Origin of the sequence: Micromonospora sp. NPDC049151, from assembly GCF_040648395.1 — a bacterium.
Taxonomy (GTDB): Bacteria; Actinomycetota; Actinomycetes; order Mycobacteriales; family Micromonosporaceae; genus Micromonospora.
Genome location: NZ_JBEZDP010000002.1, coordinates 1 through 114268 on the forward strand (window position 1 = coordinate 1; position 114268 = coordinate 114268).

Annotated in this window: 102 protein-coding genes, 1 pseudogene and 1 riboswitch (1 of these 104 cut by a window edge); of the genes and pseudogenes, 41 read left to right on the top strand and 62 right to left on the bottom strand. The window is 73.8% G+C overall.

Translation table 11 applies throughout. The features are described from left to right. Nucleotides 1-60 precede the first annotated feature (60 nt). Nucleotides 61-846 (top strand): hypothetical protein, encoded by a 786-nt coding sequence (locus AB0B20_RS03005; RefSeq protein ID WP_357468181.1) that lies wholly within the window; start codon nt 61-63, stop codon nt 844-846. 50 nt (nt 847-896) lie between these two features. Here AB0B20_RS03005 and AB0B20_RS03010 read toward each other — a convergent pair whose 3' ends face one another. Further along, nucleotides 897-1454, bottom strand: a complete 558-nt coding sequence (locus AB0B20_RS03010; protein ID WP_357383176.1) for a M23 family metallopeptidase — start codon at nt 1452-1454, stop codon at nt 897-899. A gap of 170 nt (nt 1455-1624) precedes the next feature. Between AB0B20_RS03010 and AB0B20_RS03015 the strand changes: the two genes are divergently transcribed. Beyond that, entirely contained in the window at nt 1625-4588 is a 2964-nt protein-coding gene (locus AB0B20_RS03015) for an AAA domain-containing protein (protein WP_357467595.1), read from the top strand. Here AB0B20_RS03015 and AB0B20_RS03020 read toward each other — a convergent pair. Then, nucleotides 4567-6357 (bottom strand): ABC transporter ATP-binding protein, encoded by a 1791-nt coding sequence (locus AB0B20_RS03020; protein WP_357383172.1) that lies wholly within the window; start codon nt 6355-6357, stop codon nt 4567-4569. The two genes, AB0B20_RS03015 and AB0B20_RS03020, sit on opposite strands and share 22 nt — an antisense overlap. Before the next feature lie 95 nt (nt 6358-6452). On the opposite strand from AB0B20_RS03020, the gene AB0B20_RS03025 reads away from it, so the two are divergent. The 4 genes and pseudogenes from AB0B20_RS03025 to AB0B20_RS03040 all read left to right on the top strand — a co-directional run bounded on the left by AB0B20_RS03025 (nt 6453) and on the right by AB0B20_RS03040 (nt 9990). Next, nucleotides 6453-6869, top strand: coding sequence for a MarR family transcriptional regulator (locus tag AB0B20_RS03025; protein WP_357467599.1), 417 nt, complete (start codon nt 6453-6455; stop codon nt 6867-6869). Nucleotides 6870-6945: 76 nt separating this feature from the next. Next, entirely contained in the window at nt 6946-7314 is a 369-nt protein-coding gene (locus AB0B20_RS03030; RefSeq protein WP_357383167.1) for an SCP2 sterol-binding domain-containing protein, read from the top strand. Continuing rightward, a pseudogene (locus AB0B20_RS03035) lies at nt 7307-9392 on the top strand (glycogen debranching N-terminal domain-containing protein). Before AB0B20_RS03030 ends, AB0B20_RS03035 begins: the two are co-directional and overlap by 8 nt. A gap of 10 nt (nt 9393-9402) precedes the next feature. Continuing rightward, on the top strand, nt 9403-9990 hold the full coding sequence (locus AB0B20_RS03040) for a cysteine hydrolase (RefSeq protein ID WP_357467603.1): 588 nt from the start codon (nt 9403-9405) through the stop codon (nt 9988-9990). A 39-nt stretch (nt 9991-10029) separates the two neighbouring features. Here the strand turns inward: AB0B20_RS03040 and AB0B20_RS03045 are convergent, their stop codons facing one another. The 8 genes from AB0B20_RS03045 to AB0B20_RS03080 all read right to left on the bottom strand — a co-directional run bounded on the left by AB0B20_RS03045 (nt 10030) and on the right by AB0B20_RS03080 (nt 17318). After that, a complete protein-coding gene (locus AB0B20_RS03045; RefSeq protein WP_357383161.1) occupies nt 10030-10656 on the bottom strand; it encodes a TetR/AcrR family transcriptional regulator in 627 nt (208 codons plus the stop codon). Nucleotides 10657-10744: 88 nt separating this feature from the next. Beyond that, nucleotides 10745-12016, bottom strand: a complete 1272-nt coding sequence (locus tag AB0B20_RS03050; protein ID WP_357383159.1) for an ABC transporter substrate-binding protein — start codon at nt 12014-12016, stop codon at nt 10745-10747. Between the two features lie 50 nt (nt 12017-12066). Continuing rightward, nucleotides 12067-13212 carry a branched-chain amino acid ABC transporter permease gene (locus tag AB0B20_RS03055; RefSeq protein ID WP_357383157.1) on the bottom strand — a complete coding sequence of 382 codons (1146 nt, stop codon included), beginning with the start codon at nt 13210-13212 and terminating at the stop codon, nt 12067-12069. Next, nucleotides 13209-14087: a branched-chain amino acid ABC transporter permease gene (locus AB0B20_RS03060; protein WP_357383155.1), complete on the bottom strand. Its 879-nt coding sequence runs from the start codon at nt 14085-14087 to the stop codon at nt 13209-13211. The genes AB0B20_RS03055 and AB0B20_RS03060 overlap by 4 nt, the downstream gene beginning before the upstream one ends. A 13-nt stretch (nt 14088-14100) precedes the next feature. After that, the gene (locus tag AB0B20_RS03065; RefSeq protein ID WP_357383153.1) at nt 14101-14817 is read right to left on the bottom strand and encodes an ABC transporter ATP-binding protein; all 717 of its coding nucleotides are present in this window, start codon (nt 14815-14817) and stop codon (nt 14101-14103) included. Beyond that, a complete protein-coding gene (locus AB0B20_RS03070; RefSeq protein WP_357383151.1) occupies nt 14814-15626 on the bottom strand; it encodes an ABC transporter ATP-binding protein in 813 nt (270 codons plus the stop codon). Before AB0B20_RS03070 ends, AB0B20_RS03065 begins: the two co-directional genes overlap by 4 nt. Before the next feature lie 139 nt (nt 15627-15765). Next, the gene (locus AB0B20_RS03075) at nt 15766-16971 is read right to left on the bottom strand and encodes a sigma-70 family RNA polymerase sigma factor (RefSeq protein WP_357383149.1); all 1206 of its coding nucleotides are present in this window, start codon (nt 16969-16971) and stop codon (nt 15766-15768) included. After that, a complete protein-coding gene (locus AB0B20_RS03080) occupies nt 16968-17318 on the bottom strand; it encodes a YciI family protein (RefSeq protein WP_064445706.1) in 351 nt (116 codons plus the stop codon). The genes AB0B20_RS03075 and AB0B20_RS03080 overlap by 4 nt, the downstream gene beginning before the upstream one ends. Before the next feature lie 59 nt (nt 17319-17377). Between AB0B20_RS03080 and AB0B20_RS03085 the strand changes: the two genes are divergently transcribed. The 7 genes from AB0B20_RS03085 to AB0B20_RS03115 all read left to right on the top strand — a co-directional run bounded on the left by AB0B20_RS03085 (nt 17378) and on the right by AB0B20_RS03115 (nt 23214). Then, complete coding sequence (locus AB0B20_RS03085) at nt 17378-18766, top strand: NAD(P)/FAD-dependent oxidoreductase (protein ID WP_357467606.1); 1389 nt, start codon at nt 17378-17380, stop codon at nt 18764-18766. Nucleotides 18767-18892: 126 nt separating this feature from the next. Further along, nucleotides 18893-19639 (top strand): lysozyme, encoded by a 747-nt coding sequence (locus tag AB0B20_RS03090; RefSeq protein WP_357467611.1) that lies wholly within the window; start codon nt 18893-18895, stop codon nt 19637-19639. Nucleotides 19640-19727: 88 nt separating this feature from the next. Next, nucleotides 19728-20402: a peptidoglycan recognition family protein gene (locus AB0B20_RS03095; RefSeq protein WP_357383143.1), complete on the top strand. Its 675-nt coding sequence runs from the start codon at nt 19728-19730 to the stop codon at nt 20400-20402. Between the two features lie 98 nt (nt 20403-20500). Beyond that, the gene (locus tag AB0B20_RS03100) at nt 20501-20863 is read left to right on the top strand and encodes a metalloregulator ArsR/SmtB family transcription factor (RefSeq protein WP_357383141.1); all 363 of its coding nucleotides are present in this window, start codon (nt 20501-20503) and stop codon (nt 20861-20863) included. Further along, nucleotides 20860-21501 (top strand): SRPBCC family protein, encoded by a 642-nt coding sequence (locus tag AB0B20_RS03105; RefSeq protein ID WP_357383139.1) that lies wholly within the window; start codon nt 20860-20862, stop codon nt 21499-21501. Before AB0B20_RS03100 ends, AB0B20_RS03105 begins: the two co-directional genes overlap by 4 nt. Nucleotides 21502-22103: 602 nt before the next feature. Next, complete coding sequence (locus AB0B20_RS03110; protein WP_357467614.1) at nt 22104-22670, top strand: NADAR family protein; 567 nt, start codon at nt 22104-22106, stop codon at nt 22668-22670. A 34-nt stretch (nt 22671-22704) separates the two neighbouring features. Then, nucleotides 22705-23214 carry an NUDIX domain-containing protein gene (locus AB0B20_RS03115; RefSeq protein ID WP_357383137.1) on the top strand — a complete coding sequence of 170 codons (510 nt, stop codon included), beginning with the start codon at nt 22705-22707 and terminating at the stop codon, nt 23212-23214. Between the two features lie 45 nt (nt 23215-23259). Here AB0B20_RS03115 and AB0B20_RS03120 read toward each other — a convergent pair whose 3' ends face one another. Then, nucleotides 23260-24426 carry an LLM class flavin-dependent oxidoreductase gene (locus AB0B20_RS03120; RefSeq protein ID WP_357383135.1) on the bottom strand — a complete coding sequence of 389 codons (1167 nt, stop codon included), beginning with the start codon at nt 24424-24426 and terminating at the stop codon, nt 23260-23262. A gap of 142 nt (nt 24427-24568) precedes the next feature. Between AB0B20_RS03120 and AB0B20_RS03125 the strand changes: the two genes are divergently transcribed. Genes AB0B20_RS03125 through AB0B20_RS03145 form a run of 5 tightly spaced genes read left to right on the top strand, consistent with a single transcriptional unit; the run spans nt 24569 to nt 29129 of the window. Next, a complete protein-coding gene (locus tag AB0B20_RS03125; RefSeq protein WP_357467619.1) occupies nt 24569-25540 on the top strand; it encodes a sulfonate ABC transporter substrate-binding protein in 972 nt (323 codons plus the stop codon). Next, a complete protein-coding gene (locus tag AB0B20_RS03130) occupies nt 25537-26373 on the top strand; it encodes an ABC transporter permease (RefSeq protein ID WP_357383131.1) in 837 nt (278 codons plus the stop codon). Before AB0B20_RS03125 ends, AB0B20_RS03130 begins: the two co-directional genes overlap by 4 nt. Next, the gene (locus tag AB0B20_RS03135; RefSeq protein ID WP_357383129.1) at nt 26346-27071 is read left to right on the top strand and encodes an ABC transporter ATP-binding protein; all 726 of its coding nucleotides are present in this window, start codon (nt 26346-26348) and stop codon (nt 27069-27071) included. Before AB0B20_RS03130 ends, AB0B20_RS03135 begins: the two co-directional genes overlap by 28 nt. 16 nt (nt 27072-27087) lie before the next feature. Next, on the top strand, nt 27088-28494 hold the full coding sequence (locus AB0B20_RS03140) for a selenium-binding family protein (RefSeq protein WP_357467623.1): 1407 nt from the start codon (nt 27088-27090) through the stop codon (nt 28492-28494). Next, entirely contained in the window at nt 28491-29129 is a 639-nt protein-coding gene (locus AB0B20_RS03145; protein WP_357467625.1) for a hypothetical protein, read from the top strand. Before AB0B20_RS03140 ends, AB0B20_RS03145 begins: the two co-directional genes overlap by 4 nt. A gap of 89 nt (nt 29130-29218) precedes the next feature. On the opposite strand, the gene AB0B20_RS03150 is transcribed toward AB0B20_RS03145, so the two are convergent. Together AB0B20_RS03150 and AB0B20_RS03155 are read right to left on the bottom strand one after the other, a co-directional pair. Then, a complete protein-coding gene (locus AB0B20_RS03150) occupies nt 29219-29800 on the bottom strand; it encodes a hypothetical protein (protein ID WP_357467627.1) in 582 nt (193 codons plus the stop codon). 61 nt (nt 29801-29861) lie between these two features. Beyond that, the gene (locus AB0B20_RS03155; protein WP_357383121.1) at nt 29862-31418 is read right to left on the bottom strand and encodes a hypothetical protein; all 1557 of its coding nucleotides are present in this window, start codon (nt 31416-31418) and stop codon (nt 29862-29864) included. A 382-nt stretch (nt 31419-31800) separates the two neighbouring features. Here AB0B20_RS03155 and AB0B20_RS03160 point away from each other — a divergent pair, with 382 nt between their 5' ends. Together AB0B20_RS03160 and AB0B20_RS03165 are read left to right on the top strand one after the other, a co-directional pair. Further along, the gene (locus tag AB0B20_RS03160; RefSeq protein ID WP_357383119.1) at nt 31801-32286 is read left to right on the top strand and encodes a hypothetical protein; all 486 of its coding nucleotides are present in this window, start codon (nt 31801-31803) and stop codon (nt 32284-32286) included. Between the two features lie 211 nt (nt 32287-32497). Beyond that, the gene (locus AB0B20_RS03165; protein ID WP_357383117.1) at nt 32498-33781 is read left to right on the top strand and encodes a sulfite oxidase; all 1284 of its coding nucleotides are present in this window, start codon (nt 32498-32500) and stop codon (nt 33779-33781) included. Between the two features lie 8 nt (nt 33782-33789). Here the strand turns inward: AB0B20_RS03165 and AB0B20_RS03170 are convergent, their stop codons facing one another. The 3 genes from AB0B20_RS03170 to AB0B20_RS03180 all read right to left on the bottom strand — a co-directional run bounded on the left by AB0B20_RS03170 (nt 33790) and on the right by AB0B20_RS03180 (nt 37638). Next, complete coding sequence (locus tag AB0B20_RS03170) at nt 33790-34332, bottom strand: RNA 2'-phosphotransferase (RefSeq protein WP_357383115.1); 543 nt, start codon at nt 34330-34332, stop codon at nt 33790-33792. Nucleotides 34333-34569: 237 nt separating this feature from the next. Then, a complete protein-coding gene (locus AB0B20_RS03175) occupies nt 34570-35619 on the bottom strand; it encodes an aldo/keto reductase (RefSeq protein WP_357467631.1) in 1050 nt (349 codons plus the stop codon). A gap of 78 nt (nt 35620-35697) precedes the next feature. Continuing rightward, a complete protein-coding gene (locus AB0B20_RS03180) occupies nt 35698-37638 on the bottom strand; it encodes an ABC transporter ATP-binding protein (protein ID WP_357383111.1) in 1941 nt (646 codons plus the stop codon). A 248-nt stretch (nt 37639-37886) separates the two neighbouring features. On the opposite strand from AB0B20_RS03180, the gene pgi reads away from it, so the two are divergent. Beyond that, nucleotides 37887-39521 (top strand): glucose-6-phosphate isomerase, encoded by a 1635-nt coding sequence (gene pgi / locus AB0B20_RS03185; RefSeq protein ID WP_357467634.1) that lies wholly within the window; start codon nt 37887-37889, stop codon nt 39519-39521. Nucleotides 39522-39567: 46 nt separating this feature from the next. Here pgi and AB0B20_RS03190 read toward each other — a convergent pair whose 3' ends face one another. Both AB0B20_RS03190 and AB0B20_RS03195 read right to left on the bottom strand, forming a co-directional pair. Continuing rightward, nucleotides 39568-39978, bottom strand: coding sequence for a type II toxin-antitoxin system Phd/YefM family antitoxin (locus tag AB0B20_RS03190; RefSeq protein WP_357383109.1), 411 nt, complete (start codon nt 39976-39978; stop codon nt 39568-39570). 38 nt (nt 39979-40016) lie between these two features. Then, nucleotides 40017-40559, bottom strand: coding sequence for a GNAT family protein (locus tag AB0B20_RS03195; protein WP_357383107.1), 543 nt, complete (start codon nt 40557-40559; stop codon nt 40017-40019). 59 nt (nt 40560-40618) lie between these two features. Here AB0B20_RS03195 and AB0B20_RS03200 point away from each other — a divergent pair, with 59 nt between their 5' ends. Together AB0B20_RS03200 and AB0B20_RS03205 are read left to right on the top strand one after the other, a co-directional pair. Beyond that, nucleotides 40619-41953: an SWIM zinc finger family protein gene (locus AB0B20_RS03200; RefSeq protein WP_357467638.1), complete on the top strand. Its 1335-nt coding sequence runs from the start codon at nt 40619-40621 to the stop codon at nt 41951-41953. After that, complete coding sequence (locus AB0B20_RS03205; RefSeq protein ID WP_357467641.1) at nt 41950-44505, top strand: hypothetical protein; 2556 nt, start codon at nt 41950-41952, stop codon at nt 44503-44505. The genes AB0B20_RS03200 and AB0B20_RS03205 overlap by 4 nt, the downstream gene beginning before the upstream one ends. Nucleotides 44506-44559: 54 nt before the next feature. Here AB0B20_RS03205 and AB0B20_RS03210 read toward each other — a convergent pair whose 3' ends face one another. Further along, entirely contained in the window at nt 44560-45012 is a 453-nt protein-coding gene (locus AB0B20_RS03210) for a hypothetical protein (protein WP_357467646.1), read from the bottom strand. Between the two features lie 64 nt (nt 45013-45076). Next, a complete protein-coding gene (locus AB0B20_RS03215) occupies nt 45077-46498 on the bottom strand; it encodes a hypothetical protein (protein ID WP_357467649.1) in 1422 nt (473 codons plus the stop codon). 171 nt (nt 46499-46669) lie between these two features. Between AB0B20_RS03215 and AB0B20_RS03220 the strand changes: the two genes are divergently transcribed. The 5 genes from AB0B20_RS03220 (at nt 46670) to AB0B20_RS03240 (ending at nt 51000) form a co-directional block, all read left to right on the top strand. Further along, entirely contained in the window at nt 46670-48145 is a 1476-nt protein-coding gene (locus AB0B20_RS03220; protein ID WP_357467652.1) for an NAD(P)/FAD-dependent oxidoreductase, read from the top strand. Nucleotides 48146-48214: 69 nt separating this feature from the next. Next, a riboswitch (SAM riboswitch) is annotated at nt 48215-48325 on the top strand. 33 nt (nt 48326-48358) lie between these two features. Then, nucleotides 48359-48484 carry a hypothetical protein gene (locus AB0B20_RS03225; RefSeq protein WP_357383095.1) on the top strand — a complete coding sequence of 42 codons (126 nt, stop codon included), beginning with the start codon at nt 48359-48361 and terminating at the stop codon, nt 48482-48484. 109 nt (nt 48485-48593) lie between these two features. Next, nucleotides 48594-49445 (top strand): ABC transporter substrate-binding protein, encoded by an 852-nt coding sequence (locus AB0B20_RS03230; RefSeq protein WP_357467656.1) that lies wholly within the window; start codon nt 48594-48596, stop codon nt 49443-49445. A 38-nt stretch (nt 49446-49483) separates the two neighbouring features. Further along, a complete protein-coding gene (locus tag AB0B20_RS03235; RefSeq protein ID WP_357467660.1) occupies nt 49484-50260 on the top strand; it encodes an amino acid ABC transporter permease in 777 nt (258 codons plus the stop codon). After that, a complete protein-coding gene (locus AB0B20_RS03240; protein ID WP_357383089.1) occupies nt 50257-51000 on the top strand; it encodes an amino acid ABC transporter ATP-binding protein in 744 nt (247 codons plus the stop codon). The genes AB0B20_RS03235 and AB0B20_RS03240 overlap by 4 nt, the downstream gene beginning before the upstream one ends. A 36-nt stretch (nt 51001-51036) precedes the next feature. Here the strand turns inward: AB0B20_RS03240 and AB0B20_RS03245 are convergent, their stop codons facing one another. From AB0B20_RS03245 to AB0B20_RS03345, 21 genes are all read right to left on the bottom strand, one after another. Next, the gene (locus AB0B20_RS03245) at nt 51037-51957 is read right to left on the bottom strand and encodes a carbohydrate ABC transporter permease (RefSeq protein WP_357467664.1); all 921 of its coding nucleotides are present in this window, start codon (nt 51955-51957) and stop codon (nt 51037-51039) included. Beyond that, complete coding sequence (locus AB0B20_RS03250; RefSeq protein ID WP_357467667.1) at nt 51954-52976, bottom strand: ABC transporter permease subunit; 1023 nt, start codon at nt 52974-52976, stop codon at nt 51954-51956. The genes AB0B20_RS03245 and AB0B20_RS03250 overlap by 4 nt, the downstream gene beginning before the upstream one ends. Continuing rightward, the gene (locus AB0B20_RS03255; protein ID WP_357467670.1) at nt 52973-54652 is read right to left on the bottom strand and encodes an extracellular solute-binding protein; all 1680 of its coding nucleotides are present in this window, start codon (nt 54650-54652) and stop codon (nt 52973-52975) included. Before AB0B20_RS03255 ends, AB0B20_RS03250 begins: the two co-directional genes overlap by 4 nt. Nucleotides 54653-54759: 107 nt before the next feature. Next, nucleotides 54760-55449, bottom strand: a complete 690-nt coding sequence (locus AB0B20_RS03260; RefSeq protein WP_357383081.1) for a RibD family protein — start codon at nt 55447-55449, stop codon at nt 54760-54762. After that, on the bottom strand, nt 55446-56075 hold the full coding sequence (gene ribA, locus AB0B20_RS03265) for a GTP cyclohydrolase II (RefSeq protein ID WP_357467673.1): 630 nt from the start codon (nt 56073-56075) through the stop codon (nt 55446-55448). Before ribA ends, AB0B20_RS03260 begins: the two co-directional genes overlap by 4 nt. A 69-nt stretch (nt 56076-56144) precedes the next feature. Then, nucleotides 56145-57041, bottom strand: a complete 897-nt coding sequence (locus AB0B20_RS03270) for a lysylphosphatidylglycerol synthase transmembrane domain-containing protein (RefSeq protein ID WP_357383228.1) — start codon at nt 57039-57041, stop codon at nt 56145-56147. A 147-nt stretch (nt 57042-57188) separates the two neighbouring features. Beyond that, a complete protein-coding gene (locus AB0B20_RS03275; RefSeq protein ID WP_357467676.1) occupies nt 57189-57998 on the bottom strand; it encodes a class I SAM-dependent methyltransferase in 810 nt (269 codons plus the stop codon). After that, nucleotides 57995-59032, bottom strand: a complete 1038-nt coding sequence (locus AB0B20_RS03280; protein ID WP_357467679.1) for a glycosyltransferase family 4 protein — start codon at nt 59030-59032, stop codon at nt 57995-57997. Before AB0B20_RS03280 ends, AB0B20_RS03275 begins: the two co-directional genes overlap by 4 nt. Before the next feature lie 4 nt (nt 59033-59036). After that, the gene (locus AB0B20_RS03285) at nt 59037-59435 is read right to left on the bottom strand and encodes a 6-carboxytetrahydropterin synthase (protein WP_013286764.1); all 399 of its coding nucleotides are present in this window, start codon (nt 59433-59435) and stop codon (nt 59037-59039) included. Between the two features lie 2 nt (nt 59436-59437). Beyond that, nucleotides 59438-60415 (bottom strand): zinc-binding alcohol dehydrogenase, encoded by a 978-nt coding sequence (locus AB0B20_RS03290; RefSeq protein ID WP_357467684.1) that lies wholly within the window; start codon nt 60413-60415, stop codon nt 59438-59440. Between the two features lie 91 nt (nt 60416-60506). Then, nucleotides 60507-60779, bottom strand: coding sequence for a hypothetical protein (locus tag AB0B20_RS03295; RefSeq protein WP_357467687.1), 273 nt, complete (start codon nt 60777-60779; stop codon nt 60507-60509). 95 nt (nt 60780-60874) lie between these two features. Continuing rightward, entirely contained in the window at nt 60875-61942 is a 1068-nt protein-coding gene (locus AB0B20_RS03300; RefSeq protein ID WP_357467690.1) for an ABC transporter ATP-binding protein, read from the bottom strand. Further along, on the bottom strand, nt 61924-62721 hold the full coding sequence (locus AB0B20_RS03305) for an ABC transporter permease (RefSeq protein ID WP_357467692.1): 798 nt from the start codon (nt 62719-62721) through the stop codon (nt 61924-61926). Before AB0B20_RS03305 ends, AB0B20_RS03300 begins: the two co-directional genes overlap by 19 nt. Beyond that, complete coding sequence (gene modA / locus AB0B20_RS03310; RefSeq protein ID WP_357467694.1) at nt 62718-63500, bottom strand: molybdate ABC transporter substrate-binding protein; 783 nt, start codon at nt 63498-63500, stop codon at nt 62718-62720. Before modA ends, AB0B20_RS03305 begins: the two co-directional genes overlap by 4 nt. Further along, nucleotides 63497-63898, bottom strand: coding sequence for a MerR family DNA-binding transcriptional regulator (locus AB0B20_RS03315; protein ID WP_357383062.1), 402 nt, complete (start codon nt 63896-63898; stop codon nt 63497-63499). The genes modA and AB0B20_RS03315 overlap by 4 nt, the downstream gene beginning before the upstream one ends. 95 nt (nt 63899-63993) lie before the next feature. Then, nucleotides 63994-66051 (bottom strand): heavy metal translocating P-type ATPase, encoded by a 2058-nt coding sequence (locus AB0B20_RS03320; RefSeq protein WP_357383060.1) that lies wholly within the window; start codon nt 66049-66051, stop codon nt 63994-63996. A 55-nt stretch (nt 66052-66106) separates the two neighbouring features. Further along, complete coding sequence (locus tag AB0B20_RS03325) at nt 66107-66490, bottom strand: DUF1622 domain-containing protein (protein ID WP_357383058.1); 384 nt, start codon at nt 66488-66490, stop codon at nt 66107-66109. A 76-nt stretch (nt 66491-66566) separates the two neighbouring features. Next, the gene (locus AB0B20_RS03330; RefSeq protein ID WP_262011860.1) at nt 66567-67232 is read right to left on the bottom strand and encodes a TcmI family type II polyketide cyclase; all 666 of its coding nucleotides are present in this window, start codon (nt 67230-67232) and stop codon (nt 66567-66569) included. A gap of 53 nt (nt 67233-67285) precedes the next feature. Next, nucleotides 67286-68512, bottom strand: coding sequence for a cytochrome P450 (locus AB0B20_RS03335; protein WP_357383056.1), 1227 nt, complete (start codon nt 68510-68512; stop codon nt 67286-67288). Then, a complete protein-coding gene (locus tag AB0B20_RS03340; protein WP_357383054.1) occupies nt 68509-68829 on the bottom strand; it encodes an antibiotic biosynthesis monooxygenase family protein in 321 nt (106 codons plus the stop codon). Before AB0B20_RS03340 ends, AB0B20_RS03335 begins: the two co-directional genes overlap by 4 nt. Further along, nucleotides 68826-71105, bottom strand: coding sequence for an FAD-dependent oxidoreductase (locus tag AB0B20_RS03345; protein ID WP_357467698.1), 2280 nt, complete (start codon nt 71103-71105; stop codon nt 68826-68828). The genes AB0B20_RS03340 and AB0B20_RS03345 overlap by 4 nt, the downstream gene beginning before the upstream one ends. A gap of 183 nt (nt 71106-71288) precedes the next feature. Here AB0B20_RS03345 and AB0B20_RS03350 point away from each other — a divergent pair, with 183 nt between their 5' ends. Next, nucleotides 71289-72047, top strand: a complete 759-nt coding sequence (locus AB0B20_RS03350) for a class I SAM-dependent methyltransferase (RefSeq protein ID WP_357467701.1) — start codon at nt 71289-71291, stop codon at nt 72045-72047. A 59-nt stretch (nt 72048-72106) separates the two neighbouring features. On the opposite strand, the gene AB0B20_RS03355 is transcribed toward AB0B20_RS03350, so the two are convergent. From AB0B20_RS03355 to AB0B20_RS03400, 10 genes are all read right to left on the bottom strand, one after another. Further along, a complete protein-coding gene (locus AB0B20_RS03355) occupies nt 72107-74824 on the bottom strand; it encodes a LuxR family transcriptional regulator (RefSeq protein WP_357467704.1) in 2718 nt (905 codons plus the stop codon). A gap of 92 nt (nt 74825-74916) precedes the next feature. Continuing rightward, nucleotides 74917-75807, bottom strand: coding sequence for an alpha/beta hydrolase (locus AB0B20_RS03360; RefSeq protein ID WP_357383046.1), 891 nt, complete (start codon nt 75805-75807; stop codon nt 74917-74919). A gap of 149 nt (nt 75808-75956) precedes the next feature. Further along, complete coding sequence (locus tag AB0B20_RS03365; RefSeq protein ID WP_357467707.1) at nt 75957-76838, bottom strand: YwqG family protein; 882 nt, start codon at nt 76836-76838, stop codon at nt 75957-75959. Nucleotides 76839-76893: 55 nt separating this feature from the next. Further along, entirely contained in the window at nt 76894-78048 is a 1155-nt protein-coding gene (locus AB0B20_RS03370) for a glycosyl hydrolase (RefSeq protein WP_357467710.1), read from the bottom strand. Then, entirely contained in the window at nt 78042-79910 is a 1869-nt protein-coding gene (locus AB0B20_RS03375; protein WP_357467713.1) for a glycosyltransferase family 2 protein, read from the bottom strand. The genes AB0B20_RS03370 and AB0B20_RS03375 overlap by 7 nt, the downstream gene beginning before the upstream one ends. 104 nt (nt 79911-80014) lie before the next feature. Continuing rightward, entirely contained in the window at nt 80015-81124 is a 1110-nt protein-coding gene (locus tag AB0B20_RS03380; RefSeq protein WP_357467718.1) for a glycosyltransferase family 39 protein, read from the bottom strand. Nucleotides 81125-81330: 206 nt separating this feature from the next. Beyond that, the gene (locus tag AB0B20_RS03385; RefSeq protein WP_357467721.1) at nt 81331-83655 is read right to left on the bottom strand and encodes a glycoside hydrolase family 3 N-terminal domain-containing protein; all 2325 of its coding nucleotides are present in this window, start codon (nt 83653-83655) and stop codon (nt 81331-81333) included. 39 nt (nt 83656-83694) lie between these two features. After that, nucleotides 83695-84561: a carbohydrate ABC transporter permease gene (locus AB0B20_RS03390; protein WP_357467724.1), complete on the bottom strand. Its 867-nt coding sequence runs from the start codon at nt 84559-84561 to the stop codon at nt 83695-83697. Continuing rightward, nucleotides 84558-85556 (bottom strand): sugar ABC transporter permease, encoded by a 999-nt coding sequence (locus AB0B20_RS03395; RefSeq protein WP_357467728.1) that lies wholly within the window; start codon nt 85554-85556, stop codon nt 84558-84560. Before AB0B20_RS03395 ends, AB0B20_RS03390 begins: the two co-directional genes overlap by 4 nt. Then, nucleotides 85553-86863, bottom strand: coding sequence for an extracellular solute-binding protein (locus AB0B20_RS03400; protein ID WP_357467731.1), 1311 nt, complete (start codon nt 86861-86863; stop codon nt 85553-85555). The genes AB0B20_RS03395 and AB0B20_RS03400 overlap by 4 nt, the downstream gene beginning before the upstream one ends. A gap of 135 nt (nt 86864-86998) precedes the next feature. Here AB0B20_RS03400 and AB0B20_RS03405 point away from each other — a divergent pair, with 135 nt between their 5' ends. Together AB0B20_RS03405 and AB0B20_RS03410 are read left to right on the top strand one after the other, a co-directional pair. Next, on the top strand, nt 86999-88003 hold the full coding sequence (locus AB0B20_RS03405; RefSeq protein ID WP_357467733.1) for a LacI family DNA-binding transcriptional regulator: 1005 nt from the start codon (nt 86999-87001) through the stop codon (nt 88001-88003). Between the two features lie 215 nt (nt 88004-88218). Next, the gene (locus AB0B20_RS03410; protein WP_357383026.1) at nt 88219-89412 is read left to right on the top strand and encodes an endo-1,4-beta-xylanase; all 1194 of its coding nucleotides are present in this window, start codon (nt 88219-88221) and stop codon (nt 89410-89412) included. Between the two features lie 70 nt (nt 89413-89482). Here AB0B20_RS03410 and AB0B20_RS03415 read toward each other — a convergent pair whose 3' ends face one another. The 4 genes from AB0B20_RS03415 to AB0B20_RS03430 form a co-directional block, all read right to left on the bottom strand. Further along, nucleotides 89483-90043: a hypothetical protein gene (locus AB0B20_RS03415; RefSeq protein ID WP_357467736.1), complete on the bottom strand. Its 561-nt coding sequence runs from the start codon at nt 90041-90043 to the stop codon at nt 89483-89485. A 37-nt stretch (nt 90044-90080) separates the two neighbouring features. Continuing rightward, nucleotides 90081-90647 (bottom strand): hypothetical protein, encoded by a 567-nt coding sequence (locus AB0B20_RS03420; protein ID WP_357467739.1) that lies wholly within the window; start codon nt 90645-90647, stop codon nt 90081-90083. A 68-nt stretch (nt 90648-90715) separates the two neighbouring features. Then, a complete protein-coding gene (locus AB0B20_RS03425; protein ID WP_357467742.1) occupies nt 90716-91429 on the bottom strand; it encodes a hypothetical protein in 714 nt (237 codons plus the stop codon). Further along, nucleotides 91422-92033, bottom strand: coding sequence for an RNA polymerase sigma factor (locus AB0B20_RS03430; protein ID WP_357383018.1), 612 nt, complete (start codon nt 92031-92033; stop codon nt 91422-91424). Before AB0B20_RS03430 ends, AB0B20_RS03425 begins: the two co-directional genes overlap by 8 nt. A gap of 40 nt (nt 92034-92073) precedes the next feature. On the opposite strand from AB0B20_RS03430, the gene AB0B20_RS03435 reads away from it, so the two are divergent. Further along, nucleotides 92074-93648 (top strand): FMN-binding glutamate synthase family protein, encoded by a 1575-nt coding sequence (locus tag AB0B20_RS03435; protein WP_357467745.1) that lies wholly within the window; start codon nt 92074-92076, stop codon nt 93646-93648. Between the two features lie 54 nt (nt 93649-93702). Then, nucleotides 93703-94905 carry a sugar efflux transporter gene (locus AB0B20_RS03440; protein WP_357467748.1) on the top strand — a complete coding sequence of 401 codons (1203 nt, stop codon included), beginning with the start codon at nt 93703-93705 and terminating at the stop codon, nt 94903-94905. A 7-nt stretch (nt 94906-94912) separates the two neighbouring features. On the opposite strand, the gene AB0B20_RS03445 is transcribed toward AB0B20_RS03440, so the two are convergent. Further along, the gene (locus AB0B20_RS03445; RefSeq protein ID WP_357467751.1) at nt 94913-95563 is read right to left on the bottom strand and encodes a class I SAM-dependent methyltransferase; all 651 of its coding nucleotides are present in this window, start codon (nt 95561-95563) and stop codon (nt 94913-94915) included. A gap of 198 nt (nt 95564-95761) precedes the next feature. On the opposite strand from AB0B20_RS03445, the gene AB0B20_RS03450 reads away from it, so the two are divergent. The 5 genes from AB0B20_RS03450 (at nt 95762) to AB0B20_RS03470 (ending at nt 103947) form a co-directional block, all read left to right on the top strand. Further along, nucleotides 95762-96076: a rhodanese-like domain-containing protein gene (locus AB0B20_RS03450; RefSeq protein WP_357467755.1), complete on the top strand. Its 315-nt coding sequence runs from the start codon at nt 95762-95764 to the stop codon at nt 96074-96076. A gap of 50 nt (nt 96077-96126) precedes the next feature. Beyond that, nucleotides 96127-96471, top strand: coding sequence for a rhodanese-like domain-containing protein (locus tag AB0B20_RS03455; protein WP_357468184.1), 345 nt, complete (start codon nt 96127-96129; stop codon nt 96469-96471). Nucleotides 96472-96506: 35 nt separating this feature from the next. After that, nucleotides 96507-97886 carry a rhodanese-like domain-containing protein gene (locus AB0B20_RS03460; protein WP_357467759.1) on the top strand — a complete coding sequence of 460 codons (1380 nt, stop codon included), beginning with the start codon at nt 96507-96509 and terminating at the stop codon, nt 97884-97886. Between the two features lie 126 nt (nt 97887-98012). Continuing rightward, nucleotides 98013-98243, top strand: coding sequence for a DUF2188 domain-containing protein (locus AB0B20_RS03465; protein WP_357383004.1), 231 nt, complete (start codon nt 98013-98015; stop codon nt 98241-98243). A 241-nt stretch (nt 98244-98484) separates the two neighbouring features. Next, the gene (locus AB0B20_RS03470) at nt 98485-103947 is read left to right on the top strand and encodes a carboxyl transferase domain-containing protein (RefSeq protein ID WP_357467762.1); all 5463 of its coding nucleotides are present in this window, start codon (nt 98485-98487) and stop codon (nt 103945-103947) included. Nucleotides 103948-104069: 122 nt separating this feature from the next. Here the strand turns inward: AB0B20_RS03470 and AB0B20_RS03475 are convergent, their stop codons facing one another. Next, nucleotides 104070-104474, bottom strand: a complete 405-nt coding sequence (locus AB0B20_RS03475; RefSeq protein WP_354864003.1) for a transcriptional repressor — start codon at nt 104472-104474, stop codon at nt 104070-104072. 229 nt (nt 104475-104703) lie between these two features. Between AB0B20_RS03475 and AB0B20_RS03480 the strand changes: the two genes are divergently transcribed. The 3 genes from AB0B20_RS03480 to AB0B20_RS03490 are packed head-to-tail and all read left to right on the top strand — an operon-like array spanning nt 104704 to nt 107134. Then, entirely contained in the window at nt 104704-105270 is a 567-nt protein-coding gene (locus AB0B20_RS03480) for a copper chaperone PCu(A)C (protein WP_357467764.1), read from the top strand. Next, on the top strand, nt 105267-106499 hold the full coding sequence (locus tag AB0B20_RS03485) for a Dyp-type peroxidase (protein ID WP_357467766.1): 1233 nt from the start codon (nt 105267-105269) through the stop codon (nt 106497-106499). Before AB0B20_RS03480 ends, AB0B20_RS03485 begins: the two co-directional genes overlap by 4 nt. 20 nt (nt 106500-106519) lie before the next feature. Further along, on the top strand, nt 106520-107134 hold the full coding sequence (locus tag AB0B20_RS03490) for a copper resistance protein CopC (protein ID WP_357467769.1): 615 nt from the start codon (nt 106520-106522) through the stop codon (nt 107132-107134). A 44-nt stretch (nt 107135-107178) separates the two neighbouring features. Here AB0B20_RS03490 and AB0B20_RS03495 read toward each other — a convergent pair whose 3' ends face one another. From AB0B20_RS03495 to AB0B20_RS03515, 5 genes are all read right to left on the bottom strand, one after another. Continuing rightward, the gene (locus tag AB0B20_RS03495; protein WP_357382994.1) at nt 107179-108168 is read right to left on the bottom strand and encodes a LacI family DNA-binding transcriptional regulator; all 990 of its coding nucleotides are present in this window, start codon (nt 108166-108168) and stop codon (nt 107179-107181) included. A 317-nt stretch (nt 108169-108485) separates the two neighbouring features. Continuing rightward, on the bottom strand, nt 108486-110561 hold the full coding sequence (locus AB0B20_RS03500) for an RICIN domain-containing protein (protein ID WP_357382992.1): 2076 nt from the start codon (nt 110559-110561) through the stop codon (nt 108486-108488). 248 nt (nt 110562-110809) lie between these two features. Then, nucleotides 110810-112312: an L-arabinose isomerase gene (gene araA / locus AB0B20_RS03505; protein ID WP_357467773.1), complete on the bottom strand. Its 1503-nt coding sequence runs from the start codon at nt 112310-112312 to the stop codon at nt 110810-110812. Between the two features lie 26 nt (nt 112313-112338). Beyond that, the gene (yjfF, locus tag AB0B20_RS03510) at nt 112339-113331 is read right to left on the bottom strand and encodes a galactofuranose ABC transporter, permease protein YjfF (RefSeq protein WP_357467776.1); all 993 of its coding nucleotides are present in this window, start codon (nt 113329-113331) and stop codon (nt 112339-112341) included. Beyond that, nucleotides 113328-114268: the 3' portion of an ABC transporter permease gene (locus AB0B20_RS03515; RefSeq protein ID WP_357467779.1), read on the bottom strand. It continues 130 nt past the right edge of the window; 941 of the gene's 1071 nt are visible here — the last part of the coding sequence; its start codon lies beyond the right edge, outside the window — the gene reads right to left on this strand; its stop codon occupies nt 113328-113330. The genes yjfF and AB0B20_RS03515 overlap by 4 nt, the downstream gene beginning before the upstream one ends.

The window sequence follows — 114268 nt, forward strand, 5'->3', positions numbered from 1 at the left end:
CCGCCGGGGAGGACGCCTGGTGGCTGCACCTGTCCGCCACGCTCACCGCCGCCACCCGGCGTGCCGGCGGACGGCCGACGGCGGTGGGCCGGGCGGGCGCGGGCGTTCGGCGAGGCGGCGCGCGTACGGGCCCGGCGTTTCTGGGACGGCGCGCAGCCGACGCTGCGGCAGCTCTGGTGGACCGAGGAGCCGGTGACGCCGGTGACCACAGTCGACCGGCGCGTCCCGGAGCCGCTCGCGGTGCCGGCCCAGGGCGAGGTGTACGTGTTCCTGGTCCGGGCCACCTACACCTGGTCGTCGGACTCGGCGCGGCCGGAGCTGTTCGGCTGGTACGTGGACTACTTCCAGCGGCAGGCCACGCAGCGCCTGCACCGGCTCGCGGTCCGGTACGCGGTGGACGTGCCGCCGCACCGCCCGCGCGACCTGCACGCCGCGTTGACCGCCGCGCTCGCCGACGACGACCCGCCGCCCTGGACGTACGCGCACGGCGAGGTGACGTTCACCTGCGAGCCGGACGTCACAGTGCACCTGGACGAGCGGGTACGCCGGCTGCTCCAGCCGTACTGGGAGCAGCGCATCGCACTGGAGTGCGAGCGCGACCTGGCCCGCCGTCGCGCCGGGTACGCCGAGGAGCACGACCGGCGCGACCAGCGCGACCGGGCGGCGGACGCGCGCGGGACGCCCGGCGGGGCGGGCACCGGCCCGGGGCAGGGGCGGCGTGGCGCACAGCCGGACGGTCCGGTCGAGTCGTTCACCCCGCTGGAGCCGCTGCTCCCCCCGCCCGCGCCGCGTCCGGCCCCGGGACAGCGGTCGCGGGCGGACGGCCCGGAGCCGCCGGCGGTCTGAGCCCGCCAGTCAGGCCGGGACGGCGGCGTCGGATCGGGTCCCGGCGCCGGTCAGCAGGCGTTGGTGCTGGTCTGGTTGCGCTTGAGCCCGTCGGACCAGGTGACGCCCTGGACGACGGCCACCACGACGCTGCCGTCGTGGATCTGCTCGTAGTGCAGGTGCGGGCTGAGGTCGTACTTCGCCGAGGTCGCGCCGACCCGCCCGATGACGTCGCCGCGCTTGACGGTGTCGCCCTTCTCCACGGCCCGGGAGTTGAGGTGGGCGTACCGGGTGCGCCAGCCGTCGCCGTGCCCGATCACGATGGTGTTCCCGTAGCCGGAGGTGGTGGAGTAGTACGACTCCAGCACGGTGCCGGCGGCACTGGCGACCGTCCGGCGGTTGAGGTCGTCGGGGCTGCCGCTGGCGTCGTAGTGGTTCCAGTCGATGGCGTGGGCCGGGCTGTGCCCGTTCCAGTTGTTGCCCTGCCAGGTCTGGCCGCACAGGAACGGCATCCGGAAGCCCGGCCGGGCGGCCTGCGCGGGCTGCACGCCGAGCATCGCACCGGCGACGACGGCGACAGTGAGCACTGCGGGCACGCGCATCCGGGCCGCGGTGAACGTCAGGGACATCGACCTCTCCTCTTCATCGACAACGATGTAAATCGATGCTAGGGCAGCCGTCCCGCCGGGTAAATAGCTACAGAGATGAATGTCTTGGCAAAGGTTTCCTACATTCCGTCGCCCGGCGGCGTCGTTCGGCGGTGGCCGGGCCGGGAGCACGTACGGCACAATCGCGGGCGATGGAGGCGGCCGAGATCCTCACCGCGCTCGCCGACCTGGCCCCGGCCGGCGCCGAGCGGGCCTTCGACGTCTCCGGCGCCGGCCGGCCGCTCATCTGGCTGCCCGGGCCCGACCGCGCGCCGCGCGACGCCCGGCTGGACCGGCTGGCCGCCCTCGACGCGCTGCACCGCGACCAGCGGATCCTGCGCCGGGGTCTGGCCTTCGTCGTCGGCGGCGCCGACCTCGACGGCAGCCACCGGCGGGTCCGCGTGCCGTTACTGGCCCAGCCGGTACGCCTGGAGCGCACCAGCCGGACCTACCGGATCGTGCCGGCCGGTGACCTGGAACTGACCACGCTGATCGAGGATCGGGACCTCGCCGGCCGGCTGGAGGCCGCCCCCGGGCTGGCCGGATCCGGCTGGCTCGGTGCGCCCGGCACCAGGGCGTGGATCACCGCCGCCGCCGAGGCCGCCGGCCTGAAGCTCGCGACGGTGCAGGCGCGACCGCCCCGCCGCGTCGACGACGAGACACTTGTCGGCGTCGCCGCCGCCGCGCTCTTCACCACCCGCGACGTGCTGGGCGGCCGGCTACGCGACACGCTGCTCGCCTGGGCGGTCCGGCCCGGGCTGGCGGACACGGCCCTGAGTCGCCTCTACACCGGCCAGGGCGGCGAGACCGTCCCAGTCGGCGGCGACGTCCCGGTCGGCGGCAACGTCCGAGGCGGCCGCCGCGGACGGCGCGCGGACGGCAGACGGCGCGCGGACGCCGGTGGCGTGGCCGGCGAGGCGGAGGTGCTGTCGCCGTTGCCGTTGAGTCCTGCCCAGCGTGACGTGGTGCGGCGTACCCGCGTCGAACCGGTGGTGGTCGTCTCGGGCGCACCGGGCAACGGCAAGAGCCACGCCCTGGTCGCCGCCGCGCTGGACGCCGTGGACCGGGGTGGGTCGGTGCTCGTGGCCACCCAGTCGGTGCACGCCGCCGACGTGCTCGGTGAACTGCTGCGCCGGCACAGCGGCCCCGCACCGGTGCTGTTCGGCGACGCCGAGCGCCGGGAGACGATCGCCGCCGATCTGGCCGGCGGCGCGGGCGCCGGGACCGACGACGCCACACTGCGGACCGCCGAGGCCGCCGTGGCGTCCGCCGCCGACCGGGTACGCGCCCTGTCGGACGCGATCACCGCCGCCCTCGACCAGGAACACCGGGCCGCCACGCTGCCCGACTGGCAGCCGCTGCTGCCCGCCCTGAGCCGGGACCTCCCCCACCTGTTCGACCCGGACACCGACCTGGACGCGGTCCACACCACGCTGGTGGCGTCGACGGCACCCGGTGACGGCTGGTGGCGGCGCTGGCGGCGGTCGCGGGCCGGGACACGGCTGCGCCGGCTCAGCGGCGGCGACGTACCCGCGGAACGGTTGCGAACAGCGGTGGAGGCGGCGGGCGCGGTACGGGCGGCGGCGCGGCTGGCGGCCACCGGCGGTACCGACCTGGCCGGCTCCTGGCGTGCCCTGGCCACCGCCGAGGCGGCGCTCGCCGAGGCCGTCGGCACGGCGATGCGCCACCGGGCGACGAGCGCCCACCGGTGGAGCGACGCGGCGCGGCGTGCCACGGGTGGCCTGGCCGCCGCGCTGCGGGCCGGACGCAACCGCCGCCGCGAACTGCTCGCCGGGCTGGACGCCCGGGCGCTGGTACGGGCGCTGCCGCTGTGGGTCGGCACGGTCACCGACGTCGAGGACCTGCTGCCCCCGATGCCGGGGATGTTCGACCTGGTGGTGCTCGACGAGGCCGCGCACATCGACCAGTTGCGGGCCGCGCCGGCGTTGGCCCGGGCCCGGCGGGCGCTGGTGGCCGGCGACCCCCGGCAGCTGCGGTTCGTGTCGTTCGTGGCCGACGTGGACGTGGCCGCCACCCTGCGCCGGCACGGTCTGGAACGCTTCGGCGACCGGCTCGACGTACGCCGGTCCAGCGCTTTCGACGTGGCCACCGGCGCCGCCCCGGTCACCTGGCTGGGCGAGCACCATCGGTCCGTGCCGCACCTGATCGGGTTCTCCGCGCGCCGGTTCTACGGCGACCGGCTGGAACTGGTCACCCGGCATCCGCGCAACGAGCGCGCCGACGTCATCGACGTGGTGACCGTCGAGGGTGCGAGCGTTGTCGACGGCGTCAACCAGGCCGAGGTCACCGCCGTCCTCGACCTGGTACGGCGACTCGCCGCCGATCCCCCGCCGGGCGGCATCGCGGTGGTCACCCCGTTCCGCGCGCAGGCGGACGCGGTGGAGGCGGCGCTGCTGGCCGCGTACGACGTCGACGAGATCGAGCGCCTCGGCCTGCGCTCGGGCACGGTGCACGCGTTCCAGGGCAGCGAGGCGGACGTGGTGATCGCCTCACTCGGGCTGGTGGACGGCGACCCGCCGGCACGGCACCGGTTCGCCGCCGGGCCGAACCTGTTCAACGTGCTCGTCACCCGGGCCCGGAGGCGGCTGACAGTGGTCACCTCGCTGCGTTCGCCGGAGGGCCTGGTGGGTGACTTCCTGGCCTACGCGGACCGGCCACCCGTCGCGCCGGAGGCGGTGCCGGTGACCGGCTGGACCGCCGAGCTGGCCGAGGAGCTGAGCCGGCTCGGGCTGCCGGTGCGGCCCGGATATCCGGTGGGCCGGTGGCGCGTCGACCTCTGCGTGGGCGGGGACGCCGACGCCGTCGGGGTGATCTGCGGGGTGCACCCGGACGGTGCGGCGGCGCACCTGGAACGGCAGCGCACGCTGATCCGGGCCGGGTGGCGGCTGCACGAGGCGTTCGCCAGCCGCTGGGCGGGCGACCCGATCCGGGCCGCCCTGGAGCTGGCGTCGGGCATCGGCGCCGCCGGGCCGGGCAGCGAAAGCGGCCCCGACGGGCCCGACGGGCCGGGCAGCGAAAGCGGCCCCGACGAGCCCGCCGGGCCCGGCACCGGCGGCACCGCGCGGGCCGGTGCTCAGCCGACCAGGGCGGCGTAGCGGCCGCGCCGGTCCAGCAGCGCGTCGTGGGTGCCGGATTCGACGATCCGGCCGTGGTCGAGGACGGCGATGCGGTCGGCGTCGCGGACGGTGGAGAGCCGGTGCGCGATGGTCACCACGGTGCGGCCCCGGGCCAGCTCGTCCAGCGCCCGCTGGACCGCGCGCTCGGTCTCGGTGTCCAGCGCGCTGGTCGCCTCGTCCAGCACCAGGATCCGCGGGTCGCGCAGCAGGGTCCGGGCGATCGCCAGGCGCTGCTGCTCGCCGCCGGAGAACCGGTGGCCGCGTGAGCCGACCATGGTGTCGTACCCGTCGGGCAGCGCGCTGATGAGGTCGTGGATGCGCGCGGCGCGGGCGGCGGCCTCGATGTCGGCGTCGGTGGCGTCGGGGCGGGCGTACCGGAGGTTGTGCCGCACGGTGCCGTGCAGCAGGTACGTCTCCTGGCTGACCACGCCCACGACGGCGGCCAGGTCGGCCGGGCGCAGGTCGCGCAGGTCGATCCCGTCGATGGTGACGCGGCCGGCGTCCGGGTCGTGCAGCCGGCTGATCAGCGCGGCGAGTGTGCTCTTGCCGGAGCCGGTCTCCCCCACCAGGGCGAGGCTGGTGCCGGCGGGGACGTCCAGGCTGACGCCGGCCAGGGCGGCGGTGTCGCTGCCCGGGTAGCTGAAGGTGACGTCCTCGACGCGCAGGTGGCCACGGGCGGTGGCCGGGTCCAGCGGGACCGGGCGATCCGGCTCGGCGACCTCGACGGGCAGGTCGAGGTATTCGAAGATGCGGGCGAACAGGGCCAGGGACGCGGTGAGCGTGACGCCGACGTTGAGCAGGCCCATCAGCGGCCGGAACAGGTTGCCCTGCAGCGCGGTGAACGCGACGAGCGTGCCGATGGTGAGCGTGCCGGCGGTGCCGGGCAGGCCGGCGCCCAGGTAGATCACCGCCGGGATGGCGGCGAAGACGATGCTCATGGCGGCCATCCGCCAGCGTCCGGCCAGCTCCGAGCGCAGTTCCAGGTCGACCAGGCGGGCCGAGGAGGTGGTGAACCGGTCGACCAGGGCGGGGCCGGTGCCGAGCGTCTTGGCCAGCCGCACGCCGCTTACCGACAGCCCCTCCTCGATGGTCACCGTGAGGTCGGCCAGTTCCCGCTGGCGCTGGGCGGTGATCTCCCGGCGCAGCCGGGCGACCCGGCGGGTGAGCCAGAGCGCGGGCGGCAGCACGACCGCCGAGACGAGCGTGAGGCGCCAGCTCAGCGCCAGCATGGCGATGGTGGTGGCGACCACCGTGGTGAGGTTGGCGGCGATCGAGGTGGCGGTGGAGGTGACCACCGACTGCATGCCGCCGATGTCGTTGGTGATGCGCGACTGGACCTCGCCGGTGCGGGTGCGCACGAAGAAGCCGATCGACTGCCGCTGGAGGTGGGCGAAGACGTCGGTGCGCAGCCGGTGCATGACCTCCTGGCCGACGCGGGTGGAGATCCAGGTCTGGACGACGCCGAGCACGGCGGTCACGGCGGCGACCGCGACCATGCCCGCGACCAGCCAGGCCAGCAGCGTCAGGTCACGCTCCGGCAGGGCCCTGTCGATCACGGTACGCAGCAGGAAAGGCGTCGCCATCGCGATGATCGAGGACGCCACGATGATCGCCACCACGGTGGCGAGCGGGCCTCGGTGGGCGGTGAACAGGCCGCCGATGCGGCGCAGGGACACGTCGCGGGCCTGGGCCTTCTCGGCCGGGGAGACGGTTCGGCCGTCGCGGCGGCCGTCGGGGATGCGATCCAAGGGTGCTCCTCGTGTGGGGGACGATGCTGCCACCAACAATGCTGAGGTTACCTCAACATGAGGGAAAAACACGAAAGCCTGTTACCGTATTCCCCGTGAGCGGCAGCGACGAGAGCCTGGCCGAGACGTTCTGGGCGGTGACCCGCCGGCTGCGGCACCAGACCAAGCGTGCGCTGGAACCGTGGGAGATCAGCCCCGGGCAGGCGCGGGCACTCGGCGTGCTGATGCGCCACGGCGCGCTGCGGCCCGGCGCGCTCGCCGAGCACCTGCGCATCGCCCCGCGTTCGGCCACCGAGGTGATCGACGGGTTGCAGGAACGTGGCCTGGTGCGGCGGCGGCCCGACCCGGGTGACAGGCGGGCCACGCTGGTCGCCCCCACCGCCGAGGGCGAGCGGGTGGGCACCGCGATCCGGCAGGCGCGGGCCACCGAGGCGGAACGGTTCTTCGGCGCGCTCGCACCGGAGGACCGGGCCGAGCTGGCCCGCATCCTGCGCCTGCTGCGCGAGGAATAGATCCGCCGTTTTTCACCCGTTCCGGGTGAGACGACGGGCCCCGTTGCGGGGAATAGCGCCATCGGAAGGAGGGCCGATGGTCGACGCCACCGAAGAGTTCTTCCGGAGCCTGGGGCAGCGCAGGCAGCGCGGGCCGACAGCGCTGCACGAGGGCACCGTCCGGTTCGACATCGCCGGCGACGGCTCGGTCGACCACTGGCTGGTCTCCGTCGCCCGGGGCGAGGTCACGGCGACGCGGCAGGCCACCGGCGGAGACGCGGTCGTCCGGGCGGACCGGGCCGTCTTCGACCGGATCGCGCGAGGCGAGGCGTACTTCCTGACCACCGTCCTGCGCGGCGAGGCCGAGGTGGAGGGCAGCCCGCGGCTGTTCGCGACCGTACGCCGGCTGTTCCCCTCCCCGCCCGGCTCGCGCCCGGCACGACACCGGGGAGACGACGATGGGTGACGACCACGTCGGCATCTTCGACGGGACGACCTTCCTGGTCTGCGACCGGGCGGGCGACATCGTCCCGGCGGCCGACGCCACCCACGGCCTGTTCGCCCACGACACCCGTCTGCTGTCCCGGTGGCAGCTCACCATCGACGGCGAGCGGCTCAGCACGCTGTCCATCGACGACATCCAGTACTTCGAGAACCGGTTCTACCTGGTTCCGGGCAGTCAGGACGTCTACGTCAACAGCACGCTCGAGGTGCGCCGGACCCACCGGCTGGACAGCGGACTCCAGGAGGACCTGCTCCTGGTCAACAACGACCGGCGGCCCGTCGACCTGACCGTGCGGATCGAGGTGGACGGACTTCGCGGACCTCTTCGCGGTCAAGGAGGGCACGACGAACCGCGAGGGGCGGCACTACCGTCGGGTCGACGGCCCGCGACTCGTCCTGGGTTACCAGCGCGAACGCTACCGCCGCGAGACGATCGTGTCCGCGACGGCTCCGGCGGAGGTGGACGAGAACGGCCTGACGCTGCGCGTGCACATCGAACCGCACGGCCGGTGGCAGACCCGGCTGACGGCCGAGCCGGACCTCCCCCTGCCCCGCGGGCTGGAGCGGCTGCGCCTGCCGGGACGGGCCGCCGGCGCCGAGCGGAACAAGGCAGGCGAACTACGGGAGTGGCTGGACCGGGCGCCGCGCCTGGAGACCAGCTGGGGGCCGTTGCAGAACACCTACCGGCAGAGCCTCATCGACCTGGCCGCGCTGCGGTTCAGCCCGTTCCTCGCCGGGACCGGGTGCGTGCTGGCGGCCGGGTTGCCCTGGTTCATGTGCCTGTTCGGCCGGGACAGCATCCTCACCAGCCTCCAGGCGCTGCCGTTCGCGCCCGAACTCGCCGCCACCACGCTCACCGTGCTCGCCTTCCGTCAGGGCAGCCGGATCGACGACTTCCGGGAGGAGGAGCCGGGCCGGATCCTGCACGAGATGCGCTACGGCGAGCTGACCGTCTTCGACGAGACACCGCACAGCCCCTACTTCGGCAGCGCGGACGTCACTCCCCTGTTCCTCGTGCTGCTCGACGAGTACGAGCGGTGGACCGGCGACGCCGCCCTCGTACGCGCGGTGGAGCAGGAGGCACGGGCAGCGATCGACTGGATCGACCACTATGCCGACCGGGCCGGCAACGGGTACGTCTCCTACGAGCGTCGCAACACGGTGAACGGCCTGGAGAACCAGTGCTGGAAGGACTCGTGGGACAGCATCTCCTACCGCGACGGCCGGCTGCCGGGCTTCCCCCGCGCCACCTGCGAACTCCAGGGGTACGCGTACGACGCGAAGGTGCGCACCGCCCGGCTGGCCCGCGAGATCTGGCACGACCCGGCGTACGCGGACCGGCTGGAACGTGAGGCCGCCGACCTCAAGCGCCGCTTCAACCAGGACTTCTGGATCGACGACGGCGAGTACATGGCGCTGGCGCTGGACGGCGACGGCCGCCGGGTGGACGCCCTTTCGTCGAACATCGGCCACCTGCTGTGGAGCGGCATCGTCGAGGAGCCGAAGGCCGAGGCTCTGGTACGGCACCTGATGTCACCGGCGATGTTCAGCGGCTGGGGTGTCCGCACGCTGGCCGAGGGCGAGGCCCGCTACAACCCGGTCGGTTACCACGTCGGGACCATCTGGCCGTTCGACAACTCGTTCATCGCCTGGGGTCTGCGGCGCTACGGGTACGCCGACGAGGCGGCCCGCATCGCGGCCGGCATCCTGGACGCGGCGGCCTTCTACGACGGCCGGCTGCCGGAGGCGTTCGCCGGGCACGCCCGCTCGGAGACCCGGTATCCGATCCGGTATCCGACCGCGTGCAGCCCGCAGGCGTGGTCGGCCGGCGCGCCGCTGCTGCTCCTGCGGACGATGCTCGGCCTCCGGCCGGTCGGCGACGATCTCGTGGCCCGGCCCGCCCTGCCTGCTAACCTCGAGTACGTGGCGTTGCTCGACGTCCCCGGCCGCTGGGGACGCCTGGACGCCTTCGGCAGGAGCACCCCCGCCGGCGGCCTGAGCCGCTACGAGCTGGCGCCGCAGCAGCTCTCCGCACCGTGACGGGATCCCCATGCAGCGCATCGACTGGGCACACACAGCGGTCGTGGGCGTCCACTGGCAACACGAGGTGGTCAGCCCGGACGGCGTCTTCGGCCCGTTCTTCGCCGGCCAGGTGGCCCGGCACGGCGTGGCGGCGAACGCGGCCCGGGTCGCCGCCGCCGCGCGGGCGGCGGGCGGCCTGGTGGTCTTCACCCGCGTCGCCTACCGGCCCGGCCATCCGGACCTGATCACCAACACCCCGAGCTTCGCCATGATCGCCGAACGCGGGGCGTTCCTGGAGGGCGACCCGAAGACCCGGATCGTTGACGAGGTCGCGCGACAGCCCGGCGACATCGTGGTCACCGGCACCCGGCTCGGCGGATTCTCCGGCACCGAACTGGACCTGATCCTGCGCGCCCGGGGCGTGCGGACCGTGGTGTTCACCGGCGTCGCGACGAACCTGGCCATCGCCGCCACCGCCTACCAGGCGGTCGACAACGGGTACCGCATCGTCACCGTCTCCGACGCGTGCACGGCGGCCACCGACGAGCTGCACGACACCTACCTGAGCACGCTGGGCCAGCTCGGCGAGGTGGCCACCACCGGCGAGATCGCCTGACCGGGAGCCGGGACCGTCAGCGCAGGCCGGCGCGAGCGCTCAGCGCAGGCCGGCGGCGATCGCGTCGACCAGCAGCGCGCCGAGCGTACGGGCCATCACGGCGCGGGCGGCGTCGACGTCGAGCCCCATCGAGTCGCGCATCATCGACCAGGCCGACCAGGTGCCGGCCACGGTGAGCGCGTCGAGCAACTGTTCCCGGCCCGGCCCGGCCTGCGCCAGCTCGGGGGCGAACACCGACTCGATCTCCTGCCGGACGCGGGCGACGGCCGCCTCCCGGTTGCGGCGCAACTGCGGGGAGAACGGCTCCCGCAGCGCCGACGCGCGGGCCGAGGGCGCCAGCACCTCCAGCAGCCGGGCGCGCTGGTCGCAGAACGCGGCGATCCGGGCGGTCAGCGGCAGCTCCGGCGGCACCGGCCGCCAGAGTGCGGCCTGCCGCTCGCCGACCCGCCGCCCGGTCGCGGCGAACAGCGTCTCCATGTCCTTGAAGTTGGTCCAGAGCGTGCGCAGCGACACCCCGGCCCGCTCAGCGATCCGTTCCCCGGTGGGCCGCAGGTCACCGGAGTCGATCAGGGCCAGGTGCGCCTCCACGATCGCCGCCCGGGTGCGCTCGGCCCGCGCCGCGCGGCCGTCCACCCGCTCCGGCGGGTCGGCCTCCACCTCGATCATGGGTACGGATCTCCTGTGCTCGGGTACCGGCGGCCACTCTACGTGCGTGCCGCCGGGCGACCGGCACCCGGCCGCCCGGCGGTACGCCTCACGCGGTCGGCACCGCGTCGGCGGGCGGAGCGGTCGGCGGCTCGGTGAACTCGGTGACCGCGCCGGCACCGTCGTCTGTGGTGTAGGCGGGACCGAAGTACTCCTGCACACCGTTGCTCACCTTGGTGAGCCGGACACCGCCGTAGCCGGCGTGCACGCCGTCGGCGTACCGGAAGGGGACCAGGCCGGGGCCGCGGAAGCCGCCCTTGCGCACGGCCTCGACCAGCTTCTCCCGGGTGGGGTCGGGCCCGGCGGCCAGCATCGCCTGGACGAACGTGTACGCCATCGAGTAGCCGTAGATCGCGTTGCCGTCGACCGGGTTACCCGCGTTGTACCTCTGGTGGATCTTGGTGAACTCCTGGATCCACGGGTTGGCGGTGTCGGCCACGTTCGGCAGGTAGTTGTCGGCGACCATGCCCTCGAGGATCACCTTCTTGTCGCCGAGCTGGGCGGCCAGCGTGGTGTAGTCGGCGCCCACGTTGGAGACCACCCACTGCGCCTTGAAGCCCTGCCCGGCGGCCTGGCCCATGGCGAGCGCGGTGAAGCCGGGGATGGTCGCCGCGATCACCACCTGGCAGCCGGCCGCGCGCAGCGCCCCGATGGCCGGGCCGACCTGCTGGTTGGTGGTGGTGTACGTCTGCTTCGCCGTCACCGGGCCGAGGATCTGCTCCACCCCGACGAGCGAGTCCCGCCCGAAGTCGTCGTTCTGCCCGAAGTGGCAGACCTTCGCGCCGGGGAACTCGCGCTTGACGTAGGCGGCGAGGATCTTGCCCTCGACCGTGTAGTCGGGCTGCCAGCCGAACGTCGTCGGATACTTGTCCGGCTGGTTCCAGTTGCGGCTGCCGGAGGCGACGAACAGGTCCGGCACCTTCTGCGTCTTGACGAACTCCAGCACGTTCGTGTGCGTCGGCGTGCCCAGGCCGCCGAGCAGCGCGAAGACCTTGTCGTCGAGCACCAGCTTGCGGACGACGTTCTCGGTGCTGGCCGGGTTGTAGCCGTCGTCCATGACCTTGTAGACGATCTTCCGGCCGTGCACCCCGCCCTTGCTGTTGACGTGCTCGAAGTACGCCTTGGTGGCGGCGGAGATCTTCGAGTAGCCGGGCGCGGCCGGTCCGGTGAGCGGTTGGTGGGTGCCGATGACGACCTCGGTGTCGGTGACGCCGGGGACGTTCTCGGCGGCCTGCTTCTCGTCGTCGGCGCAGGCGGGCAACGCGGCCAGCAGGGCCAGGCCTGCGGCGGCCGCGAGAACGCGACGGGTGGTGGGGCGCATGGTTCTCCAATCCGGTGCGGCGGTGCGAACGGTGGGTGGAACCGGTGAGGTCAGCGGTCCGGCGACCGGTGGGGGGCCCGGCGGCGGCGCAGCGCGGCGCGCAGCCGGGCGCGGGCGGCGCGGACGCCACCGGCGATGCCGCCCGGCGCGGCGAGCATGACGACGATGAGGACCAGGCCGAACACTGCGAGCGCGAGGTTGCCCTCCAGCCGCTGGGCCAGGCCGGCGGAGAGGCTGAGATGTTCGGTGAGCAGGCCGGGCAGATCCTGGAGCGCGACCAGCAGCACCGCTCCCCAGACCGCGCCGGCCAGGCTGCCCAGCCCGCCGATCACGATGGCCATGAGCAGGAAGAGCGAGAGGTCCAGCGGGAACTTGCCGGGCGCTACGGTGGCGGTGATCATGGCGTACGCGCCGCCGCCCAGACCGGCGCAGGCGGCGCTGACCACGAACGCGAGCACCTGCGTGCGGGCCACCGGGATGCCGGCGAGCCGGGCCGCGACCTCGTCGTCGCGTACCGCCCGCAGGGACCGGCCGAAGCGGCTGCGCACCAGGTTGGCCAGCAGCAGCATGGTGAGCAGCGCGGCGGCCAGCGCGATCCAGGCCAGCCAGCGTTCCGGCTGGAAGTAGGCGCCGAGCGCCGCCGGTGGCGTCTGCGCCGGGAACGGCAGGCCCTGTTCGCCGTTGAACACGCCGGTGAAGATCGTGGTGACCGCCGGGACGAGCGTCGCCACGGCCAGCGTGACGCCGGCCAGGTAGGGGCCGCGCAGCCGGGCCGCGGCCAGCCCGATCACCAGCCCGCCGAGCGCGGTCACCGCGACGGCCACGAGCAGCGACGCGGGCAGCGTCCACCAGCCGGACACGGCCCGCTCGTCCAGGGCCCGCTGGGTCAGCGCCACCGTGTAGGCGCCGGTGGCCATCAGCGCGCCGTGCCCGAGCGAGAGCTGGCCGTTGAGCCCGACCAGCACGGTGTGCCCGGCGGTGACGCAGAGGAACGCGCAGACGCGCGCCACCTGGAGGTTCTGGTACGGCGCGAGCTGGTTGGTGACCAGCACGACGAGCGTGCCGGCGAACACGGCCAGCGCCAGGTGACGCAGCAGCGTGGAGCCGCGCGCCTCGCGTCCGGCCGGTGCGCCGGGGAGCAGCCGCCGCAGCGGGGACGGTGCCGCGGGCGCGATCTCGGTGGGGGTGGTCGTCACACGTGCCTCGCTCTCGCCGCGGAGAAGAGCCCGCCGGGGCGGACCAGCAGGACTGCCAGCAGCAGCACCAGGACGGCCAGCGGGGTGGTGTCCGGTCCGAGGTAGCCGGTGACGTAGGACAGGATCAGCCCGACCAGCAGGCCGCCGACCACCGCGCCGACCGGGCTGTCCAGGCCGCCGACCACGGCGGCGGTGAACGCGACCACGAAGACCAGGTCCATGGCGTGCGAGTGCAGTCCGAGTCCGGTGGGGACGACGAGCATGCCGGCCAGCGCGCCCACCCCGGCCGCGAGCGCCCAGCCGAGCGTGAGCATCCGGCCGACGCTGACGCCGAGCAGCCGGGACACCTCGGGCGCGAACGCGGCGGCCCGCATCCGCAACCCGACCGGGGTACGGGTGAACAGCAGCGCGAGCGACGCCACCACCGTCAACGCCGCGCCGAGCACCCACAGGTCGTACGGGGACAGCGCGGCCACCCCGCCGATGGTGAGCGCGTCGGTGTCGAAGGGCGCCGGGGCGGGCCGGTAGTCGTTGCCGAAGACCATGCCGAGTACCGCCTGGATGACCAGCACCAGCCCGAGCGCGACGATCACCTGGTTCAGTGGCCCGCCCGGCCCGGCGAACCGCATCAGCAGCCGCTCCACCAGCGCGCCCAGGGCCAGCCCGGACAGGATCGCCGCGGCCAGGCCCAGCCAGTACGAGCCGGTGGCGGAGACGACCGCGTACCCGATGTAGGCGGTGGCCACCGCCATCGCGCCCTGGGCGAAGTTGACCACCCGGGCGGCCCGCCAGATGAGCACCAGCGCGAGCGCGAACGCCGCGTAGACCGCCCCGGTGGCGAGCCCGTCGAAGGTGAGGAACCAGAACCGCTGCATCCGCCACCCCTTCCTAGAATCCGAGGTACGCGTGCCGGAGCTGGTCGTCGTCGCGCAGCCGGGCGGCCGGCGCGGCAGTCACCACCCGCCCGAGCGACATCACGATGCCCTGGTCGGCGACGGACAGCGCGGAACGCACGTTCTGCTCGACGAGCAGCACGGTGAGCCCGCGTTCGTCGCGCAGCCGCCGTAGCAGCGCCATGATCTGCGCGGTGACCTTCGGCGCCAGCCCGAGCGACGGCTCGTCGAGCAGCAGCAGCCGGGGTCGCGCGATCAGCGCCCGGCCGATCGCGAGCATCTGCCGTTCCCCGCCGGAGAGCTGGTGCCCGGCGTGGTCGCGGCGGCGGGCCAGGGCGGGGAACAGCTCGTACACCTCGTCCTGCGCGCGCCGGGCGTCGGCCCGGTCGCGCCGCCACAGCCCGCCGAGGCGCAGGTTCTCCGCCACTGTGAGCTCGGTGACGACGCCGCGTCCCTCCGGCACGTGCGCCAGGCCGCGCCGGACCAGGTGTTCCACCCGGACACCACGCAGGTCCTCCCCCGCGTACCGGACCCGGCCGCCGGTGGGCCGCAGCAGACCCGAGAGGGTACGCAGCAACGTGGTCTTGCCCGCGCCGTTGGCGCCCAGCACGGCGGTGACCGTGCCGGCCGGAACGGCGAACGCCACGTCGCGCAGCACCGGCACCGGGCCGTAGCCGCAGCTGAGCGCCTCCACCTCCAGCACGGCGGTCACGTCGTGCTCCCCTCGGCCGGCACGTCGGCCCCGAGGTACGCCTCGGTGACCCGCGGGTCGTCGCGGATGCTCTCCGGGTCACCGGCGGCGATCACCTTGCCGAAGTCGAGCACCACCAGCTCGTGGCAGACGGACATGACCAGGTCCATGTGGTGCTCGACGAGCAGCACGGCACAGCCGTCGTCGCGTCCGGGCAGCGCGCGGACCAGGTCGGCCAGTTCGGCCACGTCGTCGGCGCCGAGGCCGCCGGCCGGTTCGTCGAGCAGCAGCAGCCGGGGCCGGGCGATCAGCGCGCGGGCCAGCGCGACGCGCTTGCGCACCGGGTACGGCAGGGTGGCCGGGGCGGCGTCGGCATACTTCTCGATGCCCAGCTCGGCGAGCAGGTCCATGGCCAGGGCGCGCAGCCGGCGCTCGTCCCGGTCGCTGCGAGGCAGGCCGAACAGGGCGGCGGCGAACCCGGCGCGGGCGGTGTGGCTGGCTCCGGCGACCACGTTCTCCAGCACGGTCAGGCCGGCGAACAGGCCGACGCCCTGGAGTGTGCGGGCGATGCCGAGGCGGGTGAGGGCGTGCGGGCGGGGCCGGAACGGCCTGCCGTCCAGTGTGAGCGATCCGCCGGTCGGCCGGACGAACCCGCAGACCACGTTGAACAGCGTGGTCTTGCCGGCGCCGTTGGGCCCGATCACGCCGACGACCCGGCCGGGCGGCACCCGCAGCGAGACGTCGTCGAGGGCGGTCAGGCCGCCGAAGCGGACGCCGACGCGGTGCAGCGCCAGGCCCTGATCGTCGGTGGCTGTGCCCGGTGGGCTCATCGTCACCTCGTGGCGGTCGACGGAGCGCGGAAAACTAATTACACCGGGAGTGTACTTTTCTCTGCCGCCGCGTCAATGCCTCGATGATCACGGGCCTCAAGTGCCCACTTCGCGCCTCCTACGTGCACTGTCCGTGCGATCATCCCGCCATGCGGTCGCGGGCACGCCGCAGGAACGTCTGTTCCGCCGCGTTGCCGGTGCCGGCGATCGCCGCGTCGTACGCGGCCCGCGCCCTCGCCGGCCGGTCCAGCCGGCGCAGCAGGTCGGCCCGGATCGCGTGCCACACGTGGTAGCCGGCCAGGTCCAGGCGTTCCACCTCGGCCAGTCCGGCCGCCGCTCCGCGTACCTCGGCCAGCGCGACCGCCCGGTTCAGCGCCACCACCGGCCCGGGCGCGACGGCGGCCAACTGGTCGTAGAGCGCGAGGATCTGCCGCCAGTCGGTGTCGGCGGCGGCGGGCGCGTCGGCGTGCACGGCGCCGATCGCGGCCTGGATCTGGTACGGGCCGGGCCGGTTCCGGCGCAGGCAGCGGCGGACCAGCTCCTGCCCTTCGGCGATCAGCTCCCGGTCCCACCGGCCGCGCTCCTGCTCGGCCAGCGACACCGGCACGCCGTCCGGGCCGGTCCGGGCGTCGCGGCGGGCCTCGGTGAGCAGCATCAGCGCGAGCAGGCCGAGCGCCTCCGGCTCGTCCGGCATGAGCGTGACCAGCAGCCGGCCCAGCCGGATCGCCTCGGCACCCAGCTCGGCGCGGCCCAGACGGTCCCCCGCGCTCGCCGTGTGCCCCTCGTTGAAGATCAGGTACACCACCGCGAGCACCCCGCGCAGCCGGTCCGGCAGGTCCGCGTCGCGCGGCACCCGGTACGGGATGCCGGCGTCGCGGATCTTCGCCTTGGCCCGGACCAGGCGCTGGGCCATCGTCGGCTCCGGCACCAGGAAGGCCCGCGCGATCTCGGCGGTGCTCAGGCCGCCGAGCAGGCGCAGCGTCAACGCCACCCGGGCGCCGGTGCCGAGCGCCGGGTGACAGCAGGTGAAGATCAGGCGCAGGCGGTCGTCGGGCACGGGCCCCTCCTCGGCGGGCGGGTCGGCGGCGTGCAACAGGGCGGCCTCGGCGTGCCGGGCGGCCCGGGTCGCCTCACGGCGCAACCTGTCGATCGCCCGGTTCCGGGCGGTGGTGATGATCCAGCCGGCCGGGCTGGCCGGCGGGCCGTCGGCGGCCCAGCGCGTCACCGCGATGGTGAACGCCTCCTGGACCGCCTCCTCGGCGAGGTCGATGTCGCCGAGGAGGCGGACCAGGACGGCTACCGCGCGGCCGTACTCGGCCCGGAAGACCCGTTCGACAGCGGTCATCCCTCGCCCTGGAACGGGCGGACCTCGATCGGCAGCGTGGTGGCGAGGGCGTAGCGGCGGCCCCAGTCCAGCGCGGCGTCCAGGTCGGGCGCCCGGATGATGGTGACGCCGCCCAGGTACTCCTTGCCCTCGGCGAACGGCCCGTCGGTCACCAGCACCTCGTCACCGGCCGGGCGCAGCACGGTGGCGGTCTGCGGGTCGTGCAGGCCGTTGCCGAACACCCAGCAGCCCGCCTCCCGCAGGTCCCGGCCGATGGCCTCGACCTCGCGCATCACCCCGGCCAGGAACTCCGGGTCCGGACGGCCCTGGCCGGCCGGCTGGTACATGCTGATCAGGTACTGCTTCATCGGTGTCTCCTCACCGCCGGGGACGGCCCCGCGCCGCCCCTTCACCCTCCACACGAACGGTGGGCGCCGGTTTCGACACGCCGGGCCGGGTGAATCCGGCCGGGAGCGGGGTACGCCGTCGCGTGCGCCGTCACCGGGTCGTCGTCGTGGGCGCCGGGTTCTCCGGCCTGGCCTGCGCGCTCGCCCTGGACGCCGCAGGCGCCGAGGTACGGGTGCTGGAGGCCCGGGACCGGGTGGGCGGACGGACGCTCAGCCGCCCGCTGCCCGGCGGCGGCTGGCTGGATCTCGGCGCGCAGTGGATCGGCCCGACCCAGGAGCGGATGTACGCGCTCGTCGCCGCGTACGGCCTGACCACCTTCCCCTCCCCCACGCGGGGCGCGGCGACGCTGCTGCTCGGCGGACGCCCGGCCACCGGCGAGCCACCGGGGCTGTCCGCGCTGCTTGACACGCTCGACGAGATGGCGGCCGGGCTCGACCCGGCCGCGCCGTGGCGGGCCGCCGACGCGGCCCGGTGGGACCGGATCACGTTCGGCGGCTGGCTCGACGCGAGCGCGGCGGACCCGGCCACCGCCGGGTACGCCGCACGGATGCTCGCCGGTGGGCTGCTGGCCGCCTCGGCGGACGAGGTCTCGCTGCTGCACATGCTGTTCTACCTGCGCAGCGGCGGCGGCACCCGTTCACTGTTGCGCATGGCCGGTGGCGCCCAGCAGGACCGCGTGGCAGGTGGTCCGGCCGCGCTGGCCGAGCGGATGGCCGCCGCGCTGCCGCCGGGGAGCCTGTGCCTGCGCGCCCCGGTGGACGGCGTCGCGCAGGACGGCGACGGCGTGCGGGTGCGCTCCGGCGGCGAGACTCACCGCGGCGACGCCGTGGTGGTCGCGCTGGCACCGACGCTGGCCGGGCGCATCCGGTACGACCCGCCGCTGCCGCCGCTGCGCGACGGGCTGACCCAGCGGATGCCGATGGGCGTGGCGCTCAAGGTGCACGCGCTCTACCCGGAGCCGTTCTGGCGGGCCGACGGCCGATCCGGCGTGTCCAGCACCGACACCGGGCCGCTCACCGAGACGGTGGACAACTCGCTGCCGGGAGCGCCGGGCGGGGTGCTCACCGCGTTCAGCTACGGCGCACAGGCCCGGGCGCTGCGCCGGCTAGCTGAGGACGCGCGCCGGGACGCGCTGTGCGACGCGCTCGCCGCGATCTTCGGCCCGGCCGCCGCGCGCCCCGACGACCTCGTCGAGTACGACTGGTCGGCAGACGAGTGGACGCGCGGCTGCTTCTGCGGCGTCCTGCCACCCGGCGCGTGGTGCGCGTACGGCCCGGAACTGCGCACGCCCGTGGGCCGGGTGCACTGGGCCGGCACCGAGACCGCGACCCGGTGGAGCGGCTACCTGGAGGGCGCGGTGACCGCCGGCGAGCGCGCCGCCACCGAGGCGCTCGCCCAGCTCGGCTGAGCGCCCTATTCAGTGAAATTCTTCGATGCAATCTATTGAAAAGTTTCTCCGCCCTGTGCCCTAATGACGACAGTTCCCTTCGTCATACTCCCGCCGCCGGAGCGCGGCAACCCCCAGGGAGGACAGATGCACAGATCGATCCGATCGGCGCTGCGCGTGGCCGGAGCCGCGCTGCTCGCCACCGTCACCGTCGCCGCGGCGGCCCTGTCCGGGACGGCTCCCGCCTCCGCCGCCCCGGCCGGACTACCCGGCATGGACGTCTCCAGCTACCAGGGCAACGTGAACTGGTCCGGGGCGTGGGCCAACGGCGCCCGGTTCGCCTACGTCAAGGCGACCGAGGGCACGTACTACACCAACCCGTACTTCGCCCAGCAGTACAACGGCTCGTACAACGTCGGGATGATCCGCGGCTCGTACCACTTCGCCCGCCCCGACACCACCAGCGGCGCCACCCAGGCCAACTACTTCGTCGACCACGGCGGCGGCTGGTCGAAGGACGGCCGGACGCTGCCCGGCGCGCTGGACATCGAGTACAACCCCTACGGCGCGACCTGCTATGGGCTGAGCCAGGCGTCGATGCGCAGCTGGATCGCCTCGTTCGTCAACCAGTACTACGCCCGCACCGGCCGGTGGGCCACCATCTACACGACCACCGACTGGTGGAGCACCTGCACCGGCAACACCTCGCAGTTCGCCGCAAACAACCCACTGTGGATCGCCCGCTACGCAAGCAGCGTCGGCACGCTGCCGGCGGGCTGGGGCACGTACTCGTTCTGGCAGTGGTCCTCCTCCGGGGTCTTCCCCGGTGACCAGAACGTCTGGAACGGCTCACTCGACCGGCTGCGCGTGCTGGCCTGCAACGGACCCTGCTGAGCCCGGCCCGGGCGTGGCGGGCGGTGCCGGTCCCGCCACGCCCGGCGTACCGGAAGATCCGGCGCTCCCCTTCCGCGAGGAGGTTGCGATGTCCGTTCCCGTACCCCGGCGGACCGTGCTGCGCGGCGCGGTCCTGCTCGGCGCCGCCGCCGGCGTCGGCGCGCTGACCCAGATCGGCGCCGGTCCCGGCGCGCGGGCCGCCGCCACCCGGGTCGACCAGCCGACCATCGCCAACTGCGCGACCTGGGGCGCCCGCCCGCCCTCGTCGCCGGTGAGCGTGGTGTCGAGCCGGCCCAACAAGATCATCGTCCATCACACGGCGTTCCCGAACACCACCGACTACAGCCTGGCGCAGGCGTACCGGAACTCCCGCGACATCCAGGACCTGCACATGGACGGCAACGGCTGGCTCGACTCCGGGCAGCACTTCACAAACAGCCGGGGCGGCTACCTGACCGAGGGCCGGCACGGCAGCCTCTACGCGCTGCTGCACGGCCAGACCATGGTGCAGGGCGCGCACTGCGTCGGGCAGAACAGCCAGGCCATCGGCATCGAGAACGACGGCATCTACGTGGACGTGCAGCCGCCGCAGGCGCTCTGGAACAGCCTCGTCACGTTCTGCGCGTTCACCTGCCAGCAGTACGGCATCGCGCCCACCGAGATCTACGGGCACAAGGACTTCAACAACACGCAGTGCCCGGGGCTGCTGCACGACCGCCTCCCCGAGCTGCGCCGTACCGTCGCCGCTCGTCTCGGCGGCTGACCACGGGGGTACGCGGGGCGCCCGGGTGCGACGGGCGCCCCGCGTAGCCTGCTGCGTCAGTCCTGGCTTATATAAGCCTCTCCTGATATACATGGGTCGTGCACGCCTTCGACGTCCTCGGCGACCCGGTCCGCCGCCGGATCCTGGAGCTGCTCGCCGACGGCGAACAGCCCGCCGGCACGCTCGGCGAGACCGTGCGGCGCGAGTTCGGCATCAGCCAGCCCGCCGTCTCCCAGCACCTCAAGGTGCTGCGCGAACACGGCTTCACCACAGTGCGCGCCGAGGGCACCCGCCGCCTCTACGCCGTGGACCCCGCCCCGCTGCGCGACATCGACGCGTGGCTGGACGGGTTCCGCCGCTTCTGGACGCCGCCGCTGACGGCGCTCGCCACCGAGCTGGCCCGGGGCCGCCGCGAACGACGGCTGCGCGAGGACACCACCGACGAGAGGACCGACCCATGATGGACGTGACCGGACAGATCAGCGCCGTCGAGCGCCGCATCGGCGACCGTACGCTGCCCGCCGGGCAGGCGCGGGTGCTCACCATCGCCCAGACGTACGACGCACCGGTGGCCGACGTCTTCGACGCCTGCACCAATCCGGAACGGATACCCCGCTGGTTCCTGCCGATCTCCGGCGACCTGAGCCTCGGCGGCCGGTACCAGCTGGAGGGCAACGCCGGTGGCGTCGTCGAACGCTGCGACCCGCCGCACGGCTTCGCCGCCACCTGGGAGTTCGGCGGCGAGGTGAGCTGGATCGAGGTACGGCTGCGCGAAGCCGGCCCGGGGCGTACCCGGTTCGAGTTGGAACACGTCGCGCACGTCGACGACGACCGGTGGGCCGAGTACGGTCCGGGCGCGGTCGGCATCGGCTGGGACCTGGCGCTGCTCGGCCTGGCCTCCCACTTCGCCGCCGACGGCACGGGCGTCGACCCGGCCGCCGCGGCCGAGTGGATGGCCTCGCCCGACGGCCTGCGTTTCATCGCCGAGTCCAGCAGCGGCTGGACAGCGGCAAGCGTCGAGGCAGGTACCCCGGCCGAGGAGGCCCGAGCCGCGGCCGCCCGGGTCCAGGCCTTCTACACCGGCACCCCCACTCCCTGACGCCCTCCGGGTCACCCCCTCCTCGCCGATCTTGCACTTTGAGCCCTTTCGGTGTCCGCTCCGCGCGGATTGCCGGGCACCAAAGTGCAAGATCGGCGGAGGTGGTGGGGAGTTGGTGTTCACCCCGGGGCTCGGGCTGTTCGGGTCCGGCTTGCTGAGGTCGGCGGCCTCTCCGGTGGCACCGGTCGCGTCCCGCTGACCGAGTGCGCTCGCCCCAGTCCGGCGTGCTCGGCTCGTTGCCCCACCGCATTCGCGTCCCATGACACGCTTCACCGGTCGCCCTCGCCGGGGTTTTTAAGATCTTGGTAGGAAACGGCCCCCATAAGGGCCCTTTCCTGCCAAGATCTACCCGCGTCCCGGGGTGCGGAACGGGCTTCTCTCGATGTGGAGTGTCGCGCTCCACAGGGGCAGGAAGCGGGGCTCCGGGCCAGCCGTGGCGACGGGCGACGCGCGCGGCGAGCCAGCGAGCCGGTGGGGCCGGTGCGGCGAGGGTGCCTGCGGTGGAGTCGGCCAGCGGTGACATCCACGGTGGCGGACTTGTGGTGCCTCGGCGGGGCGAGAAGCGGCGGTGGATGTCGGTGGGGTGCGGCAGACTGCGGGGCATGCCGATCCGTTTCGTCGCCGACCTGACCGCCGCCGTCGATGCCGGCCGGTCGTTCACGTACCTGCGCTTCTGGGGGCACCGACCGCAGCGCGACGGCAGTGTCGGCGCGGGTTGCCTGAGCCAGTGGTGGCCGGCGCGGTTCACAGTGGACGGGCGGGAGTTCGCCACCGCCGAGCACTGGATGATGTGGCACAAGGCCACCCTCTTCGGTGACCACGCGATCGCCGAGCGGGTGCTGGCCGCCGGGCATCCGCACCGGGCCAAGGCGCTCGGCCGGCAGGTCCGCGACTTCGACGAGGCGACCTGGGCGGCGAGCCGCTACGAGATCGTGGTGGCCGGCGGCGTCGCCAAGTTCGCCCAGCACGAGACGTTGCGGCGGTTCCTGCTGGGCACCGGCGACCGGGTCCTGGTCGAGGCCAGCCCGACCGACCGGATCTGGGGCATCGGCCTGACCGCCGGCGACCCGCGCGCCGCCGACCCGGCGACCTGGCGGGGCGGCAACCTGCTCGGGTTCGCCCTGATGGAGGCACGCGCCCAGCTCGCCGGTCGAGGGGGCGAGGCCTGACCTCCGGGGGCGGGTGCGGGTAACGTGCTGCGGCGTGACCGCGTACTCGCACTGCTCGTTCTGCGGCGCGGCCTACCCGGCGGGCGCCGGGTGGCCGCGCGTCTGTCCGTCCTGCGGCGAGACGGTGTGGCGCAATCCGCTGCCGGTGGCGGTGGCGGTGCTGCCGGTACGCACGCCGGACGGGCTCGGCGTGGTGGTGGTACGCCGCGACATCGAACCGGCGCGTGGGCAGCTCGCGCTGCCGGGCGGCTTCATCGAGTACGGCGAGGAGTGGTCCGAGGCGCTCGTGCGTGAGCTGCGGGAGGAGACCGGGCTGCTGGCCGAGGCCGGCGAGGCGCGGCTGTTCGCGGTGCACGGCGCACCGGCGGGCGGCGCCATGATGGTCTTCGGCGTGCTGCCCGAACGGCCGGCCGGCGACCTGCCGCCGTCCGCGCCCACCGAGGAGGCCACCGAGTGGCTGGTGCTGACCGAGCCGGTCGAGCTGGCCTTCTCCACGCACACCCGGGTGCTGGCCGACTTCCTCGCCGGTCAACGCCCGCTCTGACCGGAACCCGGGCCGCCGGACGGACCGGCGGCCACCCTGGCGCGGTCAGCCGCGGGCCGGGACCGGCTGGGGTGAGAACGGCACGGCGGCCGGCACCTCGATCTCCGGCTCACCGGCCGGGTGCCGCCACAGCCCGCGCCGCCGCAGGATCGGCAGCACGCCCTCGCCGAACCAGTACGCCTCCTCCAGGTGCGGGTGGCCGGAGAGGATGAACTCGTCCAGGCCGAGCGCGTGGTACTCGGCGATCCGGTCGGCGACCTCGGTGTGACTGCCGACGAGTGCGGTGCCCGCGCCGCCGCGGACCAGCCCGAATCCGGCCCACAGGTTCGGCGAGACCTCCAGCCCGTCGCGGGAGCCGCCGTGCAGGTCGAGCATCCGCCGCTGCCCCTCGGACTCGCTGCGCCGCAGCCCCTCCTGCACCGCGCGCACGTCGGCCTCGGGGATGCCGTCGAGCAGCTTGCGCGCCTGGGCCCACGCCTCCTCGGCGGTGTCGCGGCTGATCACGTGCAGCCGGATGCCGTACCGCAGTTCGCGACCGGCCTCGGCGGCGAGCCCGCGGATCCAGTCCAGCTTGCCGGCCACCTGCGCGGGCGGTTCGCCCCAGGTCAGGTACACGTCGCTGTGCCGTACCGCCACCGGCCCGGCCGCGCCGGACGACCCGCCGAAGTAGACGGGCGGCACCGGGTCGGGCACCCGGCTGAGCCGGGCGCCCTCGACCCGCACGTGGGCGCCGTCGTGGTCGACCGTCTCACCGCGCCACAGCGCGCGCACCACGTGCAGGGACTCGTCGGTACGCGCGTAGCGGGCGTCCTTGTCCAGGAAGTCGCCGTACGCGCGCTGCTCGGCGGACTCGCCGCCGGTGACCACGTTGAGCAGCAGCCGCCCGCCGGACAGGCGCTGGAAGGTGGACGCCATCTGCGCGGCGAGGGTGGGTGAGAGCAGGCCGGGCCGGAACGCGACGAGGAACTTCAGCCGCTCGGTCACCTCGGTGAGCATGGCGGTGGTCAGCCAGGCGTCCTCGCACCAGGCGCCGGTGGGGGTGAGCGCCCCGGCGAAGCCGAGCTGCTCGGCGGTGCGGGCGATCTGCCCCAGGTACGCGACGCTCGCGGGTCGCGCGCCGCCGGCGGTGCCGACCGGTACGCCGTGGCCGCCGCCCACGATGTCCCGGCTGTCGCCGTAGGTCGGCAGGAACCAGTGGAAGCTGAGCGACATGGTGTACCTCCGGTGCGCGGGTCGGACGGGCCCCTCCTGAGTGGTGGGACGACCACGCCGACACCCTACCCATAAAACCTATCGGGTTGGTAGGTTGCTGTCGCCCGCCGACGGCCGGGTTCACCCTCCCCGAGGAGTCGCCATGCGTACCCCCAGATCGCGCCGCCGCCCGATGGCCGCGCTGCTCACCACCCTCGCGCTGCTCGCCGCGACGGCGCTGACGGCCTGCGGCGGCGAGGCGGCCGACGCCAGCGGCGGCGGCGACCGCCCACTGCGGATCGGCTACCAGCGCTTCGGCGGGCTCAGCCTGGTCAAGGCGCGCGGCGACGCGAAGAACGTCACCTGGTCGCTGTTCGAGAGCGGCCCGGCGCTGACCGAGGCGCTCAAGGCCGGCTCGATCGACATCGGTCAGGTCGGCGAGGCGCCGCCGGTGTTCGCCGCCGCCGGGAAGATCCCGTTCTCCGTGGTCGGCACCTCCGAGCCGATCCCGCAGGGCGAGGCGGTTCTGGTCAAGGCGGACAGCCCGTATCGTGGATTCGCCGACCTACGCGGGCGCACCGTCGCGCTGAACAAGGGCTCCAACGTGCACTGGCTGCTGGTGAAGCTGCTGGAGGCCAACAAGATGACGCTCGCCGACATCAACGTCAAGTACCTCAAGCCCGCCGAGGGGCGGCCCGCGTTCGACAACGGGCAGGTCGACGCGTGGATCATCTGGGACCCCTACTTCGCGCTGGCCGAGCGACCGGGGGTACGGGTCCTCGCCGACGCCACCGGGCTGGCCGGCAACCGCGAGTATGTGCTGGCCGCGCCGGACGCGGTGCAGAACCGCACCGACGACGTGCGGGCGTTCCTGAACACGTACCGGCAGACCACCGACTGGGGCATCGCCCACCCGACCGAACGCGCCGCCGTCCTCGCCCCCGAGCTGAAGATCCCACTCGACGTGACCACCCGGGCGCTGGCCCGCAGCGCCAAGCCGCTCGCCCCGGTCACCCCGGAGATCGGCGCCGAGTTGCAGGCCATCGCGGACAGCTTCGTGGAGCTGAAGCTGGTACCCGGACCGGTCGACATCGCCGGGCGGGTGGACGGCCGGTTCAACGAGGCGTTCCAGTGAGCGGTCCGGCGCTGGCCGAGGCGACCGCTCCCGTCGTACCCGATCGGGCGACGCCGCGGCGGTCGCGGGCCCGCGCCTCGCGGCGGTGGCGGCGCGCGGTGAGCCCGGTCGTGCTTGTGCTCGCCTGGGAGGTCGCCGCGCGGACCGGGCTGCTCGCCCCGGAGAAGCTGCCCGCGCCGAGCGCGGTGCTGGCCACCGGCGCTCGGCTGGCCCGCGACGGGACGCTCGGCGTGCACCTGCTCGACTCGCTCACCCGCGCCGCGCTCGGCCTGCTCATCGGCGGCGGCCTGGCGCTGGTGCTCGGCGCGGCGGCGGGACTGCTGCGCCTCGGCGACGACCTGGTCGACCCGCCGGTGCAGATGGCCCGGATGCTGCCGCACCTGGGCCTGGTCCCGCTGCTGATCATCTGGGTGGGCATCGGCGAGTCGCTGAAGGTCACGCTCGTCGCGCTCGGCGCGTTCTTCCCGATCTACTTCAACACGTACGCCGGCATCCGCGACATCGACGAGCGGCTGGTGGAGGCGGCGCGTACCTGCGGCCTCGGCGCGGCGGCCCGGCTGCGGCACGTGGTGCTGCCCGGCGCACTGCCGGCGCTGTTCCTCGGGTTGCGGCTGGCCATCGGCGCGGCCTGGCTCAGCCTGGTCGTCGGCGAGCAGGTGAACGCGCAGACCGGCGTCGGGTTCCTGATGATGGAGGCGCGCGAGTTCAGCCAGACCGACGTGGTGGTGCTCGGCCTGCTCATCTACGCGCTGCTGGGCCTCGCCTCCGACCTGCTCATCCGGTACGCGGAGAGGAGGACGCTGGCGTGGCGACGCGGACTGCGCGCGACCTGACCGGGCCGGTGCTCACCGCACGGGCGGTGACCCGGTCCTTCGGCCCGGCGGTGGTGCTGGCCGGGGTGGACCTGACCATCGCCGCCGGGGAGACGGTGGCACTGCTCGGCGGCAGCGGCTCCGGCAAGAGCACGCTGCTGCGCGTGCTCGCCGGGCTCGACGGCGACGCGGGCGGCGAGCACGTGCTGCACGGCACCGCCGCCGTCGTGTTCCAGGAGCACCGGCTGCTGCCGTGGAAGCGGGTCGCCGGCAACGTGGCGCTCGGCCTGGCCGGGCCGGACGTGGGCGACCGGGTCGGCCACGCGCTGGCCGAGGTGGGCCTCGCCGACCGGGGCCGGGCCTGGCCGGCCGAGCTGTCCGGCGGGCAGGCGCAGCGGGTCGCGGTGGCGCGCGCGCTGGTCCGCGAACCCGACCTGCTGCTGCTGGACGAGCCGTTCGGCGCACTCGACGCGCTGACCCGGCTGCGCATGCAGGGGCTGCTGCGGCGGCTGCGCGCCCAGCACGGCTTCGCCGCGCTGCTGGTCACCCACGACGTGGAGGAGGCGCTGCTCCTGGCCGACCGTGTCCTGCTCCTCGACGACGGCGTGATCGCCGAGGAGATGCCGGTACGCCTCGGCCCGTCCCCGAGCCCCGACGACCCGGCCCTCGGCGCGCTGCGCCGCCACCTGCTCGACCGCCTCGGCGTACCCGCCGGCTGACCGCGATGGAGGATTCATGACCCGCTGGACCCCGGACCCGACGTTCTACCCCTCCCCCGCGCTCGCCGCCACCGCGCCGGCCGAGAAGCTCGCGTACGTCGCCGCGTTCGATCGCGCCGGGCAGCGCCCCGACGCCATCGCGGTGCTCGACACCGACCCGGACTCCGACTCGTACGGCCGGGTCGTCGGCTGGACCGAGCTGCCGCACACCGGCGACGAGGTGCACCACTTCGGGTGGAACGCGTGCAGCAGCGCGCTCTGCCCGACCGCGCCGCACCCGCACGTGGAACGCCGCTACCTGATCGTGCCGGGCCTGCGCTCGTCCCGGATCCACGTGCTGGACACCAAGACCGACCCGCGCCGCCCCGAGCTGGTCAAGGTGATCGAGGCGGAGGAACTCGGCAAGCGCGCCGGGTACTCCCGTCCACACACGGTGCACTGCGGGCCGGACGGCATCTACGTCTCCGCGCTCGGCGGCGCGGACGGGCAGGAGGGGCCGGGCGGCATCGCCGTGCTCGACCACACCACGTTCGAGGTACGCGGCGCGTGGGAGGCCGACCGGGGGCCGCAGTTCCTGGCGTACGACTTCTGGTGGCACTACACGCAGGACGTGCTGGTCACCAGCGAATGGGGCACGCCGTCGATGATCGAGGACGGCATCGTCGGCGAGCTGCTGCTGGGCCGCCGGTACGGGCACGCGATCCACTTCTGGGACCTGGCAAAGCGCCGGCACGTGCAGCGCGTCGACCTCGGCGACCAGTACCAGATGCCGCTGGAGCTGCGCCCCGCGCACGACCCGACGAAGGCGTACGGCTTCGTCGGCGTGGTGATCAGCGTCGAGGACCTGTCCGCCTCGATCTGGCTGTGGCACCGCGACGGCGACGCCTGGGCGGTGACCAAGGTGATCGACATCCCGGCCGAGCCCGCCGACCCGGCCGACCTGCCGGACCTGCTCAAGCCGTTCGGTGCGGTACCGCCGCTGGTCACCGACATCGACCTGTCGGTGGACGACAGATTCCTGCACGTCTCCTGCTGGGGCACCGGCGAACTGATCCGCTACGACGTCAGCGACCCGTTCCACCCGGTACGCGTCGGCTCGGTGCGCCTCGGCGGCATCGTCAACCGCACCCCGCACCCGGCGTACCCGGACGAGCCGCTGGCCGGCGGGCCGCAGATGGTCGAGATCAGCCGCGACGGCCGGCGCGTCTACGTCAGCAACTCGCTCTACGGCGCCTGGGACGACCAGTTCTACCCCGACGGGGTGGGCGCCTGGGTGGCGAAGCTCGACGTCGACCCGGGCAGCGGCGGCCTCGTGCCGGACCCGCGCTTCTTCCCGCGCGGCGACGAGTTCCGCGGCCTGCGCGTGCACCAGACCCGGTTGCAGGGCGGCGACGCCTCGTCCGACTCGTACTGCTTCCCGTGACCGGCGCGACCTGGGCGGCGCTGGCCGGCCTCGGCGCGTTCCACGGCCTGAACCCGGCGATGGGGTGGCTGTTCGCGGTGGCCCGGGGCCTGCAGGAGCGCCGCCGGGCCGCGCTGCTGGCGGCCCTGCCACCGATCGCCGCCGGTCACCTGGCGTCGGTGGCGGTGGTCGCCGCGCTGGTCAGCGCCACCCGGTCGGTGACGGCGAGCACCGTGGTCGCGGTGGCCGGCGGGGTGCTGCTGGTCGGGTTCGGGCTGTGGCGGCTGCTGTCCGAACGGCACTTCCGCTGGGCCGGGATGCGGCTGTCGGCGGCGCAGCTGACCGCCTGGTCGTTCCTGATGTCGGCGGCGCACGGCGCGGGCCTGATGCTGCTGCCGGTGCTGCTCGCCGAACCGGCGGCCAGCGCCGGCCCGCACGCCGGGCACCTGGCCGCCGCGCCGGCCGGCGCGCTGACCGGCCTGCTCGCCGCCGCCGTGCACACGGTCGCCATGCTCGCCGTCGCGCTGGTCGTGGCAGTGCTGGTGTACGAGGTGCTCGGCGTCGGTGTGCTGCGCCGGGCCTGGTTCAACGTCGACCGGCTCTGGGCCGGTGTGCTGGTGGCGGCCGGGGTGGTGACGCTGATCGCCGCGGCGTGACCCGGCAGTGGTTCGCCGGGCAGACGCACGGGCCTGGCGTCGACCGCGAGCGGCTGCTGGAGGCGGGCGCGCGCAGGACGGCCCCGCCGTCACCCGTCCTTCGGACGGCCTGGGCAGGAGGTGGCAGCCGGGTATGCCTCGACGAAGACGTGGAGGGGCATGTCGCCTCCTGCCTTCGGTCCGCGGTAGATCGAGAGGCTGGACCAGTGACCACTGATCTTCTGGCAGTAGACGGCGTAGGCGCTGCCGTCTCCCTGGCTGTCATCCCAGCTGCCGTTGGCCTGCCAGCCGTCAGCGACGGCTCGTGCGCCGAAGGTGGTGAGCAGTTGCGCTGCGGTCATCGCGTTCGTGGTGGTGTAGTCGTTCTCGACGGCGGCCACCCGCTTCGCCGGCGGCAACGCACCGTGCGACTCGGGCCAGTCGGTGGTACAGGCCGCCGAGAACACCTTGCTCCCCGCGCTCCTGGTGCCGTCGGGCACGTAGCCGGTGAGGGCTTTGCCGCGCAAGTCCGCCAGGAGGGTCTTCTGGTCCGCCGGCACCTGGCACCCGGAGGACGGTGGGGTGGCATCTGCGCCGTCTCCGCCCTTCGATCCGCAGGCCGTTGTGCAGAGGGCGATGCCGATAAGGGCGGCCATCCCGCCGAGCCGCAGAAGAGCTGGTGCGGATCTCATCGGATCCTCCTTCGACGTCGGGAGCCGGGCGCGCCCGATGCGGCGCGCCCGGCAGGAGTGGCTATGACGTGTGGACGTTGAACGTATAGCCACTCTGGGTCTTGGCGAGCGAGAACGCGTTGCTGATCGGCGTGTATCTGCTGTATTCGCGGCCGGCGGGGTTGGTCGGGCACTTACCGGAGCCATCGGTTCCGTCGGTGAGGATCCCGTACGCCTTGCTGTCCGCCTCGCTGAAGAGCGGCCCCCCGCTGTCGCCCGGCCGCATGCAGAGGTTGGTCCTGATACCGCCGTCCTTCGCGGTGACGCCGCCGCACCTGGTGCCGTTGTAGTAGCCGATGTTCGAGTGGTAGCCCGAGGTCGAGCTCGCGTCCGCGCTACCGCTGCCGCACACCACCCAGCCGATGTCGATGGACCCGTATCCGTAGTAGCCGGTGATGCCGAAGGTGCCCTCGGTGCAGGCATTGGTGCCCTCGGAGGACCAGCAGTACGAGTTCACCAGGTTCCGGGAGTATCCGCTGAGCCAGGTCTCGGCGTAGTTGGTCGTGCTCGTCGTGACGTAGGGCTGCAGGGCGAAGTCCCACGGGTACGACGAGGCGCCGTCCACGTTGGCGTTCTCCCAGTCACCGAGTTCGTAACCGACCGGAGTACGACCGGTCTCGTAGCTCGAGAAGGTGCGGGTGTCGCCGGTCTTGTTCGGGCCGACGGTGCAGTGACCGGCCGTGAGGATGAACGACCAGCCGCGGCTGTCCTTGATGTTGAAGCCGTTCGTGCACTGGCCCCACGTGGCGTTCAACGCCTCACCGTTCGGATAGACGGGCGATGGCGAGTTACGCCGGACGTCGAGCCGCTGCCCACCTCGCATCGGCTTCCCGCAATACTCGGGGATGCAGCTCGGGGTGCTGACCAGCCCGGTCACGACCGGGCCGGAGGAGACCTTCATCTTCTCCTTGCCGCCGATCATCTGCCGGATCTTGACGCGGTCCCCGTGCCGGACCGCCGCCCGGGCGATCCGCGTGTCCACCGACGCCGGCGACTCGCTCTCCAGCCGCTTGCGCTCGGCTGCGGTCGCTCTCGCTGCCTGCTGCTCACCGGCGTGCTGATAGACCACCACAGCGTTCTGCTGGACGTCGGCCACCGCCTCGGCCACACGCTGCTTTCCCCCATGGGTGTTGAGCTCGGCGTCCAGCTGCCCGGCCACCTCGTGCAACTCCTTCAGTGAGTACTTGGCACCCACCACCCGGATGTGCTCGACATCGCGCACCTCACGAACCGCCTGAGCGATGGCCCGGGTATCCGTCGCATGGATGAGCAGCAACCCACCAGCGGCCTGATCGATCTCCGCCCCCGCGAAGGTGTCCGGGTAGTTCAGGGCGAGTTGCTCGTCGAGCACGGCGTTCATCCGCTGAAGGTCGAGCCGGCGCAGCGCCTCGGACTCCGACACCCCGTACTCCGACTGGAGGTAGGCGATCGAACCCCGTACCTGAGCTGCCGTAAGCGGTGAAGGCGTGTCCACCGCGAGCGCCGGCTCCGACATCACCAGGACACCACCCAAGGCGCTCAGCGACATGGCGCCGAGCGCAGCGAGTAGTCTTGTACTCGTCCTCATCTTGGTCTCCATCCAAATAGGACAATTTGGCCGTCCCGACGTGTGCAGCGTCGGGACGGCCATGCTTCTCAGGCAGGTTGACTGGGTGTGTCACTCCGGTCGCCCTGCGCGGGTCGTCGCAGCGTATAACGACGATCACCGATCCTGCTGTCCCGCCGACGCGGCGGATATGCGACCATGCCGGTGATCAGGTTCTTCCGCTCGCGCGCCAGGCGACGTCGCCGGGTTCCGCGATCACGAGCGCATCGCCGTGCCACGCTCCCCGCTCGGAGTCCCCATGGAGCAGACAGATCCCGCGGCCTCCCCGCGCGGCGCCCGCCCCCCGTCCCACGACCGTGGTCCGGATTCCGCGTCGCGACGGCGCCGACTCGTTGTCCGCGTCCTCGTGGTCGCGGTGCTGCTGACGCTGGCGACGCTGAGCGTCCGGGCCACCAGATGGTGGGGCTGCGCCTTTCCCCCCGACGACCAGACCGCTGCGGTGGCGGCGTACCAGAGAGATCCCGCCTTCTCCGTGACCCCGCCCCACGGGCGCCTGCTCACCGAACAGGCATCGACGCACGCCTGTGACTACCGACCAGCCTCGCGGGAGCGGGAGGAGTCGGCGGGACCCCAGTTCGCGACGGTCTGGCGCCGGTACACCGCGGATCGAAGTCTCTCAGCCGACGAACTGGCCGCCCTCATCGGGCCGGAGGCCCGCGGGGCCGGGTGGCGTCTCGTCAACCATCAGGGTGACGCCGGCGGCGGCCTCCTGCGGTACTGCAGAATGATCAACAGCAGGGCGGCGTGGCTGGAGATCAGCAGCACTGCTGACGGCACGCCTGACCACGCCGCCACCGTCACCGTTCTCATCGAGGGACGCCCGGACGAAGCCGGCTGCTGACGTCAGCGCGGGGACTCCTCCCCACGCCCGCGCCGGCGTGCTGCGCCGGGCCTGGTTCGACGTCGACCGGCTCCGGGCCGGTGTGCTGGTGGCGGCCGGGGTGGTGACGCGGGTCGGCGCGGCGTGTGCCGCCGCCCCACCTGCGATAGATCGACGAAAACTCCTACTGATTGAATAGGAAAGGCAGCGTCGCCTATCCCGGAGGTCAGTCGTGAGTCAGTCCCCGTCCCCCGCCGAAGCCGTCCACGACGCCGACCGGAGCCGGCAGTGGCTCACCGGGCAGGCGCACGGGCCGGGCGTCGACCGCGAGCGGCTGCTGGAGGTGGGCGCGGCGATGGCCGCGGTGACCGCCGCCGCGGCGGAGCGCGAGCCGGTCGCTGTGGCGTCCGCGCCGGTCGGCGTCGACCCCGGGGCGCCGATCGTCAAGCCGCTGCCGGCGGAGCTGCTGCGCCCGTTGGACACCAACGCCGAGATGCGCTGGCCGGCGATGGCCGGCCAGGGGTACGTGGTCCCGATCGACCGCTTCTTCGTCCGCAACCACACCGTCACCCCGTACCTGGACGCGGCAACCTGGCGGCTGCGGCTGTTCGGCGACGGGCTTCGCGGCGCGCCGAGCCGGGACAACGCGGTCGAGTTCGACCTCGACGAGCTGCGCCGGCTGCCCGCCGAGGAGCACGCGGCGCTGCTGGAGTGCGCCGGCAACGGGCGGCGCTACTTCGCCGAGCAGCAGGACGAGCCGGCCCCGGGCGTGGCGTGGGGGCTCGGCAGCGTCGGCGTGGCCCGGTGGCGGGGCGTCCGGCTCGGCACCGTGCTGCGCCTGGCCGGGCTGCGCGACGAGGCGGTCGACGTGATGCCCGAAGGACTCGACCCGGACTACGTCAGCGGCGGGGTCAACCTCGGCCGGGTACGCCGCCCGATGCCGGTCGCCAAGGCGCTCGACGACGTGCTGCTGGCGTACGAGATGAACGGCGAGCCGCTGCCCGCCGACCACGGCTTCCCGGTGCGCGTCGTGGTGCCCGGCTGGGTCGGCATCTCCTCGATCAAGTGGGTGGGCGCGATCGAGGTCTCCACCACTCCCCTGTTCTCGCCGTGGAACACGCAGTTCTACCGGATGTTCGGCCCCGGCCACCCGGCCGACGGCACAGTGCTCACCGCCCAGCCGGTACGCAGCGCGTTCGAGCTGCCCTGGGACGCCCGGGTGCCGGCCGGCGAGGAGGTGCTGCTCACCGGCCGTTCCTGGTCCGGCAACGGCCCGATCGCGCACGTCGAGGTGGACACCGGCGACGGATGGCGCCCGGCAGACCTGGTCGCCGCCGACCGGGGCGGCGCCTGGCAGCGCTGGACAGTCCGCTGGCGCCCGCCGGCCGCCGGCCGGCACGTCCTGCGCGTCCGCGCCACCGACAGCACCGGCGCGGTTCAGCCCGACCGGGCCGCGCCGAACGACCTCGCGTACCTGTTCGACGCCGTGGTGGCCCACCCGGTGACCGCCTGCTGATCGCCGCTTCAGGTGGTGCTGAGGTAGGGCGGCGGCACGGTGTCGGTGAGCCACACCCCGTTCGCGGAGCGGTAGAACAGGTACCCGGCCTCGGCCATCGCCGCCGCGTCCACCGTCAGCACCACCACCGCGCCGCCCCGGCGCGCACCGACGCGCCGGGCCGTCGCCACATCAGGCGACAGGTGTACGTGGTGCCGCCCGCCCCGGCGCAGCCCCTGCGCCCGGATCGCGTCCAGCACGGCCTTGCCGGTGCCGTGGAACAGCCGGGGCGGCGGCGCGGCCGGGGTCAGGCCGAGGTCGACCGGGACGGAGTGCCCCTGGTTGGCGCGGATCCGGTCGGCCCCGTCCGGGCCCGCCTCGACGGCGAAGCGCTGCTTGTCGTTGCCCGCGACCACGGCGTCCAGCTGGGCGCGGCTGATTTTCAGCCCGGCGAGCACGTCGGCGACCGGCACCCAGCCGGCCCGGTCGAGCCGCAGCCCGAACGCCTCAGGCCGGTGCCGCAGCCCCAGCGACAGCCGCTTGCTCACCCGAACAAGATCGCGATGTTCCACCCGCCCAGTCTGGAGCCGCGCCCCTCCCCTGTCGACGCGATTCCCCACTCACCCGCCCCCTCGCCTCCCGTTCCCGCCTCGCCTCGCCGCGCCGCGCCGCGCCTCGCCTCGCCTCGCCTCGTCGATCTTGCGGTTTCGGCCCCTCGGGTGCCCGTTTCGCGCGCTTTGCTGGGGCAGAAACCCCATGATCGACGAGCCGGGGAACTGAGGGTGGGACGGAGGCGGGACGGGCGAGGGTCAGGCTGCGGCCCGCTCTGGGAGGGGGCGGCGGCGGTGGGACGGGTCGGTCAGGGCGGGCGGGGACCAGGCGCCGTCGGGCTGGTAGAGGTTCGTGCCGGGCGGGACGATCTCGTCGATACGGTCCAGCACCGCGTCGTCGAGCGTCAGCTCCGCCCCGGCCAGCAGCGCGTCCAACTGGTCCATCGTGCGCGGTCCGATGATGGTCGAGGTGACCGCCGGGTGCGCGGCGGTGAACGCCACGGCGAGCTGCGGCAGCGTGCAGCCCACCTCGCCGGCGAGCGCGACCAGTTCCTCCACGGCGGCGTACTTGGCGGTGTTGCCCGGTAGCGCCGGGTCGAACCGGGCCGGGGTGAGCGCCGGGCGGCCCGCGCCGAGGTCGACGGGCCGGCCCTGCCGGTACCGGCCGGACAGGAACCCGGAGGCCAGCGGGCTCCACACCAGCACGCCCATCCGGTAGCGGCGGCAGACCGGCAGCACCGACGTCTCGATGCCGCGCGCGAGGATCGAGTACGGCGGCTGCTCGGTACGGAAACGGCCGAGCGCCCGCCGTTCGGCGACGTGGTGCGCCTCCACGATCTCCTCCGCCGGGAAGGTCGAGCAGCCGAACGCGCGGATCTTCCCGGCCCGGACCAGGTCGGTGAGCGCGCCGAGCGTCTCCTCGACATCGGTGCTGTGGTCGGGACGGTGCACCTGGTAGAGGTCGATCCAGTCGGTGCCCAGCCGGCGCAGGCTGTCCTCGACCGCCCGGACGATCCAGCGGCGCGAGTTGCCGCCCCGGTTGGGCCCCTCACCCATCGGGAAGTGGACCTTCGTGGCGAGCACCACGTCGTCGCGGCGGCCGCGCAGGGCCTTGCCGACGATCTCCTCCGACTCGCCGGCCGAGTACATGTCGGCGGTGTCCACGACGTTGATCCCGTGGTCGAGTGCCGCGTGCACGATCCGGGCACAGTCGTCGTGGTCGGGGTTGCCGACCGCGCCGAACATCATGGTGCCGAGACAGTGGACGCTGGCCTCGATGCCGGTGCCGCCGAGGACGCGATAGCGCATGTGAGACTCCCTGGGTCGCACCGCGCCGGCCGGGTGGCGCGCGGTCCGGTCACGGTAGGAGTTCGAGTGCGCTGGAGGTCAACCGTCGGCGGGTTCCGCGCTGCCGGCGAGGTAACCGGCGGCCTGCAACTCGAACAGCTCGCGGTAGAGCCCGCCCCGGGCCATCAGCGTGTCGTGGTCGCCCGACTGCACGAGCCGGCCGTGGTCCATCACGAAGATCCGGTCGGCGTGCCGGACGTTCGCCAGCCGGTGGGTGATCAGCACGACGGCCCGGTCCGGGTGCCGCCGCAGGTGCTGGAAGAGGGCGTGTTCGGCACGCGCGTCCAGCGCGGCGGACGGCTCGTCGCAGATCAGCAGCCGGGCGTCGCGGTAGAGGCCGCGCGCGGCCACCAGCCGCTGCCACTGCCCGCCGGACAGGTCCTGCCCGTCCTTGAACTGCCGGTCCAGCAGCGTGTCGTACCCGAACGGCAGCTCGCTGATCATGTCGTGCGCGGCGGCGTCCCGGGCGGCGGTCTCCACGCTCGGGCCGGGCCCGCCGGCGCGGTCGTGGCGGCCGACCCGGATGTTCTGCCGGGCGGTGAACGGGAACCTCCACCAGTCCTGGCTCATCACCGCGACCTGGGCGGCGGTCTGCCGGGGATCCAGCTCGGCGGCGTCCACACCGTCCCAGCGGATCGTGCCGCCGGTCGGACGGTAGAGGCCGGCGATCAACTTGGCGAGCGTGGTCTTGCCGGAGCCGTTCTCCCCCACCAGCGCGATCACCTCGCCGCGCCGGACCGTGAGGCTGACCTCGTCGACCGCGGCGGCATCGGTGTCCGGGTAGCGCAGGCTGACCCGTTCGAGGTCGATGCGTGCGAAGCCGTCGACCGGCAGGTGCCCGCCGGCCGGGATCCGCCGGGTCGCCCGGTCGAGGAAGTCGCGGTAGTCCTGGTAGTAGAGGGCGTCCTCGTAGAGCGAGTTGGTGGCGAAGATGGCCGTGCGCAGGCTCGTACGCGCGGACTGGAGGGCGAGCAGCGCGGTGGCCGCCGCCGCGAGCGCCACCACGCCCCCGACGAGCAACGCGCCCAGCACCACGTAGAGCCCGAACGTGGCGATGCCGGTGATGGACAGGCCGATCGCCCGGGTCACCGTCTGCGCGCGGGCCAGGCGCAGCTCGGCGCGGGTCTCCAGCCGCGTCATGAGGTGGTACTCGGAGAGCAGGAAGTCGCGCATCTGGTACGCGCGGATCTCGGCCGCGGTGTGCCGGTTGGCCATCAGGTCGCCCAGCATCCACTTGCGTCGCCGCCGGGTGATCCGGGCGAGCCAGTCGACGTGCTGGCGGCGGGCCATCCGCACCGCCGTCACCGCCTCCGGGGCCGCGGCGACGACCAGGCAGGGCAGCAGCAGCGGGTGGATGATCGTCACCGCGGTGGCCGTGGCGATCACGCCGACCACGCCGGTGACCAGGTTGACCGTGTCGTTGACCAGGGAGCCCGCCTCGACCAGTCCGCGGTCGCGGGCGCGGTCCATCTCCTCGGCGAAGCCGGCGTCGTCGAAGGCCGCCAGCTCCACGGCGGACGTCGTCTCGAACAGCCGCCGCTCCACCGTGAAGTTGATCTGCGGCACGAGCCGGGCCTGCGCCCAACCGGCGGCGATGGTCAGCGCGCCGCGCCCGGCGACGGCGGCCGCCGCGAGCGCCAGGGCGGGCAGTGCCGCCCGGATGCGTTCCGGTGTCGGGCCGGCCGCGAACAACTGGTGGAGCACCCCGGTGGTGGCGAGCAGCCCCAGCGTGGTGAGCACGCCGGCGGCGACGTTGAGACCCAGCGAGGCGGCGGTGTCCCGGCGGCTGGTCGCCCAGGCGAGGCTGATCGCCTCGCGGATCAGGGCGGGCAACCGGCGGGCCACCGACCAGAAGCCGGTGTGGGCCAGTTCGGTGGCCCGGTGCATCCAGTGCGGATCGACGAGCTCGGGCAGGGTCGTCTCCCCGGCCGGCTCCTCCCGCGGGTCGGACGGTGGACGAGGGTGGACCACCCCGGCCATGGCACCCCCTCGACGCGATCGGGCAGCAACGCTGGATACTACGTTCTGCTATCGACCACTGTCACTCAGTGATCGGCGTGTCGTACAGGCGTCCCAACTGGCGTGTCCGGGGCCGGCGGACGGAAAGAACCGTCCGCACGGTGATCGCCGCCGGGTCGCGTCGCGCGCGACCGCTCCGGGTGGCAGGCTTGTGGGGTTCGCCGGCGCGGGCCGGCCGACCGCCCGTCGTGAAGGAGAAGATCGACCTGATGGCTGTGGACGTCACCACCACTGACGAATGGCAGGCGCTGCGCAAGCATGCCGAGGCGATGCGCGGCACGCACCTGCGCGACCTGTTCGCCGCCGACGGGCAGCGGGGTGAGCGGCTCACCGGCGAGGTCGCCGACCTGCACGTTGACTACAGCAAGAACCTCGTCACCGACGAGACCATCGCGCTGCTCGGCGCGCTCGCCGAGCGGGTCGGGCTGGCCGACCGGATCGCGGCCATGTTCGCCGGCCGGCACGTCAACACCACCGAGGACCGGGCGGTGTTGCACACCGCGCTGCGCCTGCCCGCCGACGCCTCCCTCACCGTGGACGGCCAGGACGTGGTCGCCGACGTGCACGCGGTGCTGGAGCGCATGTCGGCGTTCGCGCAGCGGGTGCGCTCCGGCTCGTGGCGCGGCCACACCGGCGAGCGGATCACCACAGTGGTGAACATCGGCATCGGCGGCTCCGACCTCGGGCCGGTGATGGCGTACGAGGCGCTCAAGGCGTACCGGGACGCGGGCATCAGCTGCCGGTTCGTGTCGAACATCGACCCGACCGACATCCACGACAAGACCGCCGACCTGGACCCGGCGAGCACGCTGTTCGTGGTGGTCTCGAAGACGTTCTCCACCCAGGAGACGCTCGCCAACGCCGACCAGGCGCGGCGCTGGCTGCTCGCCGGGCTGGACGCGGACGACGACGCGGTCGCCCGGCACTTCGTCGCGGTCAGCACGAACGAGCAGCGGGTCCGGGACTTCGGCATCGACCCGGAGAACATGTTCGGCTTCTGGGACTGGGTGGGCGGACGCTACTCGCTGCCGTCGGCGGTCGGCCTGTCGGTGATGCTGGCGATCGGGCCGGACCGGTTCCGCGAGATGCTGGCCGGCTACCACGCTGTCGACGAGCACTTCCGGTCCGCGCCGGTGGAGCGCAACGTGCCGGCGCTGCTCGGCCTGCTCAACGTCTGGTACACCGACTTCCTCGGCGCGGAGACCCACGCGGTGCTGCCCTACTCGCAGTACCTGCACCGGTTCCCCGCCTACCTCCAGCAGCTCACCATGGAGAGCAACGGCAAGTCGGTACGCGCCGACGGCACGCCGGTGACGTACCCGACCGGGGAGATCTTCTGGGGCGAGCCGGGCACCAACGGCCAGCACGCGTTCTATCAGCTCATCCACCAGGGCACCCGGCTGATCCCGGCGGACTTCATCGCGTTCAGCCGGCCCAACCACGACCTGGGTGACATGCACGACCTGTTCATGTCGAACTTCTTCGCCCAGACCGCCGCGCTGGCGTTCGGGCGGACCCGGGAGCAGGTGGAGGCCGAGGGCGCCGCGCCCGAGGTGGTGGCGCACCGGGTGATGGCGGGCAACCACCCGACCACGTCGATCCTCGCGCCGAAGCTCACCCCGGCGACGCTGGGTCAGCTCGTCGCGCTCTACGAGCACATCGTGTTCACCGAGGCCGCGATCTGGGACATCAACGCCTTCGACCAGTGGGGCGTGGAGCTGGGCAAGGTGATGGCCAACCAGCTCGCGCCGAAGCTCACCGGGCCGGACCCGGACCTGGCCGACGTGGACACGTCGACCGCCGAGCTGATCCGCCGCTACCGGGCCGAACGCGGCCGGAGCTGACCGCATGCCCGTGGCGTCCCGCGCAGGCCGGTCCGGGACGCCACGGTCAGCGGCGCAGCAGGTCGGCGTGCGCGGCGCGCAACCGGGTCAGCGCCGGGTCGCCGGCCGGGGCGCGGCGGTCCAGCTCGGCCCATGCCTCGGCGAGCGCGTCGGCGAGAGACCGCAGCTCGGCGGCGTGCCGCCGGGCGGACTGCCGGTGCAGTTCCTCCAGGCGGCGGGCCCAGCCGGCGCTGATCGCGGCGACGCGTTCGGCGTCGGCGCGTGCCTGGGCGCCGGTGCGGGCGGCGGACGCGGGCACGATCGCGGCCACCGGCCGGGGATCGCCGTCGCGGGTGACGAGCGTGACGGTGTCGGTCAGCTCGGCCAGGGAGACGAGTTGGGTGAGCCGGGTGCGGACCTCGCGCAGCGGCAGGGCGCGCGGCTGGGGGGACCGGTCGGCCAGTGCGGGGACAGCCATGGACACATGTTCACGTCCGGGTACGACACTTTCGGCGGTCAGGCGGTCCACTCCGGTGCCAGCACCGACCAGACCTCCAGGTCGGCGCGGCCGTCGGGCGTCGGTGCCGCAGCGCGCAGGACGCCGTCGCGGCGCATGCCGAGCCGCCGCGCGACGGCGACGCTGCGCTCGTTGCCGGCCTTCGTGATCCACTCGACCCGGTGGATGCCGCGCTCCCGCACCGCCCAGTCGATGATCACGCGTGCGGCGCGGGTGACCAGGCCCTGCCCCTCGGCGCCCGGCTCCAGCCAGCAGCCCGCCTCGCACACCCCACGCGTGGTGCTCAGCGACACGAGCAGCACGCCGCCGACGAGCGTGCCGCGCTGCCAGATGCCCCAGATGCCGCCGTCGTCACGGGCCCAGCGGTCGGCGTACGCCTGGAGGACCTTGCCCGCCGACTCGGCGTCGGTGGCGACGAAGGACGCGCCGACCCAGGGCGCGATGTGGTCCCGGCAGCGGTCGAGGTTGGCCAGGAACTCCTCGGCGTGCCAGGGCGACAGTGGACGCAACTCGGCGTCGTCGGTGAGCGCGTGGGCGAACATCCGAGGAAGCTAGCAGGACCGTCGCGTTTTTGTCGGTCGGTCGCTCTACGGTCTGCGCCGTGAACGCCGTCCAGACGTACCGATATCTTCAGCCGTCCGCGCTGCGCGCCGCCGGTCTCGATCTGCAGACCTGCGGCGGCCCGGCGGCCAACCCGCGCTTCTTCGCCGGGTTCCTCACCGCTCCCGCCGCGGCGGCGGCCGGGCTGCTCGCCGTCGCCGAGGTGGCACGCACCCGTTACCACCAGCCGGTCAACCCGGCCAGCCTGGATCCGGTGGTCACCGGCAGCCGGGGCCGCCTGCGGTTCGAGTCGTTCTCCGGCTGCTGCGGGGTGTACGCGCGGATGGACGTGCTGCCGGCCGGGCTGGACGGCGAGATCAGCGGCCACGGCACCACGAACGTGGACGTCAACCCGCCGCTGCGGGAGGCGCTGGCCCGGGTCGGCGGCATCGAGCCGCTGCACGTGGCGGTCGGCCCGGACGACCTGACCGTCTCCACGATGGATGGGGCGGTGGTCGAGCGGAAGGTGCCGCTGCCCGGCCGCTGGCTGCGCGGCTTCGCCGAGGTGCACATGCTCACCGCCGGCTTCGAGCCGCGCGCCGAGATCCCGGCGACGGAGGCGGCGGCGTTCCTGCGCCGGCTGCCGGCCGCGAACGACCGGAGCGTGCTGTGGGCGGTGCCCGCCGGGCGTACGCTGCGGCTGACCTCCCGCCCGGTGCCGGGCGCTGTCTGCCTGGCCGGCGCGGGCCGGCTCGCGGCGCTGCGCGGCGTGCTGCGGCACGCGCGCTCCCTGCGGGTGTACGGCCCGGCGGTGCGCGCCGGGTCGCCGGCCCTGCCGAGCACGTGGGAGCTGGACACCGGGGCGCTGCGGGTGTCGCTCACGTTGTCCCCCGAGCCGTACCGGGGGTTCTCCGGTGAGGGCGCGGCCCTGGCGGCGCTCGCCGGCGACGACGTGGTCGACGACGCGGAGCTGGTGGGCGCGCTGCTCAACTGGGATCCGGCGATCGACGTGGCAGCGCTGGCCGACGCGGCCGCGCTGCCCGACGAGCGGGTACGGGCCGCGCTCGCCCAGCTGGGCACCGCCGGGCGGGTCGGGTACGACGTGGCGGACGGGGCGTACTTCCACCGGGTCATGCCCTACGACGCGGGCCGCGCGGAGCGGGACAACCCTCGGCTGGTCGGCGCGCGGGCGCTCGTCGAGCGTAGCGCCGTCGAGCGCGACGGCGAGAACGCGACGGTACGCACCGACGACGAGGTCTACCGGGTACGCCGCCACCCGGACGGCGCGTACTCGTGTTCCTGCCGCTGGTGGGCGCGGCACCGGGGGCAGCGGGGGCCGTGCCGGCACGCGCTGGCCGTGTCGATGGTCGCGGCACCGGTGGAGGCGCTGGCGTGAGGGAGTTCTTCAAGCCGCTGGTAAGCGGACGGCCGTCGCGGGTCCGGTCGGCGCTGGCCGAGCTGGACGAGCCGGTCCGCCGGGCGCTCGGCGAGGCCCTGGTCGCCCACGTCCGGCAGCGGCGGGATGCCTGGTGGTGGAATGCCGAGGCGACCGCGCTGGCGGTGGCCGCCGTCGGCACGCTCAGCACCCCGGCAAAGGTGGCCGCGTTGCTGGGCCGCCGGTCGGTCTGGCTCGACGACGCCGATCCGGCGCCGGTGGTCGAGGCCGCCCGGGAACGCGGGGTGACCTGGCTGGCCGACGTGGCGTACAAGCTGGCCGACCGGCTCCCCCGGGACCGGATGCTCGCGGGCTGGCGGTTCGTCGCCGGTCTCCTGCTGGCGGAGAAGGCGCCGCCGCCGACCGGGGACGACTTCGTGCGTGGCTGGGCCGCCGCGCAGGGCTCGCCGGACCCGCGCGGGACGCGCCCACCGACTGTGGACCGGCTGCGCGCGGACCCGTTCCTCGACGCACTGCTGCCGCGCCTGTTCGAGGTGGACGGTGTGGGCACCGAGCTGGCCCGCGGCGACGGCGCGGGCACGGACGCGGATGCGCTGCCCCGGGCTCTGGCGGCGCTGGCCGCGGAGGGCCGGCTCGACCCGGCGGTCCTGCTCAACGGCGTCCTCGGCCGGCTGCTGCGCGGCGACCGGCCGGGCGCGCTGCGCCCGTTCCTGGTCCTGCACGACCTGCTGGCGCCGGCCCCGGACGAGGTGGCGACGCGGTCGAGCGCCTATCTGCGGCTGCTCACCGACGGGCCGGGACCGGTGGCCCGCCTCGCTCAGCGGACGCTCCGGCAGGCCGGCGACGCCGCCGAGCCGGAGGCGCTGTGGGAGGCCGCGCGGACGGTGCTGGCCCGGCCGGAGAAGGCACTGGTCCGGGCGCAGGTGTCCTGGCTCGACCGGCTGGCCCGGCAGCACCCGGATCAGGCCGCGGAGATCGGCGCGGTGCTCGCCGTCGCGGCCGATCATCCGGACGCCGGCCTGCGCGAGCGCGCGCTGACGCTGGCGCAGCGGCACGGCCACCGGCCGGTCGCCGTCACCACGGTTGCCGAGGCCCGCGACGACCTGCCGCCGCCGCTGCCGGCGGCGGACGCGCCGCCGCCGATCGACGACGTGGACGAGCTGGTGGAGGAGGTCGCGGCGTCGCTCGGCCGGCGCTGGCCCGCGCTGACCACGGAACGCGTCATGGACGGACTGGTCCGGCTCGGCACCGCCGACCGCGAACGGCTCGCGGCGGCTCTCCTGCCTGTGGTGCGCCGCGAGCGGGTCGGCGCGTACGACCATCCCTGGTCGGTGTTCAAAATCTCGGCCCAGATGCACGGGCTGCTGCTTGCCGTCTGCGGCGAGGCCGAGGCGGCGATCCGCCGCGACAAGTGGAGCACGCTGCTGGCCGAGTCCCGCCCGCGCGCGCCGTTCCCGTTCCGCGGTGGTGCGCCGGTTCCGGCCACACGCCGGCCCGCGCCCGTCCAGCTCGCCTGCACCCGCCTGGCCGAGATCGGGCAGCGGCTGGACGGCCGCGACGACCCGGGCCTGCTGTCCGCGCCGACCTCGGTCACCGGGGCGATCGAGCCGGTGGCGCTCTACGAACGGATCGCGGGGCTGGGTGACCGTCCGGTGTGGCGCTGGGATCTCGCGCAGGCCCTGCTGCGCCTGCCGGCCGGCGTCGACGGGCCGCTGGCCGAGCGTGCCGCGACGCTGCGCACGCCGGCCGGCGACGAGCTGGCCCGCTGGCTGCGCGGCGACGCCGTGCCGGCCCCGGCGCAGCAGGTGGTGGCGGTGGGCCGGCGGGCGCGGTCGGCCGGGTACGACTGGGGCTACGACCAGCTGCCCGAGGGCCGGACGCTCGTCGCGCTCACCCCGCCGGATGGCGTCGAGGACCGGCTCGGCCTGCTCACCCTGACGCCCAGGCCGATCGGCCGGTGGACCGACAGCTGGGGTGACGTCTGGCCGGCCGTCCTGCCCGGGCACCGGGGTGTGGTCGCCGCCCACCTGCTGCCCGAGGTGGCCGGCGCGGCGCAGGAGGACAGCCTCGGGCACGCCGCGGCCCTGCCGGTGCTGGCCGAATGCACCGGCGCGGGCGGACCGGCCCTCGATCTGGCGCTGGCCTACGGGTTGTGCGCCCGCCACGAGGCGGACCGGGTGGCCGCGCTCGACGCGGTGCTGATCCTGGCCGCCGCGGGTGACCTGGACGCGCCGGCGACCGGCGGGCACCTCGGCGCGCTGGCGGCCGGCGGGCAGGTGACGCTGACGCGGGCGGTCACGCCGCTGCGCGACGCGGTGGCGGCGGGCGCCCCGCTGAGCGTGTGGCTGCTGCTCGCCGCGGCGTTGCCGCCGCTGCTGGCCGAGCCGGCGCCGCCCCGGGGCACACCCGACCTGCTGGCGCTGGCGGCGGAGACCGCGACCGCTACGGGGGTGCGGATCGAGATACCGGGGCTGGCCGACGTGGTGGCCCGGGGCGGCGGCAGCCGGCTGGTCGCCGAGGCCCGTCGGCTCACCGCCGCCCTGGCCGCCTGAGCCGGCACGTCGACAGCGGGGGCACAAGCGCACCGGGCGGACCGGGCGGACCGGTCAGGCGTGCCCGTCCCGGGGCAGGTAGCCGCGCAGCGCCTCGAACTGGGCCACTGTCAGGTAGGACGGGTTCGCCGCCTGCGGCTGCCGGAGCACCTCCGCGCCGGCCAGCCGTGGGTCGGCGCGCATCAGGTCGCGGCGTACCCGCAGCGGCTCGTCCAGGATCGTCAGGTCCAGCTGCGCGGTCCACGTCTCGCCCGGTGCCCCGGGCACGGCAGGGGCGGCGAGCCGGCCGACGCCCCAGACGCCGTACGGCGCGCGGCCCCGGCTGCCGCTGGCCCAGAACACCACCGGCTGGCCGGCGCGCATGAGGCGTACCCGGTAGCCGGGGCGGACGCACCAGCCGCTCACGCGCGGGTCGGCGGCGAAGCGGGCCGCCAGGTCCACCGCGTCCGCGTTGCCCTTGATCAACCAGGCGCCGAGGTCGTCGAGAGTCACGCGCCGGTCGGTCATCCGCCCATTCTGCGGCCCACCCGGCAGTCCCGCCGGACAGCCCGCACGGCCACGACGGCAGCGGTCAGATGATCAGGTGGGTCCAGTAGGTGAGCCACACCGCGAACAACGCGCCCTGCACCAGCGCCAGCACGGCGGTGAGCCAGCCGTCGAGGCCGCGTCGCCGCGCCCAGCGGGCCAGCACGAACGCCACGGGGAAGGCGGCGAGCAGGTAGCGCAGCAGGCTCTTGTACACCGGCGGCCCCATCGACAGCGGCACCAGCACCATGACGAGCGTGTAGACCAGGTACGGCCAGTCGGCGCGGCGGCGCAGCCCGACGACCGCCACCGCCACCGTCGCCACGGCGATCCAGACCCGCAGCGCGTCGGCCGAGTTGCCGCCGGTCAGCGCGGACGCGGCGGTCGTGATCGGGTTCTGCAGCCGGATCCCCCAGCCGGTCTCCTGGGCGTGCTGGTAGGCGAACCAGTCGCCGCTCTGCCACCGGCAGAACGCCATGAACGTCAGCCAGCCCGCCGGGACCAGCAGCAGCGGCCAGCCCTGCCGCACCAGGCGCGGCCACCGCCGGGGACCGGCCCGCCACCCGTGCTCGCGCAGCAGCACCAGCGCCAGCGGCACCACCACGAGGAAACCGACCGAGCGGCTCATCGCCAGGAAGTAGCCGACGACGCCGACGAGCAGCCAGCGGCCTCGCTCGGCGTACCAGAAGGCGGCCAGCGCGAGGCAGACGAACAGCGACTCGGTGAGCGCCGCCTGGAACAGGAACGCCGTCGGCAGGAGCAGCAGGTACCGGACCGCCCGCCGCCCGCCGGCCGGTCCCGCGCCGCCGAGCAGCCGGCCCCCCAGCCGGTACGCGTAGTAGAGCTGGACCACCAGCGCCACGTTGCTCACCAGCAGCAGCGCCCAGGCGGTGTGCCCGCCGAGCAGCGGCGCGAGCGGCCGCGCCAGGAACGGGTAGAGCAGCGGGAAGCCGAAGTCCGGCCACGGCCGGTCCAGCGGCAGGCGGGCCAGGTGCTCGTAGAGGAACGAGTCCCAGGCGAACCAGAGCGAGAACCAGCGGTGGGACGAGATCGCGTCCTGCTGGGCACGCATCGCGGTCTCGGCGGGCGGTGGCGCGCCCGGCACCCCGTCCCACGCGGCGAGCACCAGCACGCCGATCAGACTGAGCACGAGCTTCGACCCGGCGAAGACGGCGAGCACGAACCCCCACGGCTCCGGCAGCCGGCGGGCGACTGCCGCTGCCCGCGACCACCATCGGGTACGCCCCGCGCGTGTGCCGCCACCGGCCGCGCGGTCGGGCCCGTCGGCTCGGTGGTCGGCGACCTGGTCCGGTTCGTGGTCTCCATCGACGTCGGCGCGTGCCGAGACGCCGGGGTCGGCCGCTCGGTCCGGCCGGGCTGTGCCGCCGGGCCGGGCCGGGCCGCCGGGGTCGGCGGCACGATCGGGTCCGGCCGTGCCGCCGGGCTCGGCCCGCCCTTCGTCCGCCATCGCGCTCCCGCCGTCCGGCCCTCGGGCCGGCTCGCCCGGCCGCAAAACCCGGTGCGCGTTCCCCGTCCGGACCGGCTCACACCCGCCGGACCGGCGGGAACCGGCAGGTGAGGACGCCGCCAGGGCGGGTAAGCGCGCTGCCGCATCGGCGGGCGAGGGGGCGCGTACGGCATGGGCGACGGCGACGGGACCGTGATCATCGGGGCGGGGCCGGCCGGGCTGACCGCCGCGTACGAGCTGCTGCGGCACGGCGAGCCGGTCCGGGTCTACGAGGCCGACGACGTGGTGGGCGGGATCAGCCGGACGGTGGAGCGTGACGGCTGGCGCTTCGACATCGGCGGGCACCGCTTCTTCACCAAGGTGTCCCGGGTCGAGGACTTCTGGCACGAGATCCTGCCCGACGAGGACTTCCTGCTCCGGCCGCGGATGAGCCGGATCTACTACCGGGGCGCGCTGTTCGACTACCCGCTCAGCGCCGGCAACGCGCTGCGCAACCTCGGCCTGCTGGAGGCGGTGCGCTGTCTGGGCTCGTACGGCCGGGCCCGGCTGCGCCCGCCGAAGGACCAGTCGCACTTCGAGGGGTGGGTGTCGGCGCGGTTCGGCTGGCGGCTCTACTCGATCTTCTTCAAGACGTACACGGAGAAGGTCTGGGGGATGCCGGCGGACCGGTTGCAGGCCGACTGGGCCGCCCAGCGGATCAAGAACCTGTCGCTGGCCACGGCGATGCGCAACGCGCTGCTGCCCCGCCGCAACCGCACAGACGTGACGAGCCTGATCGAGGAGTTCCAGTACCCGAAGCACGGCCCGGGGATGATGTGGGAGCGCTGTGCCGAGGAGGTCACCGCGCGGGGCGGCACCGTGCGTACCGGCGCCTTGGTGACCGAGGTGCACCGGGATCCGGCCGCGCGGCGGGCCACCGCCGTGACGGTGGCCGGCGCGGGCGGGGAGCGCACCGAGCCGGCCGACCACGTGATCTCCTCGATGCCGATCTCCGCGCTGGTGCGGGCGATGCGCCCGGAGGCGCCGCCCGAGGTGCGGGCCGCCGCCGACGACCTGCGGTACCGGGACTTCCTGACCGTGGCGCTCGTGGTGCCCGAGGAGTTCTCGTTCCCGGACAACTGGATCTACGTGCACGACCCGGCCGCCCGGGTGGGCCGGATCCAGAACTTCGGCTCGTGGTCGCCGTACCTGGTCAAGGACGGGCGGACCTGCCTGGGGCTGGAGTACTTCGTCTTCGAGGGCGACGAGATGTGGCGGACGCCGGACGCGGAGCTCGTCGCGTTCGCCACCGCCGAGCTGGAACGCCTCGGCCTGGTGAAGTCCGGGTGCGTCGAGGCGGGCCACGTGGTCCGGATGCCGAAGGCGTACCCGGTCTACGACGAGCGGTACCAGCGCAACGTCGACGTGATCCGGGACTGGCTGGCCGCGAACGTGCCGAACGTGCACCCGGTCGGGCGCAACGGCATGCACCGGTACAACAACGCCGACCACTCGATGCTGACGGCGATGCTGACCGCGGAGAACATCGCGCACGGCGCGGGCCACGACGTCTGGACCGTCAACGTCGAGCAGGACTACCACGAGCAGCGCAGCCCGTCGCGGCACGGTACCGGCCGGGACGCGCCGGTCGTCCCGGCCCGGCGGTGAGGCCCGGCGCGTGAGGGTGGTCATAACCCCTGGACGAGCGCCGCCGCGGTGCTGCTAGCCTTCTGGGCAGGTCATGAGCGCCAGCGCGAAGCCCCGGCTCGCTGGCCGGCAACCCTCCTCCGCGGTGGGGTGCCCCGGGTGAAGACCAGGCACCGGCAGCCGCCGGTGCAAGCGTGGCCTGGCACCCAGGTCAGCAACAGACCAGGGAGACCGATGTCCGCACCACCCTCCACCCCATCCGGCGACGTCGCCGCGTACCCGGCCCGCTTCGCGCTGGTCAAGCGCCGCCACGTCGACCTGATGCGGGTGTGCAGCGACGGCTGTCGCCTCGCGCGCTGAGCGAGCGCCACCCCTCCTTTCCCCGATCCACCTTCTCCGGCCCGGCCGTCCGTCCGGCGGGCCGGCGTCGACGCGCACCCCGCGCGTCCGTCCACTCTGGAGAGACATCGTGCGTTTCCGTACCGTCCTGACCCGTGCCGCCGCCGTCGGCGCGGCCGCCCTGCTCGCCGTCACCGCGCTCACCGCCTGCGGCGACGACACCGACGCGGCCGACAACCCGTACGGCCTGCTCCAGCCCGGCGTGATCCGCGCCGGCACGCTCACCGACGCCCCGCCGAACGTCTTTTTGAAGGACGGCGAGTTCACCGGCTTCGACAACGAGCTGCTGCGCGCCGTGGCCGCCAAGATCGGCCTGAAGGTGGAGTTCGTCGGCACCGACTTCTCCGGCCTGCTCGCGCAGGTCAACAGCGGCAAGTTCGACGTGGGCAGCTCCTCGATCACGATCACCGAGGCGCGGAAGAAGACCGTCGACTTCGGCAACGGCTACGACTTCGGCTACTTCGGCCTGGACGTGCCCGCCGGCTCCCCGATCACCGGCTTCGACCAGCTCGCCGGCAAGCGGGTGGTGGTGGTCCAGGGCACCGTGCAGGACGACTACGCCACCAAGCAGAACCTCGACCCGGTGCGGGTGCCCGACTACAACAGCGCGATCAACCAGCTCAAGGCCGGCACCGCTGACGCCTGGATCGCCCCGGCCGAGATCGGCGACAAGTCCGCCGCCGACAGCAACGGCAAGATCAAGGTCGCGGCGAAGCAGCTCAGCCCCACCCCGACCGCGTACGCGGTGGCGAAGGGCGACGACAAGCTGCGCGAGGCGCTCAACAAGGGCCTGGACGAGGTGATCGCCGACGGCACGTGGAGCCGCCTGCAGGCCGAGTACTACCCGGGGCGGCCGGTGCCGGCCGACTTCAAGCCGGGCAGCGGGTCGGTGGCAGTGCCGTCGCCGACGGCCGCCTCCTGAACCGGTAACCGAGCACGAGCAGGGCGGACGGAGCGGACATGGATCCACTGAGCACGCTGTGGGAGACGTTCTTCGACTGGGACTCGATGCGCGAGGCGCTGCCCGAGATGCTCACCGTCGGGCTGCCCAACACGCTCACCCTGGCGGTCTCCGCCGCCCTGCTCGGCTCGGTGCTGGGCATGCTGCTGGCCGTCGCCGGCATCTCGCGTACCCGATGGTTGCGGTGGCCGGCGCGGGTCTACACCGACGTGTTCCGCGGCCTGCCGGCCGCGGCGACCATCCTGCTCATCGGCGTGGGCCTGGCGCCGCTCGGCATGCAGGTGTGGGGCCCGAACCCCTATCCGCTGGGCGTGCTGGCGCTGTCGCTGATCGCCTCGGCCTACCTGGGCGAGATCTTCCGGGCCGGCATCCTGAGCGTGGAGGCCGCCCAGTTGGAGGGCGCGCGGGCGCTCGGCTTCTCCTGGGGCGAGGCGATGCGCCTGGTGATCATCCCGCAGGGCGTACGCCGGGTCCTGCCCGCCTGGGTCAACCAGCTCATCGCGCTGATCAAGGACTCCAGCCTGGTCTACTTCCTCGGCCTGCTGGCCAGCCAGCGGGAGCTGTTCCGGATCGGGCAGGACTACGCGGCGAACACCGGCAACCAGTCCGCGCTGCTGCTGGCTGGTCTGTTCTACCTGGTGCTGACCGTGCCGCTGACCCACGCGGTCAACTGGCTGGACCGGCGCCTGCGGCAGGGCCGCCCGGCCGCGCCGCCCGAGCCGGAGCCCGACGCCGAGCCGGCCGACCTGACCCCGTCCGGAAAGGACCCGCGATGACCACCGCCACCACGACCTCGGTCAGCCTGGCCGTCCGCGACGTGCACCTGGCCTTCGGCGCGCACCGGGTGCTGCGCGGCGCGGACCTGGACGTGGCCCGGGGCCGGGCGGCCTGCGTGATCGGCCCGTCCGGCTCCGGCAAGTCGACGCTGCTGCGCACCATCAACCGGCTGATCGAGCCGGACCGGGGCGACGTGCTGCTGGACGGGCGCAGCGTGCTGCGCGACGACCCGGACGCGCTGCGCCAGCGCATCGGCATGGTGTTCCAGCAGTTCAACCTGTTCCCGCACCTGAGCGTGCTGCGCAACATCACGCTGGCGCTGCGCAAGCTCAAGAAGCTGAGCGAGGACGAGGCGGTGGCGCTCGCCCGCGCCCAGCTCGACCTGGTCGGCCTGGCCGGCAAGGCGGACGCGCGGCCGGCGCAGCTCTCCGGCGGCCAGCAGCAGCGCGTCGCCATCGCGCGGGCGCTGGCGCTGCGCCCGCAGGTGATGCTCTTCGACGAGGCGACCAGCGCGCTGGACCCGGAACTGGTGAAGGGCGTGCTCGCGGTGATGGCGGACCTGGCCGCCGCCGGGATGACCATGGTCGTGGTGACGCACGAGATGGGGTTCGCGCGCAGCGTCGCCGACACTGTGGCGTTCATGGACGCGGGAGTGGTGCTTGAGGCCGGGCCGCCGGAGGCGGTGTTCGACGCGCCGGAGCATCCCCGGCTGCGGCGCTTCCTGTCCCAGGTGCTCTGACATCCCCGGTGCGGTGCGCCGCGCCCGGACGCGCCCTCAGCCCTTCACCGCGCCGATCAGCACGCCCTTGACGAAGTGCCGCTGGATGAACGGATAGACGGCGACGATCGGCGCGACGGTCAGCACCACCACCGCCATCTTGACCGCCTCGGTCGGTGGCATGGTCACCCCGCTGCTCCCACCGGAGGTGTGCGGAGCCTGCCCGGCCAGCAGGTAGCTCTGCAGCACCCGCTGGATCGGGTACATGTCGTTGCTGTCGATGAACAGCAGCGCGTCGAACCAGACGTTCCAGTAGCTGACCGCGTAGAACAGGCCGACCACGGCGATCACCGCGCGGGACAGCGGCAGCACGATGCGCGCGAGCGTCCGGAAGTCGCTCGCGCCGTCGATGCGGGCGCTGTCCAGCAGCTCCGACGGGATGCCCTGGAAGAACCCGCGCACCACGACCAGGTTGAACACGCTGATCGCCGGCGGCAGGACCAGCGCCCAGATGGTGTCCTTCAGCCCCAGCCCGGTGACCACCAGGTAGCGCGGCACCAGCGGCGGGTAGACCAGGAACGGGATCAGGAAGTACGCCAGCAGCCAGCGGTGGCCCAGCGAGCCCGGCCGGGACAGCCCATACGCGGCGAGCACTGTGACGGTCAGCGCGATGGCGGTGCCGAAGACGGTGACCAGCGTGCTGATCCACAGGGCCCGGGTGACAGCGCCGCCGGCGAAGATCGTCTCGTACGCGGACGTGTCGACGCCCCTGGGCACGACCACCAGGCCGCCGGCCCGCGCGATGGTCTCCCGGGAGGAGAGGCTGGTCACCAGGATCACCCAGAGCGGGAACAGCACGCCCGCCACCAGCAGGGTGAGCATGGCGGCCTTGAGCCCCTGGCCGAGGGGGGTGGGCGGTTCCTGCCACACCGGCCGGCGCTGTCGGTCGCCGGCGACCCGGCGGATGAGCGTGGTCACTTCGAGTAGATCCCTCGTTCGCCGAGCATGTGCGCCACGCGGTTGGCGGCCAGGATCAGCACCAGCCCGATGACGGCCTTGAACAGTCCGGCGGCCGCGCCGTAGCCGTAGTTCCCGGTGGCGATGGAGAAGTGGTAGACGAAGGTGTCGAGCACCTCGGCGGCCTGCCGGCCGACGGCGTCGCGTTGCAGGAGGAACTGCTCGAAGCCGACGGAGAGCGCGTCACCCAGGCGCAGGATGAGCAGCAGCACGATCACCGGCCGCAGGCCGGGCAGCGTGATGTGCCACAGCCGCCGCCACCGGCCGGCACCGTCCGCGGCGGCGGCCTCGTAGAGGTTCTGGTCGATGGTGGACAGCGCGGCCAGGAAGACGATCGTGCCCCAGCCGACGTCCTTCCACACCGCCTCGACGGTGACCAGGACGATGAACGTGTCCGGGTTGGTCATCACGTTCCACGGCTGCGTCCCGGCCTCGCGCATGGTCTGCGCGAGCAGCCCGGCGCCGCCGAGCATCGCCACGAAGAACGTCACCACCAGCACCCAGCTGAAGAAGTGCGGCAGGTAGACGATGGTCTGGATCAGTCCGCGCAGCCGGCTGGACAGCAGGTTGTGCAGCGCGATCGCCAGCAGGATCGGCAGCGGGAAGAAGAACACCAGCTGGAACGCGGTGATCGCCAGCGTGTTGCGGAACGCGTCCCAGAACGCCGGGTCGTCGAAGAGCAGCTGGAACTGCCCGAAGCCGATCCAGTCGCTGTGCAGGAACGCCTGCCACGGGTTGTCGCCCAGGTAGGGGTTGTAGTCCTGGAAGGCGATCACGTTGCCGGCGATCGGCAGGTAGCTGAAGATCAGCAGGATGAGGAAGCCGGGCGCCACCATGGCGAGCAGTTGCCAGTCCCGGCGCAGCCGGGTGCGCAGCGGCACCCGGCGGCGGGACGGGCGGCGACGGGGCGGGCGGCCCGGTGGGGCCGGCGCGTCCGGCCGGGCCCGCTCGGGCCCGGCCAGGACGGCCGGCTCGTTCACCGGCCCTCCTTCGGCAGCGAGTCGGCGAGCAGCTTTCGGGCCTCCTCGCCGCCGTTCGCCTTCCACTCCTTGACGATGGCGTCCACGTCGCTGAGCGGTCGGCGGCCGCGCAGCACGTCGGTGAACTTGTCCTCGGTGGGCACCTGGTTGGCCTTGTAAGCGGCCGGCATCTCCAGCTTCACGCCCGCCCAGGGGTTGGGCTCCATGTGCTTGACCATCTCGTTGGAGTACGCGAGCACGTCCGGCACGAAGCGCGGGGTGTCCGGGAACGGCCCGATGGTGGGGTTGCGGCCGCTGATGAAGAAGTACTGGTTGGCGATCTCCTTGAACGCCAGGTCGGTCTTGACCGGGCCGTTCGGCGACGGGGTGTGGTGCTTGCCCGCGACCCCGAAGTCCCGCAGCTGGGCCTCCTGGCTGCCCAGTGGCGCGGAGCACCAGTTGATGATCCGCAGCAGCTCCTGGACCCGGTCCTTGCCGAGGCCCTTCTTGACGAACGTGTAGGAGATCGGCTCGTCGTCGCCCCAGACCAGCGGGTCGCCGCCGGTGGCGGAGAAGATCGGCACCGCCTGGATGTTGAGCTTGGGGTTGGTCTTCTGGTGCTCGGCCTGGGCGCCCTGCCAGAAGCCGACGCCGTCCTGGAGGAACACGATCGCGCCGTTCTTGGCGAACAACTGCTTGGCGTCCGCGCCCTTGCTGGCCACAACGTCCGGGTGGACCAGGCCGTCCGCGTAGATCTTGGCCATGACCTCCAGCGCGCGGCGGAACTCCTCGGTCTCGTACTTGAACTCGGGCGTGCCGTCAGACTTGACCCGCCACCCGCCCTTGTGGCCCGGCACCTTGTGGAACATCTGGATCATGGCGAAGACGTCGTTGAACGCCCACACCTTGCGCGCCGGGTCGGTGACCTGCTTGGCCGCGGCGAGCAGGTCGTCCAGGTTCGCCGGCACGGCCAGGCCGCGGGCGTCGAGCACGTCCTTGCGGGTGAACAGCGCCCACGGGAACGGCCCGTCAGTGGGGTTGGGCACGGACATGATCCGCTCGTTCCACACCGCACGCCGCCAGGCCCCGGTGGGGAAGCTCGCCAGCATCGGGTACGCGCCGGCGGCGTCGCCCTTGAGGTGGTCGGTCAGGTCCTCGAAGAGCACCTTGATCGCCTCGGCGAAACGCGGGATCTTCTCCACCTCCCACCCCGGTACGCACAGCAGGTCCGGGACGTCCCGCGCACCGAGCATGGCGTTGAGCTTGTCGGCGTACGTGTTGCCGTCCTGGATGGTGAAGTTGACGGGCGTGCCCAGCTCGGCGTTCACGGCCTGGAGGTAGGCGCTCTGCGCGACTCCGGGCGGTGCCGGGCCCCAGGCCGGCGTCATCGCGGTGACCTGCTTGCCGCTGGTGCCGGGCTTGTCGGTGATGGCGTCGACGAGGCTCGTCGGGTAGCTGGTGTAGCCGTCGGGCACCGGGCGGGTGCCGACGATGTCGGGTTTGATGCCGCCGGGCAGGTCCTTGCGGGTGGGCAGCAGGCCGGAGACGGCGTCGAGGTTCTGGGCGGCGCCGGAGCCGGCCGGCTTCTCCGAGCAGCCGGCGAGCAGCGGGCCGGTGGCGGTGGCGGCCACGCCGAGGCCGACCAGGCCGAGGAAGCGGCGGCGGGAGGAGCCCGGGTCGGGGTGGTGCGCGGTCATCGGTCCCCCTTCGGGAAGGGAAGCACAGCGGATTAGTTCGTATGGATGGTCAACAAACTAATCACGACCGTGAGCTTGCACAAGGGCGGACCGGATCGACACGGCGGTCAGGCCGGGCAGCGGTCGGACAACGCGTACCGGGTGAGGACCACGTCGCCGATCTGGCGCACCTCGACCACCCGGGCCCGGCGCCCCGCGTGCCACGGGAAGCGGCCGTCCCCGACGAAGCGCGGCGCCCGCCTGTCCCCCACGAAGAACGGCGCCACCACCAGGTGCAACTCGTCGGCCAGGCCGGCGGTCAGGAACTGGCGGTGCACCATGCCGCCGCCCTCCACCATCAGGCGCGTCACCCCACGCCCGGCCAGGTCGGCCACCACCGCCTCCGGGGTGGCCGGATCCCCCGCGTCGACCACCGTCGACACGGCGCCCACCTGCTCGCGGGCCTTGTCCACCACGCCGCTCGGGCAGTAGACCAGCTTGAGCCCGTCACCGGTGGTGAAGAACCGGGCACCCGGATCGAGGTCACCGCTGCCGGTGACAGTCACCTTCACCGGCGACGGCGGCAACCCGCGCGCCACCCGCTCGGCCCGCCGTTGCTCGCTGCGCACCAGCAGGCGGGGGTCGTCGCGGCGCACGGTGGCCGCGCCCACCAGGATCGCGTCGCACCCGGCCCGGGTCGCGTCGACCCGGTCCAGGTCGTCGTCGTTCGACAGCAGCAGCCGCTCGGCGCTGGCGTCGTCGATGTAGCCGTCGATCGACATCGCGCAGCTGAGCAGCACGTACGGGCGGGTGGTCACGGCACGAACGGCAGGTCGAGGGCGTGGTCGGCGCGGGTCACCTTGGCCGCCAGGTAGCCGGCGTTGGCCGGGGACAGGTGCACGCCGGTGGACACCCGGTCGGCCACCGTCACGCCGAGGCGTTCGAGCTGGGCCGCCTTGTCCGGGTTGTTGCTGAGCAGGGCCACCCGGTCCACGCCCAGCGCGGCGAGCATCTGCGCGGCCACCGTGTAGTCGCGCTCGTCCGCGCCGCGCCCGAGCGCGAGGTTCGCCTCGTACGTGTCGAGGCCGTCGTCCTGCAGGGCGTACGCGTCGAGCTTGGCGTACAGGCCGATGCCGCGCCCCTCCTGCCGCAGGTAGAGCAGGTAGCCACCGGCCTCGGCGATGCGCTGCACCGCCTCGCGCAACTGCGGCCCGCAGTCGCAGCGCTGACTGCCGAACACGTCCCCGGTGAGGCACTCGCTGTGCGGGCGGACCAGCGGCGGGTCGACCTCGGTGTGCTCACCGAGCCCGAACGCCAGGTGCTCGCGTCCGTCGACGAGACCGTGGAAGGTGTGCACGCGGGCCGTGGTCACGTAGCCGTCGGGGAACCGGAGCGGAACCGTCACGCGGGTCCGGACCGTCGCGGTGGGCAGCGTTTCGTCCATGGTTCTCCTGTCGTCCGGTCGCCGGGCGGACCCGGCGACGCACACCTCGCTCCCCCACCGTAGGCGGGATCACCGACAGTTGCCGGGCTCGCGCCGGGGCATCCGCCGTGCCAGCAGCACCGCGGCGCCCGGCAGGCTGGCCACCAGGACCAGCGCGCCGTACACAGTGCCGGTCGCCACACCCTGCGCGGCGGTCAGCCCGGCCGAGGCGAACGCCCACGCGGCCACCCCCTCGCGCGGCCCGAAACCACCCACGTTCAGCGGCACCGCCATCGCCATCAGGGCCAGCAGCGTCAGCGGCAGCAGATGCGACAGCGGGGCGTCCGCGCCGGCCGTGCGGGCGGCCACCACGAACGTGGCCAGGTGACCGGCGAACACCACTGTCGAGGCGACCACCACACCGGCCCACGTCCGGCGGCCCAGCACCCCGGAGCGGACGTCGGCGACAGCGGTCCGGGCCGCCCGGGCGAGGCGGGACGCGCCGGAGCGGGGCACCGCGCGGGCGGCGAGCACCAGCGCCAGCGCGACCACGGCGAGCACGGCGGCCAGCGCGGGCAGGTACCGGCGTACCGGCGACGGGAACGCGGCGAGCAGCGCCACCGCGATCACCACCTGCACCACCTGCCCGGCGGTGCGCTCCCAGACCACCGCCCGCACGCCCCGGGCCACGTCCCCGGCGTCGCGGCCGTGCCGTACCGCCCGGTGCACGTCGCCGAGCACGCCACCGGGCAGCGTGGAGTTCAGGAAGACGGCCCGGTAGCAGTGCGCCACCGCCGCGCGCATCGGCAGCCGTACGCCCAGCCCGCCGGCGACCAGCGACCAGCGCCAGGCGCAGCAGACGGTGGTGATCACGCCGATGCCGAGCGCGGCGGCCAGCGCGGGCGCGTCGATCAGGCGCAGCCCGGCCAGGAACGGGCCGGTGCCCACCGACGCGACGAGCACGGCGAGCACGGCGAGCCCGAGCAGCGGACGTACCCAGGCTCCGTTGGGCCGGGACCGGCGCGGCCGGGCCGGTACGGATGCGACGGCCGGTACGGGCCCGGCGACGGCGACGTGTGACAAACGGTCCTCCCTTGTTCCCACCGGTTGTCACGTGCCGACGGCCGGTACGGTTCAGCCGGCGAGCAGGTCGGCGTGGTGCAGCACCACTCCGAGCCGTCCGGCGGCGGCCTCGGCGAGCCGCCACCTGTGATACGTCGCGGCGGGCCCGGACAGATGCGGTAGTTCCTCGACGGCCGCCTCGACCCAGCCGGTGAGCCACTCGGCGGCCAGTTCCGCCTGCTCCGGGCCGAGCCGCCACGGGGTCGGCCGCACGAGCGTGTCGACGCCGTGCCGGCGGAACGCGGCCACCGTGACGTCCACCGCGTCCGGGCCGAGCAGGACCCGGCCGTCGACGGTACGGCGTTGGTGGGCGTTGAACGCTGCGGTCAGCTCGGCGTCCAGCGGGTCCGGCGGGCTGAACTCGACCCGGCCGGTCACGGTGAGCGCGAACAGCGTCGGGTGGCCGGCGCAGGCCGCCGCCATCCGTTCGACCTCCTCGGCGGTGAGCATGTCCAGCAGCGCGGACGCGGTGACCAGATGGGCGTCGGCGAGGTCGGCGGCGGTCAGCCGGGTGACGTCGGAGCCGCGCGTGGTCACCGTGACCTCGGCGCCGTCGGCGGCGGTGAGCCGTCCGGCCCGGGCCAGCGCGAGCAGGTCCGCGTCGCGTTCGTGCAGCACCCAGTGTTGCGGGCCGGGTAGCCGGGGCGCGAGCCAGCGGGCCATCGAGCCGGTGCCGCTGCCCAGGTCGTGCACGACGAGCGGGCGGCCGGCGGGCAGCCGGTCGCGGACCGCCTCGGCCAGCTCGGCGCTGCGGGCCGCCGCGTCGGCGGGCTCGCGCAGTCGCAGCCAGTCCGCGAAGCCGGGCGGGAGTGAGGTGGTCATGCCGCGGTCGCCTCCTTCAGTGCCGTCGCCAGCCGGTCCACGGTGACCGGCCAGCCGGTGAGGGTGTGCCGCCGCTGCCGGGCGGCGTGGCGCAGCCGGTCCCGCAGGCCGGCGTCGGTGAGCCAGCGCCGCAGCGCCGCGGCGGTCGCACCAGGATCGTCCGGCGGCACCAGCAGGCCGGGCCGGTCGCCGCCGGGGGCGTGCCCGAGCGTGTCCGGCAGGCCGCCGGTGTCGCTGGCCAGCACCGGTACGCCACGGGCCAGCGCCTCGGTGACCACCATCCCGTACGTCTCCCGCCGGGAGGGCGCAACCAGCAGATCCGCGGCGGCGTACGTGGCGGCCAGGTCCGTGCCGGTGCGCGGTCCGGTCAGCCGGACCCGGCCGCCGAGACCTGTGGCGTCGAGGCGCCCGCGCAACCCGTCGGCGAACGCGCGGTCCCGGTCCAGCGGGCCCACCCAGTCGCAGGTCCAGTCCAGGTCCGACACCTCGGCGAGCGCGGCGGCCAGCACGTCGTGCCCCTTGACCCCGGTGACGGCGGCGACGCAGAGCAGCCGTCCCCCGCCGGGTGTGCCGGTGGCGACGGGCGCCGGGTCGACGCCGGGCGGCGCGACGGTCACCAGCCGCGGTGGCAGCGCGTAGCGGTCGAGCAGGCGACGCCGCGTCCACTCGCTGGTGGCGACCACGGCGGTGGCCGCCGCCAGCGACCGCGCCTCCGTCTCGCCCTCGATCGGCAGGTGCACCAGTACGACCAGGCGCAGCCGCGCGGCGTGCGGGGCGAGCACATCCGGCACGGTCGAGGCGACCAAGCCGTCGAGCAGCACCGGCACGCCGTCGGGCAGCCCGCCGAGCAGCCCGGCCAGGTCGGCGCGCTCCGCCGGCCCCGGGTGTGGCCAGCCGCCTGGCACCTGGTGCTCCCGTACCGTCCAGCCGCGGGCGGCCAGGCCCCGGCAGACCCTGCGGTCGTAGGCGTTGCCGCCGCTGGGGTCCGCCGGGTCGTCGATGTCGCCCGGAAGCACCACGTGGACGACTGTCATCCGGTCAGAGCGACCGCTCGTAGCTCGCCCACGCGATGTGCGACTCGTGCAGCGTGACGGTGATCCCGGCCAGGCCCCGCGCGCCCTCCCCCAGCCGGCCGGCGTGCACCGCGTCGGCGAGCCGGTCGGCGATCGTCCGCGCGAGCACCTCGGTGGTGGTGTTCACCCCGGCGAAGGCCGGCTCGTCGTCGAGGTTGCGGTAGTTCAGCTCGGCGAGAACGGCCTTGAGCTGCTCGGTGGCCAGCCCGATGTCGACCACGATCCCGTCGTCGTCCAGCTCGGCGCGGCGGAACGTGGCGTCGACGACGAACGTCGCCCCGTGCAGCCGCTGCGCCGGGCCGAACACCTCGCCGCGGAAGCTGTGGGCGACCATCATGTGGTCCCGGACGGTCACGCTGAACACGATCACTCCTCGCCGTAGGTGATGAGATGACACAGCGCCGGCAGCTCGCCCGAGGCGAGCCGGTCCAGCACGTCGGGCAGGTCGTCGAAGCGGGACCGGCCGGTGAGCAGCGCGTCGAACACCGGGTCGGCCAGCAGGTCCAGGGCGAGCGCGAGCCGGTCGGCGTAGCTGCGGTCGGCCCGCCGGGGCGAGACGGTGCCGACCTGGCTGCTGCGGATGCCCAGCCGTCGGGAGTGGAACGCGCCGCCCAGCGCCAGCGTGACCGGCCGGTCGCCGTACCAGCTCAGCTCCAGCACGGTGCCCTCGGGGCGCAGCAGCGCCAGGCCGCGTTGCAGCCCGTCGGCGGTGGCGCTGGCGTGCACCACCAGGTCACGCTCGCCGGTGGCGTCGGCGGGCGTGGCGAAGTCGGCGCCGAGCGCGGCGGCCACCCCGGCGCGGGCCGGGTCGGCGTCGACGAGTTCGACGCGTACGCCGGGGAAGCGGGTCAGCAGCGCGGTCACCGCGCAGCCGACCATGCCGCCGCCGATCACCGTGACCCGGTCGCCGACCAGCGGGGCGGCGTCCCAGAGAGCGTTGACAGCCGTCTCCACGGTGCCGGCGAGCACCGCACGCCCGGCCGGTACGCCGTCCGGCACGACTGTGACCGCGTCGGCCGGGACCACGTACGCGCTCTGGTGCGGGTAGAGGCAGAAGACGGTACGGCCGAGCAGCCGCTCGTCGCCCGCCTCGACGGTGCCGACGCTGAGGTAGCCGTACTTGACCGGCGCGGGGAAGTCGCCCTCCTGGAACGGCGCGCGCATGGCGGCGTGCTGGTCGGCCGGGACGCGGCCGGTGAAGACAAGCGTCTCGGTGCCACGGCTGACCCCGGAGAAGCGGGTACGGACCAGCACCTCGCCCGGGCCGGGCGGGGCGAGCCGGACCGGCCGGATCTCGCCCGCACCGGGTGTGCGGAGCCAGAACGCGTGGGCGTCGACAGTCACGAACTCTCCTCTTCCCCGCATTCCGACCGAGTTGTCGATCATAAACACGAAAGCGGGGCGTCAGCGGTTCGAACCGCCCGCGACCCGATGCTCAGGCCGCGCGCCGGCGCTGCTCCGGACGCCAGGTCTCGGGCTCGGCCCGGTCGTCGTGCCGGTCCCCGGCCAGCTCCATGGCCCGGTGGGCCGCGGTCAGCGCGTCACACGGCGCGGCCTGGCCGTCACACAGCAGGCTCTCGCACCGGCCGGACTCGTCGGGCCGGTGGGCGGCGGCAACGTCGTACGCGGCACGCCACAGCAACGAATCGGTCACGCCCCGTGGCAGAGCGGCGTCCTGACTGGACCTGTTGCGGATCGTGTCGGGCACCGTGTCCCCCTTTGCGTCGTCGCTACCGTCCCAGTGACCGGTTGAGCGCAGATCAAACCTCTCACCTGGGCACACGTCCTGACCAGCGGTGTTTGTCACGCCGGATAGGCGCGCGTCTCGGCTGCCTTCACCGCTGCCCAGACCGGCCGGCCGGGGATCAGTCCGAGATGGGCCGCGCCGGCGGGCGTGACGTCGGCGGCCGCCTCGACCGGCCCGGCGAGCTGCACGCGCAGGTTGTCACCGTGTCGTTGCACGCCGTTGACAGTGGCCGCCCAGACGTTGCGCGGGCTCCCCTCGGGCTTGGCGGGGTGCAGCGCCACCGCCGACGGCGGGTACGCCACGAACGCGTCACCGTGGACGGTGTCGGCGGTGGTGAGCGTCAGTTCACCGACCGTGACGGTGCGCCCGTGGGCGTGGCCGCGGTGCAGGTTGAGACCGACGAGCCGGGCCACGTAGTCGGTGCGTGGCCGGGCCGTCACGGTGGGGGCGTCGCCCTCCTGCACGACGCGCCCGTCCTCCACGATGACCAGTCGGTCGGCGAGCACCAGGGCGTCGAGGGGATCGTGGGTGACCAGGAGCGTCGCGCCGGGGTGCGCGCCGAGGTGGCGCTGGAGTTCGGCGCGGGTGTCCAGCCGGGTCCGCGCGTCGAGCGCGGCCAGGGGCTCGTCGAGCAGCAGCAGGGCCGGGTCGACGGCGAGCGCGCGGGCCAGCGCGACCCGCTGGGCCTGCCCGCCGGAGAGCTGCCGGGGCCGGCGGCGGGCCTGGTCGCCGAGGCCGACCCGGTCCAGCCACCGCTGGGCCAGGGCGCGGGCGGCGCGCTTGTCGGCGCCCCGGCGGCGCGGCCCGAACGCCACGTTGTCCAGCGCGCTCAGGTGCGGGAACAGCAGGTAGTCCTGGAACACCACGCCGACCGGCCGCCGCTCCGGCGGCGTCCACACCCGGCGTCCGGGCCGGTCCAGGTCGGCGCCGTCGAGCGTGAGGTGCCCGGCGCTGAGCGGGTGCAGCCCGGCGAGCACCCGCAGCGCGGTGGTCTTGCCGGCGCCGTTGGGGCCGAGCAGCGCCACCACCTCACCGGCGGCGATGCGCAGCGGCACGTCCAGGGTGAAGCCGTCCCGCTCGGCGACCAGACGCGCGTCCAGCACACTCATGAGGTCCCGACCCATTTGTCGCGCAGCGCGGCGAGGATGACCACGGAGACGGTGAGCAGGATCAGGCTCAGCACGATCGCGGCCTGCAGGTCGGTCTCCAGGGCCAGGTAGACCGCCAGCGGCATGGTCTGGGTGCGGCCGGGGTAGTTGCCGGCGAACGTGATGGTGGCGCCGAACTCACCGAGCGCCCGGGCCCAGCAGAGCACCGCCCCGGCCACCACGCCCGGGGCGACGAGCGGCAGCGTGACCCGGGTGAAGGTGGTGAACCGTCCGGCGCCGAGCGTGGCGGCGGCCTCCTCGTACCGGGGGTCGGCGCCGCGCAGCGCCCCCTCGACGGCGATGACCAGGAACGGCATGGCCACGAACGCCTCGGCCAGCACCACCCCGGCGGTGGTGAACGGCAACGTCACCCCGAACGTCTCGTCCAGCCACGACCCGATCAGCCCGCGCCGGCCGAAGACCAGCAGCAGCGCCACGCCGCCGACCACCGGCGGCAGCACCAGCGGCACGGTGACCAGCGCCCGGACCAGCCGCCGGCCGGGGAACTCCACCCGCGCCAGGAGCCAGGCCAGGGGTACGCCGAGCGCCACGCAGAGCAGCGTGGCGACGGTGGCGGTCTCCAGCGACAGCCGCAGCGCGGTGAGCACACCCGGTTCGGTCAGCCGCTCGGGCAGCGTGGTCCAGGGTGCGCGGAGCAGCAGGCCGGCGAGCGGCAGGACGAGGAAGGCCAGTCCGAGCCCGGCGGGCACGAGCAGGGCCACCGGCACCCGCTGCCGGCGTACGGTGCGGCTCATGCGCCGGGCGGCGCCTGGAACCCGGCGGCGGTGAGCACGGCGAGCCCGGCGTCGGAGCGGACGAAGTCGACGAAGGCGCGGGCACCGGCCGGGTTGCCGGCGGCGCGCAGCACCACGATCGGGTAGTCGTTCACCGCGCGCGCCGACTCGGGGAACTCGACGGCGTCGAGTCCGGGGGCGGAGCGGACGTCGGTGCGGTAGACCAGTGCCGCGTCGACCTCGCCGAGGCGCAGCTTGGCCAGCGCGCCCTTGACGTCCTGTTCGAGCGTGGCGGGGGTGAGCCGGACGCCGGCGGCGTCGAGCGCGGTGCGGGCGGCGGCGCCGCAGGGCACCTGCTCGGCGCAGAGCGCCACCTTGACGCCGGGGCGGGCCAGGCCGGCCAGGCCGCCGACCCGGGCCGGGTTGCCAGGGGGTACGGCGACGACGAGCTGGTTGCGGACCAGCACCGCCGGTTCGCCGGCCGCGTCACCGGCGTCGGTGACCGTCTTCATGGTGGCCGGGGACGCGGCGGCGAACACGTCGGCGGGTGCGCCCTGGGTGATCTGGGTGGCCAGCCCGGAGCTGCCGCCGAAGTTGAACCTGACGGTGCGGCCCGGGTGCGCTGCCTCGTACTCCTTGCCGAGCGTGGTGAACGACTCGGTGAGCGAGGCGGCGGCGAACACTGTCAGCGGTCCGGCGCCGTCGGGCCCGGCCGGTTCGTCGGCGCCGCCGCAGGCGGTCAGGCCGAGCGCCGCCACCAGCGCGGCGGCGAGCGCGACGCGGATCCGCCGTACGGTCATGGGCTTGTCCTTCCCCTGGGGGTGACGGCGCGTTCGACCACGACGGTGGTCGACTTGATGACCGCGACGGCGACGGAGCCGACCTGGAGGTCGAGGTCGTCGACGGCCTCGCGGCTCATCAGCGACACCACCCGGAACGGGCCGGCCTGGATGTCCACCTGGGCCATCACGGTGTCCTTGACGACGGCGGTGACGATGCCGCGCAGCCGGTTGCGGGCCGAGGAGAGCTCGGGATGGCCGGGGGCGCGGACGAACGCCGCGACGTCCGCGCCGTCGAGCACCCGGTGGCCGTGCTCGTCGCGGGTGGCCGGCAGCTTGCCGGCGTCGATCCAGCGGCGGACCGTGTCCGCGCTGACCCCGAGCAGTTCGGCCGCCTCGCCGATGCGGAACACCGTCACGCGCCCCACCCTAGCGGCCCGCAGGTGCGAGCCGGAAGGGGCGTGGTGGCTCGCATCCGCGAGCTGCGGAGCGGCTCGGGGACCGGAACTGCGGCTCAGTCGGACGGCGTGATCCGGACCCGGCGCAGCAGTTGGGCGTTGAGCGCGACCACGATGGTGGAGGCGGACATCAGCACCGCGCCCAGCGCCGGGCTGAGCGCGATCCCCGCCCACGCGAGGACCCCGGCGGCGAGCGGGATCGCCACCACGTTGTAGCCGGCCGCCCAGGCCAGGTTCTGCCGCATCTTCCGGTACGAGGCGCGGGACAGCCGGATCACGCCGCCCACGCCGCGCGGGTCGGAGCCGGCCAGCACCACCCCGGCGGACTCGATCGCCACGTCGGTGCCCGCGCCGATGGCCAGCCCGACGTCGGCGCGAGCGAGCGCCGGCGCGTCGTTCACGCCGTCGCCGACCATCGCCACCGTCAGCCCGCGCTCGCGCAGTTCGGCCACCGCCTTGTCCTTGTCGGCGGGAAGCACCTCGGCGAAGACCTCGTCGACACCGGGCCGGAACCCGAGGTCGGCGGCGACCGCCTCGGCGACCGGGCGCGCGTCGCCGGTGATCATCACGATCTTGCGCACGCCGAGGTCGCGCAGCTCGGCCACGGCGGCCCGCGCCTCCGGGCGCACCTGGTCCTCCAGCCCGAACGCGGCGGTCACCTCGGGCGGGCCGCCCTCGGGCAGCCGGATCAGGTGCAGCACCGCGGCGCCCCGGCCCGACCACTCCCGCGCGGCCCGGGCCAGGTCGTCCGGCACCGGGGCGTCGAGCTCGCGCAGCAGCGCCGGCCCGCCGACCGCCCAGTCCACGCCGTCCACCGTGGCGCGCACGCCCCGGCCGGTCAGCGCCCGGAAGCCGCGCGCGGCGGGACGGGCGCCTCGGGCGTCGGCGGCGGCGACCAGCGCCCGGGCCAGCGGGTGCTCGCTGTCGGCCTCCACCGCGCCGGCCAGGCCCAGGGCGACGTTCTCGTCCAGCCCGCCGGTGGTGGCCACCCCGGTCACCGTGTGCCGGCCGGTGGTGAGCGTGCCGGTCTTGTCGAACAGGACCGTGTCGACGGTGCGCATCCGCTCCAGCGCGAGCCGGTCCTTGACCAGGATGCCGGCGCGGGCCGACAACGCTGTGGACAGCGCCACCACCAGCGGGATCGCCAGGCCGAGCGCGTGCGGGCAGGCGATCACCAGCACCGTCACGGTGCGTACCACCGCCTGGTCGGGGTCGCCGAGCAGCGCCCAGACCGCGAACGTGGCCAGGCCGGCGAACGCCGCCAGGTAGAACAGCAGCGCGGCGAACCGGTCGGCGAGCACCTGCGCGCGCCCGCCGGAGGCCTGCGCCTCGGCGACGAGCCGCCCGATGCCGGCCAGCGCGGTGTCCGCGCCTACTGCCTCGACGCGTACCCGGAGGGTGGAGTCGGTGGCGACGGTGCCGGCGACCACCCGGTCCCCGGCGGCGCGGGCGACCGGCCGCGACTCCCCGGTGATCATCGACTCGTCCAGTTCGGCGGCGCCCTCGACGATCCGCCCGTCGGCCGGCACCCGCCCGCCGGGGCGCACCAGCACCAGGTCTCCCACCCGCAGCTCGCCGACCGGCACCGGATGCGGCCGCCCGGCGTCGTCCAGGCGCTCGGCGTCGTCGGGCAGTAGCGCGGCGAGGGCACCGAGAGCGCCGCGCGCCTGCCCGACCGCCCGCATCTCCTGCCAGTGGCCGAGCAGCATGATCGTGACCAGCGCGGCCAGCTCCCACCAGAAGTCCAGGTCGAACAGGCCGAGGCTGGTGGCGGCCGAGGCGAGGTACGCGACGACGATCGCCATCGAGATCAGCAGCATCATGCCGGGGGCACGTTCGCGCAGCTCACGCAGCCCGCCGGTGAGGAACGGCCAGCCGCCGTAGGCGAACACCACGGTGCCGAGCACCGGGCCGACCCAGCGCACGCCGGGGAAGTCGAGTGAGTAGCCGAACCAGTCCATCACCATGTGGCTGGTGGCGACGATCGGCACGGTCAGCGCCAGGCTCAGCCAGAACCGGCGGCGGAACTGCGCCGGGTCGTGCCCGGCGTGCGCGCCGTGACCGCCGGCGTGGTCGCCGTGGTGGCCGGTGTCGTGACCGGGTCCGTGCTCCATCGGGCGTCACCTCCGCCGACCATCATACCCCCCGGGGGTAAGCGGCGGCGGCCGGTCAGCGCTGCGGGTGGGCGCCGACGCTCGGCCGGTCGGTGGGCGTCCGGCCCTGCCAGGGCCAGCGGCCGTCCAGCTCCACCTCCAGCGAGAAGCTGAGGAACGTGCGGACCAGCACGATCAGCGCCAGCACGCCGACGCTGGTGAACGTGGGCGACACCGCGACCGTACGGATGATGTCGCCGCCGACCAGGAACTCCAGGCCGAGCAGGATGGCCCGGCCGACGCCCTGCCGGTACGCCCGGTAGTGCGCCACCACCGCCCGGGTCCGGGCACAGCGCGCCGCGAACACCGCCGTGGCGACCGCGACGCCGACCGCGATGACGAGCACCCCGGCCAGGTCCAGCAGCGCCCCGACGTGCTGGACGATCTCCTTCGTCGGCACCCGGCACCCCCGCACCAGCCTGGCGTACGGCCGGTCGCGGGGGCGGCGTTTCCGCGCTCCCGGGCGACGGGAGCACTCAGTCCTGGGCCTGCCAGCGGTAGAAGACGGTGGCCACGGAGTCCTGCGGGCCCTGCCACTTCTCCGGCCGGTACGGCTCGATGTACGGGCCCAGGTCCTGCATCACCTTGCCGAAGGCGGGCTTGTCGCCGTGCTGGTCCCGGGTCGCCTCGGCCGCCGACGACTCCTGTTCGAGCAGGTGCACGTAGACGTCGTCGATCGAGTAGAGCCAGCGCCCGGTGACACCGAGGTCGGCCGGGAGCGACCCGGCGTCGGACTCGCCGAAGACCCGTGCCACGTCCGGTTCGGCGCCGGGCTTGATCCGCCCGACGATCACGGTGAGCGTGGTGTCGGCGGGCGGCTCCCCCTCGGGCGCCCAGTGGTAGAACTCCTTCGCGACCGAGTCCGACGGGTTCTTCCAGTAGCGCGGGTACGGGGTGACGTACGGGCCGATCTCCTCGGCGATCTTCTGAAAAGCGGGCAGGCCACGGGTCTGCCCGGAGATCCGCGGGTCCTGCTCCCGCTCGATCACGTGGAGGTAGAGGTCGTGGTGCGACAGCAGGTACCGGCCGATGACGCCCAGATCCTGCGGCCGGGTGGCCTGATCGTAGTGGCCGAACACGCCGCCGACGATCTGCTCGCTGCCGGGGACCATGTGACAGACGATCACGTTGCGGAAGACCATGACTGCTCCTTGAATGATTGCGACGGGGGCGGCGGCGCGAGACGGCGGCGCCGTCAGGCGGTGAAGGTGACGGGCAGTTCCAGCAGGCCGCGGAACGGCGAGGCGGCCGGGAGCCGGCGCACCTCGGCGAGCGGTACGCCGAGACGCAGTCCGGGCAGCCGCCGCAGCAGCGCCCCGAGCGCGAGTTCGGCCTCCATCCGGGCCAGCGAGACACCGAGGCAGTAGTGGACGCCGTGCCCGAACCCGAGGTGCGGGCCCCGGACCCGGCGCAGGTCCAGCCGGTCCGGGTCGGCGAAGTGCGCCGGGTCGTGGTTGGCCGCGTTTATCGCCACCCCGACGATCGCGCCGCGCGGGATGCGTACGCCCTGGTAGTCGACGTCCTCGGTGGCGATGCGCGGGCTGGCCACCGGCAGCGGCCCGTCGAAGCGCAGCAGTTCCTCGATCGCCGCGGGCAGCAGGCGCGGCGAGTCGCGCAGCAGTTCCATCTGCTCGGGGTGGGTGAGCAGCGCCAGCACGGCGTTGCCCAGGAAGTCGGCGGTGGTCTGGTGCCCGGCGAACAGCAGCAGGAACGTGGTGGTGACGAGTTCCGCCTCGGACAGCGTCCCGTCCTGGTCGACCGCCTTGATGAGCGCGGCGATGATGTCGTCGGCCGGGTCGTCGCGCTTGGCCCGGACCAGCCCGGCCAGGTAGTGGTGCAGCCGTAGCTGGGCCTCCTGCACCGCCGCGCGCTCCTGGGCCGGCGGCCGGCTGCTGGAGCCGGAGGTGCGGATGACCTGGGTCCAGTCGAGCACCCGGTCGTGGTCGGCCGGCGGCACCCCGAGCAGTTCGCAGATGACAGTCATCGGCAGCGGGATGGCGAACTCGTGCATCAGGTCCGCCTCACCGTGCGGCGCCATCTTGTCGATGAGCTGCTCGACGATCGACGCCACCCGGGGGCGCAGCGCCTCGATCCGCCGGGGCGCGAACGCCTGCGACACCACCCGGCGCAGCCGGGTGTGCTCGGGCGGGTCGGAGTTGAGCATGTTGCGGTTCAGGCCCTCGGAGGTCGGGCCGAAGATCTTCAGGTAGTGCTGCCCCGGGCCGTACAGGTCCTTGGACAGGCGCGGGTCGGTCAGCGCGGTGCGGGCGTCGTCGAAGCGGGTGATCAGCCAGGAGTCGAAGCGCGGCGAGCCGACCGGGCAGACCGGCCGGTCCGCGCGCAGCCGGGCCAGCGCGGGGTACGGGTCGGCCGCGAACGCGTCGGTGTACAGCTCGCCCGCCGGCACCACGTCGTCGGTCATCGCCTCTCCCCCATCTCGCCGGCCACGCTGTGCAGCACCTGGTAGGTGTGCCGGTCGGCGGACTCGCGCAACTCGCGGATGATGCTGAGCAGCCGGTCCCGGTGCGCGCTGCGGCCGAACGCGTCGAGCCGATCCCGGTCCGCCCAGTCGCTGATGATCAGATAGCTGCGCGGGTCGTCGGCGTCGCGGACCAGGTCCTGGTGCAGGCAGCCGTCGAGCGTGCGGATCTCTTCGGCGGCGGTGAGCCACTCGGCCTCGAAGCGCTCCTCGCAGCCCTCCCGGGTCCGCATCGACAGCACCGTCCGGACCCGGCTCACCTCGCGCTCCCGAACACCAGGTGCAGGTGCTTGCGCAGCGCGTCCGGGTCGACCGGGGCGCCCCGGAACCCGACGTGCCCGTCCGGGCGGATCAGGTACAGGCCGGTGCCGTCCAGCCCGTACGCGGCACGGAAGCGGCGCTCGGCGTCCCGCACCACGGGCGGGTCGAGCAGTCGCGGCTCGTCCGCCTCCGGGTCGAGCAGCAGGTACGCGTCGAGTTGCCCGCCGGCGAGCCGGCGCGCGTCGGCGCACAGGCCGGTGAACGCGGCCAGCTCCCCCGCGTCGGCCGTGCGGTCGGCGTAGAGCAGCAGCGTGTGGCCGGTGCCCCGGGTCAGGTCGCGCAGCCGCAGCGGGTGGCCCACCCCGCGCCGTCGCAGCCCGTCCACGTCGGGCGCGATGTCACCGGGCCGGGGCGCGTCGCCGAGCGCGGCCGGGTCGGCGACGGTCTCCCCGACCAGCGGGCTGCCGGTGTAGCTGAGCAGCATGGACATCTCCTGGAGGAACTGCCGTTCCAGGTCGGCGCGGTCCACCTCCTCGGTGCCGGCCATCCGTACCGCCCGGCCGACGATCTCCTCGCCCTCGGGGCGGCGCTCAGTCTCGTAGCTGTCCAGCAGGCCGGGCGCGGCGAGCCCGCGTACCGCCAGCGCCAGCTTCCAGGCCAGGTTCCAGGTGTCCTGGATGCCGGTGTTCATGCCCTGGCCACCGGCCGGCGGGTGCAGGTGGGCGGCGTCCCCGGCGACGAACACGCGGCCGTCGCGGTAGCGGTCGACGATGCCGTGGCTGATCCGGAACACCGACGACCAGCGCAGGTTGGTCGCCCGGGTGCCGGGCGGCGCGAGGCGGTCCAGCGCGGCCTGCACGTCGTCGATGGTCGGCTCGTCGAGTTCCTCGCTGAAGCCGGGCGGGGCGTCGCGCCCGCCGGTCTGGGCGAAGAACCGGGGCGGGGCCAGGGTGGCGATGCGGTAGCGGTGCTCGCCGCGCAGCGGCACGCAGACGAGCATCCCGTCCATCTGCCCGTCGGTCATGTGCAGGAACCGCAGCAGGTGCCCGTCCGGCATCTCCCAGTCCACGTCGACGTCCACCAGCATGAACAGTTGCGGGAACCGGCCCAGCCCGCCGGTGAAGGTGAGCCCGAGCCGTTCCCGTACCCGGCTGTGCGCGCCGTCGGCACCGACCAGGTACGCCGCGCGTACCGTCTCGGTGGCGCCGTCGGCGGTGCGGACGGTGGCGGTCACGCCGTCGGCGTCCTGGGTGAAGTCGATCAGTTCGGCGCCGCGCCGCGGACGGACGCCGAGCGTGGCCAGCCGGTCGGTGAGGATCCGCTCGGTCTCGTACTGCGGCAGGCCGAGGTGGGCGTACGGCAGGCCGGGCAGCTCCCAGCTCATCCGGTGGGTCTGCGTGCCGTTGACGAAGACCATGTTTCCGGTGAGCCAGATGCCGGCGTCCATCGCCTCCCGGACGACGCCCTGCTCCTCCCAGATCTCCATGGTGCGGCAGTGCACGCCGATCGCCTTGTCCGCGTGGCCGGGCGGGGTGACCTGTTTGTCGATCACCAGGCAGTCGATGCCCCGCCGGGCCAGTTCGACGGCGGCGGTCAGCCCGGTGGGTCCCGCCCCGACGACGAGTACGTCTGTTGTCCTGTGCACGTCGGCCTCCCAGCCCGTGGTGGGGTGTCGGCGGCCGTCCGCGTCAGGCACGACGTGGAACAGCCGACGCCGGATGTCGAGAAGGAACGGTGCGATCGGCCCGGCCTGCGCGGAGGCGTGGGCCGGGTCACCGATCCAGGCGAGGAACGGCGCGGCGCCGTCCCACTCGGCGAAGATGTGGTGGATGTCGGAGCCGGGTTCGCGCAGCAACTGCTCACGGCGGTAGCCGGGTATCGCGGCCATCCGCCGGACCACCTCGGGGTAGCCCTTGTGGAACTCGGCGAGCCGGCCGAGCGGCACGGTCAGTTCGACGTCCACGTAGACCGGGCCGTCGCCGTCCCCGGTCTCCCGCATCAGCGGATACCCGGGGTCACCGTCCGGCTCGGTCAACGGCCGGAGCAGGCCGGCCAGGCGGGCGGCCACCGGCCCCCGCCGGTACGCGCGCAGCGCCACCTCGTCGGTCCACTCGGTGACGACGACGAAGCCGCGCGGGTCGAGGGCGTCGCGCAGCAGCTCGTGCCGCAGGTTGCCGGCCAGCGCGCCGAGCTGCCCGGCGACCGTCTCGAACGCCGGTCCGACCGCGGGCTCGCAGCCGGGGCGCGCGCGCAGCCGGAGCATCGTTCTGATCATGCAGCCCCCTCGGACGGTGCCGTCGTCGTGCCGCGACCCTGCCGCAGCGCGCGTCACCCGCTCGTCACCGTCGCCCCGCCCCGGGTCCGGTCCCGGTGACGCCGCCGGGACGGTCACGGCTTATTGCAAAAGTTTGGCAACAAGCCTCGACAGGGATCCCCTGCGGTAACTATCGTCAGCGGCATGACTCCTTACGATCTGGACGTGCGCGCCTGGCAGGAGAGCTGGGACCGGCAGCAGGAGACGTTCATGCCGGACCGGGAGCACCGCTTCGACGCGATGCTCGACGCCGTCGGGGCGGTCGCCGGTGACCGGCCGCCCCGGGTGCTCGACCTGGCCGGCGGCACCGGGTCGATCAGCCTGCGGACGCTGGCCCGCCGGCCCGACGCCGAGGTGACGGTGCTCGACCTCGACCCGGTGCTGCTCACCCTCGCCGAAGCGGCGCTGGCCGGCCGGGCCACCGTGGTGACCGCCGACCTCAACCGGTCCGACTGGGCCGCCGCGCTGCCGCACCGGGACTACGACGCCGTGCTCACCGCCACCGCCCTGCACTGGCTCGACGGTCCGCGCCTGGCGGAGCTGTACCGCGAGATCCGCGACGTGCTGCGGCCCGGCGGCGTGTTCGTCAACGCCGACCACATGCCCGACGACACGATGCCGGCGCTCACCGCCCGCCTCGGCGCTCGCGCGAAGGCACGACGAGACGCCCGGCACCGGGCCGGCGCTGCGCTGTCCTGGCCGGACTGGTGGGCGCAGGCGGCCGGCGACCCGCTGCTCGGGCCGCTGGTGGAGAAGCGGCGGCAGATCTACCCGACCGGGCACAGCCCGGAGTGGAGCCCGCCGGCGGCGTGGCACCTGGACGCGTTGCGCGCGGCCGGGTTCGCCGAGGCCGGCGTGCTCTGGCGCGGCGGCGCGGACGCGGCGGTGGCCGCGCTGCGCTGAGCCCGGCGGGTCGCTGGGCCCGGCCCGGCGCCACGCGGGTGCCCGACGGCGGCGTGCGGTCAGGCCAGCAGGCGGGCCAGCTCGGTACGGGAGCGCACGCCCAGCCGGTGGAAGACGTTGCGCAGGTGGTGGTCGACGGTCCGGGTGGACAGGCACATCCGGGTGGCGATCTCCCGGTTGGTCGCTCCTTCCGCGACCAGCCGGGCGATGTGCAGCTGCTGCCCGGTCAGCAACTGCTCCGGGCCGCGCCGGACCGGCCCGACCGACTCCCCCGCCGCGCGCAGTTCCTCGCCCGCCCGGTCGGCCCAGACGGTGGCGCCGAGCAGGGTGAACGCCTCCCGGGCCCGGTGCAGGTGCGCCCGGGCGTCCCGGGGGCGGCGCCGCCGGCGCAGCTCGCGGCCGAACAGCAGCTCGGTGCGGGCGCGCTCGAACGGGTCGGTGTCGGCCGGGTGCAACCGCAACGCCGCGTGGAACTCCCGCTCGGCCTCCGGGCCGCCGCGCGGTGCGAGCAGCGCCCGGCAGCGCGCGGCCAGCGCCCGCCGCGACGGGCTCGCCGTGCTGCTGGCCCAGTGGTCGAACACCGCCAGCGCGGCGGCCGGTCGCCCGCCGTCGTGCGCGGCGGCCTCCACCAGGTACGGCGTGGCCATCACCTGGACCAGCACCTGACCCCGGCCGGTGCCGGTGCGGGCCAGCGCGGACAGCCGGGCCGCCGCGTCGGCGTACCGGCCGTCGATCAGGTCCAGCACGCCGAGGGCCCACCTGGCGTACGCGTCCGGCCGGCTCCCCGGGGCGGCCCCGTCCCCGATCTCGGCGATCCGGGCCAGCGCGGCGTCCCGGTCGGCGCGTACCGCCGCCAGCACGGCGAGGATGCCGAGGTGCACCTGGGCACACACGTGCTGACCGGTGGCGCGGGCCGCGCGCACGCCCTCGCGGGCGGTCTGCGCCGCGGCCTCGTGCCGGCCCAGCCAGTACTCCGCGACCGCCCGCAGCTCCAGCGCCCGGGGCAGCAGGGACAGCTCGCCGCGCGAGCGGGCCAGCTCCACCGCGCGGCCGGCGAGCCGGTGCGCGGGCGCGTCCACCGCGACAAGCAGGGCCGCCGCGGCGGCGCAGACCAGCGCGCCGGGGGTGAGCGCGGGCCCGGTCAGCCGGCCGCCGAGGACGACCACGCGGCGCAGCGCCGGGCCGCCGCGCGCGTGGTCGCCGCGCAGCGTCGCCCCGACGCCTGAGGCGAACGTGGCCAGCAGGTCGAGGCCGGGCGGGTCGCCGGGCCGCCGCAGGGCCTCGGCCCGGCGGGCCACCTCGGCGTACCGGTACTGGTCGCCGGTGACGCAGATGGCCTCGCCGGCCCGGACCAGCGCCAGCAGCGCTGCCCGCCGGTCGGCCGGCGCGACCGCGTCGGCGGCGGCCAGCAGCGTGGCGACCGCGGCGGCGGGCGCGTCGCAGCGCAGCTGCATGTCGCCGCGCACCAGGTCGGCCCGGCCGCCGGCCCCCGGCCCGGCGGTCAGGCCCCGCAGCAGTCCCCGGGCGTAGTCCGGGTCGCCCGCCGTCCAGGCGCAGCGCGCCGCCGCGATCGTCAGCTCGGCGGCGCGCCCGGGGTCGGGGTTAAGCTCGGCGGCGCGGCGCAGCACGATCGCGGCGGCGGCCCGGTCCGGTACCTCGTCGACAGCCGAGGCCAGCTCGGCGGCGAGCACGTCGGACGGGCAGTCGGCGGCGGTGGCGTGGCGCAGCGCCCGGCCCAGCGGGCCCTCGGCGAGCGTGCCGGCCAGCAGCAGCTGGGCCGCGCGCAGGTCGGCGAGCGGCGCCACGGCGGTGATCATCGTGCGGGCGAGCGGGTGCGGGAACGTGACCCCGCCGGGCCCGGTCCGCAGCAGGCCGGCGGCTTCGGCGGGGGCGAGCGCCTCGACGGTCAGGCCGGCCGCCCACGCGGCCCGGACCAGCGTGCCCGGGTCGTCGCCGGGGTCGAGCGCGGCCAGCAACACCATCCGCCGGGTCGGGACCGGCAGCCGGTCCAGACGGGCCCGGTACGAGGCGGCGAGCGCGCCGTCCACCGGCGGGGTGCCGGGCAGCGGCGCCTCGCCCCGCCACTGGGCCGGGGTGAGCGCGCCGGCCAGGTCGGCGAGCGCGGCCGGGCTGCCCCGGCTGAGCGCGGCCAGCGCGGCGGCCACCGGCGCGGGCGGGCGGTCCCGGAGCCCGGCGAGCATAGCCCGGCACTCGCCGGCGTCCAGCGGACGCAGCCGGTGGGCCGGTACGCCGTCGACGGTGGCCGGGGCGGTCGCGGTCAGCAGCAGCGCCACCGGCAGCCGGCGCAGCCGGCGAGCCACCACGGCGAGCGTCCAGGCGCTCTGCGGATCCCCGGTGTCGAGGTCGTCCAGAGTGCACAGCAGCGGCCGGTCCGCTGCCACCGCGGCGAGCAGGGAACGCACCGCCGCGGCAAGGGCCAGTCGCTGCTCGGCCGGGCACCCGTCGCCGCCGAGCGCGCGGCGCAGCAGCCGGCGCTGCCGCGCCGGTAGGGCCGCGTCCGCGTCCAGCACCGGGTCGAGCAGGCGGTGCAGCCCGGCGTAGGGCAGTGTCGCCTCGTCGGCCAGCCCGGTGCCGGTGAGCACGGCGCGCTCCCCCGCCGACCTGCTGGCGTACGCCAGCAGGGAGCTGCGCCCGGAGCCGGGCGGCCCGTGGAACAGCAGCGCGCCGCCGTCGTCGCGGTCGAGGAGCCGGCGGATCGCGTCGCACTCGTCGTCCCGTCCCCACAAGGCTATATGCACTGTCGATGCAGAAACCATTCATGCAGTGTCACAGATGGGCAACCCGCCGGAAAAGAGGCGGACACGCTCCCGGGGTGGTCGCCGTGGCGACCACCCCGGAGCGGACGGGCTCAGGCGCTGGGGCAGGTGTTGCGGTACTCCTCGATCGCCGACCCGCTCGGGCCGGGGCAGAGGAACTGCTCGTAGCGGGTGTCGTCGTCGACGAACCGCTTCAGCCAGGCCACCATCTGCTTCGCCGTCGGCGTGTTCACCGTCTGCGGGAAGAAGTGGCTCGCGCCGTCCAGCTCCAGGTACGCCTTCTCGGAGGAGGACGGGATGCTGTTGTAGAACGGGATCGAGTGGGTCGCCACCGGCGCCACACTGTCGGTCTCGCCGCCGATGATGAGCGTCGGCACCCGTACGTCGGACCAGGTCTTGTCCAGGTTCCACGGTGCGAGCGGGACGGCGGCCTGCAACGACGGCCGGGCCGCCGCGGCCTCCAGGCTGCCGCCGCCACCCATCGAGTGCCCGGCCACGGCGAGCCGGGAGGTGTCGATCCGGCCGCGCACCGAGCTGCGCTGGGTCAGGTAGTCCAGCGCGGCCAGGAGCTGGCGTCCCCGGCTGTCCGGCTGGTCCAGCCGGGTGATGGTCTCGATGCCGATCACCACGAAGCCGTGCGAGGCGATCCGTGGCCCGAGCCAGCTCAGGCTCGACCAGGAGGCGGTGTAGCCGGGCGAGATGGCGACCGCGCCGAAGGTGCCCTCGGCGGTGCTGGTCGGGTAGTAGATGACGCCGCCGCCGAAGCCGGTCACGCTCAGCGAGGAGACGTTTGTCGACGAGGTGGCGAACGGGCCGCGGCTGGCCTCCAGGATGGCGTTAGTGGGCGCCGGGCCGCGCTCGTAGGGGCTGGCGGCGCTCGCCGCGGCCGGCACGGCGAGGGCGCCGCCGGTGGCGAGCAGTGCCGCCACGGCGAGACGGGCGAGGGCACGGACGGGGGTACGGGAACGGATGGTGGTGGGCACGTCGGTCACTCCTTGCGCCGGAATTACATCGACATGCGTCAGCATCCGCGCCCTGTCGACCCGCGCGCATCGGCGAAATCACCGGTCCCCCGGCACCGGACGGTGACCCGGCCGTGACACGCACGGCGGACGACTGCCCGCTCCGGCTGTCACTCGGTGAACTCGCAGAAGGACAGCACCCTGTCGAACCGCCGGGCGGCGAGGTCCTCGTGGCGGATCAGGAACCGCGCGTTGACGTACTCCTCGTCCGGCACGCCGAACTGGGCCAGCGGCACCCATTCGCGCATCACCCGCTGCTGTTCCTCGTACCGGGCCACCATCCGCTCCGCGCGGGGCAGAGACCTCGCCTGCTGAACCCGCTCCGGGTCCATCATGATCGACTCGGGCGGGTCCTGCGCCGAGATGGTGTAGCCGCCGACGAAGACGTCCTCCGCCAGCCACCAGTTCCGCTCGGGCCAGAGCTGCTCGACCAGCGCTTTCATCTTTTTGCGGTGCGGCATGTCGCGCAGGAGCTGGATCTGGGTGTCACACAGCCACTCCTCCGAACGGTCGAGCCAGTCCGGCAGCTCCGCCTGGAGCCCCGCGTACATCTCGTGCTCGGGGGCGAGGAACGGTTCCATCTCGGTGTCGGCGGGCACGACGTACTCACCGTCCACCGTCTCGGCGCCGGCCGGAACGTACACGACCCGCGCGAACTCCTGCTCGGGCTCGGTGCCGCAGGCGTCCAGTGCGCTCTCCTGGTCGAGGAAGAACAGCAGCGTGCCGTCGGCCGGCAGGGCGAGGTCGGGAACCCGGGGCAGCGCCGCGCAGTCGAGCCGGAGCAGGAACGGCAACGGGAAACCCTCCGAGCACGTGGGCCACGGCATGCCCACCGGCAGCCGCGGCCGCCCGCCCCGCCGCCCGACGTGCACACCCTCCTCGCGCTGGCAGGCGTGGATCTGGAACCGGATCAGCTCCGCGAAGCGGGCCACCTCGTCCTCGGGCACACCCCGCTCGATCGCCGCCCGCCGGAATTGATCTCTCTCGTTCATGATCGAGGAGAGTAGCCGCACCGTCCGACATGGAGTGTGCCCGGCGCGGGCGGAATCAGGGCCCGGCGCGCGGCCGCGCCGCAGGTGACCAGGTCACGTCGTAGCGCCGGCCGGCCACCGCCTCGGCGAACGCGGTCGCCGCCGCCGGCGAGCCGGCGATGCGCCAGTCCTTCTCCTTGTCCACCTCGAACCAGATCAGCCCGATCAGGTTCGGATAGCGGGGCAGGGCGCGGAACGTGTCCCGGATCCACCGGGCCTTGTGCCCGGCCGCGTCGGCGGCGCCGGTCTCGGTGACCACGAGCGGCTTGCCGGTGACCTTGCGGATCTCGGCGATCGTCGGGCCGAAGATCTGGTCGAACGACCAGTACGTCTTGGTGAACGCGCCGCTGCCGTAGTAGCCGGTGACACCGACCCAGTCGACGTACCCGTCGCCCGGGTAGAGGCCGGTGAGCCCCGCTGTGGTCTTGTCCCAGCGGGCGTTCGGGCTCCACACCCAGGTGACGTTCGTGGCGCCGGCCTCGGCGAAGACGTCGTGCACGTGCCGCCAGGCCCGGACGTAGTCGCCGGGGCGGTTGCCGTTGGCCCGCTCGCACCAGGGGTACCAGTCACCGTTCATCTCGTGCGCGAAGCGGATCGCCACCGGATAGCCCAGCGACCGGACGCCGTCGGCCCAGGAGCGCAGGTACGCGTCGAAGTCGCCGCGCGCGACGCGGGCCAGCCGGTAGTCCGGCTGGGTGGCGCGGAGCCGGTCGATCTGCCTGTCGGTCAGGGCGGTACGACGGGCCGCCCGGTCGACCGTGTGGTCCCACGGTTCCCAGCCGAGCATCGGCATCATGCCCCGCTCGGCGATCCGGTCGAACAGGCTGCGGTCGAACGCGGCCGACGCCCAGTCCGCGCCGAAGAGCATCACCTGCGGCGACCGCCCGGCCGCCTCGGCGAACCGGTCCACCGGCGCGAAGTCGTACGGTCCCTTGTCGGTCATCACCCCGAAGAACGCCTGCCCGGCCGGGGGGAACGGGCCGCCGCGCGGGCTCGGCACGATCGCCGCCGGCGCGTCGGTGCTGGCCTGCGGCGTCGCCGGGGCGGGCCGTCGCGCCGCGACGTCCGTGCCCGGGTCGCGCCAGGCGCCGGGCGCCACCACGAAGGCGTACGCGAGCAGCAGCAACCCGCCCAGCGCCAGGCCCACCCGGGGCAGCGTCGGCCTCAGCACGGCACACCACCCTCGGCCACGGTCCGGGGCACCACCTGGGGTTCCCGGGCCACGTCGGCGGCCCGGACCCGGCGGGCCCGCATACTCTCCGCCCAGGAGATCAGGGGTGGGGCGAGCCCGGTCAGCAGCGTCAGCGCCGGCCAGACCCGCAGCAGCGGGTAGTCGTGACCCAGCGCGAAGCTCGCCGCGAGCAGTCCGGCGGCGGCGAGCGCCCAGCACAGGTGCAGCCGGAACGTGCGCGCCGACTCCACTGTGCGCAGCGCGCCCTTGGCGGTGACCACGAAGCCGAGCTTGCGGCGCAGCAGGGCGCCCACCGCGGCGGCCACGTAGACCGGTCCGGCGAACAGTGCGAGCGCCATGCCGGCCATGCCCACCTCCTCCCGCTCGTGCGGGGCGATGTTGAAGCGGCGCAGCCACAGCCAGAGCAGGAACCAGGTGCCGATGGTGGAACCCCACAGCGTCGCCCAGACCTGCGGGTCGAGCCGGCCCGCGTCGACGCCGGTGAGCAGGTAGAGCGCGGTGGCGGCGTTGCCGAGCAGCAGGCTCACCGCCACGCTCGGGTAGTAGAACTGGAGCAGCCGGTACTGCCAGCGGCGGCGCGACGGCAGGTCGCGCGGCGTGCGCATCTCGCGCCGGAGCAGGATCTCGCAGATCCCGGCCGCCCAGCGCTTCTGCTGGTTGAAGTAGTCCGCCCAGGAGGTCGGTCCCTCGCCGAGCGCCACCACGTCCGGGGTGTAGACGCCCTTCCACCGGTTGCCGGTGGCCGGGTTGACGGCGGCGTGCACGCGGATGCTGGTGAGGTGGTCCTCGATGATCGAGTCCTGGTAGCCGCCGACGGTCCGCCAGGCCGCCGGGCGGTAGAGGTGCCCGGTGCCGGTCAGCAGCGGCGCGTCCAGGCCGTTGCCGCCCCGGGCGATCAGCCCGTTGTAGAGGTACTGCTGCACGGAGGCGCCGTGGGCGACGAAGTTCTGGTGCATGTTGCCGTACACCTGGGGGGTCACCACGAACGCGACGTCCGGGTCGCGGAAGTAGCCGAGCGTGCGTTCCAGGAAGTTCGGCAGTGGCACGTGGTCGGGGTCGACGTTCGCGACGACGTCGTAGCGGTGCTCGTGCTCGGCCCGCCAGGCGTTGTGGTTGCCGGACTTGGTCCGGGCCCGGAACTCGCCGCCGGGCCGGTTGTACTCGGGCCGGCCCTTGCGGGTGAAGTGGCGTACGCCCAGCCGCGCGGCCATCGCCCGGACCGCCGGGTCGTCGCCCTCGTCGAGGATCCACACGTCGACGTGCCCGCAGTAGACGATCTCCCGGAGCCGGCGCAGCGTCCGCTCGGCGACCTCGATCGGCTCCTTGCTCGGCACGATCGTGGTGAGCAGGGCGACCCGCAGGCCGACCGGCGGGTCGACCGGCACCGGGTCCCGGGCGTGGAAGGCGAACACCCAGACCACCACGTTCTGCGCGAGGCGGATCAGCTCGATGCCGACGACGACGCAGAACGCGAGCCGGGCGGCGGCCGTCTGCCAGCCGCCGAGCCCGACGACGCCCGGGCCGGGCACGTGCCGGGGCAGCAGCAGCCAACCGACGAAGATCAGGCCGGCGGCGCTGTTGACAAGCACCAGCACGGTCAGCACCAGCCGCGCGGCTACCGAGGCGGTGGGGCGGAACTCGACCGCCGCGTCGGGGCGGCGGGGCGGGCGCAGCGGCCCGGCGGTGGCGCCGCAGCGCGCGTACGCCACGCGAGCGTCGACGTTGCGCTGCCGGCGGTCCGGGTCGGCGGGCGCCCCGGGCGGGGCGGGCGCGGTCGGGCGGGCGCCCGGCGTCCCGGCCGTCGTGGCGCGGGACGGGCGTGTATCGGCGGCGACGGCCACGTTTCCCCCATGGTCTGCATCCGGCTCAGGAGCCGACCGAACGCTAACCCGACAATCAACCGCACAAGAGGCGAATCAGGCAGACATCGCCCGTTCGTCGACAGTCACGACGGGAGCTGCGCCGCCACCGCGAGCAGCGCGACGAGCGCCGGCACGGCGAGGGTGCCGGCGGCCCGCGCCCGGGACAGGGCGACACCGGCGAGCACCGCCCAGGCCGGCACCGTGAACAGCAGGTTCACCGCCGACCAGACCGGCACGACCTGCGCCAGCGCCAGCAGGCCGAGCGCCGGCACCAGCGCCCAGGCGGTGCAGGCCGCCGCCGCGTACCGCAACGGCAGACTGAACAGGGCCAGCCCGGCCAGCACGCCACCGAGCGCGGCGACGCCGAACAGATCCCCGGGCGTGGCCGCCAGCACGGCGGCACCGGGTCGCACGCCGGACGCCAGGTGCCCGCCGGCGCGCAGGCCGACGGCGAGCAGCGCGGCGACCGGGAGCAGCCCGGCGGCCACGGCGGCCAGCCAGCGGACGGCGGCACGACGGCGGAACGCCAGCACCACCCAGCCGTGCCCGGCGAGCAGCAGCAGCGCCACCGGCTGGCACAGGCCCAGCAGCAGCACCGCGCCCGCGTAGGGCACCAGCCGCCGCGGGCGCGGCCGGTCGAGCGCGGGCAGCAGCAGCCAGGTGGCGAGCACGGCGGCGAGGACCGCCAGAGCGTACGGCTGCGCCTCCCGCGCGTACCGGATCGAGGTCGGCAGCACCGCGAAGAACACCCCGGCCGGCAGGCCGGCGGCGGGGGTGGCGATCCGGGCGGCGAGCGCGCCGACGAGCGCCGCGGCGCCGGCCATGGCCAGCAGCGACGGTACGCGCAGCGCGAGGTCCGCCACTCCGGCCAGCTCCGCCCAGCCGCGCATGAGCAGGTGGTACGGCGCGAGTGCGACATCGTCACCGGTCAGCGCGGCGCCGACGCCCGGCCGGGGCGATGTGACCGCGCTCCGGGTGACCAGTTCTCCGGCGCTCGGTCCCGACGCGGTGATCCGGACGGCGCCGAGCGCGCCCATCAGCGCCGCCGGCACCAGCCACGCCGCGATGCGCCACCACGCCTGCGCGGCGGTGGCGGACCGGGGGGTGGCCCGGCGCGGCCGGTCCTCGCCCCACGGGTCCTCGACCGGGGCGTCCCCGAGCCGGGGCAGGACCATGGTGTCCGCGTCCATCATCGTGACTCACGCATCCCTGTGGGTGCCGGCGACCGGGGCCCAGCCGGCCGGACGGCGGGACGCGGCCCGCGGATGGCGGGCGGCGCCGGACGTCCCGGCTCACGGGCTGGGTGACATCCTGGAGCCTACTGAGTCGAAAACGACATAACGCCAATATGAGCTGAAAGAGCCCACCGGCCGCCCCGTGGACGACCGGCGGGCCCGGCTCAGCGGAGAGCGGTGGTCGTCCAGCGGGGCGAGTCGGCGGTGATCGCGGCGGTCTCGCCGGTCAGCGTCGTCCGCGCCTGAGCGTCGCGCCTGGCGCTCGTGCCGACCCAGACGTCCACCTCCCCGGGCTCGACCACGCGGCTGAGCGCGCGGTCGGTGAGCGCCAGCCGCGTGGTGGGCACGGTCAGCTCGACGGTGACCGAGGCGCCCGGCTCCAGGCGCACCCGCCGGTAGCCGAGCAGCTGCGCCACCGGCCGGGTCACCGAGGCGACCAGGTCGCGGCCGTAGAGCTGCACCACGTCGTCACCGGCGACCGGGCCGGTGTTCGTCACGCGCACCGACACCCGCAGTTCCCCGTCGGTCGGCACCTCGGCCGGCACGGTCAGGTCGGCGTACGCGAACGTGGTGTAGGACAGCCCGTGGCCGAACGGCGCCACCGGCGTCGCCGGCAGGTTGGTGCCGTTCATGCCCTCCCCCAGCTCGGGGTGCAGGTACGAGTACGGCTGCGCGCCGGCCGGGCCGGGCAGGCTGACCGGCAGCCGGCCGGACGGGTTGACCCGCCCGGAGAGCACGCCCGCGATCGCGCCGGCGCCCTCCTCGCCGGGGAAGAACGTCTGCACCACCGCCGCGCACCGGGTCAGCGCCCAGCCCAGCGCGTACGGGCGGCCGGTGAGCAGCACCAGCACGACGGGCGTTCCGGTGTCCAGCACCGCCTCGACCAGCTGGCGCTGCACACCGGGCAGCTCCAGGTCGTCCCGGTCGCACCCCTCGCCCACGGTGCCCCGGCCGAAGAGGCTGGCGTGGTCGCCGACCACGAGGACCGCCACGTCGGCGGCGGACGCGGCGGCGACCGCCTCGTCGAACCCGGACCGGTCCGCCGAGTCCACCTCGCAGCCGGCCGCGAAGGTGACCCGGTCGGCGCCCAGCTCGGCGCGGACCGCCTCCAGCACGGTCGGCACCTCGAAGCCGGTCTCCACGCCCGGGTGGTGGGCCAGCACGTGGTTGAGGAACGAGTAGCAGCCGAACAACGCGCCCTGCCGGTCGGCGTTCGGGCCGACGACCGCCACCCGGCGGCCCGCCGGCAGCGGGAGCACCCCCTCGTTGGCGACCAGGACGACGGACTCCTCGGCGAGCCGACGCGCGATCGCCCGGTGCTCCGGCGAGTCGAGGTCGATCGCGCCCGGCGGCTCGTCGTCGAACGTCGCGTCGAGCAGCCCGAGTTCCTGCTTCTGCCGCAGCACGCGCAGCACCGCCCGGTCGACCAGCGCCTCGTCCAGCTTGCCGGCCCGCACCGTCTCGGTCAGGGTCAGGTAGGCGTCGCCGGTGGGCAGCTCGATGTCGACGCCCGCGCTCAGCGCCTGCACCGCGGCCTCGGCGTTGTCGGCCGCGACGTGGTGCAGCAGGTTGAGGAACGCGACGCCGTAGTAGTCGGCCACCACCGTCCCGTCGAAGCCCCACCGGTCCCGCAGCAGGTCGGTGAGCATCGTCGGATCGGCGGCGACCGGCACGCCGTCGACCTCCGCGTACGAGTGCATGACGCTGCGCGCGTCGCCGTCCCGGATCGCCATCTCGAACGGCGGCAGCAGCACGTCGGCGAGTTCCCGGGGGCCGGCGTGCACCGGGCCGAAGTTGCGCCCGGCCCGTGAGGCGGAGTAGCCGGCGAAGTGCTTCAGCGTGGCGAGCACGCCCTGCGACTGGAGTCCCCGCACGTACGAGGTGCCGATGGTGCCGACGAGGTAGGGGTCCTCGGCGATGCACTCGTCGACCCGGCCCCACCGCGGATCCCGGATCACGTCCAGCACCGGGGACAGGCCCTGGTGGATGCCGAGCGCGCGCATCGAGGCCCCGATCGCCGACGCCATCTCGGCGACCAGGTCCGGGTCGAACGCGGCACCCCAGGCCAGCGGCGTCGGGAAGGTGGCCGCCTTCCACGCCGACAGGCCGGTCAGGCACTCCTCGTGCACGATCGCCGGGATGCCCAGCCGGGTGCCGGTCACCAGGTCCCGCTGGAACTTCCACAGCCAGGCCGCGCGGGCCGCGGCGTCGACCGGGCGGGTGCCGTAGGGGCGGGTGAGGTGACCCAGCCCGTGCCGGGAGAAGTCGTCGAGCCGGCCGGTGTCGGCGAACTCGCCCTGCAGGGGCGCGACCGCCTCGCCGTCCTCCTTCTCCCAGAACCCGACGAGCTGCGCGATCTTCTCCTCGATCGTCATGCGAGCGAGCAGTTCCCGTACGCGCGTCTCGGCGTCGTGCCCGTCCGGCCGGTCGTGGTCCGGAACCGCCTGAGCCGGCGCCGGCCCGTCCACCACCGCATGGACCTCTGTCATGGTGTGCCTTTCCACTGGTTGTGCTGGTACCGCTGCCGCTCAGCCCTTGACCGCGCCCTGGAGGCCGCCCACGATCTGCTTCTCCGCGAGGGTGAAGAACAGCAGCGCCGGCAACATCGCCAGCGAGGTGAAGGCGAGGACGCCCGCGGTGTCGGTGGTGTACTGGCTGGAGAAGTTCTGCACCCCCAGCGGCAGGGTGTGCAGGTTGACGTCCCCGAGGACGAGCAGCGGCAGCAGGAACGCGTTCCAGCTCGCCACGAACGCGAGGATGCCGACGGTGACGACCGCGGGCCGCGACAGCGGCAGCACGATCCGCCAGAGGAAGCCGAGCCGGCCGGCGCCGTCGATGGCGGCCGCGTCCTCCAGCTCCCGCGGGATGGCCGACAGGAACGGCCGCAGGATGACGATCGTCAGCGGCAACGAGAAGGCCACCTGCGGAAGGATCACCGCGTAGTAGGAGTTGATCAGGTTGAGGTCGCGCAGCATGAGGTACAGCGGCAGGATCGCCGCGCCGGCCGGGAACAGCAGGCCGAGGGTGAAGAAGGTGTAGAGCCCTTCGCGGCCCCGGAACGTGTACCGGGCGAGTACGAACGCGGCGGCCATGCCGAGCACCACCACACCGAGCGTGGTGCCCAGCGCCACCACAGCGCTGTTGAACGCCTGCTTCCAGAAGCCGCTCTGCGTCAGCACCCGGTAGTAGTTGTCGAAGACCCACGGGTCCGGCAGGCCGGCCGGGTCGTTCACGATCTGCGGCGTGGTCCGGAAGCCGCCGACGATGACGTACACGACGGGTGCGATCGACACGGCCGCGACCGCGAGCGCCAGCGCGTACGTCAGCGGCGAGCTCCACTGCACCGGCCGGCGCCCGGCCGAGGGGGCGGATACGGAGTTCACGGCCACTGTCACTTCCCCTTCCGGGTGATGGCGCCCTCGATGTCCCGGCGGAGCAGGAACCGCTGGAACAGCAGCGCCGCGACGAACGAGATGGCGAACAGGATCACGGCCACCGCGTTGCCGTAGCCCCAGAGCCGGGCGAAGAAGCCGTTGTCCACCATGTACGTGGCCATGGTGGCCGAGGCGCCGAGGGAGCGCACCGCGGGCACCGAGGTCACCCAGATCATGTCGAAGACCTGCAACGAGCCGATCATCGACAGGAACATCCAGATCCGGATGGTGGGGCCGAGCAGCGGCAGCGTGACGTGCCGCTGGATCTGCCACCAGCTCGCGCCGTCGATCTCCGCCGCCTCGTTGAGTTCCTGCGGCACGTTCGACAGGCCGGCGAGCAGCAGGATGATGGCGAAGCCGACGTACTTCCAGGTGAGGACGAACAGCAGGGTCCAGATCACCACGTCCAGGTCGGCCAGCCACGCCTGCACCAGGCCGCCCATCCCGATCGACTGCAGCAGCGCGTCGAGCGTGCCGTTCTCGGTCAGGATCAGCTTCCACATGATGCCGACGGTGACCTCGGCCAGCACGTACGGCACGAACACCAGCAGGCGGAAGACCGAGCGCCCGCGGAAGCGGCGGTTGAGCAGCAGGGCGATGCCGAGCGCGACCGGCCCCTGGATCAGCAGCGACCCGAACACGATGATCGCGTTGTTGCGCAGCGCGTCGAGGAAGATCGGGTCCTGGAAGGCGAGCGTGTAGTTGCGGAAGCCGACGTACTCGGTGGGCGGGCCGACGCCGCGCCAGCGGAACAGGCTGTAGTAGAACGCGAAGCCCATCGGCACCAGCACGAACATCACGTAGATGACGATCGCGGGCGTGGTCAGACCGATGATCTCGTACCACTTGCGACGGGTCTCGGCGCGGCGGGAGGCGGCCCGTGCGCCGGGCCGGAGGCCCGCCGGCGGCGCTTGCGCGCCGACGGCGGGCGTACGGGTCTGCGATGCGGACGTCACTTGCTTGCGGCCGCCTTCATGGCCGAGACGACCTTCTCAGGTGTCCCGTTGCCGGCGAAGATCGCGACGATCGCGTCGTTCATCGCGGTGCCGACGGTGCTGCCGAAGGCCGTGTCCAGCCAGAGCTGCACGTAGGTGGCCGAGGAGGTGGACTCCAGGATGGACTTCAGCGCCGGGTCGGTGACGCCGTCGGCCGCGCCCTTGGCGACGGGCAGGCCGGTGCCGGTGGCGGCGTAGCCCTTCTGCACCTCGGGGCTGACGAGGTACTTGAGGAACTCGACGCACTCGGCCGGGGCGTTCTTGGAGCAGGCGAAGCCGTCGCCGCCGCCGAGGGCCGCCTTCGGGTCACCGGCGGAACCGGAGATCGCCGGCACCGGGAACCAGCCGAGGAACTTGCCCAGGGCCGCCTTGTCGGTGGCGACGGTGTCCAGCGTGCCGCGGTTCCAGTCACCCATCAGCTCCATCGCGGCCTTGCCGTTGGCGAGCAGGCCGTTGGCGCTGGTCGGGTCGTTCTGGCCCGGCGTGGCGATGAAGTTGTTCTGGAACGGCTTGGTGTCGATGAAGGCCTTCAGGTCCTGACCGGCCTTCACGAAGCACGGGTCGTCGAAGGTCCGGTCCTTGGAGGCCTTCTTCAGCGTGTCGACCGAGCAGGCACGCAGCGCGAAGTTGTACCACCAGTGCGCCGCCGGCCACTTGTCACCGGCGCCCAGGGCGATCGGGATGACGTTGATGGCCTTGAGCTTGGTGACAGCGGTGTTGAGTTCCTCGAAGGTGGTCGGCGGCGCCGTGATGCCCGCCCGCGCGAACATGTCCTTGTTGTACCAGATGCCCTCGATGCCCATCCGGTACGGCAGGCCGTACTGCTTGCCCTCCACCTGCCAGATCTCGGCGGCGGTGCCGATGTCGGCGACCTCGCCCTTCACCTGGTCGGTGATGTCCTTGAGGTAGTCGGCCTCGACCTGCTCGCGCATCTCGCCGCCGCCCCACGCCTGGAAGACGTCCGGCGGGTCGTTGCTCAGCAGCGCGGCGGGGAGCCGGGTGCGCTGGAGCTGGTTCGTCTCGATCGCCTCGATCTCGATCTTGACGGTCGGGTGGGCGGCGGAGAAGTCCTTGGCGACCTTCTCCCAGTACGTCTTGCCGGGCCCGTCCTGCGAGGCGTTGTGCCACCAGGTCAACGTCACCGGGTTCTTGTACAGCTCGCTCTCGGCGGCCTTCTCCTCCTCGCCACCGCCACTGCACGCGGAGGCCAGCAGAGCGCTTGTCACAAACAGTGCCAGGACGGCACCAGCACGGCGCTTCATCGCCATAGATGTCTCCTCGACCACATAGCCGGGTTACCTGCGGGGGAGTTTTACAGGGCCGTAACGTGAAGTCAATCGGTATCGATAACGTTTTCGACATCGTCTTCGATCGCCCCGGGAGAGCCCTCTATCATCGTCGGCGTGGTGTTCGAGCAGCGCGTCAAGATGTCGGACGTGGCACGTACGGCCGGCGTCTCGGTGGCAACCGTATCGAAGGTTGTCAATGGCCGGTACGGCGTCGCGCAGGCCACCGTCGAGCGGGTCCAGCAGGTCATCCACGAGCTCGGGTACGAGGCCAGCCTGGGGGCGCAGAGCCTGCGCAGCCACCGCACGAACGTGCTGGGCATCCTGGTCGCCGAGTTCGAGCCGTTCTCCACCGAACTGCTCAAGGGCGCGTCCCGGGAGGTCGCCGGCAGCGGCTACCAGCTGCTCGCCTACTCCAGCGGCGACGGCGAGGGCGCGGCCATAGGGTGGGAGCGGCGCTCGCTGGCCCGGCTGTCCGGCACGCTCATCGACGGCGCGGTGATCGTGACGCCGACAGTGGTCGAGACCAAGCACGGCTTCCACGTGGTGGCCGTCGACCCGCACACCGGCCCGTCCGGCCTGCCCACTGTCGACTCCGACAACTTCGCCGGCGCGGTACTGGCCACCGACTACCTGCTGTCGCTGGGGCACCGGCGGATCGCGCACATCAGCGGCCGGCCCGACCTGGAGTCGGCCCGGCTGCGGGAGGCCGGGTTCCGCAAGGCGATGGCCGACGCGGGCGTGCCGGTCGACGAGCGGCTCGTGCGAGTGGGCGGGTTCCGCACCGAGACCGCCGCCAGCACCGCCGCCGAGCTGCTCGCGCTTCCCGACCGGCCGACCGCGATCTTCGCCGGCAACGACCTCTCGGCCATCTCCACACTGGACGTCGCCGGCGGCCTCGGCCTGCGCGTGCCGGACGACCTGTCGGTCATCGGCTTCGACAACATCCCGGAGTCGGCACTTGTCGACCCGCCCCTCACCACGATCCGGCAGCCGCTGCAACGCATGGGCGCCGAGTCGCTGCGCCTGCTGATCGACCTCATCGCCGGCGTCGAGCGGGACACCCACATCCAGCTCCCGACCGAGCTGGTCATCCGGGCCTCCTGCCGCCCGCTGCGCTGACCCGCCGCCGCACCCGCCGCCTCACCCGCACGGCCCAGGTGATTGACGGACGGCTATCGGCGTCCGTAATGTTTCGGGCTACTTCCGGAAGGAAGACCGGAAGTTTCGGAAGCCGCTTCGTCCACCCGGGCGCCCGCCGATCCGTTCCACGGCGCGGCGTCCCCGGCACCGTCACCGCCGGCCCCGGCCGCGCGCACCCTCCCGAGAGGAACGACATGAAGCTGAGACGCTGGCTCGCCGCCGGCACCGTCGCCGTCGCGACCGCCACCGCCCTCAACGTCGTACCCGCGACAGCCGGACGACCGTACGATCCGACCGCGCAGAGCCTGCGTGACCTGGCCAAGCGCCACGGCCTGTACGTGGGCACCGCAGTGGACATGGACACCCTCAACAACGCCGCCGAGCCGCGCTACCGCGAGCTGGCCGCGTCCGAGTTCTCCACAGTCACCGCCGAGAACGTGATGAAGTGGGAGAGCCTCGAACCCACCCGGGGCACCTACAACTGGGGCCCGGCCGACGAGCTGGTCGAGTTCGCCCGCAAGAACAACCAGCGGGTCCGGGGCCACGTGCTGGTCTGGCACAACCAGTTGCCCGCGTGGCTGACCAGCGGCGTCGCGGACGGTTCGATCAGCAAGGCCGAGCTGCGCCAGATCCTGCGCGACCACATCACCGCCGTGGTGACCCACTTCAAGGGCAAGATCTGGCAGTGGGACGTGGTGAACGAGGCGGTCAGCGACCCCTGGGACACGCCCTCCACCCTGCACTACAAGGGGTTCTGGGCGCAGAACCTCGGCCCCGGCTACATCGCCGACGCGTTCCGCTGGGCCCGCGCCGCCGACCCGAAGGCGCTGCTGTTCTACAACGACTACAACATCGAGGCGTTCGGCTCCGGGAACCCGGCCGACGACAAGACTCAGTTCGTCTACGACATGGCCCGTGACCTGCGGGCCAAGGGCGTGCCGATCGACGGCGTGGGCGCACAGGGTCACCTGGGCACCCAGTACGGCAACTTCAGTACGCTCCAGGTGGCCGCGGCCCTGCGCAAGTTCGCCGGGCTCGGGCTTGCGACGGCCCTCACCGAGGTGGACGTGCGCAGCCAGATCACCGAGGGGGTGGAGGCGGGCGACTCCGCCGAGATCAATCCGAGGTTGCAGGCGTCGGCGGCGAACTTCAGCGTGCTGATGCAGGCCTGCCTGGCCGAGCGGCACTGCCTGTCGTTCACCCTCTGGGGATTCACCGACAAGCACTCCTGGGTGCCCGGCGCGTTCTCCGACCCGCCGGAGGGTCTGGCCACCGTGTACGACGAGAACTACCAGCCGAAGCGCGCGTACCACGAACTGAAGGCCGACCTGATCTTCTCGGGTCCGCCCTACGTACTGCCGCGCATTCCGCAGCACCCGCGCCGCTAGTCGACCGGCGCACCACGGCGGGGCCGGTCCGGTGACCGGTCCCGCCGCCGGTGTCCGGCCCGGTGCGCGCTCACGCCGCCCGGCGGCGGCCCAGTTCCGACTCCAGCCGCCCGATGAGCGTCTTGCGGGCCTTGCCGCCGCGTTCGCGGCGCAGCGCCGCGCCGAGCTGCCGGGTGTCGAGGTCGCCCATGAGCTTGACCGCCTCGGTCACCGGCAACTCGGTGATCCGCTCGGCGGCGGTGGCGTCCCGGCGGGCCCGCTTCGCCGGGCCGGTGTTCGGCACGTACTGCCGGCCCGAGCGCGACGCGCGGCGCTTGCGGGTGTCGGTGGCCCGCCGGTCCGCCTCCGACAGCTCCTCCCACGCCTGTTTGGGCAGGTAACGGCGGGTCTCGCCACCGTTGCGGGCACGCGTGTCACCGCTGCGGGTCTGCCACTGCTCGCCGCCCCAGCGTCGCAGCGAGCGCTGCCGTGCGTCCTTCAGGCCCTCGAATCCCCCGCCCGCCTTCTTGTACTCGTTCGTCAGCAGCTGCGACTTGCGGGCCGACCACTGCCCCGGCCGGCCGCCCTTGTCGGAGGCGCGGATCTCGGCCTTGAGGCGTTCGCGCAGTTCCGGCTCGGTGTACTTCGCCATGACGCAGCGTTACCCGGACCGGCAGCGGCCATGCCGGTCAGCCGGACGCCGGCCGGTACACCAGGTCCATCGTGTCGGTGCGGCCGGACCAGTCCAGCCGCAGCCGCCAGCATCCGGCGGCCGGCAGGTCGACGATGGACGGCCCGGGCCCGCCCTCCACCTCCCGGACGACAGGGGTGCCGGTGCCGTCCCGCGTCGCGGTGATCACCAGGGGGGTGCGCGGCGCCGGGTCGGACCGGCCGGGCTCGGGGCGGGCCACCCAGAGGATCTTGTTGTTGGCGCCGTCGCCGCGCGCGTGCACCAGCGGGTACGCGAACAGGATCGCCACGATGCCGCCCCGGGCGCCGAAGACGTGCCGCACCCGGGTGTCGCCGGTGAACCCGGCGTCCGCCCAGTCCGGCAGCCGGCCGGTCTCCAGCCGCTCGGCGCAGGCCGCCGGCTCGGCCGCCTCGGTGGCGGCGGCTGACTCGGTGGCGGCGGCTGACTCGGTGGCCGGGACCGTGGCCGGGACCGTGGCCGGCGCGCCGGCCGGGACCGGTACCGGGCCGGCGCAACCGGCCAACAGCAGGACCGGCACCAGCAGGACTCTTCTCGGAACGGACATCCGGGCCTCCCCCGTCGACGACTCTCGTCCTCACGACACCGCCGGGCGCCCCGAGGTTCCCGCCGCGCTCACTCCAGGGAGGACGCGACGTCCAGCGCCTGCTCGCGGGTCAGGTCCCCCTCCAGCCGGTAGCTCACCCCGGCCCGCTCCCACATCAGCGTGGCGGCGGCCGACCGCGCGGTGGCCACCCGTTCCGTCCCCGACCGGTCCACGTACGCCAGCGCGTGCGGGCCACCGACCCAGATCGCGAACTCGCCGCCGACCTGGGTGAGCGTCACGTCCGCCCCGAGGGAACGCTTGTGGAACACGATGTCGAGCGAACCGTCGAACGCGTCCAGGCGTACCGTGCCGCCCCGGTAGAGCAGGCTGACGACCCGGTGGGCGCCGGCGCCGTCCGGATCGGCCACCAGCACGCGTTCCGGTGCGCCGAGGCGGGCCGGCACCAGGATCGGGAACCGGACCTGCCGTTGTGCCTCGGCGAGGGCGACCTGGTGCTGCGCGGGCAGCGGCGAGGGCGTACCCGTCGGCGGCGGCGCGGGGGCGGTGTCGACGACGACCCCGGAGAACCGCAGCAGCCCGGTCACCGCGTCGGCGAGCGCGGCCCGCCCCGGCGGCAGCGCCGCCACGAGCAGCACGGCGAGCGCGGCGGCCAGCGCGTACCGCCACCGGCGGCGGGGCGCGGGCGCGTCGAGCCGGGCGCGGACCCCGGCGGTGAGATCCGGCGTCCGGCCCGGCTCCAGCCATCCGGTCAGCTCCCGCAGCTCCCGTTCCAGGTCATCCACGGTGCGCCACCTCCCGGTCCAGCAGGGCCCGCAGCTTCGCCAGCGCCCGGTGGGTCCGGGACTTCGCGGTGCCCCGGGGCACCCCCAGCACTGTCGCTGTCTCCTCCTCGCCGAGGTCGAGCAGGTATCGGCAGACGATCACCTCGCGGTCCCGGACGGGCAGCCGCCGCAGCGCCCCCACCAGCGCCGTCCGGCGCTCGGCTGCCAGCACGGCGTCGAGCCCGTCGGGCACGGTGGCGCCGGCCGCGACCGGATCCGCCGTCGCGCGCAGCGTCAGCCCGTCGCGGCGGATGCGCGTCCGGTGCAGGTTCCGGCTCTCGTTGGCGACGATCGCGAGCAGCCAGGACCGGAACGACGCCTCGCCCCGGTAGCGGGACAGTTTCCGGTACGCCTTCACGAACGCCTCCTGGACCACGTCCTCGGCGTCCGGCCCGGCGCCCAGCAGCACCGCCGTCCGGTACGCGGACGCGGTGTGCCGGGCGACCAGGGCGTCGTACGCCTCCCGGTCGCCGGCGCGTACGCGGGTGACGAGCTCGTCGTCGTCCAGGGCAGCCTCCGCCGTCGGTCCGTATCCATGACACCGCCCGGGGCGGCCGGGTTCCATCAGGCGTTTGACCGGGTGCCGGGCCGGAAAGAGTGGCGGGATGAGCTGGGCGAGAAGAGCCGTACCCGCAGCCGTCGCCGCCGTCGCCGCGCTGGCGGCGCGGGACCTGCTGCAACGCGACCACGCGCTGCGCCGCAACTTCCCCGTGCTGGGCCGGGCCCGGTACCTGATCGAGTCGATCGGCCCGGAGCTGCGGCAGTACATCGTGGCCGGCAACGACGAGGAACGGCCGTTCACCCGCGACCAGCGCCGCTGGGTGTACGCCTCGGCCAAGCAGGAGAACAACTACTTCGGGTTCGGCACCGACAACGACATCGAGCACACCTCCGGCTATCCGATCATCAAGCACCGGACGTTCGGCCGGGCGGTCCCGCCGTCGACGCCGACCGCCGGGCACGACGTGACGCTGCCCTGCGCCAAGGTGCTCGGCGCGGCACGCGGCCGGGCGCGCGCGTTCCGGCCGGAGTCGGTGGTGAACATCTCCGGGATGAGCTTCGGTTCGCTGTCCGGCAACGCGGTGGAGGCGCTGAACCGGGGCGCCGCGCTGGCCGGCTGCCTGCACAACACCGGCGAGGGCGGGTTGTCGCCGTACCACCGCAACGGCGGCGAGCTGGTCTTCCAGCTCGGCACCGCGTACTTCGGCTGCCGCGACGAGCGGGGCCGGTTCAGCCTGGAACGGCTCAAGGACCTGGTGGCGTCGGCGCCGGTACGCGCGCTGGAGATCAAGCTCAGCCAGGGCGCCAAGCCCAGCCTCGGCGGCCTGCTGCCGGCCGCGAAGGTGTCCGCCGAGATCGCCGCCACCCGGGGCGTCCCGGCCGGCCGGGACTGCGTCAGCCCCTCCCGGCACGCCGAGTTCTCCGACTGCGACAGCCTGCTCGACTGGGTGGAGCTGCTCGCCGCCGAGACCGGCCTGCCGGTCGGCATCAAGTCCGCCGTCGGCGACCTGGGGTTCTGGGAGGAGCTGACCACGCTGATGCGCGACACCGGGCGCGGCGTGGACTTCGTGACCGTCGACGGCGGCGAGGGCGGCACCGGCGCCGCGCCGCTGATCTTCAGCGACTCGGTCTCGCTGCCGTTCCAGCAGGGCTTCTCCCGGGTCTACCGGACCTTCGCCGAACGCGACCTGCACGAGAAGGTGGTGTTCGTCGGCGCGGGCAAGCTCGGCCTGCCGGACAACGCGGTGGTGGCGTTCGCGCTCGGCGCGGACATGGTCAACGTCGGGCGGGAGGCGATGCTGGCGATCGGCTGCATCCAGGCGCAGAAGTGCCACACCGACACCTGCCCGACCGGCGTCGCCACGCAGAACGCCTGGCTGGCCCGGGGCCTGGACCCGGCCCGCAAGTCGGTGCGGGCCGCGAACTACATCCGGACGCTGCGCCGCGACCTGGTCAAGGTGGCCGAGGCGTGCGGCGTCGAGCATCCCGGGCTGATCGGCACCGACGCGGTGGAGATCCTCGACGGCCGTACCTCGTCGACCCCGCTGGACCGGGCGTTCGGCTACCGGCCGGAGTGGGGCATGCCGTCGGCCGCCGACCGGGCGGAGATCGTCCGGCTGATGACGGCCGAGGCGCCGCAGGGCGGCAGCGCGCCACCCTCCCCCACCGCCGTCGGCTGACCCGGCGCGGAAACCCGGTCGGCTGCCGCACCGCCACGGCGTACAGTCCGCCGCATGGCTGTGGACACGAGGCCGGCGGTACGCGCCGGGCCCTTCCGGCTGCTCCCGCTGGGTGTGGTGTTCCTGACCGTCGGCCTCTCCACCGCGGTGGTGCTGCCGTTCCTGTCGCTGTTCCTCGACCGGGAGGTCCACGCCGGTCCGGTACGGGTGACAGTGTTCCTGGTCGTCGCGCCGCTGTCCGGGGTGGTGGCGTCCGCGCTGGTCGGCCGATTGTCGGACCGCCTGCCGATCCGCCGCGCGCTGCTCGTCGGCGCCGCGCTGGCCGGTGTGGTGGGCGCTGGCCTGACCGCGTACGTCCGCGACTACTGGATCCTGCTGGGGCTCACGGCCACCGCCACGGCGCTGGCGAACTCGCTGTTCCCGCAGTCGTTCGCGTACACCCGGGCCCTGTTCGACAGGGACGATCCGGGCCGGGCCGCGTTCGGCGTCAGCCTCATGCGTACCGTGTTCTCGCTGGCCTGGGTGGCCGGGCCGGCGCTGGCCGCGGTGCTGCTCGACGTCGGCGGCTTCCGCCTGGTCTACGGCATGGCCGCCGCCATGTACGCGCTGGCCGCGCTGGTGGCCGCGTTCCGGCTGGAGGAGCTGCCGCTGCCGGCGCGGCCGGTCGCCGGCGATCCGGCCGGCGCGGCGCCCGGCCCGCCCGGCCCCTCCCGCCTGCGGCTGGCGCTGACGGCGCTCGCGTTCGTCCTGCTCCAGTGCCCGCTGACGCTCGGCGTGCAGGCGCTGCCGCTGTTCATCGACACCGAACTGAACGACGACCCCTCCCGCGCCGGGCTGGTGCTGGGCCTGTGCGCGGCGCTGGAGATCCCGCTGATGCTCGGGCTCGGCGCGCTGACCGCGCGGGTCCGGCTGCGGCCGCTGATCCTGTTCGGCGGCGGCTGCGGGGTCGCCTACTACGCGACCGCCGCGCTGGCACCGGGCGTGCCGGTGCTGCTGTTCGCGCAACCGGTGAACGCGCTGTTCATCGCCGCGGTGTCCGGCGTCGGCATCGCCTACGTGCAGGATCTGCTGCCGGGCGAGCCGGGCCGGGCCACCACGCTGTTCACAAACACGTTCCCGATCGGCGCGATGCTCGCCGGGCCGCTGCTCGGGCTCTCCGCGCAGGTCGGCTACCGGTGGGCGTACGCCCTCGCCACCGCCCTGTGCGCGGCCGGGCTGCTGGTGCTGCTGCTGACCCGGCCGACGGCCCGGGCCTGACCGGCGATCAGTGGCGCCGAACCAGGACCACGTGGTCGATCAACTCACCGGTCTGGCCGTCCGGACCGGTGGCGGTACGGCGTGCCGCGCCCAGCCGCTCGACGTCCCAGCCGTCCGGGTCTAGGGCCACGGCGGCCAGGATCTCCTCCGGGTCGGCGAACCGGTGGTGGCCGGTGTCGGGCCCGGCCCACGGCGGCGGCGCGCCGTGCTCGACGACGAGCAGCCGGCCGCCGGGCGCGACCGCCTCGGCCGCCGGGGGCAGCACCTTCTCCCGGGGCAGGACCAGCGGCGACTGGAAGAACTGCGCGGACACCAGGTCGTACCGGCCGGGCGGGAAGCCCTGGGTGAGGTCGTGCCGCACGGTGGTGATCCGCTCCGCCACCCCGGCCCGCTCGGCCTCCACGGCGAGGCGGTCCAGCGCGACCGACGAGATGTCCACGGCGGTGACCCGCCAGCCCCGCGACGCCAGCCACACCGCGTCGCCGCCCTCACCGCTGCCGAGGTCGAGCACGGTGCCCGGGGGCAGCGTGCCGGCCACCTCGGCCAGGACCGGGTTCACCCGGCCGCTCCAGATCCGGTCCTGCTGGCCGTACCGCTCGTCCCAGAACCGGGCCGCGTCGGTGTCCGCCGGGTGCTCGTGGTGGTGGTGCCCCGTCATGTCCGCCTCCTCGCCGGCGGGCGTCTCCCGGCCGGCCTCCGCGAATCGTGCGCCGCCGCCGGCCGGACAGCAAGCAACCTTGCCGTTCCGGCAAACGCGGACACCGGACGACCGGGGGGGGTGGCAGCCGGCCGGACGCCGCGCTACCGTCGGGAGCAGATACCCCGGGGGGTATAAGAGTCCGGAAGGAGAACACCCATGCGCGAGGTCGACCTGACCACGTTCGCCACCGCCCACGCGGACGGGGCGACGGTCATCGACGTCCGGGAGACCACCGAATACCTCGGCGGCCACGTCCCCGGCGCCCGTTGTGTGCCGCTCGGTCACCTGGCCACCCAGATGTCGCAGGTGCCCCGCACCGGCACCGTCTACGTGATCTGCGAGGCCGGCGGGCGCAGCCGGGTCGGCGCGGAGCTGCTCGAACGCGCCGGCGTCACCGCCCTGTCGGTGAGCGGCGGCACCTCGGCCTGGGTGCGCTCGGGCCGCCCGGTGACAGCCGGCAGCCGGCCGTGACCAGCCGCCCGGAGACGACGGCCGGTCCGCGTACCGGCTTCCTGCGCCGCCTGTTCGGCCCCCGCGTCGCCCGGGTCTCCCCGGCCGAGGCCGCGGCGCTGTCCGGCGCGGGCGCGCTGCTGCTCGACGTGCGCGAGCCCGCCGAGTGGCGGGCCGGGCACGCGCCGGGCGCCCGGCACATCCCGCTCGGGCAGCTCGCGGACCGGCTGTCCGAGGTGCCGGCGAACCGGCCCGTGGTGACCGTCTGCCGGTCCGGCGCGCGATCGCGGCGGGCGGCCAGGATGCTCGCCGCGGCGGGCCACGAGGTGCACGACCTGACCGGCGGCATGCGGGCGTGGGCGCGCGCCGGGCTGGCGGTACGAGCCAAGGGCGGCCGGCCGGGCCACGTGGCCTGAGCAGACGCCTCATCACCAGGAGAAGGAGCACGCCGATGTTGTTCACCCAGTACTACCTCGACTGCCTGTCCCAGGCCTCGTACCTGATCGCCGACGAGCGCACCGGCCGGGCCGTGCTCGTCGACCCGCGCCGGGACATCGACGAGTACCTCACCGACGCCCGGGCGCACGGCCTGACGATCGAGGGCGTCGTCAACACCCACTTCCACGCCGACTTCCTCGCCGGCCACCTCGAGGTGGCCGCCGCGACCGGGGCGTGGATCGGCTACGGGCACCGGGCCGAGACCGAGTACCCGAGCCGCAAGCTCACCGACGGCGAACGGATCAGCCTCGGCGACGTGACCCTGGAGATCATGGAGACCCCGGGTCACACGCCGGAGTCGATCAGCATCCTGGTCTACGAGCGCGCCGACGACCCGGCCCCGTACGGCGTGCTGACCGGCGACGCGCTGTTCATCGGCGACGTGGGCCGCCCGGACCTGCTCGCCTCGTTCGGCGTGACCGCCGAGGAACTCGGCCGGATGCTCTACGACAGCGTGCAGCGCAAGCTGATGGGCCTGCCCGACGAGGTGCGCGTCTTCCCCGCCCACGGCGCCGGCTCGGCCTGCGGCAAGAACCTGTCCACCGAACGGCAGTCCACCATCGGCGAGCAGCGCCGCACCAACTACGCCTGCGCGCCGATGAGCGAGGAGCGCTTCCTCGCCCTGGTCACCGGCGGGCAGCCGGCCGCGCCCGGCTACTTCGCCTTCGACGCGGTGCTCAACCGCAAGGCGCGTGAGCTGTTCGACCACGCCCGGCCGGCCCGCCCGCTCACCCCGGCCGAGTTCCTGGCCGCCCGGGCCGACGGCGCCGTCGTGGTCGACGCCCGCGACCCGCAGGAGTACGCGACCGGGCACCTGCGCGGCGCGCTCAACGTCCCGGCCGACGGCCGGTTCGCCGAGACCGCCGGCAGTGTCGTCGCACCCGACCGGCCGGTGCTCGTGGTGGCCCCGCAGGACCGGGAGGAGGAGATCGTCGTCCGCCTCGCCCGGATCGGCTTCGACCGGGTCATCGGCTACCTGCGCGAGCCCGAGAGCGCGTTCCTGGAGATGGTCGCCGAGATGACCCGGGCCAGCCGGCTCACCGCCACCGAACTGCGCGCGGCCCTCGATCGCCCGGACGCCCCGGTGGTGCTGGACGTGCGCAACGCGGGTGAGCGGGAGCAGGGTGCCGTGGACGGCTCGCTGCACATCCCGCTGGCCGAGCTGACCCGCCGCCTCGACGAGGTGCCGGCCGGCCGGCCCGTCGTGGTGCACTGCGCCGGCGGGTACCGCTCGTCGGTCGCCGCCAGCCTGCTGCGCGACGCCGGTCACTCCGACGTGTCCGACCTGCTCGGCGGGTACGGCGCCTGGCAGGGACTGCACGCCGCCGCCTGACCCGGGCGGTCCGGACCGGGCGCTCACACGCCCGGCCCGGACCGCCGGATCGTGCCACCAGGATTAGCACTCCCCGCGCATGGGCAGACATTTGTCATCAGGCACGCGAACGAGGGAGCTGACGGCATGGCGAAGGGCGACATCGACACCTACCAGCAGGACGGGCAGTGGAAGAACCGCCCGGAGGGCAACGAGCGCGCGACCAGCCGCCACGACACCAAGGCGGAGGCCGAGGCGGCGGGCCGGGAGATGGCCGTCGAACGCGGCACCGAGCACGTGATCAAGAAGCAGGACGGCACGATCGGCGAGAAGAACACGTACCCCCGCGAGCGCGACCCCCGGGACATCCCGGGCTGAGCCGCCAACACCGCACGTCGCAAGACGGCGCCGGACCCGCTCGGGTCCGGCGCCGTTGTCGCATACCCGCCGGTAGTGAGCGCCTGGCTAAAAACTTTTGTTGGGTTCCCACAACGGCCCCCGCTCAGGCTTCGGCGGTTACGACATGGCGCGGCCCGCGCACAGGCGGAAGGGTGAGGCAAGCCGGGGGCACCGCCGCCGCCCGGCGCACCACCGTGGGTCTACCGAAGGGGACGGTCACGTGTTCACCCGTGTCGCCATCGTCAACCGTGGTGAGGCCGCGATGCGGCTCATCCACGCGGTCCGGGAACTGGCCGCGGAGACCGGCAGCCGGATCGAGACCGTCGCGTTGTACACCGACGTCGACCGTACCGCCACCTTCGTCCGCGAGGCGGACATCGCCTACGACCTCGGCCCCGCGTCGGACCGCCCGTACCTCGATCTGAAGGTCCTGGAGCGCGCGCTGGTCGACACCGGTGCGGACGCCGCGTGGGTGGGCTGGGGTTTCGTGGCCGAGGACCCGGCGTTCGCCGAGCTGTGCCAGAAGGTCGGCGTGACGTTCGTCGGGCCGAGCCCGGACGCCATGCGCAAGCTCGGCGACAAGATCGGCGCGAAGCTGATCGCCGAGGAGGTGGGCGTGCCGGTCGCGCCGTGGAGCCGCGGCGCGGTGGAGAGCCTGGAGGACGCGCTGCGCGCGGCGGCCTCGATCGGCTACCCGCTGATGCTCAAGGCGACGGCCGGTGGTGGCGGGCGCGGCATCCGGGTGATCCGCAGCGACGCCGAACTGGCCGACGCCTACGAGCGCACCAGCCAGGAGGCGGCGCGGGCGTTCGGCAGCGGCGTGGTGTTCCTGGAGCGCCTGGTCACCGGCGCCCGGCACGTCGAGGTCCAGGTGATCGCCGACGGCCAGGGCACCGCGTGGGCGCTCGGCGTACGGGACTGCTCGGTGCAGCGGCGCAACCAGAAGGTGATCGAGGAGTCGGCGTCGCCGGTGCTGAGCCCGGAGCAGACCGCGGAGCTGAAGGCGTCCGCGGAGCGGCTGGCGGTCGCCGTCGGGTATCGCGGCGCGGCCACTGTGGAGTTCCTCTACCACCCGGGCGACCGGCTGTTCGCGTTCCTGGAGGTGAACACGCGCCTTCAGGTCGAGCACCCGATCACCGAGTCGACCACCGGGTTCGACCTGGTCAAGGCGCAGTTGCACGTGGCCGGCGGCGGACGGCTCACCGGCGGGCCGCCGGCCGAGCGCGGGCACGCGATCGAGGCACGGCTCAACGCCGAGGACCCGGACCGCGACTTCGCGCCCTCCCCCGGCCGGATCACCCGGCTGGACCTGCCCGCCGGCCCGGGCATCCGGGTCGACACCGGGGTCAGCGAGGGCGACACCATCCCGGCCGACTTCGACTCGATGATCGCGAAGATCATCGCGTACGGCCGGGACCGCGACGAGGCGCTGGGCCGCCTGCGCCGGGCCATGGCGAACACCACTGTGGTCATCGCCGGCGGCGCGACGAACAAGAGCTTCGTGCTCGACCTGCTCGACCAGCCCGAGGTGATCGACGCCAGCGCGGACACCGGCTGGATCGACCGGGTACGCGGCGAGGGCCGCCTGGTCGCGCACCGGCACTCCGCCGTCGCGCTGGCCGCCGCCGCGATCGAGGCGTACGAGGAGGACGAGACCGCCGAGCGGCAGCGGCTGCTGTCCACGGCGGCCGGTGGACGCCCCCAGGTGCAGCACCGCAGCGGCCGGCCGCTGGACCTGAAGCTGCGCGGCGTGACCTACCGGATGCGGGTGGCCCGGGTCGGCGCGCACCGGTTCCGGGTCGGCGTCGAGGTCGGCGGCGACGTCCGCACCGCCGACGTCGAGCTGGACCGCTTCGACCGGCACACCGGCCAGGTCGCCGTCAACGGCGCCCGGTTCCGCCTGCTCACCGACACCCACGGCCCGGTCCACCTGGTCGAGGTGGACGGCGTGACGCACCGGATCAGCCGCGACGAGGGCGGCGTGCTGCGCTCCCCCATGCCGGCGCTCGTGGTCGCCACCCCGCTCGCGGTCGGCGCGGAGGTCGAGGCCGGGGCGCCGGTGCTGGTGCTGGAGGCGATGAAGATGGAGACGGTGCTGCGGGCGCCGTTCCGGGCCCGCCTCAAGGAGTCGTCGGTGGCGGTGGGCACCCAGGTGGAGGCCGGTGCGCCACTGCTGCGCCTGGAGCCGGTCGCCGAGGAGGGCGCCGAGGCCGCCGCCGGCCCGGCCGGGCCGGCGGTGGAGCTGGACCTGCCCGTCGCGCCCGCGGACGTGCCGGCGCGGTCCCGGGCCGCACGCGGCCGGGAGGACCTGTGCGCGCTGATGCTCGGCTACGACGTGGACCCGCACGACGAGCGCCGGGTGCTCGACGACTACCTGGACGCGCGGCGCGCGGCCACCGAGGCCGGGCACCGGCCGCTGGCCGAGGAACTGGACCTGGTCAACGTCTTCGCCGATCTGGCCGAGCTGAGCCGTAACCGGCCCGGCGACGACGCGCCGGGCGGGCACGCGCCCAGCGCCCGCGAGTACTTCCACACCTACCTGCAGAGCCTCGACGTCGAGCGGGCCGGTTGCCCGGAACCGTTCCGGGCCCGCCTGGCCAAGGCGCTCGCCCACTACGGCGTCACCGAGCTGGACCGCTCCCCCGAGCTGGAGGCCGCGGTCTTCCGGATCTTCCTGGCGCAGCAGCGGGCCGCCGCCGACGCCACGGTGATCGCCGCGCTACTGCGCTCCTGGCTGCGCGAGCCGCCTCCGGACGAGGCGCTGCGCGAGCCGGCCGGCCTCACGCTGGAACGCCTCGTCGCGGCCACCCAGGTCCGCTTCCCGGTGGTCGCCGACCTGGCCCGGGGCGTGGTGTTCGCCTGGTTCGCCCAGCCGCTGCTGCGTCGCAACCGGGCCCGCGTCTACGCCCGGGTCCGCTCCCACCTGCGGCACCTCGACGCGCAGCCGGACGCGCCGGACCGCGCCGAGCGGATGGCCGAGATGGTGCGCAGCACCGAGCCGCTGGTCCGGCTGCTCGGCCAGCGTCTGGTCCGCAACGCCCCGGACAACGCGACAATGCTGGAGGTGCTGACCCGCCGGTACTACGGCAACAAGGCGCTCACCGAGGTCACTACGCGCACCGCCGAGGGCTGCACGTTCGTGGTGGCCGGGCGCACCGGGTCGAGCGTGGTCTCGGCCGCCGTACGCTTCGACGCGCTCGGCGACGCGCTGCGCGGCCTGGCCGAGGTGGCCCGGGACTGCGAGGCGGTCGACGCGGACGTCTACCTGTCCTGGGAGAACCAGCCCGAGGACCTGGGCGCCACCGCCGCCGCGCTGCTGGAGGTGGTGAACGCGCACCCGCTGCCGCAGCAGGTACGCCGGCTCACCACCACTGTGGCCGGTCGGGCCGGCGCGGTGATGCACCACCACGTCACGTTCCGTCCGGCCGAGGGCGGGGGGATGGCCGAGGAACGGCTGATCCGCGGCCTGCACCCGTACATCGCGCAGCGGATGCAGCTGGAGCGGCTGCGCGAGTTCGACCTGACCCGGCTGCCGTCGCTGGACGAGGAGGTCTACCTGTTCCAGGCGGTCGCCCGGCAGAACCCGGCCGACCAGCGGCTGGTGGCGTTCGCGCAGGTGCGTGACCTGACCGAGCTGCGGGAACAGGACGGCCGCCTGGTGGCGCTGCCGACCACCGAGGACGCGGTGGCGGCCTGCCTCGACTCGATCCGCCGGGCGCAGTCGCGGCGGCCGTCGAAGTCGCGGTTCCCGACCAACCGGATCGTCATCTACGTGTGGCCGCCCAGCGAGCTGACCCGCGAGGAGATGGAGCTGATCGCCGGGCGGGTACGCCCGACCACCGTGGGCGCCGAACTGGAGGAGATCCTGTTCATCGCCCGGCAGCGCGACCGCCGTACCGGGGAGCTCACCAAGGTCGGCGTGCGGATCACCTTCGATGTGACCGGGCACGCGCGGCTGACCGTGGGCGAGCCGCCGGCCGAGCCGGTCGAGCCGCTGGACGAGTACCGGCTGAAGGTGCTGCGCGCGGCCGGGCGCAACACCGTCTACCCGTACGAGCTGACCGGCCTGCTGGGCGACTTCGTCGAGCACGACCTGGACGCGGAGAACGAACTGGTGCCGGTGGACCGGCCGAAGGGCCGCAACACCGCGGCGATCGTGGCCGGCGTGGTCACCACGCCCACGCCGCGGCATCCGCAGGGGGTGACCCGGGTGGTGCTGCTCGGCGACCCGACCAAGTCGCTCGGCGCGCTCTCCGAGCCGGAGTGCCGGCGGGTGATCGCCGCGCTGGACCTGGCGCAGCGGATGGGCGTGCCGCTGGAGTGGTACGCGCTGTCCGCCGGCGCCCGGATCTCGATGACCTCCGGCACGGAGAACATGGACTGGGTGGCCGCGGCGCTCAAGCGCATCGTCGAGTTCACCCAGGACGGCGGTGAGATCAACATCGTGGTGGCGGGCATCAACGTCGGCGCCCAGCCGTACTGGAACGCCGAGGCGACGATGCTCATGCACACCAAGGGCGTGCTGGTCATGACGCCTGACTCGGCGATGGTGCTCACCGGCAAGCAGTCGCTCGACTTCTCCGGCGGTGTCTCCGCCGAGGACAACTTCGGCATCGGCGGCTACGACCGGGTGATGGGCCCGAACGGGCAGGCGCAGTACTGGGCGCCGGACCTGCCGGCCGCGCGGGACGTGCTGATGGCGCACTACGACCACACGTACGTCGCGCCGGGCGAGGCCGCACCGCGCCGGGCCGTCACCATGGACCCGGTGGACCGGGACATCTGCGGCTACCCGCACGCGGTGGCCGGCAGCGACTTCGCCACCGTCGGTGAGATCTTCTCCGCCACGGCGAACCCGGACCGCAAGAAGCCGTTCGACATCCGTACCGTGATGCGGGCCCTCGCCGACCAGGACCACCCGGTGCTGGAGCGGTGGGCCGGGATGGCCGACGCGGAGACCGCTGTGGTGCAGGACGTGCACCTCGGCGGCATCCCGGTGTGCCTGCTCGGCATCGAGTCCCGCTCGGTGCCCCGGCACGGCTTCCCGCCCACCGACGGCCCGGACACCTACACCGCGGGCACGCTGTTCCCGCGCTCGTCGAAGAAGGCCGCGCGGGCGATCAACGCGGCCAGCGGCAACCGGCCGCTGGTCGTGCTCGCCAACCTGTCCGGCTTCGACGGCTCACCCGAGTCGATGCGCAAGCTGCAACTGGAGTACGGCGCGGAGATCGGCCGGGCGATCGTCAACTTCCGCGGCCCGATCGTGTTCTGCGTGATCTCGCGCTATCACGGCGGCGCGTTCGTGGTCTTCTCCAAGGCGCTCAACCCGGACATGACGGTGCTGGCGATCGAGGGGTCGTTCGCCTCGGTGCTGGGCGGCGCGCCGGCCGCCGCCGTGGTGTTCGCCGGTGAGGTCGCCGCCCGCACCGCCGCCGACGCGCGGGTACGCGACCTGGAGGCGAAGGTCGCCGCCACGGCCGGCACCGAGCGGGCGACGCTCACCGCCGAGCTGGACGAGCTGCGCTCGTCGGTGCGGGCGGAGAAGCTGGGCGAGGTGGCCGCCGAGTTCGACCGGGTGCACAGCATCCAGCGGGCCGTCGAGGTCGGGTCGGTCGACGCGGTGGTCCGCGCGGCCGAGCTGCGTCCCCGCGTCATCGAGGCGATCGAGGCACGGCTGAGCTGACCCCGTCGCACAGCGGGACGGCGGGCGGCCCCATGGGTCCGCCCGCCGTCCCGCTTGAGGCGATGTGCGACAGGTCCGGCAATCCGGTAACGGGAACCGTGTTCGTCAGCTCGCCGCGCGGGTCAGGCGGCGCAGCGGTCGCAGGTGCCGAAGATCTCCAGGGTGTGCCCGACGTCGGTGAACCCGTGCCGCGCGGCGACCTGGTCGGCCCACCGCTCCACGGCCGGGCCGGCCACCTCCACGGCCCGGCCGCAGCGGCGGCAGACCAGATGGTGGTGATGGCGGCTCTGGCTGCACCGCCGGTAGAGATGCTCGCCGCCGGGCAGCCGGGCCGAGTCGATCTCGCCGTTGTCGACGAGCATCTGCAGCGTCCGGTAGACGGTGGTGAGGCCGACCTTCGCCTGCCGCTGGACGAGCATCTGGTGCAGTTGCTGCGCGCTGTGGAAGCCGTCCAACTCCCGCAGCAGCGCCAGCACCTCGGCACGCTGACGGGTGTTGCGGGTCGCCCCGGTCGTCGCCTGGGTCACCGTCGCCTCCCTCGTCCGGGCGCCCGCCCGGCACCCTCGGCCGGCCGCGGCCGCACCCGGCGCGCCACGTGACACCCGGAACCATTATGCCTTCCGGGCGCACCGCCGAACCCGGCTCGGCGGGCGGCCCACCGGCCGGGTGTGACGTGCCCGACGGCCCCGGCCGGAACTTTCCGTGGCGCCGCGCCGACAAACGGTACGAACACCGGATCTTCGAGGGGACGACGTCATGTCCAGCACCAACCGCCGCCGGTTCCTGCGCCCGGCGGCCCTGATCGGCGCCGCCGTGCTGGCCGCGTCGATCACCGCCTGCGGCTCCTCGGACACGCCGTCCGCCGCCGCACCGGCCACCTCGGCGCCGGCCTCGGCGCCGGCGAGCGCCGCGGCGGGTGTGCTCACCGTCCGCGACCCGTGGGTGAAGGCCGCCGACAAGGGCATGACAGCCGCGTTCGCCACGATCGTCAACGACGGCGACACCGACGTCACGATCACCGGGGTGAGCACCGACGTGTCCCGGGCCGAGATCCACGAGATGGCCATGACCGACGGGAAGATGGCGATGCGGCAGAAGCCGGGCGGCGTCGTGGTCGCCGCCCGGTCCCAGGTCGCCCTGGAACCCGGCGGCGACCACCTCATGCTGATGGACCTCACCCGGCCGGTGCGCGCCGGCGACCAGCTCGACGTCACGCTCACCTTCGCCGACGGCCGGACCCAGACGTTCACCGCCGTGGCGAAGCCGTTCACCGGCGCCCAGGAGAGCTACGCGCCCGGGCACGGCGCGAGCCCGGCGTCATGACCGGCACCGGCGCGCCCGCCCGCCGGGTGAGCCGGCGTGGCCTGCTCACCGGCGGCGCGGCGGCCGCCGGGGGCGCGCTGGCCGGCGCCGGCGCCCTCGCCGCCGCCCGTGCTCCCACTCCCGGGGTACGCCCCGACGACGCCGTCCCGGTGGCCCGGGTGGGCGACGCGGTCGAGCCGTTCCACGGCGCCCGGCAGTCCGGGGTCACCACCGACGCGCAGGCGCACGCGGCGTTCGTCGCGTTCACGCTGCGGCCCGGCACCGACCGGGCGGCGCTCGGCCGGATGATGCGGCTGCTCTCCGACGACGCCGCCCGGCTCACCCAGGGCCGCCCCGCGCTGGCCGACACCGAGCCGGAGCTGAGCGTGCTGCCGGCCCGGCTGACCGTCACGTTCGGCTTCGGCCCCGGGCTGTACGCCGCCGCCGGGCTCGACGACCGGCGGCCCGCCTCGGTGGCCGAGCTGCCCGCGTTCGGCATCGACCGGCTGCAACCCCGCTGGTCCGGCGGGGACCTGCTGCTGCAGATCTGCGCCGACGATCCGCTCACCGTCGCCCACGCGCAGCGGGTCCTGGTCAAGGACAGCCGGCCGTTCGCCGTCGTCCGCTGGGTGCAGCAGGGCTTCCGGCGGGCCGCCGGGGCCGAGCCGGGGCGTACCCAGCGCAACCTGTTCGGGCAGCTCGACGGCACCGCCAACCCGAAGCCCGGCACGCCCGCCGACACGGCGGTGTGGGTGACCGACGGGCCGGACTGGCTGCGGGACTCGACCACGCTGGTGGTGCGGCGGATCAGCATGAACCTGGAGACCTGGGACCTGCTGGGCCGCGCCGACCGGGAACTCGCCGTCGGACGGCGCCTCGACACCGGCGCGCCGCTGACCGGGCGGGCCGAACACGACGAGCCGGACTTCGCCGCGCTCGGCCCGGACGGGCTCACCGTGATCCCCGACTTCTCGCACCTGACCCGGGCCCGTGTCACCGACGACCGGCAGAAGATCCTGCGCCGGCCCTACAACTACGACGGCGTGCCGACCCCCGAGGGGAACGCTGACAGCGGGCTCGTCTTCGCCGCGTACCAGGCCGACATCGCCCGGCAGTTCCTGCCCATCCAGCGCCGCCTCGCCGAGCGTGACCTGCTCAACGAGTGGACCACCCCGATCGGCTCCGCCGTGTTCGCCGTACCGCCCGGCTGCCCCGAGGGCGGCTGGGTCGGCCGGCAGCTGCTCGGCTGACCACCACAGGAAGGCCCGTCATGCGTACCCGATCCGTCACCGCGCTGCTCGCCGCGACCCTCACCGCGCTGCTGCTGGTCCCGGCCACGCCCGCGGCGGCGCACAACTCGTTGCAGGAGGCCACCCCGGCGCGCGACGCCCGGCTCACCAGCGCGCCGACGCAGGTCACGCTGCGGTTCATGCAGCGGCTGAACCCGGCCTTCACCACCATCACCCTCATCGACGCACGTCGGCGCGCGGTGCCCACCGGCGCACCGGCGGTGGACGGCGTCACCGGCACGGTGACGATCGACGAGCCGCTGGTGAACGGCACCTACACCGTCGCCTACCGGGTGGTCTCCCGCGACGGCCACCCGGTCCAGGGCTCGTACCGTTTCACAGTGGCCGACCCGGCCGCGCCCGAGCCGACGGCTCCCGCCTCACCGTCGGCTCCCGCGTCAGCGGCGGCTCCCGCGTCGACCGGCGCGGACACCTCGGCCGGCGCGGGCGAGCCGGACGCCTCCGGTACGCGGTCCGGCGACGACGGCCCGCCGGTCGCGCTGCTGGCCGGCGGGGCGGTCGCCGGTCTGCTCCTGGTCACCGGGGTCGTGCTGCTGGTCGTGCGCCGGGCGCGCGCTCGTCGCACGGACCACTGACGATCGGACCGTCGGGGGCCGGCCACGGAGGGGCAAGCCGCGGCTCAGCGGGCGGGCGGCGGGCCGACGCTGCGGCGCGGCACCAGCGTCGGGGCGATCGTCTGCCGCAGCGGCCCGGCGCTCTGTGACTCGATCTGGGCCAGGAGCAGGTCCAGGCTCGCCGCTGCCACCGCGTCGAAGTCCGGGCGCACCGTGGTCAGCGGCGGGATGAAGTACGCCGCCTCGGGCACGTCGTCGAACCCCACCACGCTGATGTCGTCGGGGACGCGGCGGCCGTGCTCGTGCAGCGCCCGCAGCACACCGAGCGCCAGGTGGTCGTTGGCGGTGAAGACGGCGGTGACCTCGGGCATCCGGGCCAGCATCTGCCCGCACCGGTAGCCAGCCGCCGCCGACCAGTCGGCATGGACCAGCGGCGGGATCTCGGCGCCGGCCTGCCGCAACGCCTCGCGCCAGCCCTCGATCCGGCCGGCGCTGTCGAACCAGTCCGACGGGCCGGACACGTGCCACACCGTGCGGTGCCCGGCGGCCAGCAGGTGCTCGGTGGCGGCCCGGGCACCGGCGACCTGGTCGACAGTCACCAGCGGGATCGGCCGTCGCGGGTCGCCGTCGACTGTCACCAGCGGCACGTCCTGGGGCAACCGTTCCAGCGCCTCACCGGCGGACTCGACCGGCGCGATCACCACGATGCCGGCGACCCTGTGCGCCAGGTGCCGTTCCACTGCCGCCGAGATGGAGCGGTGGTCGAGGTCGCGGACGCTACCGATGCTCACCGCGAAACCGGCCTCGGCGGCGGTCTGCTCCAACGCGGCGAGCAGCGACGCCGGACCGTAGAGCGTGGTGTTCTGCGCGACCACACCGATCACCTGGGACCGGCCGGTCACCAGCGCGCGGGCCGCGCGGTTGGGCCGGTAGCCGAGTTCGGTGATGGCGGCCTGCACCCGGAGCCGGGTCTGCTCACGCACGTTGGGGTGCCCGTTGAGAACCCGGGAGACCGTCTGGTGCGAAACCCCGGCGAGGCGGGCCACGTCCGTCATCGCAGGACCGCGCACGGCCACCTCACTTTCGCCACTGCCCGCGGCCACACCCGGTCGATCTCGACCGGACCGGCCCGGGTGGCGACAGTCTACGCCAGCGGTCCCATCGGTATCGGCACCGTCGATCGACCGTTCCCAGCGTGGCGCGGTGCTATCGCGGAATCGATCGACGGCTCATTCCCTTCCGCTGCGCAGCGGCACGAACAGGCAGCTCGGAGGCGGTGCAATTGGGCCCGGGGTGCGGCTTTTCCGGCGATTGCCGCAGCCGCACCCCGGGCCTTTGCAGTTGTGTCAACGCTCGTGAATGGTGACCGTTGTCACGGTGTTGTCAGCGAGAACTGCCGCACCGTCACCGCGCCGCCCAGCGACTGGGTGGCGTAGTTGAAGAAGCCGAACCGGTAGCCCATGAAGAACTGCCACGCGTTGTTGAGCGTCAGCGCGTTGCCGAGCGGTACGAAGTTCACCCCGTCGGTGCTGTAGGAGAACCGCGCCTGCCGGCCCGAACCCGGCCGGATGTCGGCGTTCGCCCGCAACCAGATCCGCCCCCCGGACACCGCCGCACTGGCGATCTCCGTGCCGGTGCTCGTGGTGTTCCAGTTCGAGCCCATGGTCAGGCCGTTCGTCATCACCACCCGGGTCGCGCCGTTGTCCCGCCGTACGCCGATCCAGGCCGAGCTGTCCCGCAGCATCGCCAGGCCGGCCCGGTCACCGTCGCGCATGGTCGAGTAGTCCAGCTCGATCGTGCCGGTCGAGGTCGGACCCTGGATGCGGTGGGTGAGCGTGTTGCGGGCCCGGTACAGGTCGTTCGTGACGGTGGCGGTCTGCAGCCGCAGGCCGTTGTTCACCGACCACCTGCTGTTGTCCGGGTTGTGGTTCCACTCGTACTGCGGGCCGAGCGTGGTGCCGGAGAACGTGTCGGTGCCGGTGAGCGGCTTGACCGGACGGGTCGGCAGCGGGTTGGGGTAGCTCGCGCCCCAGGCCCCGTTGACGGTCTGCACCTGCGGCCAGCCGTCGGCGGTCCAGGTGATCGGCGCCAGCGTCGGCATCCGGCCGCCGGGGTACGCGTCGGTGAACGCCATGTAGTACCAGGCGCCGGTCTGCGTCTGCACCAGGCCGCCCTGGTGCGGCACGCCACCGCCGGAGATCGGGCCGGGCAGGTTCAGCAGCACCTGCCGCTGCTCGTACGGGCCGAACGGGCCGTTCGTGGACTTCAGCACGTACTGGCCGTTGGCCGGCCGGGTCAGCCAGATGTAGTACGCGCCGTTGCGCTTGTAGAAGCGCGCGCCCTCCAGCGTGCCGATGCTCGACGGCGTCTGGTAGACCTGCTGGGCCCGGACCTGGCTGCGTCCGTCGGCGGAGAGCTGGGCCACGCTGATCGTGCCGTTGCCGTACGCGACGTACATGGTGTCGTTGTCGTCGATCAGCATGCCGGCGTCGTAGTAGCAGTTGGGAATGGTGGTCAGCCGGTTCCACGCGCCGTCCACGGCGGTGGCGGTGTAGATGTGGGTCTGCGCGAAGTCGATGCACCCGGCCCAGTAGAACGTGCGGTTGCTCGGCCGGTAGTTGAGCGTCGACGCCCAGATGCCGTCCACGTACGCCTGCTCGCTGCCGCTCAGGTCGTACTTGGTGCCGAACTCCAGCCGCGGCACCGAGTGCCCGGCGAACTCCCAGTTCACGAGGTCCCAGGAGCGCAGCACCGGCGCCCCCGGCGAGTAGTGCATGGTCGAGGCGGACATGTAGTAGACGTCGCCGACCCGGATGATGTCGACGTCGGCGAAGTCCTGCCAGACGGCCGGGTTGGTGAAGTTGCCGCCCGGGTTGCCCGGGTTGCCGGGGCTGTCGCCGACGCGGACGAGCTGCCACTGCTGGTTCGCGCCGTTCCAGTCGTCGTACTGCACGATGTTGCCGCCGTCGGCGGTGGAGGCGTTCTGCACCTCCATCACCTTGTTCGAGTTCCGGTTGATCAGCCGGACGTACCCGCTGTCGGAGTCGGCCAGCCGGAACTGCTGGTTGTTGCCGCCGTGGTCGGTCCACTGGACCACCGCGGCGCCGTTGGCGGTGGACGCGCCGCTCACGTCCAGCACCTTGCCGGAGTGCCGGGAGCGCAGCCGGTAGTAGCCACCGCCGGAGTCCACGAACTGCCACTGCTGCCAGGCGCCGTCGTTGCGCGTCCACTGGGTGATCCGCGCCCCGTCGTTCGTCGCCTGGTTGTACAGGTCCAGCGCCTTGCCGCTGTTGCGGTTCACCAGCACGTAGTACGCGCTGGTGTCCACTGTGGCCGCCGATACCGGCGCGGGCACGGCACCCACCACCACACCCCCCACCAGCAGCGCCACCACCCCGGCCAGCAGCCGGGACAGGCGTCCACGTCCACGGGACAGTCGAGCCGTCACCACGATCCTCCTTCGTCGACCGGAGCCCGGGCACGGCGGCACGCGCCGACCACGGCAGCGTTATCGCTAACAGCGACGCCTACCCAGGCGGAGTCGGATCCCTGGCGACTGCGGCGCAGATCGCGCCCGGAACGGCCCGCGAGCGGTGCCGGTGACCCTATCCATCGACTGTGAGCGATAACATGCCGTTCGTCAAGCCGTAACAGGGAGCCCGCCGCGCGGGCCGCCGGCGGGCGGCCCGAGAGGGCTCAGAAGCCCCGGGCGAGTCGGTAGTACGCCTGATTCCAGCGCAGCTCGTCGGCGAAGCGGTGCGGGCGCGTCTCGGCGTCGATGACCACCAGCTCGGTCCGGGCCATGTTGGCCAGGTCGCGCAGTTCCTCCATGCCGACGGCCTGGGACAGCACCGTGTGGTGCGGGGCGCCGGCGGTGATCCACGCCTCCGCCGAGCCGGCCAGGTCGGGCTGCGGGCGCCAGACCGCGCGCGCCACCGGCAGCCGGCGCAGCGGCTGCGGCGGCGGCACCACGTCCACCGCGTTGGCGATCAGCCGGAACCGCTCCCCCATGTCCGCCATGCCCAGCACGACGGCCGGGCCGGACGCCGCGTCGAAGACCAGGCGTACCGGGTCCTCCCGCCCGCCGATGCTCAGCGGGTGCACCTCCGCGCTCGGCACGTCGGCGGCGATGCTCGGGCACACCTCCAGCATGTGCGCGCCGAGGATCAGCTCCTGGCCGAACGTCAGATCGTAGGTGTAGTCCTCCATGAACGACGTGCCGCCCGGCACGCCGACGGCCATCGCCTTGAGCGTGTGCACGAGCACGGAGGTCTTCCAGTCCCCCTCGCCGCCGAAGCCGTAGCCGTCGGCCATCAGGCGCTGCACCGCGATCCCGGGGAGCTGGCGCAGCCCGCCGAGGTCCTCGAAGTTCGTGGTGAACGCCCGGAACCCGCCGGCCTCCAGGAACGCGCGCAGGCCCAGCTCCTGCCGCGCCGCGTACCGCAGCGAGTCGTGCCGGTCCCCGCCGGGCCGCAGCTCGGCGGCGACCCGGAAGGTGTCGTCGTACTCCTTGACCAGGTCGTCCACCTGCGCGTCCGCCACCTGGTCGACGGCCGCGACGAGGTCGTTCACGCCGTAGGTGTTCACCGAGACGCCGAAGCGCAGCTCCGCCTCGACCTTGTCCCCCTCGGTGACCGCGACGTCGCGCATGTTGTCGCCGAAGCGCGCCAGCCGCAGCGTCCGCACCGCCGACCAGCCGACGGCGGCCCGGGCCCAGGCCGCGACCCGGCCGACGACCCGGGGGTCGGTGACGTGGCCGGCGACGGTCTTGCGGGCCACCCCGAGCCGGGTCTGGACGAACCCGAACTCCCGGTCGCCGTGCGCGGCCTGGTTGAGGTTCATGAAGTCCATGTCGATCTCGTCCCACGGCAGCGCCACGTTCGCCTGCGTGTGCAGGTGCAGCAGCGGCGTCCGCAGCGCGTCCAGCCCGGAGATCCACATCTTGGCCGGGGAGAACGTGTGCATCCAGGCGATCACCCCGACCGCGCCCCGCACGGCGGCGTCCCGGCACACCGCCAGGATGTCCGCGCTGGAGGTGAGGACCGGCTTCCAGACCACGCGTACGGGAATGTCCGGCGACTCGTCCAGGCGCGCGGCGATCTGCCGGGACTGCTCGGCGACCTGCCGCAGGGTGTCCTCGCCGTAGAGGCCCTGGCTGCCGGTGAGGAACCAGACCTCGGGCTGGGGGTGAGTTGCCATGTTGTTGCCTTCCGCGCTAGGAACCGTCACTTGAACCGGATGCCGATGAGGCGCTGGAGGAGGATGAACGCGAAGAGCAGGCCGCCGATCACGATCTTGGTCCACCAGGAGTTGAGGCTGCCGTCGAACGTGATCAGGGTCTGGATCACGCCGAGCACCAGCACACCGAGCACGGTGCCGAAGACGTACCCGGAACCGCCGGTGAGCACGGTGCCGCCGATCACGACCGCGGCGATCACGTCCAGCTCCATCCCGACCGCGATCAGCGGCGCGCCGGAGAGCGTGTAGAACGACAGCAGGATGCCGCCGATGGCCGAGCAGAGCCCGCTGATCGTGTAGACGGCGATCCTGGTCCGCGCCACCGGCAGGCCCATCAGCAGCGCCGACTGCGCGTTGCCGCCGACCGCGTACACGTTGCGGCCGAACCGGGTGTACGCCAGCACGTACGCCGCGATCAGCACCACCGCGAACGCGATCAGCACGCTTATCGACACGAAGTTGCCGGCCGGATCACCGATGCGCTGCTGCGACATCGAGGTCCAGAAGCCGTCGGTGATGGAGATGGAGGCGTCACTGATGAACGTGCACATGCCCCGGGCGAAGAACATCCCGGCGAGTGTCACGATGAACGGCTGGATCTCGAAGAAATGGATCGCACAGCCCATCAGGAAACCGAGCGTCGGGCCGATCAGCAGCGCGATCACCAGCACCAGGGCGGCGGGCAGGCCGTCGCGCAGCAGCGCGGCCGACACCATCGCGGTCATCGCGACCACCGAGCCGACGGACAGGTCGATGCCGCCGGTGAGGATCACGAACGTCATGCCGACCGCGACGACGAGCAGGAAGCCGTTGTCGATGAAGACGTTGAAGACGACCTGGACGTTGGAGAAGGCGCGGTACTGGGACACCCCGATGCCGTACATGACCAGCAGCAGCGCGAGCGTGGCCAGCACCGGCACGTGCCGCCGGGGCAGGCTGGGCCGCCAGGACCGGCCGGAGGTCAACGACGTGCTGCTCATGCCGGCACCTGCTCCTTCTCCCGCTGCGGCGCCGCCGGGCCGGGTTCGGCCCCGCGCCTGCGACGGCGGAACCGGGCGCGGAACGCCGGGGCCTGCACGAGGCAGACGGCGATCACGACGACTGCCTTGAACAGCAGTGACGTCTGCGGCGAGATGTTCATCGCGTACACGGTGGTGGTGAGGGTCTGGATGATCAGCGCGCCGAGGACGGTGCCGCCGAGGGAGAACCGGCCGCCGGCCAGCGATGTGCCGCCGATGACGACGGCCAGGATCGCGTCGAGTTCGATCCACAGGCCGGCGGCGTTGCCGTCGGCGCTGGAGACGTTGGCGGTGACCATGAAACCGGCGAGCGCGGCACAGGCGGCGCTGATCACGTAGACGAGGAAGATGATGCGCCGCGACCGGATGCCGGCGAGCCGGCTGGCCTCGGCGTTGCCGCCGACCGACTCGACGATCAGCCCGAGCGCGGTGCGGCGGGTGAACGCGGCCACGAGCAGCGCGGCGGCGAGCGCGATCAGGATGGCCAGCGGCAGCGTCAGGAAGTGCCCGAGCCCGATCGCCCGGTACGGACCGGAGTTGATCGTGATGATCTGCCCCTCGGTGACGAGCTGGGCGATGCCCCGCCCGGCCACCATGAGGATCAGCGTGGCGATGATCGGCTGGATGCCGATGACCGCGACCAGCACGCCGTTCCACGCGCCGAGCACGAGCGCGGCGCCGAAGGCCAGCGCCAGCGCGGTGGCCACCGTGGCCGGGCTGCTCTGGTCGGCCGCCCCGCTGATGTGCAGGCAGGCGATGGCGCCGCTGATCGCGCAGAGCGAGCCGACCGACAGGTCGATGCCACCCGTGGCGATGACCAGCGTCATCCCGAGCGCGACCAGGATCAGCGGCGCGCTCAGCCGGAGGATGTCGATCGGTGTGCCGTACAGGTGGCCGT

What these genes read in the sequence shown, in the direction of transcription:
- ribA (WP_357467673.1), bottom strand. Translation starts at nt 56,075, where the DNA reads ATGGACGAAACGCTGCCCACCGCGACGGTCCGGACCCGCGTGACGGTT.
- AB0B20_RS03180 (WP_357383111.1), bottom strand. Translation starts at nt 37,638, where the DNA reads ATGGCCGGGGTGGTCCACCCTCGTCCACCGTCCGACCCGCGGGAGGAG.
- AB0B20_RS03225 (WP_357383095.1), top strand. Translation starts at nt 48,359, where the DNA reads ATGTCCGCACCACCCTCCACCCCATCCGGCGACGTCGCCGCGTACCCG.
- AB0B20_RS03175 (WP_357467631.1), bottom strand. Translation starts at nt 35,619, where the DNA reads ATGCGCTATCGCGTCCTCGGCGGCACCGGCATCGAGGCCAGCGTCCAC.
- AB0B20_RS03210 (WP_357467646.1), bottom strand. Translation starts at nt 45,012, where the DNA reads ATGACCGACCGGCGCGTGACTCTCGACGACCTCGGCGCCTGGTTGATC.
- AB0B20_RS03355 (WP_357467704.1), bottom strand. Translation starts at nt 74,824, where the DNA reads ATGGTTTCTGCATCGACAGTGCATATAGCCTTGTGGGGACGGGACGAC.
- AB0B20_RS03240 (WP_357383089.1), top strand. Translation starts at nt 50,257, where the DNA reads ATGACCACCGCCACCACGACCTCGGTCAGCCTGGCCGTCCGCGACGTG.
- AB0B20_RS03380 (WP_357467718.1), bottom strand. Translation starts at nt 81,124, where the DNA reads ATGATGGACGCGGACACCATGGTCCTGCCCCGGCTCGGGGACGCCCCG.
- AB0B20_RS03070 (WP_357383151.1), bottom strand. Translation starts at nt 15,626, where the DNA reads ATGAGCCCACCGGGCACAGCCACCGACGATCAGGGCCTGGCGCTGCAC.
- AB0B20_RS03305 (WP_357467692.1), bottom strand. Translation starts at nt 62,721, where the DNA reads ATGAGCCGCACCGTACGCCGGCAGCGGGTGCCGGTGGCCCTGCTCGTG.
- AB0B20_RS03275 (WP_357467676.1), bottom strand. Translation starts at nt 57,998, where the DNA reads ATGACCACCTCACTCCCGCCCGGCTTCGCGGACTGGCTGCGACTGCGC.
- AB0B20_RS03045 (WP_357383161.1), bottom strand. Translation starts at nt 10,656, where the DNA reads ATGATCGAGGTGGAGGCCGACCCGCCGGAGCGGGTGGACGGCCGCGCG.
- AB0B20_RS03415 (WP_357467736.1), bottom strand. Translation starts at nt 90,043, where the DNA reads ATGGCGAAGTACACCGAGCCGGAACTGCGCGAACGCCTCAAGGCCGAG.
- AB0B20_RS03445 (WP_357467751.1), bottom strand. Translation starts at nt 95,563, where the DNA reads ATGACGGGGCACCACCACCACGAGCACCCGGCGGACACCGACGCGGCC.
- AB0B20_RS03480 (WP_357467764.1), top strand. Translation starts at nt 104,704, where the DNA reads ATGTCCAGCACCAACCGCCGCCGGTTCCTGCGCCCGGCGGCCCTGATC.
- AB0B20_RS03420 (WP_357467739.1), bottom strand. Translation starts at nt 90,647, where the DNA reads ATGTCCGTTCCGAGAAGAGTCCTGCTGGTGCCGGTCCTGCTGTTGGCC.
- AB0B20_RS03120 (WP_357383135.1), bottom strand. Translation starts at nt 24,426, where the DNA reads ATGTCGCTCAGCTTCCACTGGTTCCTGCCGACCTACGGCGACAGCCGG.
- AB0B20_RS03280 (WP_357467679.1), bottom strand. Translation starts at nt 59,032, where the DNA reads ATGACAGTCGTCCACGTGGTGCTTCCGGGCGACATCGACGACCCGGCG.
- AB0B20_RS03110 (WP_357467614.1), top strand. Translation starts at nt 22,104, where the DNA reads ATGCCGATCCGTTTCGTCGCCGACCTGACCGCCGCCGTCGATGCCGGC.
- AB0B20_RS03335 (WP_357383056.1), bottom strand. Translation starts at nt 68,512, where the DNA reads ATGACCGACGACGTGGTGCCGGCGGGCGAGCTGTACACCGACGCGTTC.
- AB0B20_RS03345 (WP_357467698.1), bottom strand. Translation starts at nt 71,105, where the DNA reads ATGATCAGAACGATGCTCCGGCTGCGCGCGCGCCCCGGCTGCGAGCCC.
- AB0B20_RS03410 (WP_357383026.1), top strand. Translation starts at nt 88,219, where the DNA reads ATGAAGCTGAGACGCTGGCTCGCCGCCGGCACCGTCGCCGTCGCGACC.
- AB0B20_RS03300 (WP_357467690.1), bottom strand. Translation starts at nt 61,942, where the DNA reads ATGGGTCGGGACCTCATGAGTGTGCTGGACGCGCGTCTGGTCGCCGAG.
- AB0B20_RS03105 (WP_357383139.1), top strand. Translation starts at nt 20,860, where the DNA reads ATGATGGACGTGACCGGACAGATCAGCGCCGTCGAGCGCCGCATCGGC.
- AB0B20_RS03465 (WP_357383004.1), top strand. Translation starts at nt 98,013, where the DNA reads ATGGCGAAGGGCGACATCGACACCTACCAGCAGGACGGGCAGTGGAAG.
- AB0B20_RS03495 (WP_357382994.1), bottom strand. Translation starts at nt 108,168, where the DNA reads ATGACGGACGTGGCCCGCCTCGCCGGGGTTTCGCACCAGACGGTCTCC.
- AB0B20_RS03040 (WP_357467603.1), top strand. Translation starts at nt 9,403, where the DNA reads ATGCAGCGCATCGACTGGGCACACACAGCGGTCGTGGGCGTCCACTGG.
- yjfF (WP_357467776.1), bottom strand. Translation starts at nt 113,331, where the DNA reads ATGAGCAGCACGTCGTTGACCTCCGGCCGGTCCTGGCGGCCCAGCCTG.
- AB0B20_RS03190 (WP_357383109.1), bottom strand. Translation starts at nt 39,978, where the DNA reads ATGGCTGTCCCCGCACTGGCCGACCGGTCCCCCCAGCCGCGCGCCCTG.
- modA (WP_357467694.1), bottom strand. Translation starts at nt 63,500, where the DNA reads ATGACCGTACGGCGGATCCGCGTCGCGCTCGCCGCCGCGCTGGTGGCG.
- pgi (WP_357467634.1), top strand. Translation starts at nt 37,887, where the DNA reads ATGGCTGTGGACGTCACCACCACTGACGAATGGCAGGCGCTGCGCAAG.
- AB0B20_RS03090 (WP_357467611.1), top strand. Translation starts at nt 18,893, where the DNA reads ATGCACAGATCGATCCGATCGGCGCTGCGCGTGGCCGGAGCCGCGCTG.
- AB0B20_RS03150 (WP_357467627.1), bottom strand. Translation starts at nt 29,800, where the DNA reads ATGAGATCCGCACCAGCTCTTCTGCGGCTCGGCGGGATGGCCGCCCTT.
- AB0B20_RS03195 (WP_357383107.1), bottom strand. Translation starts at nt 40,559, where the DNA reads ATGTTCGCCCACGCGCTCACCGACGACGCCGAGTTGCGTCCACTGTCG.
- AB0B20_RS03385 (WP_357467721.1), bottom strand. Translation starts at nt 83,655, where the DNA reads ATGACAGAGGTCCATGCGGTGGTGGACGGGCCGGCGCCGGCTCAGGCG.
- AB0B20_RS03430 (WP_357383018.1), bottom strand. Translation starts at nt 92,033, where the DNA reads ATGGAACCCGGCCGCCCCGGGCGGTGTCATGGATACGGACCGACGGCG.
- AB0B20_RS03400 (WP_357467731.1), bottom strand. Translation starts at nt 86,863, where the DNA reads ATGGCGATGAAGCGCCGTGCTGGTGCCGTCCTGGCACTGTTTGTGACA.
- AB0B20_RS03030 (WP_357383167.1), top strand. Translation starts at nt 6,946, where the DNA reads ATGGTCGACGCCACCGAAGAGTTCTTCCGGAGCCTGGGGCAGCGCAGG.
- AB0B20_RS03490 (WP_357467769.1), top strand. Translation starts at nt 106,520, where the DNA reads ATGCGTACCCGATCCGTCACCGCGCTGCTCGCCGCGACCCTCACCGCG.
- AB0B20_RS03435 (WP_357467745.1), top strand. Translation starts at nt 92,074, where the DNA reads ATGAGCTGGGCGAGAAGAGCCGTACCCGCAGCCGTCGCCGCCGTCGCC.
- AB0B20_RS03010 (WP_357383176.1), bottom strand. Translation starts at nt 1,454, where the DNA reads ATGTCCCTGACGTTCACCGCGGCCCGGATGCGCGTGCCCGCAGTGCTC.
- AB0B20_RS03015 (WP_357467595.1), top strand. Translation starts at nt 1,625, where the DNA reads ATGGAGGCGGCCGAGATCCTCACCGCGCTCGCCGACCTGGCCCCGGCC.
- AB0B20_RS03215 (WP_357467649.1), bottom strand. Translation starts at nt 46,498, where the DNA reads ATGGCGGACGAAGGGCGGGCCGAGCCCGGCGGCACGGCCGGACCCGAT.
- AB0B20_RS03095 (WP_357383143.1), top strand. Translation starts at nt 19,728, where the DNA reads ATGTCCGTTCCCGTACCCCGGCGGACCGTGCTGCGCGGCGCGGTCCTG.
- AB0B20_RS03075 (WP_357383149.1), bottom strand. Translation starts at nt 16,971, where the DNA reads ATGACCGCTGTCGAACGGGTCTTCCGGGCCGAGTACGGCCGCGCGGTA.
- AB0B20_RS03320 (WP_357383060.1), bottom strand. Translation starts at nt 66,051, where the DNA reads ATGGAGCACGGACCCGGTCACGACACCGGCCACCACGGCGACCACGCC.
- araA (WP_357467773.1), bottom strand. Translation starts at nt 112,312, where the DNA reads ATGGCAACTCACCCCCAGCCCGAGGTCTGGTTCCTCACCGGCAGCCAG.
- AB0B20_RS03330 (WP_262011860.1), bottom strand. Translation starts at nt 67,232, where the DNA reads ATGGTCTTCCGCAACGTGATCGTCTGTCACATGGTCCCCGGCAGCGAG.
- AB0B20_RS03050 (WP_357383159.1), bottom strand. Translation starts at nt 12,016, where the DNA reads ATGCGCCCCACCACCCGTCGCGTTCTCGCGGCCGCCGCAGGCCTGGCC.
- AB0B20_RS03460 (WP_357467759.1), top strand. Translation starts at nt 96,507, where the DNA reads ATGTTGTTCACCCAGTACTACCTCGACTGCCTGTCCCAGGCCTCGTAC.
- AB0B20_RS03220 (WP_357467652.1), top strand. Translation starts at nt 46,670, where the DNA reads ATGGGCGACGGCGACGGGACCGTGATCATCGGGGCGGGGCCGGCCGGG.
- AB0B20_RS03350 (WP_357467701.1), top strand. Translation starts at nt 71,289, where the DNA reads ATGACTCCTTACGATCTGGACGTGCGCGCCTGGCAGGAGAGCTGGGAC.
- AB0B20_RS03450 (WP_357467755.1), top strand. Translation starts at nt 95,762, where the DNA reads ATGCGCGAGGTCGACCTGACCACGTTCGCCACCGCCCACGCGGACGGG.
- AB0B20_RS03485 (WP_357467766.1), top strand. Translation starts at nt 105,267, where the DNA reads ATGACCGGCACCGGCGCGCCCGCCCGCCGGGTGAGCCGGCGTGGCCTG.
- AB0B20_RS03060 (WP_357383155.1), bottom strand. Translation starts at nt 14,087, where the DNA reads ATGCAGCGGTTCTGGTTCCTCACCTTCGACGGGCTCGCCACCGGGGCG.
- AB0B20_RS03440 (WP_357467748.1), top strand. Translation starts at nt 93,703, where the DNA reads ATGGCTGTGGACACGAGGCCGGCGGTACGCGCCGGGCCCTTCCGGCTG.
- AB0B20_RS03140 (WP_357467623.1), top strand. Translation starts at nt 27,088, where the DNA reads ATGACCCGCTGGACCCCGGACCCGACGTTCTACCCCTCCCCCGCGCTC.
- AB0B20_RS03365 (WP_357467707.1), bottom strand. Translation starts at nt 76,838, where the DNA reads ATGAACGAGAGAGATCAATTCCGGCGGGCGGCGATCGAGCGGGGTGTG.
- AB0B20_RS03155 (WP_357383121.1), bottom strand. Translation starts at nt 31,418, where the DNA reads ATGGAGACCAAGATGAGGACGAGTACAAGACTACTCGCTGCGCTCGGC.
- AB0B20_RS03255 (WP_357467670.1), bottom strand. Translation starts at nt 54,652, where the DNA reads ATGACCGCGCACCACCCCGACCCGGGCTCCTCCCGCCGCCGCTTCCTC.
- AB0B20_RS03080 (WP_064445706.1), bottom strand. Translation starts at nt 17,318, where the DNA reads ATGAAGCAGTACCTGATCAGCATGTACCAGCCGGCCGGCCAGGGCCGT.
- AB0B20_RS03235 (WP_357467660.1), top strand. Translation starts at nt 49,484, where the DNA reads ATGGATCCACTGAGCACGCTGTGGGAGACGTTCTTCGACTGGGACTCG.
- AB0B20_RS03125 (WP_357467619.1), top strand. Translation starts at nt 24,569, where the DNA reads ATGCGTACCCCCAGATCGCGCCGCCGCCCGATGGCCGCGCTGCTCACC.